Raw genomic sequence first — 107,787 nt, forward strand, 5'->3', positions numbered from 1 at the left:
CGGCTTGCCGGCGATAGCGTCCTTGAGATCGCCATCGCCGGCAAGCCGGGCTCCTACAAAAGCGGGTTGGCAGGCAGGTTGCTCAAACCACCAGATTGTTCATCTCGCAGTACTCTTCCCACTCGACGCCCAACACTTCGGCAGCCTCCCGGTGCAGCTCCAGGCGCTTGGCCTCGTACTCTTCTGGAGTGCTCGTGTACTTGAGGGTCAACTCCCACGGCTGCAAGCCCTGGGCTTCGGCTTCATCCTCGAAGGCCCATTGAATCTGGTCCTTCTGATCATCCGGACTCAAGTCCTTGATCTCGTCCATCAATCCGGACGCGTCCAGCGCGTACTTCTTGAGGGCTTCTTCGTGTCTGGCTTGCTGGCTCAATTCTTTTACGGTCATGGCGTTCTCGTTGATCTGGGGAATGGAAGATGGATCTGGATCATCAAGGATCTCTCTGACGCAAAAAAACCGTATGAAGCACGGTTTATCTGGCCTTCAGAACCATTCGGGATCATCTGAAAACAAGTCTTGCTGGTGCCCGAGACAGGAATCGAACCTGCGACCTTCGCGTTACGAGTGCGCTGCTCTACCGGCTGAGCTACACGGGCGGTGGGCTAAACCTAGCACTGACTTCAGGGGCAGGCAACTTCCGGAACGTCTCAATTTCCTGCAGACAAAAAAATGCCCCACAGCTTTCACTGCGGGGCATTTTTTACAACGCTGAAGCGGTCAGGCGTGAGGCGTGATTAAACGCCCGAAGCCTTGGCTGCTGCCACGTCTTTGATGGACAGCTTGATACGGCCGCGGTTGTCCACGTCCAGTACCAGCACTTCCACTTCCTGGCCTTCTTTCAGGATGTCGGTCACTTTCTCGACGCGAGCGTCGCTCAGCATGGAGATGTGAACCAGACCGTCCTTGCCCGGCAGGATGTTGACGAATGCGCCGAAGTCGACGATGCGCTCAACCTTGCCGACGTAGATCTTGCCGATCTCGGCTTCAGCGGTGATGCCCAGAACGCGCTGACGAGCAGCTTCAGCAGCTTCCTTGGTTTCGCCGAAGATCTTGATCGAACCGTCGTCTTCGATGTCGATCGAAGCCTTGGTTTCTTCACAGATCGCACGAATGGTCGCGCCGCCTTTACCAATGACATCACGGATTTTGTCGGTGTCGATCTTCATCGCGATCATGGTCGGAGCGTTGGCCGACAGTTCGGTACGCGACTGGCCGATGATCTGGTTCATCTGGCCGAGGATGTTCAGGCGCGCTTCCAGGGCTTGGCCCAGGGCGATCTCCATGATCTCTTCGGTGATGCCCTTGATCTTGATGTCCATCTGCAGCGCGGTGACGCCCTTGGCGGTACCGGCTACCTTGAAGTCCATGTCGCCCAGGTGGTCTTCGTCACCCAGGATGTCGGTCAGGACGGCGAATTTCTCGCCTTCTTTAACCAGACCCATGGCGATACCGGCAACCGGCGCCTTCATCGGCACACCAGCGTCCATCAGGGCCAGGGAAGCGCCGCAAACGGAAGCCATGGAGCTCGAACCGTTGGATTCGGTGATTTCCGAAACCACGCGGATGGTGTACGGGAACACGTCGGCGGCAGGCAGCATGGCCGAAACCGAACGACGGGCCAGACGGCCGTGACCGATTTCACGACGACCAGCACCACCCATGCGACCACACTCGCCCACCGAGAACGGAGGGAAGTTGTAGTGCAGCATGAACGGGTCTTTTTTCTCGCCTTCCAGGGTGTCCAGCAGTTGCGCGTCACGGGCGGTGCCCAGTGTCGCGACTACCAGAGCCTGGGTTTCACCACGGGTGAACAGAGCCGAACCGTGGGTCTTTGGCAGAACACCGACTTCGATGTTCAACGGACGTACGGTCTTGGTGTCGCGGCCGTCGATACGTGGCTTGCCGTTAACGATGTTTTCGCGAACGGTGCGGTATTCGATTTCGCCGAAAGCCGCTTTGACTTCGCTGGACGAAGGCTGGCCTTCTTCACCGGACAGCTTGGCAACGACCTGATCCTTCAGCTCGCCCAGGCGAGCGTAACGGTCGGCCTTGACGGTGATGGTGTAGGCCTGGGAGATCGCTTCGCCGAACTCGGCACGGATAGCGCCCAGCAGTTCGGTGGCTTCTGGCGCAGGAGCCCAGGTCCAGGTTGGCTTGGCAGCTTCGGCGGCCAGTTCTTTAACGGCGTTGATCACAACCTGGAACTCGTCGTGAGCAAACAGTACCGCGCCCAGCATCTGGTCTTCGGTCAGCTCCTTGGCTTCCGATTCAACCATCAGCACGGCGTCCGAAGTACCGGCAACGACCATGTCCAGGCTCGAAGCAGCTTGCTGCTCGTAAGTCGGGTTCAGCAGGTAGCCGGTGCTTTCGTGGAAAGCAACGCGAGCGGCGCCGATCGGGCCATCGAAAGGAATGCCGGAGATGGCCAGCGCAGCCGAGGTACCGATCATCGCAGCGATGTCCGGATCGGTCTTCTTGCTGGTGGAAACGACGGTGCAGACAACCTGCACTTCGTTCATGAAACCTTCAGGGAACAGCGGACGGATCGGACGGTCGATCAGTCGGGAAGTCAGGGTTTCTTTCTCGGAAGGACGGCCTTCACGCTTGAAGAAACCGCCAGGGATCTTGCCGGCAGCGTAAGTCTTTTCCTGGTAGTGAACAGACAGAGGGAAGAAGCCCTTGCCTGGATCGGCTTGCTTGGCACCGACTACGGTCACCAATACGCTGACGTCGTCGTCAACGGTGACCAATACTGCGCCGGAGGCCTGACGGGCGATACGGCCAGTCTCGAGGGTAACGGTCGACTGACCGAACTGGAATTTTTTGATTACCGGGTTCACGGTGTCCTACCTTCTTTGTGGCTCTTGGGGAACTGGTTTCTTGCGAAATTCTTGGGCAACGCCGGGAATCGGCCCGACACAATTGTCCAGGTGCTACTCAGGTAAAGCAGGTATCCAGATAAAACTTGAGGCTGGGAGCCTGCCATGCACCAGCGGGAAACCCGCTGATGCACGACAGACAACCAACCTCTAGCGCAATCGCTTATTAGCGACGCAGACCCAGGCGAGCGATCAGAGCGCTGTAACGGCTCACGTCCTTGCCTTTCAGGTAGTCCAGCAGCTTACGACGCTGGTTTACCATGCGGATCAGACCACGACGGGAGTGGTGATCTTTACCGTTGGCCTTGAAGTGACCTTGCAGCTTGTTGATGTTGTGGGTCAGCAGTGCAACTTGCACTTCTGGCGAACCAGTGTCACCAACGGCTTGCTGGTAGTCAGCAACGATTTGAGCTTTTTCTTGAACGTCGAGAGCCATGAGGCAATCCTTTTATCAGGAAACTGTTTCAGAAAAACAGTTTCAACAGGCCAGGGACAAATCCCTGTATCTATAAATGAGTCGTGACCGTGCCTGTTAACAGCCACACTCGCCGACCTGCTGTTACACAGGCCGGTTCCGGTCATTCTGACCGAATCAAACGACGCGGCGCGATGCGCCCGTCTTCGCTCACTTCACCGATACCGATGAAGCGACCATTGTGATCCTGTACCCGCACCATGCCGAACTTCGGAGCATCCGGGGCACGTACCGGCTGGCCGTTGAGCCAGTAGAACGCGCTCGCTTCGGAGAACTGCAACAGTGGCCAATCCAGCAGGCCGCTGTCCGATGGCATCAGGAAGCGATCGACCGCTTCGTTGCCGCCTTCGGCATGTACCGCTTCCAGCTCTTCCAGGGTTACCGTCTGCGCCAGGGTGAATGGCCCGGCCTGGGTACGTCGCAGTTCTGCAACGTAAGCGCCACAACCGAGTTGCTCACCGATATCCTCCACCAGGGTACGGATATAGGTGCCTTTAGTGCAATCCACCGACAGCCGCGCAGTATCGCCTTCGAAGGCCAGCAATTCCAAGCGCGTAATAGTAACAGAACGCGGTTCGCGCTCCACTACTTCGCCTGCACGCGCCAGCTTGTACAGCGGCTGGCCATCGCGCTTGAGTGCCGAGTACATCGGCGGTATCTGACTGATTTGCCCACGAAATTTCGGCAGCACAGCTTCGATATCGGTGCGACCAACGGTCACCGGACGCTCCTGCAAAACTTCACCTTCGGCATCCGCCGTGGTGGTGGTCTTGCCCAGTTGCGCGAGGGTTTCATAACCCTTGTCGGAATCGAGCAGGTATTGCGAGAACTTGGTGGCCTCGCCGAAGCACAGCGGCAACACGCCGGAGGCCAGCGGGTCGAGACTGCCGGTATGACCGGCCTTCTCGGCGTTCAGCAACCAGCGAACCTTCTGCAAGGCCGCGTTGGAGGTGAACCCCAGCGGCTTGTCGAGAAGAATAATGCCGCTGACGTTACGACGGATACGTTTGACCTGAGCCACCGATTACTCCTTGGTGTCTTCGGCTTCTGCCGCAACCGGATGCTGATTGTCTTCAGCCACTGCGCGCTCGATCAATGCCGACAGATGCGCACCACGCACGACGCTTTCGTCGTAGTGGAAGTGCAGCTGTGGAACGCTGCGCAGCTTCATCTCGCGAGCCAGCTGCATGCGCAGGAAACCGGCGGCAGAGTTGAGCACCTTGATGCTTTGTGCAATTTCTTCGGCGCTGTCCTGCCCCATCACGGTGATGAAGATCTTCGCGTGACCGACGTCACGGCTGACTTCCACAGCGGTAATGGTGACCAGGCCGACGCGCGGGTCTTTGACTTCACGACGGATCAGTTGTGCCAGCTCGCGCTGCATCTGATCGCCGATACGTTGGGTACGGCTATATTCTTTTGCCATGTCTTGTTACCTGTTACTGCCCCACGGTGAAACCCGCAAGGTCTGAAAGCGGCAAACGCCCGGCCTGACAAAAGCCAGACCGGGCGTTGCGTTTAGAGTCCTGGTGACGAGTTGCGCACTTGCATGCGGCTAGCCGTCACGGCTCTTGAAGTGCGCGAATTAGAGGCTGCGAGCAACCTGCACCTTCTCGAAGACTTCGATCTTGTCACCGACTTTAACGTCGTTGTAGCTCTTCACGCCGATACCGCATTCCATGCCGGCACGTACTTCGGAAGCGTCATCCTTGAAGCGGCGCAGGGATTCCAGCTCGCCTTCGAAGATAACGATGTCTTCACGCAGTACACGGATCGGACGGTTACGGTGAACGACACCTTCGACAACCATGCAACCGGCGATCGCGCCAAACTTCGGCGAACGGAACACGTCACGCACTTCGGCGATACCCAGGATGTTCTCGCGAACATCGCTGCCGAGCATACCGGTCAGGGCTTTCTTGACGTCTTCGATGATGTCGTAGATCACGTTGTAGTAACGCATATCCAGACCTTCCTGCTCGACGATCTTGCGCGCGCCGGCATCGGCACGCACGTTGAAGCCGAACAGTACAGCGTTGGAGGCCAGTGCCAGGTTGGCGTCGGACTCGGTGATACCACCGACACCGCCACCCACTACACGCACTTGCACTTCGTCGTTGCCCAGGCCGTTCAAGGCACCGTTCAACGCTTCCAGCGATCCACGGACGTCGGATTTGAGGACGATGTTGAGCGTCTTCTTCTCTTCCTGGCCCATGTTTTCGAAGATGTTTTCCAGCTTGCCGGCGTGAGCACGAGCCAGTTTGACTTCGCGGAACTTGCCTTGACGGAACAGAGCCACTTCACGGGCTTTCTTCTCGTCGGCAACCACGCTCATCTCGTCGCCAGCGTCCGGGGTACCGTCCAGGCCGAGGATCTCGACAGGGATGGCCGGACCGGCTTCCTTGATTGGCTTGCCGTTCTCGTCGAGCATGGCACGTACACGGCCATAGTTCGAACCGACCAGGACCATGTCGCCCTGGCGCAGGGTACCGTCTTGAACCAGAACGGTAGCCACCGGGCCACGGCCCTTGTCCAGACGGGACTCAACCACCACACCACGGCCAGGAGCCGATGGCGTTGCAGTCAGTTCCAGGACTTCGGCTTGCAGCAGTACGGCTTCGAGCAGTTCGTCGACACCGGTACCCATCTTCGCCGAAACCGGTACGAATGGAGTGTCGCCACCCCACTCTTCCGAGGTCACACCGTGTACCGACAGTTCGCTACGGATGCGATCGAGATCAGCGCCCGGCTTGTCGATCTTGTTCACTGCAACAACCAGTGGAACACCGGCCGCTACTGCGTGCTGGACAGCTTCAATGGTCTGCGGCATTACGCCGTCGTCCGCTGCAACCACCAGGATCACGATGTCGGTCGCCTTGGCACCACGGGCACGCATTGCGGTAAACGCAGCGTGACCAGGGGTGTCGAGGAACGTCACCATGCCACGGTCGGTTTCAACGTGGTACGCACCGATGTGCTGGGTGATGCCACCGGCTTCGCCAGCAGCAACCTTGGCACGACGGATGTAGTCGAGCAGGGAAGTCTTACCGTGGTCAACGTGGCCCATTACGGTCACGACTGGTGCACGGGAAACGGCCTCGCCTTCAAACTTCAGGGACTCGGCCAGGGAATCTTCCAGGGCGGTGTCGCTGACCAGGGTCACTTTGTGGCCCAGTTCTTCAGCAACCAACTGGGCAGTTTCCTGGTCCAGTACCTGGTTGATGGTCGCTGGAGTACCCAGTTTGAACATGAACTTGATGATTTCAGCAGCCTTGACCGACATCTGCTGAGCGAGATCGCCAACAGTGATGGTCTCGCCGATCTTCACTTCGCGCACGACAGGGCCGGTTGGGCTCTGGAAACCGTGGGCGTTGCGCTTCTTCAGCTTGGCCTTGCCGCGACCACCACGACGGAAGCCATCGCTTTCTTCGTCGGTAGTACGTGGGGCAACGCGTGGAGCAGGCGCCTTTTCCTTGACCGAAGCACGATGCGGAGCGTTTTTGCGCTCGCCATCGCCGCTGCCGCGACGATTGTTGTCATCGGCACGTGGTTTGTCCGGACGACGCTGTTCATCGCGCTTGCGAGCGTCTGCTGCTGGAGCCGGAGCGGCTGCCACGACCGGTGCGCTTTCGCGCACTGGCTCGGCTACCGCAGCAGGCGCTGCAACAGGTTCGGCTGGAGCGGTCGACGCAGCAGCAGGCTGGCGACGCGCTTCTTCTTCGGCGCGACGCTTGGCTTCTTCTTCAGCCTTCTGACGTGCAGCATTTTCTACTGCGCGACGTTCATCCAGTTCACGCTTGCGCTCGGCTTCGATTTCTTCCGGGCTGCGCTGTACGAAGACTTTTTTCTTGCGTACTTCAACGCTGATGCTTTTGCTGCCAGCAACACGCAGGGTGCTGGTGGTTTTACGCTGCAGCGTAATCTTGCGTGGTTCTTCCACTTTCGCCTTGTGGCTGCTTTTCAAGTGAGTCAGCAACGATTGCTTCTCACTGTCAGTCACACTTTCTTCGGCGGCGGTGTGCGGCAGACCTGCCTCACGCATCTGCTGCAACAGGCGCTCTACCGGTGTTTTGACCTCATCGGCCAGTTGTTTCACCGTGACTTGCGTCATGCACTTCTCTCCTCAGGCCGCGCCTAATTACTCGAACCAGTGGGCTCGGGCGGCCATGATCAACTTGCCGGCACGATCATCGTCAATGCCGTCGATGTCGAGCAGGTCGTCAATAGACTGCTCGGCCAGGTCTTCGCGGGTAATTACGCCGCGCACCGCCAGTTCCATCGCCAAATCCTTGTCCATACCCTCAAGCGAGAGCAGGTCTTCGGCCGGATGGGCGTCTGCCAGCTTTTCCTCAGTAGCGATGGCTTTGGTCAACAAACGATCCTTGGCACGAGCGCGAAGCTCGTTGACGGTTTCCTCGTCAAAGCCGTCGATGTTGAGCATTTCTTCCAACGGTACGTAGGCAATCTCTTCCAGGCTGGTGAAGCCTTCATCTACCAGCACCTGCGCCAGGTCTTCGTCGACTTCCAGCTCGTCGATGAAGTTGCGCAGGATGTCGCCGGTTTCTGCTTGCTGCTTAGCCTGGATGTCCGATTCGGTCATCACGTTCAGGGTCCAGCCAGTCAACTGGCTGGCCAGACGCACGTTCTGACCACCGCGACCGATGGCCTGAGCCAGATTGTCTGCGCCAACGGCGATGTCCATTGCGTGGGCATCTTCGTCAACGATAATTGCCGCAACCTCGGCCGGGGACATGGCGTTGATCACGAACTGAGCCGGGTTGTCGTCCCACAGAACGATGTCAACACGCTCACCGCCCAACTCACCCGACACTGCCTGGACGCGCGAACCGCGCATACCGATGCAAGCGCCCTGCGGGTCGATGCGTTTGTCCTTGGAGCGGACGGCGATCTTGGCGCGGGATCCCGGATCACGGGACGCAGCCATCACTTCGATCAGGCCTTCGGCAATTTCCGGCACTTCGATGCGGAACAACTCGATCAGCATTTCCGGCGCGGTACGCGACAGGATCAGCTGCGGGCCGCGGTTCTCGGTGCGGATTTCCTTGAGCAGCGCACGCAGACGCACGCCAACCCGGAAAGTTTCGCGAGAAATGATGTCTTCACGGGCCAGCAACGCTTCAGCGTTGTTGCCCAGATCAACGATCACGTTGTCGCGGGTTACTTTTTTCACGGTGCCGGAGATGATTTCACCCAGGCGCTCGCGATAAGCGTCTACAACCTGAGCGCGCTCGGCTTCGCGAACTTTCTGCACGATGACTTGCTTGGCAGTCTGTGCAGCAATGCGCCCGAATTCGATGGACTCGATTTTCTCTTCGACGACGTCACCGACCTTGGCGCCAGGATGCGTTTCAGCAACCTTGCTCGGCCAGGTTTCGATGGCCGGATCGTCCAAGTCTGCTTCCTCGACGACCGTCCAGCGACGGAAAGTCTCGTAGGCACCGGTGTGGCGATTGATTTCCACACGCAGATCAACTTCGTCTTCGAAACGCTTTTTGGTCGCAGTGGCCAAGGCCAGCTCCAGCGCTTCAAAAATAACGTTTGCCGGTACACCCTTTTCGTTGGATACCGACTCAACAACCAGCAGTACTTCTTTGCTCATCGTACGCCTCGCCTTTCGCAAGCCATTGGATCCGCGGGATCCGCAGTATCTGGCACGCCTCAGTCAAAACTGGGAATAATGTTGGCCTTGTCGATCATATCGATCGGCAACAGGAACTCATGGTCTTCTACCTGCACCACGACATCCTGCTCTTCTACGCCGCGCAGAAGGCCCTGAAAGTTGCGTCGTCCTTCAAAAGGCGAGCGCAGCTTGATCTTCACTTGTTCACCGGCAAATTTTGCAAACTGCTCAAGAGTGAACAGAGGGCGTTCCATGCCAGGCGAGGAAACTTCAAGGGTGTACTCAACGGTGATTGGATCTTCAACATCCAGCACACCGCTGATCTGACGGCTGACGATGGCACAATCATCCACCAGCACGCCGCCCTCTTTATCGATATAAACGCGCAACATCGAGTGACGACCCTGAGCCGAAAACTCGATACCCCAGCATTCATAGCCTAGGGCCACGACCACCGGGGCCAGCAAGGCCTGCAACTCTTCTAGCTTGCTCGACACCTGAACCCCCTAGTGCATGTATGTGCATGCTATGCAAAATAAAAAAATGGGCGAAACGCCCATCCTTGAAACGCCGTCGAACAGCGGCGTAGAAAGTGTCCAGCTAACAAAAAGCCCCTGAAAAGGGGCTCCTTAAACTGGTTGCGGGGGCCGGATTTGAACCGACGACCTTCGGGTTATGAGCCCGACGAGCTACCAGACTGCTCCACCCCGCGACAAAGCTGGGGCGGAAGTATACGACCGATCCCCTACAGGGTCAATGTAACCTTCCACCTGCAAGAAAGCCCGCAACAGCGGGCTCTCCTGACTAATTGGTACCGAGAAGGGGACTCGAACCCCTACACCCTATGGGCACAACCACCTCAAGGTTGCGTGTCTACCAATTCCACCACCTCGGCAATACTACGTTTGAAACCCTTCTTACTTCTGCTCTTGAGCTGGAGGCACGTCAGTCGCTGGAGTAGCCGACTTTTGCTCTTGAAGCACCGGGACATCATCAGAAGCCGGTTGTTGCTTTGGAACTTCCAGTACCGCTGGGTTTGGCAGACCTACTTGAGTCAGCTGGTGAGCCTTCTCTTTAGCAAAGTAACCTAACCCCAAGCTGGTTATGAAAAAACCTGCGGCAAGTATAGCAGTAAACTTACTAAGAAAGGTAGAGGAACCTTGGCTTCCGAACACAGTATTTGAAGCACCTGCTCCGAAAGACGCACCAGCGTCCGCACCTTTACCCTGCTGCAGCAAAACCAGAGCAACTACGCCCAATGCACCCAGCAGATGAAAAACGACTACGACTGTTTCCAGCATTTTTTCAGTTTCCCGCGGCGCGACAAATCGCACCGAACTCATCTGCATTCAGGGAAGCCCCACCAATGAGACCCCCATCGATATCCGGCATGCCGAACAGTTCGACCGCATTGGCCGCCTTCACGCTGCCGCCGTATAGAAGCCGCACACCTTGTGCGACTTCAGAATTCTCTGCCGCCAACTGAGCGCGGATGGCTGCATGCACATCCTGCGCCTGTTGCGGCGTTGCAGTCAGCCCGGTGCCAATGGCCCAGACCGGCTCGTAAGCGATCACTGCCTTGGCAAAGGCACCGACACCCAGCTCCTCAATGATACTGCCAAGCTGACGCGAGACAACCTCAAGAGTTTTTCCGGCTTCGCGCTGCTCAAGGGTTTCACCTATGCACAACACCGGAGTCAAGCCACATGCCTGTGCCGCTGCGAACTTGCGAATCAGCACTGCGTCCTGCTCGCCCATGATCTGGCGGCGTTCGGAGTGCCCGACAAGTACCAGGGAACAACCTGCATCCACCAACTGACTCGGTGCAACTTCACCGGTCAACGCACCTTGTCCGGATTCCACCGCAGAATTCTGCGCGCCGACCGAAATCGACTTTCCTTCCAGGCCATCAATCACTTGATTGATATGCAGGAAAGGCGGGAATACCGCGACATCAACACCGCTCGGCAAGGCCAAGTCACGAAGGCCGTTGATCAGCTCAGCGACGCTGGCGCGGGTACCGTGCATCTTCCAGTTACCAGCTACCATAGGGCGACGCATGCTGTACCTCGTCGGTCAAAGTGGGCGCAGATGTTACCCAACACAATCAAGGCTGGCAAGCCGAATTCAGGCAGAAACTTCAGTAACCAGTTTTGCCAGCTCTTCGGCATAGCCGCGAACCAGGGTTTCCTCTTCGCCTTCGACCATCACACGCACCAGCGGCTCGGTCCCGGACTTGCGCAACAGGACCCGGCCACGACCTGCCATTGCCTTGGTAACGCGTTCGCTGGCTTCTTTGACCGCTGGATGCTCGAGGGGATTTGCACCGCCACCGAAACGCACATTGATCAGCACCTGCGGGCATTTGCGCAGCGCCTGACGCGATTGCGCCAGACCTTCGTCGCGTGTGCGCAGTGCCATCAGCACCTGCAGCGCGGCAATGATTGCATCACCCGTGGTGGTGTGGCTGAAGCACACGACGTGCCCGGAGTTTTCACCACCCACGATCCAGTTGCGCTCCAACAGCTCGGCAATCACATAGCGGTCACCGACGTTGGCACGCACGAATGGAATACCCAGGTCAGCCAGGGCCAGTTCCAGCCCCAGGTTGCTCATGAGGGTTCCGACCACGCCGCCCTGCAGCTTGTCGCGCAAATGCAGATCGCGGGCAATGATGAACAGCAATTCGTCACCATCGACCACCGCACCTGTGTGATCGACCATCTGAACCCGGTCACCATCACCATCGAAGGCGATACCCAGGTCGGCATGCTCGGCAATGACGGCAGCCTGCAGCGGCCCCATATGGGTCGAACCGCAGTTGTCGTTGATGTTCAGACCGTTGGGCTGAGCCGAGAGCACCACAACTTCAGCACCCAACTCACGAAACACGCTCGGCGCCACTTTGTAGGTCGCACCGTGAGCGCAGTCGATCACGATCTTCAGGCCCGAGAAGCTGGTGCCGGTCGGTACGCTGCTCTTGCAGAATTCGATATAGCGGCCCGAGGCGTCGTTGATACGCGACACTTTGCCGATCTTGCTCGACTCCACCACAGTCATTGGCGTGTCGAGCAACTCTTCAATCATCAGCTCGACTTCATCCGGAAGCTTGGTGCCCTTGCCGGAGAAAAACTTGATGCCATTGTCATCGTGCGGATTGTGCGAGGCGCTGATGACGATGCCTGCTTCGGCATGAAAGGTACGCGTCAGGTAGGCAATCGCCGGGGTCGGCATCGGACCGAGGAGCATCACATCGGCACCCGCGGAGGTAAGCCCCGCCTCAAGCGCAGACTCGAACATGTAGCCGGAGATCCGGGTGTCCTTGCCTACCAGTACCTTGCAGGCGCCCATCTTGCGAAACGCCATACCGGCAGCCCAGCCGAGCTTGAGCATGAAATCAGGAGTGATCGGGTATTGCCCGACACGCCCACGAATACCATCGGTGCCAAAATATTTTTTGCTCATAAGTGCTCCATCATTCTTATTCGGCTGATTCCACTGCGGCGATCATGCGCACCACATCCACTGTTTCGGCTACATCATGGACGCGCAATATACGCGCACCTTTCGCCGAAGCCAGCGCCGCGAGCGCCAAACCGCCATACAGCCGGTCTCCGACCGGACGATTCAATGCCTGACCAATCATGCTCTTTCGCGAAACCCCGACCAACAGGGGCCGCCCCAGGGCATGCAGGGCTTCCATATGTTTGAACAAGCTCAGATTGTGCTGCAAGGTCTTGGCGAAGCCAAAGCCGGGATCAAGAATGATCCGCTCGGCCGGGATACCCGCCAATGAACACTGAACCATGCGCTCGGCGAGAAACTCACCGACTTCCCTTGTAACGTCCTGATACTGCGGATTGTCCTGCATATCGCCGGGTTCGCCCAGCATATGCATCAGGCAAACCGGCAGACCGGTGGCCGCTGCGGCATCCAGTGCACCATCGCGACGCAATGAACGCACGTCATTGATCAACCCGGCGCCCAGGCGCGCAGTTTCACGCATGACCGCTGGCGTGGAGGTATCGACCGATATGATCACATCCAGCTCGCGATTGATGCGCTCGACAATGGGCGCCACGCGTTCCAGCTCTTCCAGCGGCGATACGACCCTGGCACCGGGACGGGTGGATTCGCCACCGACATCGATCAGCGTCGCGCCGGCCGCCACCATGGCTTCGGCGTGGCGCATGGCCGCGTCGAGCTGGCTGTATTGGCCACCATCGGAGAAAGAATCAGGAGTGACATTGAGAATACCCATGACATGCGTCTGGGCCAAATCAAGAACCCGGTTGCCGCAAGGCAACCGGGTCGAGGACTGAACAGAAGTCATTTCAAACCTTATACGTCAGCAGCAGGACCGCCGATCGGTGTTTCCGGACGCTCGTCCTGCACCACCGGAGGGGTGCCGGAGGTACCGGTGCCACCCGACCAGTCGCGCGGCTCGCGCGGCGTACGCCCCGCCATGATGTCGTCGATCTGCTCGGCATCGATGGTTTCGTACTTCATCAAGGCATCGGCCATGGCGTCGAGCTTGTCACGGTTGTCCGTGAGGATCTGTTTCGCCGTGCCGTAGCACTGATCGATGATGCTGCGCACTTCGGAGTCGATCAGCTTGGCTGTCTCACCGGAGAAGCTTGCACTCTGACCGCCACCGCCGCGACCGAGGAACACTTCACCCTCTTCTTCGGCATACATCAACGGGCCGAGCTTTTCCGAAAGACCCCACTTGGTCACCATGTTCCGCGCAATCTGGCTGGCGCGCATGATGTCGTTGGAGGCACCGGTGGTCACGCCATCGAAGCCCAGGGTCATTTCTTCAGCGATACGACCGCCGTACAGCGAGCAGATCTGGCTGATCAACGCACGCTTGGACAGGCTGTAACGATCTTCTTCCGGCAGGAACATGGTCACACCCAGCGCTCGACCGCGCGGAATGATCGACACCTTGTACACCGGATCATGCTCAGGCACGACACGCCCCACAATGGCGTGGCCCGCCTCGTGATAAGCCGTGTTCTGCTTTTCTTTCTCGGACATGACCATGGATTTGCGCTCGGCGCCCATCATGATCTTGTCTTTGGCCAGTTCGAATTCTTTCATTTCGACGATGCGCTTGCCGGCACGGGCAGCGAACAGCGACGCTTCGTTGACCAGGTTGGCCAGGTCGGCACCGGAGAAGCCAGGAGTACCACGTGCGATCACGGCCGGGGCAACGTCGTCGCCCATTGGCACTTTACGCATGTGAACCTTGAGAATCTGTTCGCGGCCACGGATGTCCGGCAGACCGACCACCACCTGACGGTCGAAACGACCCGGACGCAGCAGCGCAGGGTCCAGTACGTCAGGACGGTTGGTCGCGGCAATCACGATGATGCCGTCGTTCATTTCGAAGCCGTCCATCTCGACCAGCAACTGGTTGAGAGTCTGTTCGCGCTCGTCGTGACCACCACCCATGCCGGCACCACGATGGCGACCGACCGCATCGATTTCGTCGATGAAGATGATGCATGGCGCGTGTTTCTTGGCCTGTTCGAACATGTCGCGAACACGGCTGGCACCCACGCCGACGAACATCTCGACGAAGTCGGAGCCGGAAATGGTGAAGAACGGTACCTTGGCTTCGCCGGCGATAGCCTTGGCCAGCAAGGTTTTACCGGTACCCGGAGGACCGACCATCAGTACGCCGCGTGGAATGCGACCACCCAGGCGCTGGAACTTGCCCGGATCGCGCAGGAACTCGACCAGTTCACCCACTTCTTCCTTGGCCTCGTCGCAACCGGCAACGTCAGCCAGGGTAGTCTTAACCTGATCCTCGGAGAGCAGGCGCGCCTTGCTCTTGCCGAAGCTCATCGGCCCGCCCTTGCCACCGGCACCGCCCTGCATCTGCCGCATGAAGAACATGAATACGGCAATGATCACCAGGATCGGGAAGCTGGCGACCAGGAGTTGAGTCCAGATGCTTTGCTGCTCAGGCTGCTTGCCTTCGACCACGACGTGGTTATCCACCAGGTCGCCGATCAGGCCGTTGTCCTGGATCGCCGGGCGAATGGTCTTGAAGCTGTCGCCATCGTTGCGTTTGCCGGTAATCACGTAGCCATCAACCGCCACGCGCTCGACCTTGCCATCCTTGACCTGCTGGATGAAGTCGGAATAGTTGAGGGTCTGCGGCTCGTTAGGGCTGGAGAAGTTGTTCATCACCGTCACCAGGACAGCCGCGATGATCAACCACAGGATCAGATTCTTTGCCATATCGTTCAATTAACTACCCTCTGAAGCAAGCTCCGCTACTGGCGCGCGCTTCGCATGATATTCACCGGCCTAACTTACTACATTACCTACAACTTGGCAGGCGCCGTCTGTAACCCTTTGTGAAACACTTTCTACACAATATTCGCTTATGCACGCGAGGCGAAATACGAAAAACCTATCGCCCCGGCCAAAAAAGCTCGTTTTATTCACTGCGACCGCGATAGCCCCAAGCCAGCATGTATTGCTCGCGAGAGCTGCCACGAGAAGAATCCGGCTTGATCATCTGGATCTTGTCGAATTTCTTACGGGCGTCCTTCAGGTAAACATCGAAACCTTCACCCTGAAAAATCTTGATCACGAAATTACCACCAGGCTTGAGTATCCGCTCCGCCAGATCAAGCGCCAGCTCACACAGGAACATGGCTTTGGGCATGTCCACTTCAGGCGTACCACTCATATTGGGGGCCATATCGGAAATCACAAGGTCCACCTGCGAATTACCCACGGCCTCAAGGATCCGAGCGAGCACTTCGTCCTGGGTGAAGTCACCCTGAATGAAAGTTACGTCCGGAATGCTGTCCATTTCCAGGATGTCCGAGGCGATCAGACGCCCCTGACCACCGATCAGCCGACTGGTAACCTGCGACCAGCCACCGGGCGCAGCACCCAGGTCGACAACGCTCATGCCCGGACGAATCAGTTTGTACTTCTCCTGGATTTCCAGAAGCTTGTAACTCGCCCGCGAGCGGTAGCCGTCCTTCTGCGCCTGCTTCACATAGGGATCATTGACATGTCTTTTCAGCCACTCAAGGCTTGTCTTGGAACGCGCCATTGGGCACCTCGATGATAAGGGTCGTGATTAGTTGGGCGGAGTCACGAACCCTCGGGTAAAATGGCCGCCATTTTACAGAATCCAGACGAAAGGGTCAGATTATGCCGCTCACTCAAGAGCAGAAGAAACAGTACAAATCCATTGGCCACCATCTGAAACCGGTTCTGATTGTGGCAGACAATGGTTTGACTGAAGGTGTGTTAGCCGAACTCGAACGCGCATTGGCGGATCACGAGCTGATCAAGATCAAGCTCAACATCCTCGATCGCGAATCGCGCCTGGCGTCCATTGCAGAGCTCTGCAAGGTAGGCAAAGCGGATCTGGTCCAGGTCATCGGCAAGATGGCACTGATCTACCGCAAGAACTTCAGCGTCAACAAGCAGCTGTCGAACGTCCATCGTTTCAAGTGATGGCAAGGGTCAGGGGTGTGCTTCGCGCACCCTGCCACCCCATCCCGGCACCGGCTGCAACACCAGCACCAGCCCGGAAAACCCCAGGACAAGATAGCTGAACGCCTGCCAACGCAGCGCATCCGGCCAGCCGAAACGCACCGCGAAGTACATCGCGCACGCATACAGCGCCATCAACAGCAGTTGTCCGCGATTATCTCGCCATAGACTGACAAGGCCCTCGGCCTTAACCAGCACCAAAGCCTGAAAAATCACACACGCCGTAGCGAATCCCACTACCAGCGCATTGAGCGTGCCTGCGATTTCATCGATCAGCAGCGGCGCCAGGCCTATTCGCCCGAGCATCGGCAACAGACCGATTTGCAACAGCCACAAGCCGCCGACCCACAACATCTGGGTCAGCTGCCAAAGCATGGCGCCCGCACGAAGCGGGCGCCGGCTTTCAGATGTGACGAACTTCGACAATCTCGTACTCGATAACGCCACTTGGCGTTTTCACCGCAACCACATCGCCCTCTTCCTTGCCGATCAAGGCACGAGCCAGGGGCGAGCCGACCGAAATCTTGCCAAGTTTGAAGTCAGCCTCATCCTCACCCACGATGTGGTAAGTGACGCTTTCATCAGTCTCGACGTTGGCGATTTCGACGGTGGTGCCGAAGATAACCTTGCCAGTGTGAGGAATGGTCGTGACGTCGATGATGACCTGGTTCTGAATCCGGCCTTCGATGTCACGGATCCGCGCCTCGACCATACCCTGCTGCTCGCGAGCAGCGTGGTATTCGGCGTTTTCCTTCAAGTCACCCAACTCGCGGGCCGTACCGATGTCCTGGCTCAGCTTCGGACGTACGACCTTGGTCAGGTGAGTGTGCTCTTCTTCCAGGGCGCGAGCGCCCTGAACGGTCATTGGGTACTTCGTTATGCTCATGCCTTCAATCCTGCGTGTAGATCCTGCAAGCGGCGCACGGTCTTCTCGGGACCGAACTTCAGCGCTTCGCAGATAGCTTCGCCAGCAGCAATGGTGGTGGTGCAGTAGATCTTGTGCTGCAGGGCGTTGCGACGAATGGAATAGGAATCAGCGATCGACTGACGGCCTTCGGTGGTGTTGATGATCAGGGTGACTTCGTCATTCTTGATCATGTCGACCACGTGCGGACGACCCTCGGTCACCTTGTTCACGCGGCGTACTTTCAGGCCTGCAGCCTCGATCAGCTTGGCAGTACCGGCGGTAGCGACCACTTCGAAGCCCAAGTTGATCAGATCACGGGCCACGCCCGCAACCAGCGGCTTGTCGTCGTCACGCACGCTGATGAACGCAGTACCGCCGGTCGGCAGCACTTCGCTGGCGCCCATCTGGGCCTTGGCGAACGCTTCACCGAAGGTGTCGCCCACGCCCATCACTTCACCGGTGGACTTCATCTCTGGGCCGAGGATCGGGTCAACGCCAGGGAATTTGGCGAATGGGAACACCGCCTCTTTCACGCTGTAGAAGTTAGGAATGATTTCCTTGGTGAAGCCGATTTCTTTCAGAGTCTTACCGGCCATCACGCGCGCAGCGATCATTGCCAGGGAAACACCGATGCACTTGGACACGAACGGCACGGTACGCGAAGCGCGCGGGTTGACTTCGATGACGTAGATGTCGTCGCCCTGCAACGCCAACTGTACGTTCATCAGGCCGATCACGCCCAGTTCCAGGGCCATTTTCTTGACCTGTTCGCGCATCTCGTCCTGGATGTGCGCCGGCAGCGAGTACGGCGGCAGCGAGCAAGCGGAGTCACCGGAGTGAACGCCAGCCTGTTCGATGTGCTGCATGATCGCGCCGATCACCACGTCCTTGCCGTCGCAGACCGCATCCACGTCCATCTCGATGGCGCAGTTGAGGAAGTGGTCCAGCAGCACCGGGCTGTCGTTGGACACTTGCACCGCTTCACGCAGGTAGCGCTTGAGCTCTTCTTCTTCGTAGACGATTTCCATCGCACGACCGCCCAGTACGTAGGACGGGCGCACCACCAACGGGTAACCGATCTTGCTGGCGGCACGAATCGCTTCGTCTTCGCTGCGCACGGTGGCGTTTGGCGGCTGACGCAGGTTCAGGCGCTGGACCATCTGCTGGAAGCGCTCACGGTCTTCGGCACGGTCGATGGCGTCAGGGCTGGTACCGATGATCGGCACGCCAGCAGCTTCCAGGGCACGCGCCAGTTTCAGCGGGGTCTGGCCGCCGTACTGGACGATCACGCCTTTTGGCTTCTCGACGCGGACGATTTCCAGCACGTCTTCCAGGGTCACTGGCTCGAAGTACAGGCGATCGGAGGTGTCGTAGTCGGTGGAAACAGTTTCCGGGTTGCAGTTGACCATGATGGTCTCGTACCCGTCATCGCGCAGGGCCAGTGCCGCGTGTACGCAGCAGTAGTCGAACTCGATACCCTGGCCGATACGGTTAGGACCGCCGCCCAGGATCATGATCTTGTCGCGGCCCGACGGCGCGGCTTCGCACTCTTCCTCGTACGTCGAGTACAGGTAGGCAGTATCCGTGGCGAACTCGGCGGCGCAGGTGTCGACGCGCTTGTAGACCGGGAAGATTTCCAGCTTGTGACGGTGAGCACGCAGGCTCTTCTCGGTCACACCCAGCAGCTTGGCCAGGCGCATGTCGGAGAAGCCCTTGCGCTTGAGGCGGAACATCAGGTCTTTGTCGATCGACGACAAACCCAGAGTCTTGACCTTCTCTTCTTCCTTGATCAGATCTTCCATCTGCACCAGGAACCAAGGGTCGATCATGGTCATGCCGAAGATGTCTTCGACGCTCATGCCGGCGCGCATTGCGTCCGCCACATACCAGATACGCTCGGCGCCCGGCACGGTCAGCTCGCGCTTGAGCACGCTCATGCTTTCCGGGTTGGCCAGGTCAACTTTCTCGTCCAGACCGCAAACACCCACTTCCAGACCGCGCAGGGCTTTCTGCAGGGATTCCTGGAAGGTACGGCCGATGGCCATGACTTCACCGACCGACTTCATTTGAGTGGTCAGGCGGGCGTCGGCTTTCGGGAATTTCTCGAAGGCAAAACGCGGCAGCTTGGTGACGACGTAGTCGATGGACGGCTCGAAGGACGCCGGGGTCTTGCCGCCGGTGATGTCGTTCGACAGCTCGTCGAGGGTGTAGCCCACAGCCAGCTTGGCCGCGACCTTGGCGATCGGGAAACCGGTGGCTTTCGAAGCCAGTGCCGAGGAACGCGATACACGCGGGTTCATCTCGATCACGACCATGCGGCCGGTGTTCGGGCAGATACCGAACTGCACGTTGGAACCGCCGGTTTCAACGCCGATCTCGCGCAGTACCGCCAGGGAGGCGTTACGCAGGATCTGGTATTCCTTGTCGGTCAGGGTCTGTGCCGGAGCCACGGTGATCGAGTCACCGGTGTGCACGCCCATCGGGTCGAAGTTTTCGATGGAGCAGACGATGATGCAGTTGTCCTTTTTGTCGCGGACAACTTCCATCTCGTACTCTTTCCAGCCGATCAGCGATTCGTCGATCAGCAGTTCCTTGGTCGGCGACAGGTCCAGACCACGGGCGCAGATTTCTTCGAACTCTTCACGGTTGTAAGCGATACCGCCACCGGTGCCGCCCATGGTGAAGGACGGACGGATGATGCACGGGAAGCCGAGCTTCTCGAGGACCGCGTTGGCCTCTTCCATGCTGTGGGCGATACCGGAACGCGGGCACGCCAGGCCGATGGACTTCATGGCCTTGTCGAAACGCGAGCGGTCTTCAGCCTTGTCGATGGTGTCGGCGTTGGCACCGATCATCTCTACGCCGAACTTCTCCAGAACGCCTTCGCGCTCCAGGTCCAGGGCGCAGTTCAGGGCGGTCTGGCCACCCATGGTCGGCAGCAGCGCGTCCGGACGCTCTTTCTCGATGATCTTGGCAACGGTCTGCCACTTGATCGGCTCGATGTAGGTGGCGTCGGCCATGGCCGGGTCGGTCATGATGGTGGCCGGGTTGGAGTTCACCAGGATGACGCGGTAACCCTCTTCGCGCAGGGCCTTGCAGGCCTGGGCGCCGGAGTAGTCGAATTCGCAGGCCTGGCCGATTACGATCGGGCCAGCGCCAAGAATCAGGATGCTTTTAATGTCTGTACGTTTTGGCATGGGTTTGTCACTCAAATCCGCAGGTCAGTCGGCAAGCCGTCTTGTTCAATCCGTGACTTGAGGGGGCCGCCGGTCTCGGGACCACCCTCAAGCCTTGCTACATCAAGGCGAGCGATCAGCGTCGCTTGGCCATCTCGTTGATGAAGCGATCGAACAATGGCGCTACGTCGTTCGGGCCAGGGCTGGCTTCAGGGTGACCCTGGAAGCTGAAGGCGCTCTTGTCGGTACGCTCGATACCTTGCAGGGTGCCGTCGAACAGCGATTTGTGGATCGCGCGAACGTTGGCTGGCAGGGTCGCTTCGTCTACGGCAAAACCGTGGTTCTGGCTGGTGATCATCACCACACCGCTGTCCAGGTCCTGGACCGGGTGGTTGGCACCGTGGTGGCCGTGACCCATTTTCAGGGTCTTGGCGCCGGAGGCCAGGGCCAGCAGTTGGTGACCGAGGCAGATACCGAAGACCGGGATCTCGGTTTCCAGCACATCCTTGATTGCCTGGATCGCGTAGTCGCATGGCTCCGGATCACCAGGGCCGTTGGACAGGAACACGCCGTCCGGCTTCAGTGCCAGTACATCGGCAGCAGGGGTTTGCGCCGGCACCACGGTCACGCGGCAGCCGCGCTCGACCAGCATGCGCAGGATGTTCACCTTGACGCCGTAGTCGTAGGCAACCACGTGGTATGGCAGCTCGGAGGCTTCGATGGTCGCGTGGCTGTCGGTCTTCAGATCCCAGACAGTCGAGCGCCACTCGTAGCTTTCCTTGGTGCTGACGACTTTCGCCAGGTCCATGCCCTTGAGGCCAGGGAAACCCTGGGCAGCGGCGATGGCGGCGGCTTCGGAAATGTTGTCACCGGCCATGATGCAGCCGTTCTGCGCGCCTTTTTCACGCAGGATGCGCGTCAGGCGGCGGGTGTCGATACCGGCGATGGCCACAACATTGTTGGCCTTCAGGTAGTCGGACAGGGACATCGTGTTACGCCAGTTGCTCGCAACCAGTGGCAGGTCACGGATGACCAGGCCGGCAGACCAGACGCGGTTCGACTCGGCGTCTTCCGGCGTGGTGCCGGTGTTGCCGATGTGCGGGTAAGTCAGGGTAACGATCTGTTGGGCGTAGGAAGGATCGGTAAGGATTTCCTGATAGCCGGTCATTGCGGTGTTGAACACCACCTCACCAACGGTCTGACCGTCGGCTCCAATGGCTTCGCCGCGAAAAATGCTGCCATCAGCAAGGGCGAGTATGGCTGGCTTAGTCAAGAAGACCTCCCGTAAATAAAGCCTGAAAGGGCGATCGCAGGTTGTAAAAAAGCGGAGTGACGTATGGACACGTCACCCCGCTTCTTCACTGAATTATTCTGCGCGCTTTTAGTGGACACACTAAAGCTGTAGCTTACAGAAAAAGGCCTTTTTGGTCTACCGCCAATGAGCCTTAAAGGCTGGAGAATGCGACAGGACGTCGCTTGGCGGAACAAAACCGGGCTCAAACGCTGTGCGCGAGCCCGATTTCGGGTGCATCTTAACGCAGATCGAGCACGTCTTGCATGTCGTAAAGGCCAGGCTCGCGCCCGTCCAGCCACAACGCAGCACGTACCGCGCCCTTGGCGAACGTCATGCGACTGGACGCCTTGTGGGTGATCTCGACGCGCTCGCCGTCGGCGGCAAACAGCACGGTGTGATCACCGACGATGTCACCGGCACGCACAGTGGCGAAACCGATGGTCTCACGCTCGCGAGCACCGGTCTGACCTTCACGGCCATACACCGCCACTTTCTTCAGATCACGACCCAACGCATCGGCAATCACCTCACCCATGCGCACGGCAGTGCCGGACGGCGCATCGACCTTATGCCGATGGTGAGCTTCGGTGATTTCGATATCGACATCGTCGCCCAATACGCGAGCGGCCGTGTCGAGCAGCTTCAGGCACAGGTTGACCCCGACACTGAAGTTGGCCGCGAAGACGATCGGAATGTCCTTGCCCGCTTCCGCCAGCAGCTGTTTTTCTTCAACGCTGAAACCAGTGGTACCGATGATCATGGCCTTGCCGTGCTTACGGCAGAAAGCCAGATTCTTCAGGGTTACCGTCGGGTGCGTAAAGTCGATCAGCACGTCGAACTCGTCGACCACCCGATCCAGATCGCCGGACAGCGGTACGCCGATGCGACCCAGCGCAGCCAGCTCACCGGCATCCGCGCCGACCAGCGTGCTGTCAGGGCGATCCACCGCCGCCGTCAGACCGGCACCCGGGGTTTGCTGCACCGCTTCAATCAGGGTCTTGCCCATGCGCCCGGCGGCGCCCATCACTGCAATACGTCGCATGCCTGTCTCCTTACAAATCGCCGAAGAAGCGCTTCACGCCTTCGAACCAACCGGTGGTTTTTGGCGAATGGCTGTTGTCGTCCGCCAGGGAGCTACGGAACTCCTCGAGCATTTCGCGCTGGCGACGGCTCAGATTGACCGGAGTCTCGACCGCCACACGGCACATCAGGTCACCGGCTCCGCCGCCACGCACCGGCGCGACGCCCTTGCCGCGAACGCGAAACTGCTTGCCAGTCTGGGTCCCCTCGGGGATCTTCAGCTTGACCCGGCCATCAAGGGTCGGAATCTCCAGCTCGCCACCCAGCGCCGCATCGACGAAGCTGATCGGCACTTCGCAGAACAGGTGCTTGCCGTCACGCTGGAAGATCGAGTGCTCGCGCACATTGATCACCACGTACAGGTCGCCGGTCGGACCACCCTGAGCACCCGCCTCGCCTTCGCCGGACAGGCGAATGCGGTCACCGGTATCGACACCGGCCGGCACTTTCACCGACAGGGTCTTGTACTCTTCGACACGGCCTTCGCCGTGGCACGAATCGCACGGATCGGAAATGATCTTGCCCTGGCCATGGCAACGCGGGCAGGTCTGCTGCACCGAGAAGAAGCCTTGTTGCATGCGCACCTGGCCGATACCGCCGCAAGTCGGGCAAGTCACCGGCGCAGAACCTTTCTTGGCACCGGAGCCGTCGCAAGGCTTGCAGTTGACCAGCGTCGGAACGCGGATATTCACGGTCGTACCGCGCACCGCTTCTTCCAGGTCCAGCTCCAGGGTGTAGCGCAAATCGCTGCCGCGCTGAGCGCCGCCACGGGAACCGCCGCGACCGCCACCGAAGAAGTCACTGAAGACATCGCCAAAGATGTCGGAGAAGTTCTGGCCGCCGAAACCGGCACCGCCGCCACCCATGCTTGGGTCGACACCGGCGTGGCCGTACTGGTCGTACGCCGCACGTTTGCTGGAATCGGACAGCACTTCGTAGGCCTCGTTGGCCTCCTTGAACATCTCTTCCGACGCTTTGTCATCGGGATTACGGTCCGGGTGGTGCTTCATCGCCAGGCGACGGTAGGCCTTTTTCAGGTCCGCCTCGCTTGTGCCTCGCTCAACACCCAATACTTCGTAATAGTCACGCTTTGCCATAAGTCATCTGCACTCTTGAGGACGTTCGGCAAACCTCTCCTGAGCCCTGCCGAACTCGTTGAGCCCCAATACAGGCCCGGACCCAACTCACGTCAATTCAACGATCCTGGTCTTTGTTTCGATTTGGCACTTGCGGCTCGGAAAGCAGGAGCATTCCCGACCATGCCAGCAGCACGCGAACGTTGTCGCACACTGTAAAAATTCGCGTATTCCAGACACGCCAACGCGGGAGCAAGCTCCCGCGCGGCGACATCCTACCAGTCACCGCCTTAAGGCAGTCAACCGGCCGACCAACAACTTACTTGTGGTCTTTGACTTCTTCGAACTCGGCATCGACAACGTCGTCAGCCTTTTCCGCCGATTCGCCCTGCGGTGCAGCGCCTTCAGCAGGCTGAGCCTGTTCGGCATACATCTTCTGCGCCACTGGAGCGGAGACTTTCGACAGCTCTTCAACCTTGGCTTCGATAACGGCCTTGTCGTCGCCTTTGACAGCGGCTTCCAGGGCAACTACAGCAGCTTCGATTGCAGTCTTCTCTTCAGCGCTCACCTTGTCGCCAGCATCGGCAACCATTTTGCGCGTCGAGTGAACCAGTGCATCACCCTGGTTACGGGCAGTGGCCAGCTCTTCGAACTTGCGGTCTTCCTCGGCGTTGGCCTCGGCATCACGCACCATGCGCTCGATCTCTTCGTCGGACAGACCGGAGTTGGCCTTGATCACGATCGACTGAGTCTTGCCAGTGGCCTTGTCCTTGGCGCCTACGTGCAGGATGCCGTTGGCGTCGATGTCGAAGGTCACTTCGATTTGTGGCACGCCACGTGGTGCTGGTGGAATCTCGGCCAGGTCGAACTTGCCCAGGGACTTGTTCTGCGTCGCTTGCTTACGCTCACCTTGCAACACGTGAATGGTCACGGCGCCCTGGTTGTCGTCGGCAGTCGAGAACACTTGCGATTTCTTGGTAGGAATCGTGGTGTTTTTCTCGATCAGCGCAGTCATCACGCCGCCCATGGTTTCGATACCCAGGGTCAGCGGGCTAACGTCCAGCAGCAGAACGTCTTTCACGTCACCGGCCAGTACCGCACCCTGGATAGCAGCACCCATGGCAACCGCTTCGTCCGGGTTCACGTCTTTACGAGCTTCTTTACCGAAGAACTCGGTCACCAGTTTCTGAACCAGTGGCATACGGGTCTGACCGCCGACCAGGATCACGTCGTTGATCGCGCCAACGTCGATACCGGAGTCTTTCAGCGCAATGCGGCAAGGCTCGATGGTACGTTGAACCAGGTCTTCAACCAGCGCTTCCAGCTTGGCGCGGGAGATCTTCACGTTCAGGTGCTTCGGACCGGTGGCGTCTGCAGTGATGTACGGCAGGTTCACGTCGGTCGACTGAGCGGAAGACAGCTCGATCTTGGCTTTTTCAGCGGCTTCTTTCAGGCGCTGCATGGCCAGCGGGTCGCCCTTGAGGTTCATGCCGCTTTCTTTCTTGAATTCGTCGACGAGGTAGTCGATCAGACGAATGTCAAAGTCTTCACCGCCCAGGAACGTGTCACCGTTGGTGGCCAGTACTTCGAACTGGTGCTCACCATCGACTTCAGCGATCTCGATCACGGAAACGTCGAAAGTACCACCGCCCAGGTCGTAAACGATCACGGTGTGATCGCCCTTGGCCTTGTCCATACCGTAAGCCAGAGCGGCCGCGGTTGGTTCGTTGATGATACGTTTCACGTCCAGACCGGCGATGCGGCCGGCGTCTTTGGTCGCCTGACGCTGGCTGTCGTTGAAGTAGGCCGGAACGGTGATCACCGCTTCAGTCACGGTCTCGCCGAGGTAGTCTTCGGCGGTCTTCTTCATCTTTTTCAGGATTTCAGCCGAGATTTGTGGCGGTGCCATTTTCTGGCCGTTCACTTCAACCCAGGCGTCGCTGTTGTCAGCCTTGACGATCTTGTAAGGGACCATCTGAATGTCTTTCTGCACGACTTCTTCGTCGAAACGACGACCGATCAGACGCTTCACCGCATACAGGGTGTTATGCGGATTGGTCACAGCCTGACGCTTGGCCGACTGGCCAACCAGAATTTCGCCATCGTTGGCGTAAGCGATGATCGACGGCGTGGTACGCGCGCCTTCAGCGTTTTCAATAACTTTTGCCTTGCCGTTTTCCAACACGGAGACGCAGGAGTTGGTAGTCCCCAGGTCGATACCGATAATTTTGCCCATGTTCACTCTCCCGAAACTTTGGATTTGGTTGCCGCAGCAGTGGTGGCTAACTGCGGTAGCACTTAAACGCTTGACTTATAAATGGGGGCCTTGCGGCGGATTTCAAGCCTGCTCGTCAATCGAAGGCGAAACCGGCGCAGGCGCCTTGCTGACCACGACCATCGCCGGGCGCAGCAGGCGACCATTGAGCTGATAGCCCTTCTGGAACACCTTCAGAACGCTGTTCGGCTCGACGTCGGCGCTTTCCTGCATGGCCATTGCCTGATGGTGAACGGCGTTGAACGGTTCGCCATGCGGGTCGATCGCTTCAAGCTGATAACGCTTGAGGGTGTCGTGGAACATTTTCAGGGTCAGCTCGATGCCTTCGCGCATCGGACGGATGCTTTCGTCGTCCGGGCTGGACAGTTCCAGGCCACGTTCCAGGCTGTCGACGATCGGCAGCAGGTCGCTGGCGAATTTTTCCAGCGCGAACTTGTGAGCCTTCTCTACATCCTGCTCGGCGCGACGGCGGACGTTCTGCAGATCGGCGGCTACACGCAAAGCCTGATCCTGAGCGCCTGCCAGTTGCTCTTCGAGCACTTGTACACGAGCCGCCAGGTCATCACCCGAAGCCTCGGGCGCCTGGTTGGCGTCTGGGTTTTGCGTATCCACTGTCTGTTCGTCAGCCATAGATTTCTCCTTTCAATTTCGTCCGCGAGCTCAACTCGCGCTTCTGCCCAGCTATATGGGGCCGCAAAATCCGGCTTCAAGGGGCGCCGAAGATTAACCCTACAAAAAACAACTGCATTGTCATTCCCGGTTGCGATAAGGGTTTCGTCGGACCGAGCCAATCGAGCTAACAAGGGGCATTGTCAGCCGCAAATAAAACACTGTATAAATAACCAGACCTAACACCTGGGAGCGGCCCATATGCTGGTGCACCTGTCCGTACACAACTACGCCATCGTTGAACATCTCGATCTCGAACTCGATCGCGGGATGAGCGTGATCACCGGGGAAACCGGCGCGGGCAAGTCGATCATGCTCGACGCGCTGGGCCTCACCCTGGGTGATCGCGCCGACAGCGGCGTGGTCCGCCCCGGTGCCGACAAGGCCGACATCCTGGCCACCTTCGATCTGGCCGATATTCCCGAAGCCAGCGCCTGGCTGGCCGAGCGCGATCTCGAAAACGACGGTCCGTGCATCCTGCGCCGGGTGATCACGTCCGAAGGACGCTCGCGCGGCTACATCAACGGCACGCCCTGCCCACTGGGCGACCTCAAGGCGCTGGGCGAACTGCTGATCGACATTCACAGCCAGCACGAACACCAATCCCTGCTCAAGACCGATACCCACCGGCGCCTGCTCGATGAATATGCCGGCGCCACGGATCTTGCCCGCCAGGTGCAACTTGCCGCCCAGCGCTGGCGCCAGACCCGCCAGGAACTGGAGCGACTCTCCAATTCCGGCGACGAGCAACGCGCCCGCCATCAGTTGCTCAGCTATCAACTCGAAGAACTGGAAAACCTGGGCCTGGGCGACAACGAACTGGAGCAGCTCGAGCAGGAACACAAGAACCTGACCAACGCCGAAACCTTGCTGGGCATTTGCCGGCAAGTGGTCGAGCAATGCAGCGAAAGTGATTCCGGGAATGTCCTGAACGCCCTCACCGCCAGCCTCAACCGCCTGTCGAGTGTGAACAACTCGATCGGCGCGCTCGGCGAAGCCAGCAGCTTGCTGACCAGCGCACAGATTCAGGTTGAAGAAGCCGTGGGCGAATTGAACCGCTTCCTGGACAATTTCGACGCCGACCCGGCGCGGCTTCAATATCTGGAAGAGCGCCTCGACGCGATCTACACCATGGCGCGCAAACATCGCATCCAGCCGACCGAAGTCGCGGAGATGCAACAGCGCCTGCTCGATGAAATCGAAACCCTTAATGCCAACGACGAATCCATCGAGCGACTGAGCGACGAATTGGCTTCCTATGCCCGCCACTATCAGGAAAAGGCCCGGGAGCTGAGCGACTTGCGCCATCAGGCATCCAGCAGCCTGGCCAGCGCCGTGGAGCAGGAAATCCAGCGCCTGGGCATGCCCGGCGGCCGCTTCACCATTGAACTGCGCCCGAACAGCAGCAATGAACTACTGCCAAACGGACTTGAACAGGTCGAATTGCTCGTCAGTGCCAACCCGGGGCAGCCGTTAAAAGCCCTGGCGAAAGTAGCCTCCGGCGGTGAGCTTTCGCGGATCAGCCTGGCCATCCAGGTGATCACCGCCCAAACCTCTCGCGTGCCAACGCTGGTGTTCGACGAAGTCGACGTGGGCATTGGCGGCCCGACCGCCGAGATTGTCGGCCAGTTGCTGCGTCGGCTCGGCGAGCGGGGACAGGTGTTGACCGTCACCCACTTGCCACAAGTCGCCGCGCAAGGTCATCAACATCTGTTTGTGCACAAGGTGCGCGGAGAGGATGCCACTCGCACAGCCGTCTCCAAGCTGAGCAAGAACGATCGTATCGAAGAGGTCGCGCGAATGCTGGGCGGCATCGACCTGACCAAGGAATCCCTTGCCCACGCCAAAAAAATGGTCGTGACCGCAAAAGTTTAAGGCGGGCAGAAAGCACGAAGGCGACCCTGGGGTCGCCTTCGTTCGTTTCGCGAACGGATGTTCGCGCGACATGCTTACTTTTTCTTGCGCACGTACAGCACCAGATTGTGATCAACCATCTCGAAGCCATACTTGTCGACGATTGCTTTCTGGAGCCGCTCGATTTCTTCGTCGAAGAATTCGATCACTTCGCTGGTTTCGACGTTGACCATATGGTCGTGATGCTTTCCGTCGTCCAGTTCGAAGACCGCATGGCCTCCGTCGAAGTTGTGCCGCACCACAAGGCCAGCTGCCTCGAACTGGGTCAGGACACGGTAAACCGTGGCCAGACCGACGTCCTCACCAGCCTCCATAAGGGCCTTGTAGACATCCTCGGCACTCATGTGGCGCTGCTCGGCGGAATCGAGCATTTGCAGAATTTTGACCCGTGGCAGGGTCACTTTGAGGCCGGCTTTGCGTAGTTCGCTATTTTCAACCATGGTCAGCTTTCTCGCGATGCTGCTTCGCAGCTTCTCTTAATGCGGGTATGATCGGCGTTTACGTTGTCCCAGCCAAGATAGTGGAAGTCGCCCACCGATGCAAAACACCAAGCTCTTGCTAACCAGTTTCACCTTTGTGGGACTGCTCGCACTCGCCGGTTGTTCATTCCCCGGGGTTTACAAAATCGACATCCAGCAGGGCAATGTCGTCACGCAGGACATGATAGACCAGTTACGCCCGGGAATGACCCGTAAGCAAGTACGGTTTATCATGGGCAACCCTCTGCTGACTGACACGTTCCATGCCGATCGCTGGGATTATCTGTACAGCCTGCAACCGGGTGGCGGTGAACGCCAACAGGAACGCATTAGCGTTATCTTCAACCCAAATGATCAGCTTGTCAGCCTCTCTGGTGATTTCATGCCAGGCGTGAGCCGTGACGAAGCCATTCTCGGCAAGGACAGCGGCACGACAGTGGCTGCCCCGGCAGAAAACGTCGAGAAGCCAAAACCGGAAAAACCGGTCAAGCCAGGTTCGCTGCTGGATCAGATCCAGAAGGACGTCGACGGTGTAGAAACCGTTCCGGTCCCGACGCCTGAACCACTGGAAACCTCGCCGCAATAATTTGCGACTCAATAAAAAGCCCGGCATACCCGGGCTTTTTATTGTCTGGCGCTCCAGCCAATCACTGATTCCGCGCTTTGGCCTCGGCAGCTTTGGCCTCGGCAGCTTTCGCCGCGCGCAGTCGGCGCACCTCTTTCGGATCGGCCAACAGAGGTCGATAAATCTCGATTCGATCCCCCGCCTGAACAGACCGATGCTCCGGATCGGCCAAAACCTTGCCGAAGATACCCACAGGGCAATTGGCCAGATCCAGTTCAGGAAACGTTTCGGCCACCGCCGACTTGAGCAAGGCCGCCCGCACACTCGTTCCTACCGGAACCGCCAGGGTCAGCAGTACCTGACGGTCGACGGCCGCGTAGACCACCTCGACTTCAATCATGACCTCAACCATGTATCTGCTTGGCACGCTGGCAGAACGCATCCACCAGGGTATTGGCCGCCTGGTTGAACAGTGGTCCCAGAGTGGCGCGAACCAGCGGCCCGGCATAATCGAACGACAGATCGAGGCTGATCTTGCAGGCCTTGTCTGTCAGCGCCTTGAACACCCATATGCCATGCAATTGGGTGAAAGGGCCCTCTTCGAGGTTCATTTCGATCGATTGACCGGGAACCAGCGTGTTGCGCGTCACGAAGTGCTGACTGAGGCCGCCCTTCGCCACGCCAACGCTCGCCCGCATATGTTCAGGGGAGCTCTCCAGGACTTCGGCGGTCGAGCACCACGGCAGAAACTCCGGATAGCGCGCCACGTCGTTGACCAGGTCATACAGCGCTTGTGCCGGGTATGGCAGCAATGCCGATCGCGAAATGTGTGTCGTCATGTCAGCGTCACTTCCACAGCTGGGCGGCAAACACTACGAGGATGCCGATGGGCGCCACATAGCGCATCAAGAACAAGGACAGACCAAACAGCGCCGGGTTGCGGATCGACAACTCGTCGCGCACCGCCTCACGCCCCATGATCCAGCCCGCAAACACCACGAAACACAAACCGCCAAGCGGCAACATGAGTCGCGAGGTGAAGAAATCGATCACGCCAAAGAAGTCGAGACCACCGTTTGCTCCCCATTGGTAGAGGTGGAACATCCCGCCTTCGTTCACGAAAAACTTGGCCTCCTTCCAGATATTGAAGGAGAACACCGTGCCCAGGCCGACAAACCAGCAACTGAAAGCCAGCCAGAAAGTGACCCATGCACGACTCACTTTAGTGCGCTCGACCAGGTAGGCCACCATCGGTTCAAGCAGGGAAATCGCCGAACTCCAGGCCGCGACCGCCACCAGCACGAAGAACACCACACCCATCAATTGTCCGAACGCCACGTTCCCGAAGGCAAACGGCAAGCTGACGAACATCAACCCCGGCCCCTCGCTCGGGTTCAGGCCCGCCGCGAAAACAATCGGAAACAGTGCCAGGCCGGCCACCAGGGACACGAAGGTGTCGAGCAACGCCACGCCGACGACCGTCCCCGAAATCGACGAATTCTTCGGCATGTAGGCGCCATAGATCATGATCGAACCGACACCCACACTCAGCGAGAAGAACGCGTGCCCCATTGCCGGCAACAAGCCGTCCAGGACCTTTTCCGGGTGGAAGTCGAACATGAAATGCACGCCCTCCATGAAGTGACCGGTGGTCATGCTGTAGCCCAGCAGCACCAGGATCATCACGAACAGCAACGGCATCATGATGCGCAAACTGCGCTCAAGCCCGGCAACCACGCCCTTGGCGATCACCACCGCTGATAACAGCATGAAAATCGTGTGCCAAAGTGTCAGGCGCCAGGGATCGGCGATCACGTTGCCGAAGTAAGCCCCCACCTGATCCGCCGTCACGCCCTGGAAGTCGCCACGCCCCATGTCGATGATGTAATCCAGCGACCATCCGCCCACTACACTGTAGAACGACAGGATCAGCAACGCCGTGATCATTCCGGCGAATGCACCCCAGGACCATTTGGCCGAGTGCCCCGCCTCGACCGCCAGGATCTTCAAGGCATTGGCCGGGCTCTGCCGGGCACGCCGGCCGATCAGGGTTTCGGCCAGCATGACCGGCACGCCGATCAGCGCGATGCAGGCCAGGAACATCAGCACGAAAGCGCCGCCGCCATAGACACCGACCATGTACGGGAATTTCCAGATACTACCCAGTCCCACGGCCGAACCGGTCGCGGCGAGTATGAAGACCCAGCGGCTAGCCCAACTGCCGTGGACAGAAACCTTGTCTGTCGACATCGTTATCACGCCCAAGCGTTCAAAAAAGAGGCCGCATTGTCCGGGATTCAATCAACCTGCTCAAGCACGTAGCATCCCCGTAGCCGACTCTGATGTAACTCCCTATAATGCCGCCCCTATGGCTAAACAGAAGAAACACCCAACAGGGACCATCGCGCAAAATAAAAAGGCGCGACACGATTACTTCATCGAGCATAAGTTCGAGGCTGGTCTGGTCCTGGCCGGCTGGGAAGTAAAAAGTTTGCGGGCAAGCAAGCTGCAGCTGGTCGACAGCTACGTGCTGCTCAAGGATGGCGAAGCCTGGCTGCTGGGCAGCCATATTACGCCTCTGACGACCGCCAGCACCCACGTCATCGCCGATCCGGTTCGCAGCCGCAAGCTGCTGCTCAACCGTCGCGAGCTGGACAAGCTTTCCGCTGCGGTGCAGCAAAAGGGTTATGCCTGCGTGTGCCTGTCCTGGTACTGGAGCAAGCACATGGTCAAGTGCGAGATCGCGCTGGGCAAGGGCAAGAAGGAATACGACAAGCGCGATACCGAGCGCGAACGCGATGCCGGCCGCGAGCTGCAGCGCGCGGTGCGCAACAAGGGCAAGGAAGACTGATTCCGCTCCTTGAAATCGCGATCGCCAGCAAGCCGGCTCCTACAGGGTTTCGATGTACCCGTGGGAGTGGACTTGCCCGCGATGGCGATCGCCCAATCACCACAAACCCAACTGACTACATCCCCTTGCGCCGCTCCGCCCGGGCCACGCGCTGCACTTCCTGACGCACTTCTTCCAGCACCTCCTGCACATACAGGATGTGTCGACTGGAAACTTCCCGCGCCTGCTCCGCATGCCCTTCGATAATCGCCTGGTACAACTCCCGATGCTGCGTGATCAGCATGTCGCGGGTTTCGGTGCGCTGCTTGTACATGCCACCAATGTTGGTCACCACGTTGCGCTTGAGCAGGTCGAACAGCCCGCGAATGGTGTGCAGCAACACCGCGTTGTGGCTGGCCTCGGCGATCGCCAGGTGAAACCTGGCGTCCGCGGCACCCTCTTCGGCACGACTCACTTCCTCGTGACGCGAATAACAATCCTGTAATTCGTTGAACGCCGCGGTCAGTCGCTCGCGATCCACATCAGTGGCACGCAGCGCCGCGTAATAGGCACAAGATGCTTCCAGCGTATGGCGAAACTCCAGCAGATCGCGCTGCGCCTCGGGATTGCTTTCCAGCAGCTGCAACAAGGGATCACTGAAGGTCGTACCCAGTGATTCCACCACATAATTGCCGCCGCCCTGGCGACTGACCAGCAGGCCCTTGGCGGTCAGCTTCTGAATGGCTTCGCGCAACGAAGGACGCGACACGCCAAATTGCTCGGCCAACGCGCGCTCGGCCGGCAAACGCTCACCCGCCTTCAGCGTGCCCTCGAGGATCATGCCCTCAAGCTGCTCGACAATATCGTCAGACAAACGGCGCTGACGAATCTGATCAAACCCCATAACTCGATTACTCCACGATCCGACGGCTCGCCGGGGCTCTATTCTGGCCTATCGGCGCCGCGCCAGCACCTGCCACAGCGCATTGGGTCATACCAGGCAGACGACCTGCGCACTGTGCATTCGACAAAAGTTTTAGGGCGGCAAATTGACACACCGCCTACAAGGCTTTTACCCTAGCCAACAGCGATTGTAAATTGGTCTTACCAATTAACCAAGAACGCTGATCAGTGCCTGACCAACAACAATTAGGGGCCACCCCATATGCAAACCTGGCAACAGCTCTATTCCCCGCTCGGCAGCCTCGGCCTGTCCGCACTCGCAGCCGTCATCCCGATCGTATTTTTCTTCCTGGCCTTGGCCGTGTTCCGCCTCAAAGGCCATGTGGCCGGCAGCATCACCCTGGCGTTGTCGATCCTGGTGGCGATCTTCGCGTTCCAGATGCCGGTCGACATGGCGTTCGCCGCCGCCGGGTATGGCTTCGCCTACGGCCTGTGGCCGATTGCCTGGATCATTGTGGCGGCGGTATTTCTCTACAAACTGACGGTCAAGAGTGGCCAGTTTGAAGTCATCCGCAGCTCGGTCCTGTCGATCACCGATGACCAGCGTCTGCAGGTCCTGCTGATCGGCTTCTGCTTCGGTGCCTTCCTCGAAGGCGCGGCCGGTTTCGGTGCACCCGTGGCGATTACCGCCGCCCTGCTGGTAGGCCTTGGCTTCAACCCGTTGTACGCCGCCGGTTTGTGCCTGATCGCCAACACCGCACCGGTAGCCTTCGGCGCCCTGGGCATTCCGATCATCGTTGCCGGCCAAGTCACCGGCATCGACGCGTTCAAGATCGGCGCCATGACCGGTCGCCAACTGCCGCTGCTGTCGCTGTTCGTGCCGTTCTGGCTGGTGTTCATGATGGATGGCCTGCGCGGCGTGCGGGAAACCTGGCCGGCAGCCCTTGTGGCCGGCTTGAGCTTTGCCGTGACCCAGTACTTCACCTCGAACTTCATCGGCCCGGAACTGCCGGACATCACCTCGGCCCTGGCCAGCCTGATTTCCCTGACCCTGTTCCTGAAAGTCTGGCAACCAAAACGCGCCGCCGGCCAACACATCGTCGGTGCCGTCTCGGCCTCGGTGGTGAGCGCCAGCGTCGGTGGTTTCGGTCAGAAGCGCACTACCGTGGCTTCGCCCTACAGCCTCGGGGAAATTTTCAAGGCCTGGTCGCCGTTCCTGATTCTTACCGTACTGGTCACCATCTGGACCCTGAAGCCGTTCAAGGCGATGTTTGCCGCTGGCGGTTCGATGTACAGCTTCGTGTTCAACTTTGCGATCCCGCATCTTGATCAAATGGTGATCAAGGTCGCGCCGATCGTGACTAACCCGACCGCCATTCCTGCGGTGTTCAAACTGGACCCGATTTCCGCGACCGGCACGGCGATCTTCTTCTCGGCGCTGATCTCGATGCTGGTACTGAAGATCAATTTCAAAACTGGTCTGACCACTTTCAAAGAGACCTTCTACGAACTGCGCTGGCCGATCCTGTCCATCGGCATGGTGCTGGCGTTTGCCTTCGTGACCAACTACTCGGGCATGTCCTCGACCATGGCCCTGGTATTGGCGGGCACTGGCGCGGCCTTCCCGTTCTTCTCGCCGTTCCTCGGCTGGCTGGGCGTATTCCTCACCGGTTCCGATACTTCGTCCAACGCGCTGTTCAGTTCGCTGCAAGCGACCACCGCGCACCAGATCGGCGTCAACGACACCTTGCTGGTGGCGGCGAACACCAGCGGCGGCGTAACCGGCAAGATGATCTCGCCACAATCGATCGCCGTGGCCTGCGCCGCGACCGGCCTGGTGGGCAAGGAATCGGATCTCTTCCGCTTCACCCTCAAGCACAGCCTATTCTTTGCAACGATTGTCGGCTTGATCACGTTGGCCCAGGCCTACTGGTTCACCGGCATGCTGGTCCACTAAGGACTACAGGCAAAACGGTAAAAACCGACGCCGGGCCACGCCCCCGGCGTCCACAATCCACACCCCGGTCTGTAAGGCTGCTGAAAGCTTCCGGCTCTATATTCAGCAGCCTCGACAGACGAATAACCGGGACCACCCGGAGACACGCCTGATGAGCGAGCTTTTTTACAACGCCGTGCCGAATGCGACCCGTGTCGCCCCGCCACTGCCCGAACCTCGGCAATACCCCAGCGAGAAACCGTCACGGGTCTACCTGTTCGGGACCTGCGTGGTCGATTTGTTCTACCCCGAAGCCGGGATGGATGCGATCCACCTGCTGGAGCGCGAAGGCATTCGTGTCGAATACCCGCAAGGGCAGAGCTGCTGCGGGCAACCAGCCTACACCTCGGGTTACACCGAGCAGGCACGGACCGTGGCGCGCTCGCAACTGGCGCTGTTTGCCGGTGACTATCCGGTGGTGGTGCCCTCAGGCTCTTGCGCGGGCATGCTGCGCGAACATTACGCCGACTTGTTCAAGGACGAGCCGGACACGTTGAAACAGGTTCAGGCCCTGGCGGCGAGAACCTTTGAGCTGGCCGAGTTCCTGTTGTTTGTCTGCAAGGTGCAGCTGAAAGACAGCGGCGAGCCGGTGAAAGTGGCGCTGCACACCTCGTGTTCGGCACGCCGCGAAATGAACACCCACCTGCACGGCCGCGAGTTGTTGGCGCAGTTGAGCAATGTGGAGCGGGTCGATCACGATCACGAAAGTGAGTGCTGTGGCTTTGGCGGGACATTCAGCGTCCGTATGCCAGACATTTCCGGCGCGATGGTGGCGGACAAGACCCGGGCGTTGAAGGAATCCGGCGCACACAAGGTATTGAGTGCCGACTGCGGCTGCTTGATGAACATCAACGGCTCGCTGGAAAAACAGCAGGAAGCGTTGCGCGGTCAGCATCTGGCCAGCTTCCTCTGGCAGCGTACCGGAGGTGCCCGATGAGCACTTCTGCGATTATTCCTACGGTTGCCGTAGAAGAAGATTTCCGCACCCGCGCCCACAACGCGCTGGGTGACGCGCAATTGCGAGGCAACTTTCGCAAGGCGATGGATTCACTGATGAGCAAAAGGGCAGCGGCGTTCAGCGATGCCCATGAAAGAGAACACTTGCGCGCACTGGGCAATGCAGTCCGTGCCCGCACACTCTCCAAGTTGCCCGACCTGCTCGAGCAACTGGAACAGAACCTGACCCGCAACGGTGTGACAGTGCACTGGGCGGAAACGGTGGACGAAGCCAATGGCATCGTCCTCTCGATCATCCGCGCTCACGAGGGGCGGCAAGTGATCAAGGGCAAATCGATGGTCAGCGAAGAAATGGAGATGAATCATTTCCTCGCTGATCGGGGCATTGAATGCCTGGAATCGGACATGGGCGAGTACATCGTCCAGCTCGACCACGAGAAGCCTTCACACATAATCATGCCGGCAATCCACAAGAATGCCGGTCAGGTCGCGTCCTTGTTCCACGACAAACTTGGCGTGGAATACACCAAGGACGTTGACCAACTCATTCAGATCGGTCGCAAGGTCTTGCGACAGAAATTCTTCGAAGCGGACATCGGCGTCTCCGGCGTCAACTTCGCCGTGGCCGAAACCGGCACCCTGCTGCTGGTGGAAAACGAAGGCAACGGCCGCATGACCACCACGGTGCCACCCGTGCACATCGCCGTCACCGGTATCGAAAAAATCGTGGAAAACCTGCGCGACGTGGTGCCGCTCTTGTCGCTGTTGACCCGTTCGGCCCTGGGCATTCCGATCACCACCTACGTCAACATGATCTCGGGCCCGCGCAAGGAACATGAACTCGACGGCCCGCAGGAAGTGCACCTGGTATTGCTCGACAATGGTCGCAGCCAGGCCTTTGCCGACAGCGAATTGCGCCAGACCCTGAACTGCATCCGCTGCGGCGCCTGTATGAATCATTGTCCGGTGTACACCCGAATCGGCGGCCATGCCTATGGGGAGGTTTACCCCGGCCCTATCGGAAAAATCGTCACCCCGCACATGGTCGGCCTGGCGAAAGTTCCGGATCATCCGAGCGCCTCTTCGCTGTGCGGAGCCTGCGGCGAAGTCTGCCCGGTGAAAATCCCGATCCCTGCGTTGATACGGCGCCTGCGCGAAGAAAACGTCAAGGCCCCCGACAGCCCCCATCAAGTGATGCGCGGCCAGGGCAGCAAGTATTCGCGCAAGGAGCGGTTCATCTGGAACGCCTGGGCGAAGCTCAACAGTTCCCCGACGCTGTATCGCCTGTTCGGCTTCTTCGCCACCCGCTTGCGTGCCCTCACGCCGAGCAATGTCGGGCCGTGGACGCAAAACCACAGCGCACCAAAACCCGCTGCCCGCTCACTGCATGACATGGCCCGCGAGCATTTGGCCAAACAGGGAGACCGCTGATGAGCGCCAAGCAAAATATCCTCGCCAAGCTGCGTAAAAGTCTGACAGGCACCACACCAGTGGCCGACAACTTCGATGTCGATCTGGTGACTCAGCCTTACACCTATGCACCCGAACAGCGCATCCCGCAGTTGCGCAAATTGATGGAAGCGGTGCACACGGAAATCCATCTGACGTCCGGCACAGAATGGCCGGTGCTACTCGCGCAATTGCTGCGCGAGCGCCAGTTGCCAAGCCTGCTGATCGCACCGACAACACCCCACGGTCAACGCATCACACAGCACTGGGCGAAGAATCCCGATCTGCCGGTGCTCAAGGCCTACGATCGTCCGGCTGAAGAATGGAAAGCCGAGCTGTTCAACGATACCCCGGCAAGCCTGACCGGCACCCTCGGCGCCATCGCGGCAACCGGCAGCCTGATTATCTGGCCGACTCGCGAAGAGCCGCGCTTGATGAGCCTCGCGCCACCGGTGCATTTCGCCCTGCTCAAGGCCAGTGAAATCCGCGACAACTTCTATCAGGTGCAACAGGAGTTCGAATGGGCGCAAGGCATGCCGACCAACGCGTTGCTGGTGTCCGGCCCGTCGAAGACCGCCGACATCGAACAGGTCCTGGCCTACGGCGCCCATGGTCCGAAAGACCTGGTGGTGCTGATTCTGGAGGACCAATGACTCTACCGGCCGCTTTCCTGCGTGATGCACAGCAACTGATTCCACAGGAGCGACGATTCGACGACCCGCTGTCGACCCTGGCCTTCGGCACCGATGCCAGTTTCTATCGGTTGATTCCGCAGCTGGTGATCCGCGTCGAGTCCGAAGACGAAGTGGTGGCGCTGCTGCAACTGGCGCAGCGCGACCAAGTCCCGGTGACGTTCCGCGCCGCTGGCACCAGCCTCTCTGGGCAGGCCATCAGCGATTCGGTTTTGATCGTGCTTGGAGATAACTGGAACGCGCGCGAGATTCGCGGGCAAGGCACGCAGATTCGCCTGCAACCGGGCGTGATCGGTGCCCAGGCCAACGCCTGGCTGGCACCGTTCGGACGCAAGATCGGCCCGGACCCGGCCTCGATCAACGCCTGCAAGATCGGTGGCATCGTCGCCAACAACGCCAGCGGCATGTGCTGCGGCACGGCGCAAAACACCTATCACACTCTGGCCGGCATTCGTCTGGTGCTGGCTGACGGCAGTCGTCTGGACACTGAAGATGCCGCCAGCGTCGCAGCGTTTCGCCAAAGCCACGCCGCCCTGCTGGAGCGCTTGGCAACCCTGGGGCGCGAGACCCGCGCCAACGCCGAACTGGCTGCGAGAATTCGCCACAAATACCGTCTGAAAAATACCACCGGCCTGTCGCTCAATGCCCTGGTGGATTTCGACGAGCCTGTGGATATCTTGAGCCATTTGCTGGTGGGCTCCGAGGGCACGCTCGGGTTCATCAGTGCCGTGACCTACGACACCGTGATCGACCACCCGAACAAGGCCTCGGCCCTGATCGTGTTCCCGGATGTCGAGACCTGCTGCAACGCGGTCAGTGTATTGAAAAGCCAACCGGTGTCGGCCGTGGAACTGCTGGACCGGCGCAGCCTGCGCTCAGTGCAGGACAAACCCGGCATGCCCGCTTTCGTACAGCACTTGTCGAATAATGCCTGTGCACTGTTGATCGAATCCCGCGCGGCGTCGTCCACCCTCCTGCACGAACAGCTGGTGCAGATCATGACGTCCCTGCAGGCGTTCCCGGTAGAAAAACAGGTCGACTTCACCGAGGACCCACAGGAAAACGCCCGTCTCTGGGCCATCCGCAAAGACACCTTCCCGGCCGTCGGCGCGGTTCGCAAGACCGGTACCACGGTGATCATCGAAGACGTCACCTTCCCGGTCGAACAACTGGCCATCGGCGTCAACCGCCTGATCGAGCTGTTCGACAAACATCACTACGACGAAGCGATCCTTTTCGGACACGCCCTGGAAGGCAATCTGCACTTCGTCTTCACCCAAGGCTTCAACAACCCGGAGGAAGTCGCACGCTATCAGGCGTTCATGGACGACGTGGCGCAGCTGGTGGCGGTGGAGTTTGGTGGGTCGCTGAAAGCCGAACACGGCACCGGGCGCAACATGGCACCCTTTGTTGAACTGGAATGGGGCAGCGATGCCTACCAGTTGATGTGGCAACTCAAGCGCCTGCTCGATCCCAACGGCATCCTCAATCCGGATGTGGTGCTCAGCGAAGATCCACAGATCCACCTCAAGCACCTCAAGCCCTTGCCGGCCGCCGACGAGATTGTCGACAAGTGCATCGAATGCGGCTTCTGCGAACCGGTCTGCCCGTCGAAAGGCCTGACCTTGAGCCCACGCCAACGTATCGTGATCTGGCGCGACATTCAGGCGAAGAAACGCGCAGGCATCGAAACCTCCGAACTCGAAATCGCCTACGACTATCAGGGCATCGATACCTGCGCCGCCACCGGCCTCTGCGCACAACGCTGCCCTGTAGGCATCAATACCGGCGAGTTGGTGAAAAAGCTGCGCGGTCGCAAGGCAACGCATACGAAAACCGCCAACTGGCTTGAAGGAAATTTCGCCACGGCACTGCAAGGAGCGCGTTTTACCCTGCACGTCGCCAACGGTGCACGGATGTTGTTGGGCGCGCCTCGCCTGGCAAAACTCTCGGCGACGCTGACGAAGCTGTCCAAGGGTCAGGTCCCGCAGTGGACCAACGCCATGCCCCAACCTGAAAGGCCGATTCGCTTCAGCCCGGCGATCAACGATGAGCGCCCGCGGGTGGTGTACCTGGCCGCGTGCGTGTCGCGGGCCATGGGGCCGGCAGCAGGCGACAAGGAACAAATGTCGCTCTACGACAAGACCCGAAGCCTGCTGGAAAAGGCCGGTTACCAAGTAGTCTTCCCGGACAATCTGGACAACCTCTGTTGCGGCCAGCCATTCGCCTCCAAAGGCTACGCCGAACAAGCCGAACACAAACGCCAGGAATTGATTGGCGCCTTGCTGCAAGCCAGCCGCGGCGGACTCGATCCGGTCTACTGCGACACCAGCCCATGCACCTTGCGTCTGACTCAGGACCTGGGTGAAAGCCGTCTGGACCTGTACGACCCGGTGCGCTTCATTCGTACGCACTTGATGGATCGCCTCGACTTCACACCGCAGGAAGCGCCGATTGCGGTGCACGTCACTTGCAGCACGCAGCACCTGGGCGAAAGTCAGGCGCTGATCGATCTGGCGCGAAAATGCAGCAAAAACGTGGTCATTCCTGAAGGCATTCACTGCTGCGGCTTCGCCGGCGACAAGGGCTTCACCACGCCGCAATTGAATGCCCATTCGCTGCGCACGCTCAAGGACGCGGTGCAACAATGCAGCGAAGGCATCTCCACCAGCCGCACCTGTGAGATCGGTCTGACGCAACATGGCGGCATTGACTACCACGGACTAGTCTATCTGGTGGACCGCGTTACCCAGGCTAGGGTGCCCTGATAGCAGGATCTACAGGAAGGTGCATAGTTGTGCCTTCCTTGACGCTACTTTCGGAATCGACAGCTCTACAGTAAAAAACAGAACCCTGACGTGCCGCCGCAGTCCACTGATCAAGTCCCGCCAATGCGGGACCTTCCCAAAACTCGGTAGACCGATTTGATGGCCAGCAATGCCTGGTCCTTCAGTTCAAGGAGAAACACATGAATCGTTCTGTGCTGTTAGGTTTGTTCGTTGCTGCTTCCATCATGGCTTCCACCTCGTATGCTGCAGAGGACCTTTGCGCGGTCAACCTGAAAACCATCGAAAACGGCAAGGCACAGATTCCTCCGGAAATGACTGACCAGGTAAAGGCCTCCGTCGAGCAAGCCAAAGCCGACCAGGCAAAAGGCACCAAGGAAGGCATTGATGATTGCGTCGCCGAGACCAACGACATCATCAAGGCCGTCACTGACTCGAAAAAAGGCGGGAAGTAACTCAGCCCAAGCCCTGTTGGCGCGGCAGCCGGGATTTCCAAGCCCGGCTGTTTCCAATACGAAGCAAACCAAAACCCGCCAGTTGCGGGTTTTGTTGCATCCGGGATCTGGAAATGTGTAACCGTGCGCAGAGCGGCAGTTTCCTGAAAAAACGAATTCTTGCGTTGAATCGGGGTCTTTGAAACATGCCCCATCCGTTCAAGGAGACATCCATGAAACGTACCGCACTCGCAGGTCTGTTCATTTCTGCCGCCATGTTGGCCTCTCCTGTATTTGCCGCGGACAACAACCTTTGCACGAGCAAGCTGCAAGAGCTCAAAGGCAAAGTGAATGGCCTGCCGGCGACCGCCGGAAACACCGCCATGGAGATCAAGCGATTGATGTCCAGCGCCGAAGCCTCACAAGCCTCCGGAGACGACACTAAATGCGTCACCGAGGCCACCCAGGCATTGGCCCTCGCAGACAAACAGAGCCACGAACCCACCCCATGATCCGTGGCGGTCAACCTTCGGGTTGGCCTTCCGGCTCGCGTTGGCGTACACTGTGCAGGCTTGTTGCTCACTTGATTCACAGAGCAACAAGCTCGGGGCCGTTTAGGATTCGACGCCGGTTGCGAAACTTTAGGTGCATGCCGAGTTGGTAACAGAACTCGTAAATCCACTGTTGCAACTTCTTATAGTTGCCAATGACGAAACCTACGGGGAATACGCTCTCGCTGCGTAAGCAGCCTTAGCCCTTCCCTTCTGGTACCTTCGGGTCCAGCAATCATCAGGGGATGTCTGTAAACCCAAAGTGATTGTCATATAGAACAGAATCGCCGTGCAGTACGTTGTGGACGAAGCGGCTAAAACTTACACAACTCGCCCAAAGCACCCTGCCCGTCGGGTCGCTGAGGGTTAACTTAATAGACACGGCTACGCATGTAGTACCGACAGCGGAGTACTGGCGGACGGGGGTTCAAATCCCCCCGGCTCCACCAAATAGTAGTCTAGACCTGTCTCAGACAGTCTACGAAACACCCCAAGAAGCCCGCCCTGTGCGGGCTTTCTTGTTTCTGGCTATCCACCCTTGTCCACCCCTATATCTTCACGCCATGTATCCCCTTGTGTATCCTCGCACTAGATTTGAACTGAAGGGATACACATCGAATGAAGCGTGCCGATATCAAGCGCCGCCCTCTCTCGGATACCACATTGCTCGGCTTGGAACCTGATGCCAAGGAGTATCGAGAGCATGATGGCAACGGCCTGTATTTCCGCGTGAAGCCTGATGGCCAAAAGTCCTGGCAGTTGCGCTACAAAACTCCGGCAGGCAAATGGAGCTGGCTGGGGCTCGGGGGATATCCTGAAGTTGGGGGCTCCCTAGCAAGAAAAAAGGCGACCGAACTCCGCGGTGATGCTGCGGAGGGCAAAAACCCTATTGCGACCAAGAAAGTTCGCAAAGCCGCCGAAATCGAAGCGGCTAACAACACCTTCGAAGCTTTGGCACGAGAGTGGTTTACAGCTCGTCGCAAGAACTGGGAGGAAGGCACGGCCGTTAGAGTCATAGGGGCTCTAGAGCTCCATGTGTTTCCAGTTTTCGGCAAGCGCATCTACACCGAGATCCTTCCTCTCGAATGGATGGATTTTCTGCGAGGTATGGAGCAGAAAGGAATTCTGGAACAAATGAGCCGGGTACGTGGATTTTGCAAAGAAATCTACGATCTGGCCCGCGTCACCGGTCGGGCTGTGCATAACCCGCTCGAAGGACTGCACAAGTTCTTACAGACCCGTGCAGCAGAAAACTATGCGCACGTAACGAATGAAGAATTGCCCGCACTGCTTCGTGCAATCACCTCATATCCACATGCAAAGGACGTTCGTTTGGGTCTACGTCTTCTTGCTCTTGTGGCGGCTCGCCCCTCAGAGCTACGCGAAGCAAAATGGACTGAATTCGATTTCGATAAAAAGCTATGGACGATCCCTGCAGAACGCATGAAGAAACGTAGGGAACATCTGGTGCCACTTTCCCGACAAGCTATCGAAGCGCTCAAGGAATTACACACGTTGAGCGGCGCCTACCCGCTGCTCTTCCCTGGGCGTAATGACCGCACAAAACCACGCAGCAACACCGTATTTCTGATGGCTCTGCGACGTCTAGGTTACGAAGGTCGGCAAACAGGTCACGGTTTCCGCCACATCGCTAGCACCACACTGAATGAAAACGGCTTCGAGGAGAATCATGTAGAAGCTCAGCTTTCACACGTCAAAGATGGAGTTGCTGGTGTTTACAACAAGGCGATTTATCTCAAGCAACGAACGTCAATGATGCAATGGTATGCCGACTACCTCGATGGTCTAGAGCATGGAAATGTCGTGCAAGGCCAATTTGGAAAGGTGGTATGAGGCTCCTCACCCACCCTCCCAAAAAAAACGGTGTAACGCGTGTTACAGGTGTAACGAAACTCTATAACTCATTGAATATAAACAGCTTATCTCATGCCACACGAAGAAATGGTCAGCGCTACACGACGTGTTACGTGGTTGAATCGTGTAACAACATTTGCCCAGCCACCTCACTGTTGGTCGAGGAGGACCGTGTCGTGAACCGCTGCATCCATGACGCCAAGCGGGGCCAAGGGGCGGTGAATGGACGATGAGAGCATGCCGATTGGCCGCCTAGAGATTGCTGGCTTCGATGTCAGTAATTTGCTGTGGGAACTAGACGACATCGAACAGGCCGTGCGTGAATTAGCGTTGTATTCGCCGTTTCGAGAGTATTTCAAAGAGGCGCTGGAGCTGGCCAATTACGCCACCTCATTCTGGCTTGAGGATGGCCGTTATCCTGATCGAGCAGGGTCGGTGGTCGCTACGATGTTTCGACTCCGCGACGAGATCGAGGAACATGCCAGCTACGCCGATGCAGCCTCACTGCCGAGTGTCATACGACGGTTTCATAGCATTGATCACGACGCTGCGGACTCGCAACTCGTGGCGACTTACACCCTTGTGCAGAGCATTCAAGCCGTTCAAGTTCTCGCCAACTGGCTCTTTGAAACGGAACTCTACGTCTTCGACCTGGACGCAGACCTCATAGCCCAAATGCAAGCGACAGATCCTAAGAAATATTGCGCACTGGCCGAAAAGGAGCGACTAAAGGATCCAGGCGGGGAAATTGACGCTCGTGAATCCTTCCGCACATTCATGGGCGATGCCGACAAGGCGATCATGCTGGCGAGCCTCTACAGACAAGTTGAGGACATCGACGTATCGAAGGGTAACTTCAATGTGGCCAGCTTTCTAAACGAGGCGCTGAGTAAAGCGTTTTCCGCCAATGCCTCGCAAAGAGGCGCGGCAGCGGGTAAGGCCAATAGGAAGCCGGAGTCGGTAAAGCAGCAGAATGCAGCGGATCTCCGCGAGCGCGTTTGCAAGGCAGCTGATCGTCACATTTTGGCCAATCCTACTATTTCAGAGCGGGAGCTGAAAAAAGCATTGGTCGAACAGGAGGGCATAGCGTCTGAGCCTACCGTGAAAAAATACCTGATCTTGAGTGGATACTTACCTCGATAAATTTCAATAAAAGCAAACCGTGTTTGCTTTTTTTCCCCTCTCTAGTCTGTGCCTGTCTCTCACCATATAGGCACGACTATGACCTCTTCCATCCAAGCAATTAATACCAAATCCCCAGCTCGCGACCCCGCAACAACCCTCATTCGTATCAACGAAGTCATTGCGATGGTCGGCCTTGCTCGCCCCACCATCTACAAGCTCATGCAGCGCCCTGACTGCAACTTTCCCCTGCCCGTCAAATTGAGCAACAGCAACGCGCGCGGCGCCCCTGTCGCCTGGGTTCTTTCCGAAGTGCAGGCATGGACACGCAGCCGCATCGAGGCGCGCGACCAGGTGGCCGCATGAAGCGCAATTACTGCCCTTTTAAGGGGCCTTTTCTCGACTCCTACAGCATCGGATTTCGCCTCTATCAGGTGGGGGCAATCAACTGGCGCCACCGCACCATCGCGGGTGTGAGCTGGAACGGGGAAGAACAAGAAGCCTTCTTTTTCAACCCTGATGGCCTGGTTCTTCCGCTTAAACCCAATCCGTGGGAATTGCCTGAGCTGATCCGCAAAAACGCGGTACGCAGGGAGTTTTCCAGCATCCACGGTACGGGCCATTTCGCAATGAAAGAGGGCCGCCGCACCGCCCTGAAATCGCTGGGTATGACCGACTGGGTCACGTACTGGCTGGTCGATCAATCGGCTGGATTCGCGAATGATCCGGCGGTATGGCGACGCATCACCGAGCAGGATCTTGCCGAGGAAAAGACCGCTAGCGAACGCCTGCACCGTGAAATGAAGTTGACCTCGGATCTGACCAGCTATGTGGACGAATGCCTGGCACAGCAGCGCGAACTGCTCGCTATAAAACATCGCCGGCGGTGCATTGAAGACAGCAAAATTTTGGCTTGGCTCAAAGGTGAAACACCTCCGCCGTTGTTTGCCAATGTTCAGGAGGCCGCATGACCCCGATCTTTCTCCCCCATCAAGCATTGGATGTTGTCGGCGCTCTTCGCGAGCCTTTGCCTTCTAGCGCAGAGATCAAGGGTCGCCAGCGCTTGCTTACCCTGCGCGATCAGGCGATCTCGGCGGGCGCTCAGGTGCTGATCGTGCTGTGGCAGAACCTGGAATGGACGCTGTTAGCGGTTCAGCCGCCACCAGACGTGGTTATTCACGACGCTCGCCAGGTGATCCCCAACCTGCTGCGCAATCCCGAAGCGCTACTGCAGATGCGGCAAAGGTCTCGTCAAGGGAGCCACTTGCAATGGCTCACCCTCGCCCGCCCTGTCACTACTCAGCACTAACGAAAACGCCCCCGGGAGCGATCCGGAGGCGTTGAGGTAAATCTACATGCCAACACAATTTATGTCGCATCGAAAAAATGCGCAAGATCTCCGCACGGTTGCACTTTTAAAAACACGGCGTTACTCTCTGGCCGTCGCTGCAAAATCAGCGATCGGGTTTGGCGACCCGAGTTTAAGAAGGCGCACAGGCGCCCCCATTACGATTGCAGGCGCTTTTTTTGTGCTCGCATTCCCGTTTTATGGTGGCTGTGCGTGGGAGACCTTCGGGTCTGCCGGGTTCCTTCTTACCCGGTTCGCCAACCTGCGCACAGCTGCCACCCCAATTCGTTTGGCGACGAACCGTGGCAGTTCCTACTTAAGAAGGAGCTCCACCCATGCACGCCCTCAATCCGTCCAAAATTCGCGCCACTGCCCATCGTGCTATGGCTCTCGCCGCTTTACACGCCAATTCCAGCCTCGCTACTCGTCTCACCCGTTACAACGCTCACATGGCCAAAGCCCGCGCTCTCGAAGCCGCAGGCGGTGCCCAATGAACAAGGCCCTGAATTTCGCTCTACCCGAGGATTTGCTTTGCGTCCATAAAGACGCCGAAGCCGGTGTACCGATTGATGCTCTCACCTGTGCAGTGGATCGAGCCAACTCTGTGCTCTTGCTTCTTGAAGATCAGTTCGAGTGCGACGGGCCACGTTTGGCTAACCACGTCATCGCGGCGGCCCTGTGGGACGTTCGAGGAACCCTGGGACTTATCCGCACCCTTGCCTTACACGCGGACAACTCCACTCGGCCAACCAAAAATGGAGGCGCCCAATGAGCCCTTCCATGTTGATCAATACCGTTGGTGGCGCCACCTTTGCCAAGTGCAACGCTCAGAACCAGCCGCTGTTTCGTATCAACGCCGGTATTTCCTGCGAAGAAGCACTCGAACAAGCGTCTCTACTCATGGACTGCGTGAACAAGCTCACCTTTCTGAGCGGCATGGGGAATGACAGTGACGCGATGATCTGGGCTTCGCATTATTTAGGTGAGATGGCGAAGGCGATCATCGATGACGTTACCAGTGGGTTGCAACTGGCCCAAGGCGGTGGTGTATGAATACCTCCACATCTCATGCCCGTCGCCCTACGTTCGCCCAAGTCAAAGCCGTTGCGTTACAGAGCATTGATCGCGTGCTTGCTCACTGGTTACCGAACGGCAAACGCGTGGACGGCGGCAAGGAGTACACGGCTCCCAATCCGACCCGCGCCGACAAGCGCGCCGGCTCTCTCAAGGTCAACTTGAGCAAAGGCACCTGGGCGGATTTTGCCACCGGCGACAAAGGCGGCGACCTGATCGATCTAGTGCGCTATCTCGACGGTGGTACCGACGTCGAAGCCTGCAACAAGCTGGCCGAACTGCTGCGCGTTACCGCTGGGGCGGCTGAATCGAAACCGAGCCCCAGCAAAAGCAAAACACCGGAATGGCTCGCCATTCAACCGATTCCCGCCGAGGTCATGAGCAAGTGCCCGGCCAAACACCGGCAACACGGCGCACCGTCTAAAGTCTGGATTTACCGCGACGCTCTGAGCCAGCCAGTCATGGTGCTCTACCGCTTCGATTTGGGTCCGGATGAAGACGGCAAGCCACGCAAAGTATTTGCACCGTTGACCTGGTGCCAACGTGCCGACGGTCAAACGCGGCAATGGCGTTGGCAAGGCTTACTGGAGCCGCGTCCACTGCTGCGACTGGATGAACTAGCGCAACGCGCAGAAGCTCCGGTCATTCTGTGCGAAGGCGAAAAGGCCGCCGACGCCGCGACGGAGCTGCTGCCCGGCTACGTGGCCACGTGCTGGCCGAACGGCTCGAACTCCTGGCACAAAGCTGATCTGACACCGCTCAAAGGTCGGTCCGTGGTGTTGTGGCCCGACAACGATGCCAGTGGTAAAAGCTGCATGGACGCCGTCTCCAAACAACTGCACCAGCTCGGCGCCGCGTCGGTGCACGTGATCGCCTTGGACGTCTTCAAACGCAAACCCACGCTCAAGAATGACCAACCGAGCTTTGCCAAGGGTGGTCAATGGGATGACGGTGACGACGCGGCCGATGCCCAAGCCAAAGGTTGGACGACGGCGCATTTCGCCGAGCTGGAACGCAGCGGCGAACTGCTCGGTGCTGAGCCGGAGAAAGCACCGGCCGAATCACCTGAAGCCAAAGCCAAGCCGGCGACCAAACGCGCCGCGAAACCTAAAAACGATCTGCTGCCCGGCGGCTTTCGCCTGACAGCAGAAGGCGTGTTTTATTCCGGTGACGATGGCGAGGCTCGCCCGGTGTGCTCGCCACTGGAGATCCTGGCGCGCACCCGTGATGCACAGGGCCATAACTGGGGCTTGCTGGTCGAGTTCGACGATCCCGATGGGGCGAAAAAGCGCTGGAACATCCCGGCGCGAACCATGACCGGTGACTTCGGCAAAGACGTGCTCGGACCACTCGTGGACATGGGCCTGCGCCTGGCCGGCAGTCGCTCCGGTCGCAATGCCCGCAACGACCTACAGAGCTACCTCGGCGGCTTCGACAGTGCCCAGCGCGCGCGACTGGTCACTCGTCTGGGCTGGCACGACAGCGCCTTCCTGCTGCCCGAACAACAGGTCGGCTCGCACGTTGAACACCTGCACTTTTATGAGGCCGGCGCCCAACTTCCACCCATCAGCGAAGCCGGCACCCTAGAGCAATGGCAAGAGCAGATCGGCGCCTTGTGCATCGGTAATCACCGCTTGGCGTTTGTGGCCAGCGTCGCGTTTGCCGGTCCACTGCTGCACATGCTCGGCCATGAGTCGGGCGGCTTTCACCTCTACGGTGACAGCTCAGGCGGCAAGACCACGCACCTGCAAGTGGCCGCCTCGATCTACGGTGGACCGCGCCTGGTGCGCTCTTGGCGCTCGACGGATAACGCCTTGGAATCCATTGCGGCCGCGCATTCGGACGGGCTTCTGGTGTTGGATGAAATCGGTATGTGCGACCCGCGCATCATCGGCGAAACGGTGTACATGCTCGGTAACGGCACCGGCAAGGCTCGCGCCAACGATCGAGGTCAAGCAGGCCGACAGGTGCAGGAGTGGCGTTTGCTGTTTCTCTCAACTGGCGAGAAGACGTTGGCGCAGCACATGGCCGAAGCCAACAAGGAACTGAAAGCAGGCATGGAAATGCGGATGCTCGCGGTGCCGGCGGACGCCAGTAAAGGCCTGGGCATGTTCGATGTGCTGAACGGCTTTGAAGATGCCACCGCCCTCTGCGATGCACTCAAGGCACGGGTGGCCAAATACTACGGCACACCATTGACCGCCTTCTTATCAGCCCTGTGTGAGCCCGGCAAACGACACGGTTGGCCGGCGATCCTGCGCCACACCCTGGAGGGCTTTATCGCCAAAGCGTTGCCGGCGTCGGCCAGTGGTCAAGCGCATCGTGCTGCAGCCCGGTTTGGACTGGCTGCCGCTGCCGGCGAGCTGGCCACCGCGATGGGGATTACCGGTTGGCCGGACGGCACCGCCACCACCGCAGCTCGGGTGTGCCTCAGTGCTTGGATGAATGAGCGCGGCGGCGCCGGGAACCTTGAAGGGGATGCGATCTTGGCAAGGTTGCGCCAGATCATCGAACGCTTCGGTGAAAGCCGTTTCACCCGCTGGGAGTCGGCCGCCGCAAAGATCGATGAGCACGGTCCGCGCACCATTGACCGTCTGGGGTTTCGCAAAACGCTGGAGCATGGCCTCGGTGATGCGTTGCACACCACCAACACCTACTACGTGTTGCCCGAAGCATGGCGCTCGGAAGTGTTCAAGGGCATGAACATCAACGCCGTGAACAAGGAGCTGATACGCCGTGGCGTTCTTGAACCGGGGCCAGATGGCAAAGCCTCCTGCGCCGTCCGTTTGCCCGGCCTGGGTACTCAGCGGTGCTACGTAGTGAAAACCGTAGCGGGAATGGATGAAAGCGAGGCACAGGCCGCCTGACCGTGAGCCTGCTGACTGAGGTAGAGCCGGCTTAATCGGCCTCGCCAGCCACTGTGAACCCCACCCCAATAATCAGGACACAACTTATGAACCGAATTGAACAACTGAAAGATACTCGCGCCAAATTGACCATTGAAATGGAAGCCATCAAAAGCGAACTACCCCCGTTTGAGGCTGCACTCGATAGCGAAGACGTCATTAATCACGGTCGTGAGAGCGACGTTAGGCATGAAATCAGCAGTCGAAAATTAAAGATCGACTCGCTGGTTGATCAGATTTTCCGGCTGGATCAGAAGTTGGACCACCTGGAGAAGTTGGCCAACCGAGAAAGCTTGATGGAGGGCTATATTGCCGAGATGGCGAATTGGATGGCGGACGAACTGGAACTCAACGCTAAACGCCACAGCCTCAGCACTCGCCTGGAGGAAATTCGTCAGCAAGCGCAGGAAGATATGTCCAGCGCACGGCAGGCTGAGACCCAGGCTGCTACCGCTTACGCACAGGCTGTGGCTTGGGGAGATACCGATGGCGAAAAAGCAGCCAGCACCGACGCTCAGAAAGCCGCGAAAAACCTCACGACCGCGACCGAACAACATCGCCGCCAACTCTTGATCATCACTGCATTGGAGCAAGAGCTGGCCATCGTAGACAGTCACATCAGCGAGGCTCAGGTAGAGCACCAAAAAATTGAGCACACCGCCTTGCGGCTAGCTCACGACACCCTGGAGGAAACGTGGAATGAAGCCGCTCAAGCGCTGCTGGATGTGGGCGGTAAGCTTTACGCCGCAGCTCGGTTGATAGGCCGCGACCCGGTGTCCTTAATGAAGCTCGACATTCCCGAGCAGGGTGAAAACTTCGGCAGTTGGAGGTGGAGCGAACTGGCGGACCGTGGCCGCCAGCATCGCACGCGCGATCTGCTCTCGCTGTAACTACCGACTCCCTGAAACAGCCTGCTTTCGCGGGCTGTTTAAATCACTCCAAGGATCGAAGCCATGAACGCAGCGCTACAAAACAGCTCATCCCAATCTGACACGCTCAAAGCCAGACAAGCCCACCTGACCGATCTACTCAAGCTAGTGGATACTAAAATCGGAAAAAACACGGCAATGCAGAAACTCACCATCACTGCGATAAAGGCAGAAATGGGGCTAATTGAGCAAAAGCTGAAAAAATATTGATGACGTTAACGGAAGCTCGCGAAAGCTTCCGTTGCAATCAAATTCGGAAGGAAACTACCGACCAAAAGCAGTCGTTCGAAGTATGTAATATAAGGGAAATAGTCAAATTGAATTTCGAAGTTATAAAATGTAAGTTTACAACAAGGAGCGCATTACGCTTTTTTAGGGCTCGATTACATTCCTCTGGCTGATTTCCGCCAGCCACCACTGACAATAATTCATCAAATCGAAATCATAGATCATTATAACCAGGACTAAGTGCCGTTAGGAGGGAGTCATATTTAACTAGAAAGGCAGACCCGTTTCTTTTCCAGAATTTTGAATTATCAACAATTAACTGCGTAAGTGCCTCTAGCTTTTTATCCATTTCCCCACTAAGTCCTGCCGCCCAAGACCCAGGAATTTTCCCGATGGTCTCTTCAACTACGTGGCCTAACGTGAGCCGACGCGTTTCTGGGTTAGACTGGGCATCGCACGCCGAGTCCAAAAACAAGCCAAGAGGACGACCTTCTGCATTCAACCCATAGGCTAATCCTGCAAAATCCTGAAGTGAAAGATAACTAATTCTGTCCATCTGAATTGGTAAGCTGCCGTACTTCTCCGTGAGCCGGCTTACTAAATCAGTATCTATGTACTCCGAAATATACTTTCCACCAAAAACATAATGATCACCAAATGTTACAACTAGCAATCGATAGCTACAGCCATCAAAATCCTTTATTTTTGATAAGCCATCAGCGACAGATTGACCTTGATGAATTGCTTTGATATAGCTTGATTCCAAAAGACCTTTCAGCAATTTTGCATCAGCGGTACATTTCATTAAATCCGTAGGTTCAATTGCCTTGCACTCAATCAAAGTAACTCGATCTTCCTCTCTCACTATAAAATCGACCAGCTTACCTTTTAAGCCTTGCCCTCTCAAAATCGTGCTCAATTCACTTTCAGCGATTACTTTATCAAAGTTCATTTCATTAAGAATCTCCCCCACCCTCAACTCCATATCATTCCCGAATTTATCTTTAAAAGCAGGAAATTCTTTTTTTAAAACGACGGGAGCCAAAGCACATAATGCAGTTATGCAGAACTTTGAGTTAAATGCCACAAGACAACCTTCCTCCAACAGGAATGGAATATATTTGAATGGGGTTTCTTGGAAATACTCGCTTTCGTATATACCTCCTAAATCATGGAGCTCCATAAAACTTGGAATGGCGTCAGCTTCGCAGCTAGCGAGTCGTATGAAAGCTAAAACATGAGCATAAGGTATTCCTGGGGAAAGATAGAACAGAATTTCAGATATTGGCATTTTTACAACACCACCTTGTTGTTTATCCAGCCGAGTAACGATGAACATTGCTATCTTCAGGTAGCTATCTAGACTTAATCCAAAAAACCTTACAAACAATTCGTCATAATAATTATCTGAGCGGCTTAGTATAGACCCCTGAACAATCAGTTCGCGCATACCACTTGTAGTGGTTTTCTGATATAACAATTGGGATAAAATCATAGCCCTTAATTTCAATTCCAAGCTACCGACTTCCAAGGCCGCCGCAGCACTTTGCAAATGAAAAATTTCGTTAGCAATCCTGTGGAATTCTGCTGTACTAATCTCTTTGTTACCAGCCTCCCCCAATACAGCCAATTTCAGCATAAACATGACAATCCAGGGCATTTTCCCTGCTTCGGGCGTGTGGTCTGCTACTCTCATGCCTAAATATTCAAGTGAATGACTTAGCACAGACTCGCGAGTATAGCGAGCCAGCTGTTCTTTTATAGAACTGATACCAATTGAATACTTGTTAAAATTCATACGTTACTCAACTTACAGTTAGTAGTCCCGAATCTTTGCACGGGTGCACTTGCGCACTGAGCCCCATACAAAATAATAGTGACGCTTTTCCACTTAAGCATCTATTAAATTTAATCTAATGGCGTACCCATAAACAAAAACCAAGGGACTCTATTCGGAAACAAGAACGCTGAACAAAGCGCACCGATCTTAACTTCCGGAAGTTTCAGCGACACATCCAAAGCTAACTGAGGCAAACATGATGTACGCCATCTAGATACCAAATCTTTCACTTCCCAAACACCATGCCCTATCTGGAAGACGTGATTGAGGCCGTTTTCGATGCAAGGTAGAGAAAATTGTGTATGATCATTCGGTATGAACACATGGAGGTGCGAGTGATCTAAAAGTTCAAGATTGTAGTTAATCAAATCTTGTAGAGAAAGCACCTCACCCATTAATAAAACGAACGCTAAGGATTCAGAAGGATGGCTACTGAACTTCCTTTGTGTTTCTAGATCATTACATGCTCGCGCACGCAGATAGCCTAATACATTGTTAGGCGGTAGATCAGCCCTCGCAAGCGCACCGTCATTTTCTATAAGGGCGTTATAAAGCGAGCTAATTATCTGCTCGCAAATTTCAGTATTTCCACTCTCATTTGCAGTGAGCAGATACGCCGCCAAGAACGGTGTTTCAGACTCAGACATTCCTGTTGCGGAAGCCGCGTAATGATCAGAAATGTATTGCCCAAACTTAACACCAAGTTTTTTAATCTCAGCGATCTCCAGGCTGTATTGTTTTGCGATGTATAGCGCTGCGCCGATCCAACCTAATATTCTTGTTATTCTCTGAGGCAGATAAAATAAATCAGGTATGCCGTGTCGACAGAGGCTCTTAGGATTTGTTTCTAGGGCTGCCAATACGCTTACCAATACGTCGTGCAGCTCAAAAAAAAGATCTTTCGCAAGATTACGTACGCAGACTGCCGAATTTAAATCACGCGGCACAGATGGAAGAAGAAGCGATATGCACGTTGCCGTAAACTCAATATGAGCGAAGGAATTCGTCTGTTTTCTAACTGAATCCTCCAAAGAGCGCCAGACACTCTCGATAAACGTTGCCGCAGCACCAGGTATCTTCTCAAGGTGTTCCATGCTCTGGAACATTTTCTCATATAGCTTTTCAGGAGTGAGTTCCGATGCAGGAGCGAACATCAGGCCTAGGAGCTCCGACGATCTGTTCCCAATCACCACACCAGCGGCTGATGTAGGCGATATCCCAGTAATTTGTAAAAGCGAATTAGGTGTTCTATCGACCGCATGAGGATTTCCGAATACTGGCATAGGACCATATAGGTTCATACCCCAGACCGATGGGAGTTGTTTTCCAGCGCTGGTGACTGCTACGTATTGAGCAGCTGCTCGGCCTATGTCCAAGAGGTCTAAAAATGGAGCCCTTGATCCTGTATCAATTTCACCACGTAAAATCCGCAATATCGCAGTTGTTCCCCATCCGCCAGCGTTATCTTCCGAAGCAGCTTGATCAGAAGCCGAGGAAACAAAAATTGATACGCCGCAACTTCTTGCCTTTCCAATTACCTCCGGCTTGAGGAGCGTCCCCATGTCAGAAATCATACCACCAGCTTCGCAAGCATCAATAATCAAGTTGCAGTGCGCGGCTTTTATTTCATTGATAAATTCGAATAAATGACTAAGCGCCAGCCCTGTCGTTGACATTCTATCGTTGCGCGTATCACACAAGCAAAGATAATAAGTCCCGTTGACGACCCCTCCATGTCCTGCAAAAAATATTGTTAAACTTTCTATTTCCTCGAAACGATCCTGTAAATCTTCTAGAGTTGCCCTAATGTCATTTAACGAAGGAGAGAGCACTAGAAATGAGTGTTCTGGCTTTATACAACTCAACGTACTTTCGGTCAGCTCTGAATGGATTTTTTTTGCGTCAACTTCCGCTCCCGTAAGCTTGCCAAGACTCAGATATTCGTTGCAACCGATGCTAAGTAGAACTCGCTTCGACATTATTGCGGCTCCTTAACGAACTTGGCCTTTCGCGCTGCTTCTTTCTCAAGGGCTTCGGCAGATTTCCTCTCTTTTATTTCGGCAACTTTATCTCCGAACTCGATTGAATTCATCGTTTCGTCACGCTTAAACGCTTCTATTGCTGCGGTTCCTGCATGTATTTCAGGCATTGATACGTTTCCATTTCGATCGACGCCAAACTCAATTTTTTCAAGCATTTCGACGAACGCTCTCGCAGGCTCCTTGCCCCCATTGACCACATTTCCATACTTGTCGCAGGTGTCTGAAATTGTGGCGTACAAACTCCTTATAAACGTCTCTGCCATCTCGCTTGATAGTTCATTCAGCGTATTTTCTAAAACTTCAAAACGCCGCAGCATTATGTCTTCAAATTGAATGTTCATTTCATGCTGGTGGCGTTCCAGCTCCGAAATCTGGACAGGATCAAAGCTTTGATGAGATTGCCATGATCTGCCATGAAGGAATCGTTGGACATTTCTAGGATCAACATACGCATGCTGCGATTTTCGCAATTGCTTTATGACTTCTTGGCCAAACTCCTGCATAACCAAGCCTGCCTCGGAGTCAAACGGAAAAGGATGCTGATCCATCATAATTGCGGTCCTTTATGGCTTGCGATTTCAGTGAGCGAAACGAAAACTACCGATGAGATTAGCGCTCGTCGGAAGGAATAACCACTAGGGCGGAATCTTTAATCAGGCTGCCGAAATAAAAAAGGGGGGCGGGTCATTAGTCCAACGCCTGTCTAGCCTCAAATCGCATTAGCGACAACTATTGGTCAGCAGTGGCCTCTGCAGCATCCAGTAGCTGCGTCATAACGTCGAAGCCTTCATAGTCACGGATGAGGTGGCTCACCAAATCATCCGCATCGAAAGTGAATGGCTCGCGAATCTCGACCATCCTAAAGAACCTAGAGGCCAGTAGCGTGCCTCCCGTGTTCAGCAGCACCTGTTCCCTTTTGCCAGTTAGTTGTGGGAAGAATGCCGACATCACAGCGGTACCCAGAGGGCGCATCTCTGTCGAGATTTGGACGTACTCCCAATGCCAGCGTCCCTCAGTAGGGCAGAATGTTGGTTCATCGTCGTCGAGCAAATAATTCCAGCTACTGCTCTCCCACATCCATAGTGGCGGTTTCAGCAGGTAAGGCGCTGCATCATCGGGCCGCACCGTCACCTCATGATTCCGGCCACTGCCCCAGATCGTCAATGGACGTTGCTTAAGAAAGTTGAGGGCTCTCCGCCTCAAGTGGAAGACTGCCCACCGATCGTTAATGTCGCGTTGCAACTGCGCCTGGCTCAACCCCTCTGCCATTCCCAAGACTGTCATCCCTATATCGAGGTTCAGACTGTGCAAGGGTTGTAGGTTCAGATGGAGGCGACCAACTAGAGGGGCCGGGAGGCGTTCTGCGCAGCCGGATTCCAGAATCAGTGGAACAATCCTGACCCCAGGCTTGTCGGCGATCTGCGCCAACAGACGTAGCTCTTCGTACAAGCCCGATCCAATTCGCTGAGCCGCCTCCAGATAGTCCTCATCACATAAGCACAGGACGAGGAGCGGTCGTCTTGCTAGAGCTTTATCAATGATGCGTTCGACTAGTTCGCCGAATGCCATGGTGTCACGATCCCAAAAGACGTCGTGCTTCCAACTTAGGCTGGCAACAATGCCCTGCCGAACCCACTCCTTTTTTTTGAATCCTGTGCCCCAGGCGTACGAGATGAAGATAGAGTCGCCTTTCTCTGCTGTTGTCATGTGTCCTATCCGTTGGGCTGTCGGTTCGAGCAGGCAAGTCACCGTTCAATGGACTGGCCTGACCATAACGAGGTAAGCATCAATAAAGCGGACCCTACATGGAATGATCGAAGCAGGCGAGCCACTGATGTAACAGGCAATCGGTACCCTGAGCTGCTATCACAAAGCAGAAGTCACGGGTAACTCAAGCTAAAACTGCCGTTTGGTAGCGACCCGCGTGGAAAGCAGTTTGTGGTCGAATGCGGCCTACGGTTTACCCAAATTTGTGATCGCTTCTGTAACACCTATTTGGCTTGCAACACCCAGCGGATGAGAAAGGCGTATCGTGTGTGACAGAAATAATATTCAATAAATTCAACTAGTTAATGTCTATCGCAACACCCGCAACACCTGTAACACGTCTTTTCGAGCCCCCACACCCCATCGACGATGGCGCCGCCAGCGAAAGCAATACTGGCGTGGTATCGACTAATGCAGAATTCGGATACTGGCTGCCGAACGCCAGGACGCTTGGGAGGTGCCGCCTGCCAACAACGAACAGGTGAGATGCATCGACGGGGCACCGACATCGCCTGGGACCCTAGGGGTCTCGGTAGGTACGGGGTCGGAAACCCGCGTGATCGTGTTAGCGGAAAAATGCCCAGCTTAGTGAACAGGTGAACTGCTGTTCACCAGTGCATCTGCACTCCGAATTGGAATGACGCCGGGGACCCTGAGCATTTTGGATAGACACGGGGCAAAGAACCCGCAGCATCTTGTTAGCGACTGGGTTTTCTACGTTGGTTGACAGGTTGACGTGGTTGACACCATTTCCAAGGTTGACCGGGCTCAACCGTTCGCTATCAACAACACGATGGCTCACCTTTACCGTTGCGGTAACGATGCCCTTTTCTCTTCAATATACTTTCAATTTCAACGTCGAAATTTCAGTAAGCTCGGGGAACTGTCGCTACCAAGATCTCGCGGGTTTCCGACCCCGTGCTCCTTCGATAACCCTAGGGTCCCCAGCGCTTTTTCGCACCTGATCATCGGTTGGAGGCAACACTCCGTAGACTAATGGCCTATTCCGCCTTTTTTGTACAGGCTGTCCACGACTTCAGCAGCAAAATCCAGATTGTTCGCCATGTTGATGAAACGGTCGCTACAGTTAACACCTCACCGGAGTGTGGTTTGTTAGCGTTACTGGTGATGTCGTTGGGATTGCGTTCATGGGGGAATTACTGTGTCACTGAAGATATTTGTGAGCTACGCGAAGGAAGACCGAGAGCACGCTTTAAGGTACTACGACCTACTCATTCAAGATGGGATGCTTCCCTGGATCGACGTGAAGCACATACTCCCAGGTCAGAACTGGGAAGCAGAGATAGGTAAAGCCTTCCTAGACGCCAACGTGGTCATCCTGTTGCTCAGCAACAAAAGTGTTGATAAACGGGGGTTCGTTCAGAGAGAAGCTAACGACGCTATCGAACGCCTCAGGTACAAGCAGCCAACCGACATCTACGTTCTCCCGCTGCTGATTGAGCCGTGCGATGTCCCTAGCCACATCGCTGGACGCCTTCAATACGTTGATCTCAGTACACCTGGGGCGTGGGAGCAGGTTAAAGCCTCTCTCCAACTGGCGGCTGAACAGCAATCGATTGAGCTCGCTCAAGGCATAAATGCTGGTCCGTTTAAAATATTCTCTGAGAAACTCGAAGATCATTGGGAAGGCGCGCCAGGTCATGACATCAGAATTGAATATCCGCGCTTCGAGTCCACAGCTCGTCACGCAGCGGCTAAGGAACTGACGCTTTTCTTCGGTGGTCGAGCCACGCATGCATTAATTGAATCAAGGCAAAAGCCTTGGGATCAGCAGCCTGATCTATTTCCAGAGGCTAGTGGATTCAGAGCAACGAATGGGCGATGGGATGGCTATGGAATCGTCCATGCAACCGATAAGCTCTTAAGCCTAACGTATGAGGTCAGTTGGTACGGAGCCGGTGCGGCACATCCAAACTCACACTTTGAGACCTACAACTTTTCGATGCCTGAGCGGCTTCAACTCTTGAGCCTTGATGACTTTTTCAGTAGCAGGGAAGCCGCCGTACAACGCATCAGCGAGCTATGTATCGCCGAGTTGTGCCGAGAGTATTGGAGGAGGTTTAGTGAAAAGCCTGATGAACACCAGCTCAATTGGTTCAACGAGGGTGCAGGCACGAAAACCGAAAACTTCAGGAGATTTACTGTCAGCGCAGATCATTTCACATTCTTGTTCGCGCCATACGAAGTGAGCTCCTACGCATGCGGTGTATGGAGCGTAGATGTTTCCTTCTATGACCTTCTCGAGTTTTTGAAGCCGGACGGCCCTCACCTGCTCGCGGCACAGCAAACGTATACATAGGCTCACCAGGTATCGATAGCATCGTCGACCTCACTCAGTATTCGTCACCATAAGAGGTCGACGAAGGAATTAAGCTCGCGAGAAAACGGAAGCAGAACTGAGCACGCTGTATCCCTACTTGTATCCCTTAAAATATGAACCCTAGCCAAACCTAGTAAACACAGGAGCATTACAGCCGAGTTCAAACGACCCCGGCCCACCAATCGAAGCTGACAAAGCCCGCCTTGTGCGGGCTTTGTCGTTTCTGGCTGTATCGCAAGTCCCACACGGGGCTGAAACAGGCCCCACGCCAACGATCAGTACTTGATATCCCGGGCGGTGCGACGGGTATCCTGTTTGGTGCTGCGTTTGTCCTGGCGACATTCCACGTTGCTCTTGTCACTGCCCTTTCTGCAGGCATCCTTGGTTTGCCGGGCAGTGGAGCGCCCTTCCTGCCTGGTATCGCGAGCTTCACGCCGTTGTTCACCTTGCTCGGTCGCGTAGGCGGGTAGCGTCACCCACTGTACGCCAGCGGCGATGAGCAGCGTCGCCAGGGCTTTCAAGTAGTGCTTGGGAATCATGATGTATCTCCAATTCCATTTCGCTCAGTCGCTTCGTTCGCTCAAGCAGAAATTCAGCGACAACCTGTATTACATCGTACGCTCACAACTCACAAAAGCACTTTGTGGCAGGTGAATTCTGACGATAGGGTCACATAGGCCGTCGCGCCAGGCTGTTATGTGCATGGTTGCAATATGGGAATCGGTAACGGCTGAGCTGTTTGATGCGGGTTTGCAGCCGACATTGATCACGGATTTGACGGTGGTGTCGTCACTGGACAGCAGCGGACCCATCTCGATGCCTTCCTCACGTCCTAGGATATTTCCCGCAAAACGCATCGCCTTTCATGAACTGGCGGACGCAACTTCTCGACGATAGCCTTCAGGGGTCGCTGCAAATCAGCGATCGGTTTTGACAGGCTGAAAGTGTAATCTTCACACCTCCCAAATCAGACAGCATGCTTTCACGCATGTAGTCACGATTATGGCGGCTGTGCGCGGGGCACCTTCGGGTGCACCGGGTTCTCACACTTCCGGTCTGTCAACCCGCGTATAGCTGCCACCCAATCCTGTTTGACAGCAGGGGATGGCAGCTTTTCTAAACAGTGTGAGGAATGCCATTTTGAAAAAGAACAGCCCCAATCCCCCGGAAACCCCAGCTAATTTAGCTGAAGAAAAAATCGACTTATCTCAACTCTCAAAAACCACCGAACCCGCCATCAGCGCCCGCCTGCGCAACCCCAATCACCTCGACCCCATCAGCCACGTCTTCACCCTGCGCCCCGACATCGACACACCGTCCCTGCTCACCCACGCCAGCGAAACCCTAGCCTCGCTCAACGTCATGAGCACCGACCTTGCCTGTGAACTTGAAAGCTCGCGTCGCAACATCGCCCTGGCAATTCAGCAACTGGCTGTGCTGGCGCAATTGCTGGTGAACCGGGCACTGGACAACATCGCGCCACTCGACGAAATGGAGGCGTGAAAAGGATCGATACATGTCGATGACCGGCATCGACTGCACCATTGCCTTGAAAAATGGACGGTCTCATTGAGGTCGTCCCACTCCAGATCCGCGATCATCAAGCACGCAGCCGCTTAACCCCAACCCCCACCAATATCCCCAACACAATCGACACCAACGGCACCGCTCCCACCCAGGTCAGCGTCGGAAACACCAACAATATCTGCGAGTCATTGCCGCCCAACATCATCGACGCACCGGTCCCCATCAACACGCCTGCGAGCAAATGCCTGCCCGCTGTCATCGCGGCAAACCGCTGATAGTTGAACGTGCGGCGATGCAAGGTGTAACAGAGCATGCCCAGCATCAGCATGGCGAACACCGCCACACGCTGGGTGGTCAATGATGTGTCGCCCGACCCCCAGAACGGTTGCGAGAGATCGTAGAAAAATACGCTGGGCGTCCACAGCGGTTCAAAGGTGTAGAGGGCGCTGGTCAACGCCCCCAGCAGCAGGCTCGACAGCACCAGGTGCCTGTCGCCGTGAATCCGGATCAGGAACAGCAGAATCAGCAGCACGATGCCAATGACCAGCCAGTAATGACGGCTGGTGATCATCGGCATTTGCAGCGCCCTGTGTTCGGGCAGCATGTTCAGGTGATGCCACAGCACGATGCCCAGTACCCAGCCGAGGATGGTGAAGACCTTGTTGAGGTTGCCGCTGGCGAGCTTGGTGAGGGTGCCGACACTGCATCCGTCGTTGAGCACCGACGCGAGGCCGAACAGCAACCCGCCACCGACCAGTGACAGATAGCCGACTTCAGGGATGAACAGCGGCTGGCTGACGCCAGACAAGGCGTAGAGCGGTGCGAGCAACAGGCCGAACAAACCACAACTGACCAGCGACACGAACAGGGTCGGCCGGCGCTTGAGCAACAGCCCCATGGCATTGACCAGGCACATGCCCATGCGCTGGGACACCCAGCCGATGAGGAACGCCAACAGCAGTGAAACAGGCAATGAAAACACGGGCCTCCCTGTTTCCGGGTGGTGGCATCAAGGCGATGCCTGACAGACAGATTAGTCGCTGTGCAAACACTGCGGATAAACCTGCAAAGCCCTTCTACACTCAATCCGCAATCGCCCTACAACACCTGTCAAATAGGCCCCCATGACCACCCTCACCGACCGTTTGAAGCAAGGCAAGGATGCGCGCAGGAAGTGTCCGCGCAGTTCGCAAGCCTCCCTGGGCAATGTCGATCGCGATCCGATTCCGCTGATCAAGGCGTCGAGTGAAGGGCGGGTCAAATCGTTGGTGGAGCTGCGCTACGGGCGCATGCTGGTGTCGCCGTTCACTTTCTATCGTGGCAACGCGCTGCTGCAGGCCCACGATTTGGCGGGCACTCCGAACATGGGGCTGTTTTCGCCGATTTGCGGTGATAGCCACCTGATGAATTTCGGCGGTTTCGCAACGCCGGAACGCAACCTGCTGTTCAGCGTCAACGACTTTGATGAAACCCATCCCGGCCCGTGGGAGTGGGACTTGAAGCGTCTGGTGGCGAGTTTCCTGGTGGCGGCTCGCAATCTGCGTCATGGGGAGTCGGTTGAAGATTCGGTTTGCCATCAGGTCGTGAGCGCCTATCAGAAAACCATGCTCGAGTGCGCCGAACAGAGTTCGCTGGAAACCTGGTACGAATCCATCAGCTATGACGACCTGCTGGCGCAGGCCAACAAGAGCACCCTGGAGCATGTGGAGCGCGCCATCGCCAAGGCCGAACGGCGCACCCATGCCGAACTGTTGCCAAAAATCAGCGAACGCGACGCCCATGGGCGTCTGATCATTCGCGATGACTTGCCGGAAATTTTCCACCTGCACAAAAACACTACGCTGCTGGACGCCGATGATGACTGGTTGCGTCTCTCGGACTGGCGCCCGCTCTACGACACTTTCATGCGCGATTATCGCGGCACCCTGCAAGCGGACCGCCGGGAGCTGGTGTCGCGTTTTCACGTGCAGGACATGGCGTTCAAAGTGGTGGGCGTCGGCAGTGTCGGCACCCGTTGCCTGGTGGCGCTGCTGACAGATGATCAGCAGTTCCCGCTGTTCCTGCAATTCAAGGAAGCGCGGCGCTCGGTGCTCGCCGGCTACGTGAAGGCCAAGTCACGGGTGCGTCATGAAGGGCAGCGAGTGGTCGAGGGTCAGCGCTTGATGCAATCGGCCAGCGATTTGTTCCTCGGCTGGACCACTGGCCCCAGCGGGCGGCATTTCTATGTGCGGCAATTGCGCGATATGAAAATCTCCGCCGAACTCGAAACCTTCGATGGCGACGCCTTCGCGGCCTATGGCCGGCTCTGCGGCCGCGCCCTGGCTCGCGCCCACGCCAAGTCTTCCGGGCACGCGGCGGTCATCAGCGGCTACATCGGCAAAAGCGAAGCACTGGCCGACGCGCTCTACAAATATGCCCGGGGTTATACCGAGCAGAACGAGCAAGATTTCGAACGATTCCAGCAGGCCTGCCGCAAGGGACGTTTGCGTGCGCGTTCCGAGGCCGACTTTGCCGCGGATCATTTGCCTTAGCGGTGTCGCAGGCTCTGGTGCGGCGCCTTGATCGAGATGAACTTTTCTTCACCCCGTTGCTCCGCTGCAGCCTGTACATTGCCTTTGCTCATTCAAGAAACTACGGTTTGCCCGCCCTCCCGCGGGCTTTTTTTTGGGTATTTTTTACGGGGTTTTGAGATCACTTGATCTTGTAACGCGTATGAACCGGATAAACGCGGCGTACTTGAATCCATCGCCGGCAAGCCGGCTCCTACAGGATGGTTTTCGGTTCCTGTGCCGGATCAGTTCACGGGCAGGGGCCCGGACGCCAATAGCGGTTTTTCAGATGCCTTCAACACCGGCTGCTCCAGCCTCGCTCGCCCGTAGAACGCCAGCGCCGTCAGCAAGCACGCCAGCCACACAAAGATCCCGGCCCAGAAGGTGTGGGACATGTAGTGCCAGCCCTGAAGCACCCGCGTTGTGCCGTAGATGAAACCCAGGGTCAACGAGCCGTACAGGATCGCTTTCGAATAGCGCCAGCGATAGCGCCGGGCCACGAAGTACAGCGCCAGCATGGTGAAACCGCCCGAGGCATGTCCGCCCGGCCAGCAGCGGCCGTCACCGGCGGTCTTGAGCAGTTTGAAATTATCGTACCATTCGACGTGCTGCATCTTGCCGCCGTACAGGGTCGTCTCGATCGGGCAGTACACGCTGGTGTGGCCCTTGAGGTAGTGAATGACACCGGTGCTGATGGAAAACGCGAACACCACGTAGAGAAAATCCCGACGGTGCCGTGCGGCAAAGCGCAGCACCGGCGCGACTTTGATTTTTTCCAGGAAGGCGATGATTTTCGCGTGTTTTTCAGCCTTCAGGCACGGCCAGAGAAACGACAGCAAGGCACCGATAATCGCAATTTCGCCTGTCCAGTTCGGAATGATCCGCGCCCATTTGTGGGTGATTTTTTCAAACAGATGGACCTGGTCCAGCGGGTACGTCTGCGTCACCGGATCAAAAAAGTAATTGTTGAAGGCGATGTCGATACGGGTCATGTCGAACATCAGGAACACCGCGAGCGCGCAGGCCAGCGGGATACCAAAATTCACCGCATAAAAGCGGTAGCGCGAAGCGGTCTGCATGCTCAGTCCTGATTCAAAGGGAGGGTGGAGTTCAACGAGTCGTCACCGTGGGCCAATCCGATGCTTCGATAAAACCAAGCATGCGCGCAGTGTTCGGCGTTTCGGCGGAGATAAACAGAGAGGCCCCGTAACCCAGGGTCGAAGTCGGCAATTGGAGGTCTTTTTCCAGCTGCGCCATGCATTCGCTGTGGGTCACCAGAATCAGGTTGCGCCCGGCCACCTTGTGCGCCAGCGCGTCGCGCAGCATGGTGCCCTTGCAACTGATCAACCAGTCCTCGCCCGTGCCGGCCTTGTTGAACATGAAGGCGGCGGTCTGCGCCGTGCGCAGGATCGGGCTGTTGTAGATATCGGTCTTGCCCAGGCCCAGGTTCTGGAAATGCGCCCCGACATTTGTCGCAACACTGCGGGATCGGTCGGTAATGCCATCGTTGCCGATCAGGCAGGCAGCCGAAGAGTGATCGCAGCGTTCGACGTGGCGCACCAATACGATCAAGTCGCCCTTGGCCCACCCGCTCATCAATGCCTGCGCACCGCTCACATTGCCATGAGCCAGGTCCGCCACGGCGGCGGGACGCAGCAGAAACACGGTCAGCGGGATCACCAGCAACGCCGAAGCCAACACCACCGCCGCGTTGCGATAGCGGGCAAAGCGGCTCAGATCGATCGAGCGTTTTATCCCGAACAGACTCAGTCTCAGTTCCACATCAAGCCGCCTCACCGGCACACGCCACCTCATTAGATCCCGAGAGGTTAAGCAAGCGTGCGTCGGTGGCCGGTGAAACCCATGTGAAAAAAAGCTTAAAAGCACTGTAAAAACTTTGTTACAGAATCCATTGGGAAAAATCCTTTCAGCTCCAGGGATTGCTGCCGATACATCCTGCTTACACAGCTTGGCGGCCCCCAAAAAAAACAATCTTCCAGCCAACCGACGACAAAGAAGCACTACGTTCCTGGAGGAATTTGATGAATAGCTGGTTCGGCAACATCAGCGTGAACATGAAACTGGGCCTGGGGTTTGGCCTGGTCCTGGCACTGACCTGCGTCCTCGCCCTGACCGGCTGGACCAGCCTGGGCGGGCTGATCGACCGCAGCAACTGGATGAGCGACATCACCCAGCTCAACGCCGGCCTGACCAAGCTGCGCGTGGTTCGCCTGCAATACATGCTGACCAACGGCGACGAAACCGCCGCGCAGAGCGTGCAGACCACCCTCGACGCCTTCTCGGCCCAGCAGCAGGCCCTGCTGGTGAAGTTCAAGAGCCCGGAAAACCTCAAGCTGCTGCGCGAGCAAGGCACCGTCATCGACGCCTACAAGACGTCCCTGGGCAAGATGCGCAACGCTTATCGCGCCGGCAACAGCGCCCGCGACGCCATGAGTGCCAACGCCGAAACCGCCAACACGCTGATCAACGACATCAACACCCGCGTGCAGCAAATGCCGCTGAGCGACCAGCGCTTCGAACAGTTCCAGGCCATCACCGCAGCCAAGGAAGCGTTCCTGCTCGCTCGCTACGAAGTGCGCGGCTACACCGCCACCACCAATGCCGAAACCGAGCAGAAAGCCGTCGGTCAACTGGACGCTGCCATCGCCAGCCTGAAACCGCTGAACGCGCAATTCGCCGACTCCCAGCAAGATGCCCTGCGCCAACTGGAAACCGCACTGGGTAACTACCGCAGCGCCTTGCAGGCCTACAAGGCCGCCAGCAATGACGCGGTGCAAGCGCGCAAGGAAATGACCGACCAGGGCGCCGCCATCGTGTCCCAGAGCGATCAGCTGTACCAGATCCAGCTCGACCGCCGCGACGCCGAAAGCGCCCGCGCGCGCACCCTGCAGCTGATCAGCACCCTGCTGGCACTGCTGGTGGGCATCATTGCCGCCGTGGTCATCACGCGCCAGATCACCCGCCCGTTGCGCGAAACCCTGGCGGTGGTCGATCGCATCGCCAGCGGCGACCTGTCCCACAATGTGCTGGTCACTCGTCGTGACGAAATCGGCGTATTGCAGCAAGGCATCGCGCGCATGGGCGTGACCCTGCGCGATTTGATCAGCGGCATCCGCGATGGCGTGACCCAGATCGCCAGCGCCGCCGAAGAACTGTCGGCTGTGACCGAACAGACCAGCGCCGGGGTCAACAGCCAGAAAGTCGAAACCGATCAGGTCGCGACCGCCATGCACGAGATGACCGCCACGGTGCAGGAAGTCGCGCGCAACGCCGAAGAAGCCTCGCAAGCCGCGGCGGCGGCGGACGGCGAAGCCCGTGAAGGCGACAAAGTGGTCAACGAAGCCATCGCCCAGATCGAGCGCCTGGCCAGCGAAGTGGTGCGCTCCACCGAAGCCATGAGCGTGCTGCAACAGGAAAGCGACAAGATCGGCAGCGTCATGGACGTGATCAAGGCCGTGGCCGAGCAGACCAACCTGCTGGCGCTCAACGCCGCCATCGAAGCGGCCCGCGCCGGTGAAGCCGGTCGTGGTTTTGCCGTGGTCGCCGACGAGGTCCGCGGCCTGGCCCAGCGCACACAGAAATCCACCGAGGAAATCGAAGGCTTGGTGGCTGGCCTGCAGAACGGCACGCAACAAGTGTCGGCGGTGATGAACAACAGCCGCGTCCTCACCGACAGCAGCGTGGCCCTGACCCGCAAGGCCGGCGAGTCACTGGAGAGCATCACCCGCACGGTGTCCAACATCCAGTCGATGAACCAGCAGATCGCCGCCGCAGCCGAACAGCAAAGCGCCGTGGCCGAAGAGATCAGCCGCAGCATCATCAACGTGCGCGATGTGTCGGAACAGACCGCTGCGGCGAGCGATGAGACCGCCAAGTCCAGCGTTGAGCTGGCGCGGCTGGGGGGTCAGTTGCAGCAGATGGTGAGCCACTTCCGCGTGTGACCTTAAGCGCTCGCTGAATCGACCATCCAATCGCGAGCAGGCTCGTCCTGTAGGAGCGAGCTTGCTCGCGATGGTGGCCAACGATAACGCGTGCATTCTGAATGATCGCGGCGCTGGCAAGTTCTTCGCGAGCGGGCTCGCTCCTACAGGGAACCTCAGCTCATCCAGGGATCTATCACTTCAACACCGCTGACCTCGAAATCTCGAACATTGCGGGTGGCTATGGAAGCCCCATGGCTTCGGCAAATGGCGGCAATTTGCGCATCTGCCATTGAAACCGCACGCCCATTGGCTTCAGCACCTGCTACCAGCGTTGCGTACTCGACAGCGGCATGAGCATCGAACGGCAAAATGCGTCCGGCAAAGTCCTCCTCGAACATTGCCATGGCATGGGCTTCAAGTTTTTGTTTGCGCTTGCCGGAAGGCAGGCGTGCGATGCCGTGGAGTATTTCCGCCACCGTTACCGCACTGACTGCCAGATCCACCGATGGCTGCGCATCAACCCAGGCAAGCACCCGGGCTTCAGGTTCGACTCGCATAAACTCTGAAAGAACGTTGGTATCGAGCACTATCATTCAGAAAAATCCACCGCCGTCGCTTTCTCTGAGCGTTCTGGCAGATCAAGCTCGACGCCTCCGAGAGCGCTGAACCTGTTTCGGATCCTGCTTCCAAGTCCTCCGGCGCGATCAACAGTCGCCAAGGCTCGGCCCAGAATCAGGCGAGCCTCCTCTTCCATCGAATGTCCGTTATGAGCCGCCGTGATACGCAGCTGCTCCTTGAGCTTCTCATCAAGGTTTCTAATGGTGATGCTGGCCATGATGCCTCCTGCAATCAATGAAATCATTGATTGCAGGCTAGCACATCCTGGTAAACCAAACCCCGGCAATCTTCCCAATGGCCGATATCACCGCGTACCGCGCTGGCGCAATGCCGACGGCATGAAGTACGCGTCTTCCGGCACCGGTTGGGCGAAGTCGACGGTGGCCGGTTCTTCGTTGTCCAGGTTCTGCACGTAGTATCGACGCGCCTGCAAATCATGGAATACGTCCAGCGCGCTCCAGGTGGTGGGCAGGTCGTAGAAGTTTTTCAGGTAGGCCATCGACACGCGCCACAACTCCCCTCGCCCGTCGTATTGATCCACCAATGCGGCACCCCAACTGTCCTCGTCGAGAAACAGTACGCGCTTGGAGTAGATATGCCGCGCGCCCGGCTTGAGCGTGCCTTCGACCACCCAGACCCGGTGCAGCTCATAACGGGTGTATTGCGGATTGAGGTGGCCCGGTGTGAGCAACTGTTCGTACTTCACCTCAGGGCTGCCGACTTTGTAATTGTTGTAGGGAATGTAGACCTCTTGCTTGCCCTTGAGCTTCCAGTCGTAGCGGTCCGGCGAGCCGTTGAACATGTCGGTGTCGTCCGCCGTGCGCAGGCCGTCGGATGAGGCGATCGGGGTGTCATACGCGAGGTTCGGAGCCCGGCGCACACGGCGCTGACCCGCATCGTAGACCCAGGCCTGGCGCGGGTCCTTGAGCTGGTCCAGGGTCTCGTGTATCAACGCCGCACCGCCCGCCAGCCGGGCCGGGCTCTTCACGAACGCCAGGTAGTAGAACAGGATGTTTTTCAGGTCGGCGAACTGCCCGCCGGGGCGGTAATAGTTGAACAGCCCCTCTTGCTGCGAGGTCACCAGCGCGAAGCTGCCGTTGCGTTGCACCGGCGCTTCGGAAGCGCGACGGACCACATAGATGCCACGGTAACGGGTGATGTGGTTCCACAGCACCTCGACCCCGTCCTTGGGCACCGGGAACGGCACACCACCATAGGCATCGGCAAACCCGGTGCCGCCATCGAGCAGCTTGGCCGAAGTCGCGTTTTTCAAGGTGTTGTCATACAGCCACTGCGGCGCCGAACCCGAGCGGCGAGAGGGATAGACCGGCATCTGGAAGGTGTCGGGGTAGCTGTTGAACAGGGCGACCTGACCCGGGCTGAGGTGGGCCTTGTACTGATCGAGGTTGGCCTTGGTGATGGTGAACAGCGGCTTGTCCGCCGCATACGGGTCCGGGTGATGCTGGCCAGGCTTGTAGCCCGCCGGCGCCTGGGTGATGCCGCCGGTCCATGCCGGAATGGTCCCGGCCGCATTGCCGGCACGCTCGGCGCCCAGCGGTGTCAGTGTGGTTTTCAGTTGCTCGGCTTGCTGGGGCGTGATCGCGGCGAATACGCTGCCGGCGGTCAGGCTCAGGAGTAGCGCCAGCGTGGTCTTGGTCAATCTTGAAGTGTGAAACATGATCGTTCTCCGAATTAAAGGCAGATGCACTGCACCCAGTCCTTGTGGGAGCGGGCTTGCCCGCGATAGCGGTGGATCAGTCAACATGGATGTCGAATGTGCTGCCGCCATCGCGGGCAAGCCCGCTCCCACAGGGGAATGAGCTTTCACAAGAAGTACTTGAGGTTGAAGCCGACGTTGTCGCGGTCACGCAGGCCGTTGTCCTGTCCGCCGCCAAAGAACTCCGTGTATTGCAGCTCGGCCTCCAGCCTGTTCTGGTAGTTGGCCTTGATCCCCAGGGTGTAGGCCTTGCGGCCCTCGATGATGTTGCCCGCCTGATAGCTGTTGCCCTCGAAGTCATCCTTGTAGACGACATAGGGCGAGACGTTGACCCCGGCATACACGTCGTTCCAGGTACCGTTGAACATCGCCGTGTAGCTGTAGGAATTGCGGTTGACCTGGTCGCCGCGCTCGCCGCCGGACACGTAGGAAAAGTTGCCGGTACCCGCGTAGTAACGGCTGCTGCCGTCATAAGCGGTGTATTGCAGGCTGCTGCCGCGCAGGTGTTCGGACGCCAGTTCGAACACGCCGAACATCGAGTCGAAGGACAGGCTCGGGCCAAAGTTGTAGATGGTGCCCAGGGACGTGTTGAACGCTTCCACGCGCTCGGCGTTATTGATCTGGCTGTCGAGCGTGACCTGCTGCCCGCCGATGTTGATGGTCTGGCCGGCCGCCGCTGCGGCTGCGCCGTTGGCCAGGTCGCCGATCAGGTCGTTGGTGGCGGCGACACCGATGGGCAGGTTCGGCCGATAAGCCACTTCACCGAACACCGACGCCTGGCCCAGGGTGGTGTTGAAACTGAAGCCGTACATGCGGATGTCTTCGGCATAACGCCGGTGCGCCTGAATATTGCCCAGCACATCCATGGTCGCCAGCCCGTTGGCCAGTTGCCCCGCCTGACTGCCGGCGACACCGGCCAGCAGGTTGGTCAGGGCATTCATGTCGATGCCCTGATAGCCGCCAAGGTCGGCGGAAATGGTCGGTTCCTTGGCGTGGTAGTTGACCATGTACAAGCCGAACTCGGTGCTGTTGAGTTCTTCTGCGATGTAGCGAAAAGCGAAGCCGAACTGGCCGTCGTTGCGCGCGTTGTAATCCTTGCCGACCGTGGCCACTTTGACGGTGTTGCCAAAGGCCGGGGTGACCCCGTTGGCGTACAGGCCGGTGGTGCTCAGGGCCTGGTTGAGCAGCGGGTTGTTGCCCAGCGCGCTGTACAGATCGATCACGTTGCCGAAGCCCGGCACCGGGGTATCCAGGGCGGTGCCGCTGAAGTTGTTGTAGGCGGTGTTGCCGCCGTCGGCGAACAGGTCGGTCTGCGAGTAGAACGTGCCGACCGGGTCGATGCGGGTTTCCTTCCAGTTGGTCTGGTAGAAGCTTTCCATGGTCAGGGTGTCGGTCAGGCCGAGGTTGAAGCTGAGCGCCTCCACCGGTACCAGCACTTCCTTGACTTCGGCCCCGGGCAGACGGTACTTGGCCGCATCCACCGGGTTGGTGGTGTTGATCCCGCCACGGTAGAAAATCCCCTCGCCCCAGTTGAATACCTGGCGCCCGATACGCGCCGTGAGCGGCATCTGCGCGACGTCCCAGTTGCCATAGAGGTAGGCGTCGAGCATCTCCACCCGGCTGCCGGCGATGTCACGGGTCTGGCTGGTGAAGTGGTCGTCCTGGGGGTAACTCTGGCTGGGTTGCGACGGGTTGTTGTTGCTGTAGTAATCGTTGCGCTTGTCCATCAGTTGGGTGTCATAGAACGCCGTGCCGCGCACGAACATCCCGTAGTTCTGATAGTTGGCTTCGAGCTCCGAAGTGATCTTGTACACCTCGGAAACCAGCCCGGTGTCGAAGTTGCGATTGCCGTCGTTGGTGTTGACGTCGTCGTTGTTCCTGTCCCGGCCCTGGACCCGCCACAAGCGCCCATAGGACAAGGTACTGTCGAATGAACCGGTGACCTGGTTGTCCAGCACGCTGAACTCCTTGGCCTGCACGCCGTCGACCGCGCACAGTTGCAGCAGCCCTGCCAGGCCGACGCCGGGTAGCGCTGCGCCACACAGGCGAATTCGAGTGTTCATGATCTGTTCCTCCTTCCCTGGTTTTATTGTTTTTGTGTTCGGTCAAATTTGCCGATTGGTTATGGCGCCAAACCCGCACCGGCATAAATCCGGCTGTGCGCGCCGAAATGTCCCAGCAGCATGAACAGCTGCCGGTTAAGTGCCGGATGGTCGAAATCTTCGCGCTGCAGCTGATTGCCACTGCTGAAATCGCTGCTGACCGGCGCCGCGTCCAGCCACTGGCCGATGGCTTCATCGAATGCAGCGGAATTGTCGACGGACTCGGCACTCACCACTTCGCGCAGGTAGTCCACCGAGTACGGCGGGTAATGGGCGTCCTGTGCCGAGTCGGCATAAGCGTCGAGCATCGGATGGGGCTGACCCGCGCGCAGCAAACGACGCAGCCAGGTCGACTGATACTTCTCCACTTCCATGTGCCGGGTCGCAACGCGTTCGATGGACGCCTGCTTGTCGGCAGCGAAACCGGCCAGTGCCTTGCCTTCCAGCAGAAGGAGATTGGCGAGATCGACACCGGGCAATGGCTTGGCGTGATAAGGCTGGGTCAGGTCCTGGACGTGGTGCAGGCCCCAGCCGAGAAAGCGATAACCCCAGTAGGAATGGCCGGTGGCAAAGGCCAGTCGCGCCAACCCCATGTATTGATAGGCGCGCCAGTCGGGCCAGCTGCGCTCGAGAAATCCGGCAGCGGCGTACACCACCGAGCTCTCATGGAAGAAGCCCATATGGAACGGCGCCTGGGAGCTGTACTGGAACCGCGCGTCACCGAAGGGCTGCGAGCCGAAGCCGTACAGCGCGCCGACTTCGCCGGGGTTGTCGCTGAACAGATTGATGTCGTGGCCGTAATCCGGCTCGTCGGCGGCGCTGGCCAGGACCGCCAGGGGTGCGACTTTTTCGTTGTCGGTCACACGGATAAAGCGCTGGCGATTCCACGGTGAGAGTGTCTGCTCGACCATGACCTGTTCGGCCTTGAGGTGTTCACGTTCAGGCAGATCCTTGCCCGGCATCGGCTGGATGACCATCGCCAGATGAATCTGCGGATTGATCCGCAGCGCGGTGAGGAAATCGTGGCGCAGATTGTCACCGGGCACGGCTGGCAATCGCAGGTTGTCGGGGCGCGGCGGGTATTGGGCGAAGTGTTCGCGGGCGAAGCGCTCCTGCTCGTCGAGCAACGCGCTCACGGCCTCGTATTGCTGCGAGAGAAACTGTTCCAGCGGTTCGACTTCGACCTGCTGCGCATCACGCAAGGCCGGCAGGTCCTGCAACGCCAGGTAGCTGCCCACCGTATGGTTGGACCAGCCCCAGGCCGTCGGGGCCGTTGCACAAAGCAGCAACAGGAGGAATTTCAGCTTCATTGCCTGGTTCTTATTGGATGTGCCGTGGGGATTGAGCCTAACAACCGACCCGGGCCCTGACACTGTCCGATCTCACCAGAAAAGTTCTCCGATAGCGCCACATGTGATGGCGTGAAATCACCACCGATCATTGTGGGAGCGAGCTTGCTCGCGATGGCGGCGTGTCCGTCGAGATAGATGCCGAGTGATATACCGTCATCGCGAGCAAGCTCGCTCCCACAGGGGATCTGCGGTGTTCTTTCAGGCCGGGTAACCGGTGATTTTGCGGATGCTTTGATACAACGGTTTGAGCTGTCGGTACATGCGCAGGTAGACCTCTTTGTACAGTCGCTCATAGATCTGCTGCGCCTCGGGTTGCGGCATGAATACCGCGCCAACCCGCGTCATCGCGGCCATCGCCGTGGGGAAGTCCGCGTGCAGCCCCAACCCCACCGCACAACAAATGGCCGCGCCCAGGCCGGACGCTTCGTAGACATGCGGACGCTCGGCCGGCAGGCCGAAAATGTTCGCCGTGAGTTGCATCGCGGCATCACTCTGCGAACCTCCGCCGGCGACGCGCAAGCGCGTGACGGAAATCCTCGAACGCTTTTCGATCTTCTCCATGCCCTGGCGCAAGGCATAGGCCAGCCCTTCGAGGATCGCCCGGTAAATGTGCGCGCGGGTATGCACGTCGCCGAAGCCGATCATCGCGCCCTTGGCTTCCACGCCCGGCTCGCGGATGCCGGGTGACCAGTAGGGTTGCAGCATCAAGCCCATGGAGCCCGGCGGCACGGCCTCGACCAGCGCATCGAAGAGTTGCTCGGGCTCCACGCCCTGGGCCTTGGCCTGCTGCATCTCGCGCAGGCCGAACTCGTTCTTGAACCAGCTGACCATCCAGTAGCCGCGATAAATCATCACCTCGCAGTTGAATTGATCCGGCACCGCGGACGGGTAAGGCGGAATCAGCGGGACGATTTCCAGGTAGCGCGAGCGGGTGCTGGTGATCGTCGCCGTGGTGCCGTAGGACAGGCACACGGTGCCTGCGTCGACGACGCCGGAACCGACGACCTCACAGGCCTTGTCGGCACCCGCGGCGATCAGCGGCAGCCCCTCGGGAATGCCGGTGTGGCGGCTGGCCTCGGCGCTGATATGACCGAGGGTTTCGCCGGGCTTGTGCAGGCTCGGCAGTTGCTCGGGACGTACCGCCAGCGCCTGCCATTTCCAGTCGGCGGGAGCAGCCCATTTCAGGCGTTTGAAGTCGAACGGCAGATAACCGACGCAGCAGCCCACGGAGTCGACAAAGCGCCCGCACAGGCGATGGGTGAGAAACCCCGAGAGCAGCAGAAACTTGTCGGTCGCCGCCCACACTTCTGGCTGATTGCGGGCAATCCAGTTGGCCTCGGCCTGGGCGCGAAAGTAGTCCACCGTGGCTTGCGCGCCGACCAGTTTGAACAGCCAGCCCCACGGTCCCTTGATACCGCCTTCGACTTCGGCCTGGCGTTGATCGAGCCACAGGATCGCCGGGCGCAGCGCCTTGCCCTGGGCATCGACGTTGATCACGGTGCCGCGCTGGGTGGTCAGGGATACACCGGCAATCTGCGAGCGATCGATGCCGGTTTGCTGCCACAACTGCTGGCAGGCCTCACCCAGTTTTGCCCAGTAATAATCCGGGTCCTGCTCGGCCCAGCCGGGTTGCGTCGAGTAATAGGCCTGCAACTCGACCTTGCCTTTGCCCAGCAGATTGCCCTGCAGATCGAAGAGCAGCGCGCGCACGCTCTGGGTGCCATTGTCGATGGCCAACAGGTAACGCTTGTTCGGGTGGTTATCCATGGAGCTCTCTTCAATGGGCATCAATGCGTGGCATCCGGCAATCCGTGATGGCGTTGCCACAACGCCCGATAACGCTGTATCTCCTGCTGCCAATGCTCATCGTCCCAGCCCAGTCGCGGTTGGCAGAGTTGGCGAATGGCAGCGAAATATTCCTCGCCACCGCGCGGCAACAACAGGCCCAGACGGGTTCGGCGCAGCAGCAGGTCATCCAGGTGCAGGACCATTTCCGCGTCGCAGGCAACGGCCAGTTCCGCCCACAGGGTGTCAGTACCGCCGACGGCTTCATGGCCCAGTTCGGTGATCAGTTGCGCGAGCCTCGGCAGGTCACGGCCATGCCGCCCGGCCAGGCGCCGCCAGCGGCTGGCGCTGAGCCCCGGGATCGCCAGCGGCGGCACGACGGCGAACACCGGCGCGGCGTCATCATCGAAGGGCCGCTCGAGCATGCTCGCGCAGGCCCTGAGCACTTCGATCGCCTGCGGGCGAAAGGTCGTCAGCTTGCCGCCGGCCAGGGTCACGCAACCCGGCTCCTGCCACAGCACATGCTCACGGGTTTCATTCGACGGTTTGAGTTCACCCGCAGCGCTGCCCACCACCGGGCGTACGCCGGACCAGGTCGACAGCACATCGGCCGCGACCACTTCAGCGCCGGGAAACTGTTGGCGGCAGGCCGCCAGCAGATAGTCGAGTTCCTCAGGGCTGATGCTCGCGCTCTGGTCCAGATCGTCGTGATGATCCAGGTCCGTGGTGCCGACCACCGTGGCGCCCTCCCAGGGGAACACGAACACCGGTCGACGGTCGCGCTCGTGCAGGAAGGTGAAGGCTTGCGCCACGGGCAGGCGCCAGCCCGGCAACAACAGATGACTGCCACGCAAGGGGCGCAACTGGCGAGGAGCGTCGGGCAGGCGCAAGCGTTCGGCCCACGCACCGGTGGCCACGGCCAGCACAGCACAACGCAATGTCAGTGATCCACCGCCCTCGCCGTCTTCGACCTGAACCCCACAAACGCGACCCTCTTCTCGCAGCAATTGCTGCACGCGCACGCCATTGAGCACCACGGCGCCGTCGGCCCGGGCCTCGCCCAATACGCGCATCACCAGACGCGCATCATCGGTCAGCGCATCGACAAAACAGGTGCCGCCCAGCAGGTCATCTTCCTTCACCCCAGGCGCCAGATAACGCAGTTGTTGCGCGTCATGGAAGTGATGGCTGCGGCGCCCGGCCAAGGCGTCATAGACGGACAGCAAACCACCCAGCACCCGCGGTCCGGGAAAACCGCCACGGTAATGCGGCATCATGAAGCTCATCGGCTCCACCAGTCCCGGCGCTTCGTCGAGCAGGCGCTGGCGTTCACGGACCGAGTCGCGGGTCAGGCGCCACTGGCCCTTGGCGATGTAACGCAAGCCGCCATGGACCATTTTCGAGGAGCGGCTGGAGGTGCCCCAGGCGAAATCGCGCTGCTCCAGCAGCAGGCAGCGCCAGCCTCGGCGTGCGGCTTCGCGCAGGATGCCGGCACCGCTGATGCCGCCGCCGATGACGATCAGGTCCCAGGTTTCATCCGCCAGCGTCGGCAGCATCTGCTGTCGCCACGCCGCATTCCAGTCCAGGCTCATGGCCGTCACTCCTGCAACAGCGTGCCAGGGTTCAGTCGCCCGGCCGGATCAAAATGCCGACTCAGTGCCTGCAGGGTGTCCATCGCCAGCGCACCCTTCTCGCGCCGCAGAAACGGTGCGTGGTCCTTGCCGACGCCATGCTGGTGACTGATGGTGCCGTGGTTGTCGACGATCGTCTGGCTGGCCGCCTGCTTGAGTGCCTGCCAGCGCGCCAGGGTGGCGGGGTAATCCACCGCCGGGCGAAACACATAGGTGGTGTAGATGCTCGATCCTTCGCCGTATACGTGGGACAGGTGGGTGAAGACATGCACCCGCTCGCCCTCGGCAGCCAAGGCGTCGCGCAGGCTGTTTTCGACAAGCGTGAGCAGGTTATCGACGTTGCTCCAGTCGGTGGCCGTTTCCAGGGTGTCGACCACGTAACCGGCGTTCCACAGGTTTTCGCGCAGGTAGGGAAAACGAAAACGGTTCTGCGCCCACTTCTTGCCGAGCAAGGTGCCGGTAAACACCCCGCCGAACGCCTTGAGGTGCTGCCGGGCCTGACGCAGGGACAGCGCATTTTGCCGACGATTGCCGGTCACGCCGAACGTCAGCAGGCATTTGCCCTCGCCGGCGCCGCGCAGGGCCAGGTACTTTTCCAGCCAGGCGATCTGCTGCGGGTGACCGGCCAGCGCCAACTGGGTTTCGGTTTCCACCGCGTTGGACAGGCGCAGCATCGACAGCGGCACGCGCGCCTGGGCCAACTGGCGGATGGCTCGTAGCGCCTGCGGCCAATCGGGCAGAAAAACGCCGTAGAAACGTTCATCGGCAGGCAGTGCGCTGACCCGTACCTTGACCTCGGAAATGATCCCGAAGCGGCCCTCGCAACCCAGCACCACTTCGCGCAGATCAGGACCTGCCGCCGAGGCCGGGAAGGTCGGTATTTCCAACGGGCCAGCAAAGGTTTCCAGGGTCCCGCCGGCGAACAACTGCTCGATTCGCCCATAGCGCAGCGACTGCTGGCCACTGGAGCGACTGGCGACCCAACCGCCCAGGGTCGACAGCTCCCACGACTGCGGAAAATGGCCGAGGGTGTAACCACGCGCCCGCAGCTGACTTTCCACCTGCGGCCCACTCGCGCCGGGGCCGAAGGTGGCCAGCAGGCTCTCTTCGTCGAGGTCCAGCAGGCGATTCATCCGGGCCAGGGAAACCGTCACCACCGGCCGTGCGGAACTGGGTGGGTTGATGTGACCGGCCACCGAAGTACCGCCGCCATACGGAATCAGGCACAGGTCCTGTTCATGGGCGAGCGCCAGCAACTGGCGAATCTGTTCGGCGGTCTCGGGATAGGCCACGGCGTCGGGATAATTGCCCAGCGCACCCTCACGCAACGCCAGCCAGTCCGGCAGGCTCTGGCCGCGAGCATGCAGCAAACGATCATGGGCATCCACGCTGTACAAGTAGTGTTGCTGCAACCGCGACGGGGGCACGCGGGCCAATGCCGTTTCAAGCGTCGCATCGGGCAGCGCTCGACCTTCTCCCACCCGTTGCGCGAGAAAACTCGCGCCCTGGGCCGGCAGCTCGACCACCGTGGTTGCATCTCCCCAGCCGTTCCAGCGTCGCATGCGTGTGTCCCTTTTGCGGTTCTGATCAGTGATATTTCAGGCCCCCATACTAGTCAGCCGCCCGAAAGTGTCACGGTCGCATCCGGCCAGTTCGAGTAGCCAATTGAGTCAAACGTCGCGCAAGCACCAGCCATTTACTTTAGCCGTGGTTTCAAATTACCTTTCAGCGCATTCATCCGCGCATGCGGGCCTTGATCAAAGGAAACGATCATGCAATCGCTCGGCTTCACTTCAGTTCCGCCGCTGCTCAAATACCTGCGTCATGCCGAACAACTGGGCATGGCCATCGAGCCTGCGTTGGCGGCTGCCGGGTTGCAGGCACAGCAGTTGAGTGACAACAGCCTGCGGTTGCCGGGTGAAGCCCATGAACGGCTGCTCGATTATTTCTGCGAACACTCGGGCGATGCGTTGTTCGGTCTCAATGCCGCGCGTTTCGTGTTGCCCAACTCCTGGAGCGTGCTGGGCTACATCACCATGAACTGCGCGACGCTGGGCGATGCGATGAGCCGCATCATGCCGTTCGAGAAACTGGTGGGCGACATGGGCGTCAGCCGCGCCGAGGTGCAAGGCAGCGAGGTGCACCTGATCTGGACCTGCCGCCATCAACGCCCGCGCATTCGCCGGCACCTGGTGGAAAACGTGCTCGGTTCCTGGCTGCAATACGCACGCTGGATCGCCGACACGCAACTGTCACCGGCCGCCGTCTGGCTCGAACATGCCCGCCCGGCCGACACGACGCTGGCAGAGTACGAGCAGTTCTTCGACTGCCCCGTACTGTTCGACCAGCCTTACTCGGCGCTGATCGTGCCGTTGCCGTATTTGCAGTTGCCCCTGCGCCAGGCCGATGCGCAATTGCTGCGCACCCTGGAAGAACATGCCCAGGGGTTGATGGCCACACTGGAGGACGCCTCGCTGCAGCAGCGGGTCAAAAGCATCCTGCGCCAGTTGCTCAAGGAAGGCCTGCCACGCAAGGAGCAGGTGGCCGAGCAGCTCGCCGTGTCAGTGCGTACCCTGCAACGCCAGCTGCACCAGGCCGGTACGTCGTACCAGCAGATCCTCGATGACCTGCGCCAGGAGCTGGCCGAGCATTACCTGCTCAACAGCACCCTGCCGATCCAGGACATCGCCCAGTACCTGGGTTTCACCGAACCCCGCTCGTTTCACCGCACCTTCAAAAGCCGGCGCGGGATGCCGCCCGGCGAGTTCCGCCAGACCCACCGGGGTTGACGCAATCTTCGAAACTCACTGAAACCCCGTGCGCAAATCCCCTTCCCGGGCCAGGAACCGTCCTTCCCTGCGCCCGTTGGCCTGGCCGTCGCGGTAGCTCAACACACCGTTGACCCAGACGCCCTCGATGCCTTGCGCCGCCCGTTGCGGATCGTTGAAATCGGCGACGTCGCGGACCGTCGCCGGATCGAACAACACAAGGTCCGCCCAGTGCCCTTCGCGGATTTCGCCGCGCCCCTTCAGACCGAAGCGTGCCGCCGACAGCCCGGTCATCTTGTGCACGGCGGTGTACAGCGGGAAGAGTCCCACGTCGCGGCTGAAATGTCCGAGCACCCGGGGGAATGCGCCCCACAGGCGTGGGTGCGGGAACGGGTCTTCCGGCAAGCCGTCGGAACCGACCATCGACAGCGGGTGCGCAAGAATCCTGCGCACATCCGCCTCATCCATTCCGTAGTACACCGCACCGGCCGGTTGCAGTTGGCGGGCGGCATCCAGCAGCGACACATTCCATTCGGCGGCGATGTCCATCAGGTCGCGGCCGCCCATTTCCGGATGCGGGGTCGACCAGGTGATGGTGATGCGGTGGGCATCGGTCACTTGCTTGAGGTCCAGGGTCGAGGAGCTCGCCGCATACGGATAACAATCGCACCCCACCGGGTGGGTCTTCGCCGCCTCTTCGAGGGACGCCAACAGCTGCGGACTGCGCCCCCAGTTACCGGCGCCGGCACATTTGAGGTGGGAAATGATCACCGGGCTTTGCGCATGGCGACCGATCTTGAACGCCTCGTCCATGGCCTCCAACACCGGCTCGAATTCGCTGCGCAAATGGGTGGTGTAGACCGCGCCGAACGCCGTCAGCTCTTCGGTCAGCTGCATCACTTCCTCGGTCGATGCCGAAAAGGCGCTGGCATAGGCAAGACCGGTGGACAGGCCCAGCGCGCCAGCCTCGAGGCTTTCGCGCAGTTGCTCGCGCATCGCACTGATTTCGTCGGCGCTGGCGGTGCGAAACAGGTCGTCCAGATGATTGCTGCGCAGCGCCGTATGGCCGACCAGTGCCGCAACGTTCAACGTGGTGTTCGCCGCTTCGACGGCCTGGCGGTAGTCGCTGAATGTCGGATAAGCGAACGCGGCGGCGGTGCCGAGCAGGTTCATCGGGTCCGGCGGATCGCCACGCAAGCTCACTGGCGAGGCACTGATCCCGCAGTTGCCGACGATCACCGTGGTCACGCCCTGGCTGAGCTTGGGCAGCATCTGCGGCTGGCGGATCACCACGGTGTCGTCATGGGTGTGCACGTCGATGAAACCTGGCGCCAGCACATGGCCCTGTGCGTCGATTTCTTCATGGGCGCGGGCATCGCGCAAGTCGCCGATACGCTCGATGCGCCCGTTGAGAATGGCCACGTCGGCGGGGTATCCGGGGCTGTTGCTGCCGTCGATGATCAGGGCGTTGCGAATCAGCGTGTCGTACTGCATGTCAGTCTCCCAGCGGCAAGTGATCGTCGCCGCCGCGGTATTCGTCGAGGGCGAGTTTGATCCGCCGCAGACGTTCTTGATTGTCTTGAGGATTGGCCAGGGCCAGCTCGGTGGCGAGCACATCGATGGCCAGCAGCATGCCGTAGCGCGCTGCCGTGGGTTTGTAGATGAACGAGGTTTCCGCGCCTTGCAGCGGCAGGACGATGTCGGCCAGTTGCGCCAGCGGCGAATCGGCGCGGGTGATGGCGAGGATGCGCGCACCGTAGTTGCGCGCCAGCTCCACCGTTTCCACCAGTTCCGGGGTAATGCCGGTCAGCGAGCAGACAATCACCACCTGTTCGGCGCTGAGGCTGGCGGCGGTGACGCGCATCATCACCGCATCGTGGCACGCCGTGATCGGATAGCCGAGGCGCACCAGGCGCACTTGCAGTTCATCGCTGCACAGGGTCGAGCAGCCGCCCATGCCGAACGCGTGAATCATCCGCGCCTTGCCCAGCAGTTTCACCGCGTCGGCGAAACGTGACTCGTCGAACGCCGCCAGGTGCTGGCGCAAGGTCGTCTCGATATCGCCGACGATCTGCCCGTAGAACGCCGACTGCTCGGGCGTGCCCGCCGGGTCGAGAAAGCGGCTGCCGACGCCGCTGGCCTGGGCCAGTTGCAAGCGCAGGTCACGCAGGTCCTTGCAGCCGACCGTACGGGCGAACCGCGACAGCGTGGCGCTGCTGACTTCCGCCCGCAGCGCCAGTTCGTCAAGGCTGGCGGAGGCGGCAAAGCCTACATCGTCGAGCATCAGGCGGGCGATGCGTCCTTCACCGGCGCTGAAGGAATCCTGACGGGCGCGGATCTGGTAGAGGATGTCCATGCAAGTGGCTCCGGCTAAATCAGGTAAGAAAGACCCACGGTCAGACCGAAGGCGACGACCGAGATCAACGTCTCGAGCACGGTCCAGGTCTTGAAGGTTTGGGCAACGGTCATGTTGAAATATTCCTTGATCAACCAGAAACCGCCGTCGTTAACGTGGGAAAAGATAACCGACCCGGCGCCAGTGGCCAGCACCAACAGTTCCGGATGGGGATAACCCAGACCAATGGCCACTGGCGCGACCACGCCTGAAGCGGTGGTCATGGCCACAGTGGCAGAACCGGTGGCGATGCGCATCAGCGCGGCAAACAGCCAGCCCATCAACAGCGGCGACAGATGAAATTCGTGGGCCAGGCCGACGATCTGGTCGGTGACGCCGGCGTCCACCAGAATCCGGTTCAAGCCACCGCCAGCGCCCACCAGCAAGGTGATGCTCGCGGTCGGCGCCAGGCATTCGTTGGTGAACTTGAGGATCGATTCGCGGTTGAAGCCCTGGGCCAGGCCGAGGGTCCAGAAGCTCAGCAAGGTCGCCAGCAGCAGCGCGATCACCGAGTTGCCGATGAACAGCAAAAACTGGTTGAAACCTGTGCCCGGCGTGGAGATCAGATTGGCCCAGCCGCCGATCAGCATCAGCACCACCGGCAACAGGATGGTCGCCATGGTGATGCCAAAACCCGGCAGGCTCTCGCGCGGTTCACGTTCGAGGAACTGGCGCTCCAGCGGGTTTTCTGCCGGCAACTGGATGCGCGGCACGATGAATTTGGCGTACAGGGGACCGGCGATGATCGCCGTCGGAATGCCGATCAGGATCGCGTACATCAAGGTCTGCCCTACCGACGCCTGATACACCTGTACCGCCAGCATCGCCGCCGGATGCGGCGGCACCAGCGCATGCACCACCGAGAGCCCGGCGACCATCGGCAAGCCGACCATCAGGATCGACACGCCCACTCGCCGCGCCACGGTAAAGGCGATCGGCACCAGCAAGACGAAACCGACTTCGAAGAACAGCGGCAGCCCCACCAGGAACGCGATGCAAACCATCGCCCAATGCGCGTTCTTCTCGCCGAATCGGTCGATCATGGTCCGTGCCACCTGCTCGGCGCCGCCGGACTCGGCCATCATTTTGCCGAGCATGGTGCCCAGCGCCACCACCAGTGCGATGTGCCCCAGCGTCTTGCCGACCCCGGCCTCGTACGCCCCCACCACACCGGACGGCGGCATGCCCGCCACCAGCGCCAGGCCGATCGAAATCAGGGTGATGACAATGAACGGGTTGAGCCGGTAGCGAGCGATCAGAACGATCAGAGCGATGATGGCAATGGCGGCATACACCAGCAGCCAATAGCCGAAGGACAGGGTCATGCGGTACTCCTCGAGAGGGTCACGTCGAAATATTTGTGAAACTCTTAAAACATTTCGACAGGCGATTTTCAAACGAGGTGAAAGTAATTTTCGTACAGAGGTAAGACGTGTCGCACAGAGGTATGCCGTGTCGCGAATTATGAAAGTCGGCCGTGTGAATTTTCATCGCCGACTGTCAGATCGTTCCCCGATCAGCGTGGGAACGATCGAGCGGCTGACTTCAGTCGTGCTGAATCCGCGCGCGCTTGAGCAATTTCTTGCAGCGCTCGGACAAATGCAGCACCCGCAGGTGCTTGCCGGCCTTGGCATAGCGCTCACGCAAGGTGCCCAGCGCGGCGATGGCCGAGTAGTCGACGAAGCTCAGGTGACGGCAATCGAGCGTCACCTGCGCCGGGTCATTGGCCGGATCGAACTGATTGAGAAAGGGGGTGGTCGAAGCAAAAAACAGCGTGCCATGCACCCGGTACAACTTGCTGCCGTCGTTCTCCAGATGACTGTCGGCGTACAGCTGCCGGGCCTGCTGCCAGGCAAAGTTCAGCGCCGCGATGATGATCCCGCAGAGCACTGCGGTGGCCAGGTCGGTGAACACGGTGATCACCGTCACCGCAATGATCACCAGCACATCGTTCAACGGCACCTTGTTCAGCACCCGCAGCGAAGCCCAGGCGAAGGTCTGTTGCGACACCACGAACATCACCCCGACCAGTGCCGCCAGCGGAATGCGCTCGATCAGCGGCGACAGGAACAGGATGAACAACAGGATCGACACCCCGGCCACCACCCCGGACAAGCGCCCGCGACCGCCGGAACTGAGGTTGATCACGGTCTGGCCGATCATGGCGCAGCCGCCCATGCCGCCGAATGCGCCGGACACCACGTTCGCCGCCCCCAGCGCCACGCACTCGCGATCCGGGTAACCACGGCTCTCGGTGATTTCGTCGGTGAGGTTGAGGGTCAACAGGGTTTCCAGCAAGCCGACCAGCGCCATCAGGATCGCGTAGGGCGCGATGATGCGCAGGGTCTCCAGGTTCCACGGGATGTCCGGCAACGCCAGCGTCGGCAAGCCACCGGCGATGTGCGCCATGTCGCCCAGGGTGCGGGTCGGCAGGCCAAGCAGATACACCGCCAGGCCCACGCCGAGAATCGCCACCAGTGCCGGCGGCACCGCGCGGGTCAGGCGCGGCAGCACATAGACAACGGCCATGGTCACCGCGACCAGCCCGAGCATCATGTACAGCGGCGTGCCGCTCAACCAGGCCTCACCGTCCTTGAAGTGTTCCAGTTGCGCCAGGGCAATGATGATCGCCAGGCCGTTGACGAACCCGAGCATCACCGGGTGCGGCACCATGCGCACCAGCTTGCCGAGCTTGAGCAGCCCGAACGCCATCATGATCAGCCCGCCCAGCAACACCGTGGCCAGCAAGTACTGCACGCCGTGTTGCACCACCAGCGCAACGATCACCACCGCCATCGAGCCGGCCGCGCCCGAGACCATCCCCGGTCGTCCGCCGAACAGCGCGGTCAGGGTGCAGATGATGAAGGCGCCATAGAGCCCCATCAGCGGATTGAGGTGGGCCACCAGCGCGAAGGCGATGCACTCGGGTAACAGGGCGAAGGAAGTGGTAAGTCCGGCCAGGACATCGGCGCGTAGACGTTTTGCTTTCATGGAGGGACCGCACACAGGGAGAGACGAAAAGAGTGTGCGGATGTTACGGAATCAGGGGCGGCGCGGCCAGTTGCAGGGACTTTGAAAACGCCATCGCGGGCAAGCCACGCTCCCACAGGTATTTTGCCGTTCACAAAATTATCGAACGACGCAAAACCTGTGGGAGCGGGCTTGCCCGCGATGGGGGCAACGCGGTCTAAAGCGAACTCACACCATCTCGTCGCGAATCCACTCGACCACCGACGTGCGCTTAGGCACCCAGCCCAGCAATTCCCGCGCATGCTTGCCGCGCACCCGGCTGTTGGAGCCCAAACCATAGTTGGCCATCTCATAGCCCCACACGGCTTCGGCGTCCTTGAGCGGCCAGTCTTGCGGTTCGCCCAGGTTCAGCGCCTGGGCCATGGCGGTGGTCATGTCGATGAACGACGCTTCACCGCTTTCGACGAAGTAGAAGGTGCCCGGCACGTTATGGGTCAGCGCCAGCAGGTACAGGGCAACCACGTCCTCGATGTGTACGTTGGACCAGATGTTCCGGCCAGTACCGACATGGCGCACCACCCCGCTTTTGCGTGCCTGCTTGAGCAGGCGCGGCAGCTGCACGCTGTCACGATGCACGCCCAGGCTGTGGCCGTAGATCAGCGTGTTGCAGATCACCGCCGAGTTCACCCCGTCCATGGCCGCCGCGAGGATCAGATTGTCGATGGCCACGCGCGCCGCCTTGTCGACGGTCGGTTGCGGCAGGTTGTCTTCGAAGTAGATGACATCACTGGATTTGCCGCCCGAGGCATCACCAACGATGCTCGAACCGCTGGTGTGCAGGAATACCTTGCCGGAACCGCGCAGGGCATCGAGCAAGGCCTCCACCGCGCCACGATGATCGCTGCTGGCCGCGTTGATCACCGCGTCCGCAGCCAGCGCCTGATCGGTTAACAGGGCGGAGTCGTCGAGGGTGCCGATCACCGGGGCGATGCCCAGTGCCCGCAGCTCATCCGCTTGTTCGGCGCTGCGCACCAGGCCGGTGACGTTGTGGCCGGCCTGGACCAGGCCCGTGGCGATGGAACCGCCGATAAAACCGGCGGCACCGGTAACGAATACGTTCATGGAGAAACTCCCTGCGTGGATAAGTGATGCAAGGAGTATCCGGCAGCGATCCCTGCGGAAAAATCCCTGCCGACCCAATTCACTCTTGCGCAGGAATCACGAATCAGCCCTTGAAGTCTGCACTCGCATAACCCGCCAACTTGCCCTGGATAAAGTCCAGGAAGCATTGAATCCGCAGGGCCAGTTGCGAGTTGCGGTAATACACCGCGTTGATCGGCTGGCGATAACCACTGTTGAACTCGGCCAGCAGCACTTTCAAGCGTCCGGCACGAATGTCCTCGATGGTCATGAAGTGCGACAGGCTGGCGATGCCCTGGCCGTCCAGTGCCAGATGGCGGATGGTCTCGCCGCTGGAGGCGCTGATCGACGCCTGGATCGGCCAGCGATCGCCATGCACGTAGCGCAGCGGCCATTGGTTGAGGCCTTCGTTCTGGGTGAACCCCAGCAGCGTATGGTCGGCCAGGTCCGCCACGGTTTGCGGCGTGCCGTGCTTTTCCAGGTACGCCGGGCTGGCGACGATGTGCAGCGGACTGCAACCCAGGGAGCGGGCATGCAGGGTCGAGTCGGTCAGGGTGCCGATGCGGATGGCGATGTCGGTGCTCTGCTCCAGCAGGTCGATGATCAAATCGTTGCTGTTGAGTTCGAGCTGGATGTCGGGGTAGAGCCTGCGGAATTCATCGATGTAAGGCACGATGGCGTGCAGCATGAAGGGTGATGCCGCGTTGATCCGCAGCCGCCCGGACGGCGTTTGCTGGCGTGAGGACAGGCGCTCTTCGAGCTCGTCCATCTGATCGAGAATGCGCTTGGCGTGCTCGAAGAAGTACTTGCCCTCTTCGGTCAGGTCCATGCGCCGCGTGGTGCGATTGATCAAGGTGGTGTCGAGCTTGGCCTCCAGCCGCGACAGCGTACGGCTGACCGCCGAAGGCGTTTGCCCGACCTGCTCGGCCGCCGCAGAAATCGACCCGCATTCAATCACGCAGACAAAAATCTGCAACTCATCGGATCTGGCTTTCACGTGTGTCCCTTATCGATAATTCAGCACAACGCATAAATCGCTCTTCGTAGGAGCCCGGCTTGCCGGCGATTGCGTCTTCATGAGCGCCATCGCCGGCAAGCCGGACTCCTACAGGTTCTGGCTTCAGGTATCGATAGTAGCCGAGCGTTACGCCTTCAGGCCAAACACCTCGGCCAGATGCTGCTCATAGCGCGCCACATCACTTTCGATGTTCGGGCGCTTCATCACGTCCACACAGAGGAACGTCGGCAAACCGGTCATGCCGAGGAACTCGTTGGCCTTGTGGAACGGGAAATACACCGCGTCCACACCTTTGGCTTCGAAGAAATCGCTCGGATCGTCGAAGGCTTGCTGCGGGGCGTTCCAGGTCAGCGACAGCATGTATTGCTTGCCGTGAATCAGGCCGCCGCTGCCGTATTTCTGCGAGGCGTCGGAACGGGTGCGGCCGTCGCTGGCGTAGAGGCTGCCATGCCCTTCGGTGAAGACTTCGTCGATGTACTTCTTCACGGTCCACGGCGCGCCCATCCACCAGCCGGGCATCTGGTAGATGATCACGTCGGCCCAGAGGAACTTGGCCACTTCTTCGGCGACGTCGTAGCCCTCGTCGATGAAAGTGGTTTTCACATCCATACCGCCGCGATCCAGCACGCTCAACGCGGCTTCATGCAGGGTGGCGTTGTAGCGGCCGTCGGAGTGCGCAAATTTTTTGCCGCCATTGAGTAACAGGACTTTTTTCATGGGAGGTCTCGGGAAGGTCGTGACTCGGATGGCGGCAGAGTACCGACCGGCCCCGCGCGGAATAAGCCTCGATCTGGCAAAATTCATTTGACCTACAAGCACGAATCGATAGGCGATTGTTGCCTTAGACTGGCGCCGATTCTGACTTGAGGAGAGATGCAAATGAGTGAAATCCAGGGCTTCATCCTGCACGCCAAGACCCGTCCGGAAAAATCCGACGCCTTCGAAGCGTTTTTCAGCGGCTACGTACAAGCGAGCCGCGCCGAACCCGGCTGCATCGAATACCACATGCTGCGCGACAAACAGGACCCGACCCTGTTCATCTTCTACGAGATCTGGCAATCCCAGGCCCACCTCGACGTGCACTCGAACCTGCCGCACATGAAGCAGTTCCTCGAGCAGCGCGATGAATACCTGGAACGGGACTTCGAGATCCGCGCCATCGAGATGATCAGCCCGTCGTCCGCTAACCGCTGATCAGCAAATGGCCGCCGAGCAAACCCAGGCCAACGAAAAACACGCGCTTGAACCACAGGGCGCTGATCCGCTGGCGCAGCGACTGCCCCAGCCACATGCCGAGCATGGCCGGGATCAGCGCCAGCAGCGACGCGCTCAACTCGCCCCCGCCGAGCGCGCCGCGCCATAACAAGCCACCGGCCAGGGCCAGGGTCGAAACGGTGAACGACAGGCCCAGCGCCTGCACCAGCTCGTCCTTGCTCAAGCCCAGCGCCTGCAGGTAAGGCACCGCCGGAATCACGAACACGCCGGTGGCCGACGTGATGACGCCGGTCAGCAGCCCGCACAGCGGACCGAGCCAGCCTTCGCGGTGCCGTCCCACGCGCGCAGTCGGCAGGAACAAACCGCTCAGCGAATACAGCAACAATGCCGCCCCCAACCCCCGCACCACCCATTGGCCATCGCTCATGCCGATCCACAGCGTGCCCGCCCCGGTGCCGATGAAGATCGCCAGCAACATCGGCCACAGCCGTTTGATCAACCCGGACAAATGCCCGCCGAACGCCAGTTGCCAGACGTTGGTGAGCGTTGCAGGAATGATCAGCAGCGCCGCTGCCTGCGACGGCGCCATAGCCAGACCGAGCAGGCCCATGGCGACCGTCGGCAGGCCGAGACCGATCATACCCTTGATCATGCCGGCCAGCACGAAGGTGCCGATTACCAGCAGAGACAGGGCCAAACCGAGATTCTGATAAAACGTCGAGAGTGTATTCATGGGGCTATGGTGAGCCCGCGGAGGGTGATTGAAAATCTGCCATATACTGAGGCTGCCTCTCTTCAGACAAGAGGCTGAATAATCGGGTGCGGCATCTGACGCCATCGCGGGCAAGCCCGCTCCCACAGGGGATTTGTGAACAACACATAACCACTGTGGGAGCGGGCTTGCCCGCGAAGAGGTCGGCCCGGACAACACCCATCCAGAGGTTGCTGCTATGCACTTCGACCTGACCGACCTGCGCCTGTACCTGAACATCCTCGACGCAGGCAACATCACCGCCGGCGCCGCGCGCAGTCATTTGTCCCTAGCGGCGGCCAGCGCACGAATTCGTGCCATGGAGGCGTCGCTGGGCGTCGAGTTTCTTCAGCGCAATCGTCGTGGGGTCAGCCCGACGCCGGCCGGTAATGCCCTGGCCCGACACGCCCGGGTTCTGCTGCAACAGGCCGAGCGCATGCAACAGGAACTGGCCGAATACGCCAAGGGCGTCAAAGGCCAGGTGCGACTGCTGTGCAATACCACGGCGATCACCGAGTACCTGCCAGAGCTGCTCGCGGACTTCCTGAGCAGCCATCCCAACCTCGACATCGACCTGCAGGAACTGCCCAGCGCCCGCATCACCCATGCTTTGCGCCAGGGTGCAGCGGACCTGGGCATCGTGTCCGACGCGATCGACACCGGTGACCTGCAGACCCAAGCGTTCCGCGATGACCCACTGGTGCTGATCATGCCCGGCGACCATCCCTTGGCACAGGCCACCTCGCCGAGCTTCACCGACACGCTGCATCACGACTATGTCGGCCTGAATGCCAATAGCGCGCTGGCGGTGTATCTGGAAGAACAGGCACTGCACGCCGGCCTGCGCATGCAGATTCGCATCCGCGCCGACAGCTTCGATGGCGTGATGCGCATGGTCGCCCGCGGGGCAGGCCTGGCGATTGTGCCGCTGGCCGCAGTCGATCGCAGTTCGGGCGCATTGCATTTCAAAAGCCTCGCCCTGCAAGAACCCTGGGCTCAACGCAAACTGCTGCTCTGCGCCCGGGATTTCACCGCGTTGCCGGGCTATGCCAAGGCCCTGCTGCACGCCTTGACTCTCCCCTGAGGGGCAGACTTTATCCTTGAGGCTTGATCTTCAAGGACCGCGACAATGGGCAAACGAATACTGGTGATCCTCGGGCATCCTTCAAGCAACAGCTTCTGCGCTGCCCTCGCTGAGCGTTACTCACAGTCGGCAGTGCGCGCCGGGCATGAGGTGCGTCAGTTGTTCCTGGGCAGCATGGATTTTGACCCGGTGCTGCGCGAAGGTTATCAGCAGGTCCAGCCGCTGGAGGCCGATCTGCGCAACGCCCAGGCCGACATCCTGTGGGCCGAACAGCTGACACTGGTTTATCCGATCTGGTGGGGTGGCGTACCGGCCTTGCTCAAGGGCTTTTTCGACCGGGTGTTCTTGCCGGGTTTTGCCTTCAAGTATCGCCAGGGCAAAGCTTTCCCCGACAAACTCCTGCGCGGCCGAACCGCCCACCTGCTGGTGACCATGGACACACCGCCCTGGTATTACCGATGGATCTACCGCATGCCCGGCCTGCACCAGGTGCGCAAGACCACGCTGGAGTTCTGTGGCATCAAGCCCACCCGAACCCTCACCTTCGGGCCAATTCTCGGCGCCAGCGCAGACCGGCATGCGGCCTGGTTGCGCCAAGCCGAAGCTATCGCCAGCGCTTGAGTCGGTCGATAATGCCCCGAGCCTTACCCTCGGAGAAAAGGACCTTCCCATGTACATCGGCCAAGCCGCGCAACGTTCCGGAACCACGGTCAAAAGCATCCGTCACTACGAGTCGATCGGCCTGCTGCCTGTCGCCCGACGCCAGGGCAAGTACCGCATCTATGACCAGCACAGCGTCGACCTGCTGATGTTCATCAAATGTGCCCAACAGTTGGGGTTCCGACTCAAGGAGTTGCAGTCGGCCTTCGCCGGACATCAAGGCCCGCAACTGCCATGGGAACGGGCACACCAGGTCATCGCCAGCAAAAAACAGGAAATCGCCGAGCGGATAGCAGCGCTGTCGCAACAGCACTCGCAATTGGTCGAGTTCGAAAACAGCCTCGAACAATCCAGGCGCGATTGTCCGCTGACGCGTCCATGAGGACCGTGCGCTTATGGGCAGCTCAGTGTCGAGCACAGACAACTGACGGATGGACCGACGCTATAGGGTGCGACTTCAGTTCTTGAGCCCACTGCCCGGAGTCATCATGACCGCACCGATTACCGTACTTCGCGACACCCACCCCTTGCCCGTGCTCGACGCCTGCAAATGGGAAAAGCTCGAAGGCGACCCGCACACCGTCAACCTCAACGCCTACACCAGTGAAGACGGCAGCAAGATCATGGGCACCTGGATCTGCACGCCGGGCAAGTGGTACGTGGAATACGTGAAGTGGGAGTACTGCCATTTCCAGGAAGGCTACTGCATCATCACCCCCGAAGGCATGGCGCCGATCCACCTGCGTGCCGGTGACATTTTTGTCGTTGAGCCGGGGATGAAAGGCACCTGGGAAGTGGTGGAAACCGTGCGCAAATATTTCGTGTTTGCCTGATACAAAAAAACCGGGGGATCACCCGACGTGATCTCCCGGTAAATATCTTTGGGTAAACGCCGCCCCCTGTGGGAGCGAGCTTGCTCGCGATAGCGCTGGGTCAGTCACCATCAATGTCGACTGTAACGGCCTCATCGCGAGCAAGCTCGCTCCCACAATTGTTTGCCACAGCCTTGCTACTGCGGTTTGCGATAACCATTGATGATCGCCGAGAAGTCCTGCCCACCCTCCCCACGCAAACTCATCGCCTGATACAGCTGCTGGGCCACCGCGCCGAGTACCACCGGCTGGTGCGCCTGACGCGCAGCTTCAGTGGCCAGCCCCAGATCCTTGAGCATCAGTTCGGCACCGAAACCACCGGTGTAACCGCGCGACGCCGGCGCCGTTTCGACGATGCCCGGCCACGGGTTGTACATCTCCGAACTCCAGCAACGCCCGGTTGAACTGTTGATGATGCCCGCCAGCACCTTGGTGTCGATGCCCAGGGCATCGCCCAGCGCCATGGCTTCGCTGACGCCGACCATGGAAATCCCCAACAGCAGGTTGTTGCAGATTTTAGCGATTTGCCCGGTGCCGACCTCACCACAATGGACGATGTTGCGGCCCATCTGCGCCAGTACCGGCTGCAGGGTGGCGAACAGTTCAGGCGTGGCGCCGACCATGAAGGTCAACGTCCCGGCCGCCGCACCACCGGTGCCGCCCGAGACCGGCGCATCGGCCATGGTCACGCCCTGTTTGGCAGCGGCGGCGGCCACGTCTCGTGCGGTCTGCGGATCGATGGTGCTGCAATCCACGGCCGGTACGCCCTTGCCGATACCGGCGAGCACGCCGTCTTCCCCCAGCCACACGCTGCGTACATGCACCGCGGCAGGCAGCATGGTGATGACCAGTTCGGCACCTTCCGACGCTTCACGGGCCGACGCGCTGATGCTGCCGCCCAGTTGCTCGAGTTCCGCCAGCACGGTTTTGTTCAGGTCGACCAGGCGCAGCGCATGGCCGGCCTTGATCAGGTTGCGCGCCATCGGCGCGCCCATGTTGCCGAGACCGATAAAAGCGATTTTCATGTCCGGCTCCTCATCGCAAATTGATGGTGGTGTTCACACCGTCGTTGACGCTGTTGTCATCGAACCAGCGGCTGGTGACGGTCTTGGTCTGAGTGTAGAACTGCACCACTTGCTTGCCATACGGGCCGAGGTCGCCGAGCTTGGAACCGCGCGAACCGGTGAAGCTGAAGAACGGGACCGGCACCGGAATCGGGATGTTGATGCCGACCTGGCCAACATCGATTTCGCTCTGGAATTTACGTGCCGCCGCACCGCTCTGGGTGAACAGGCCCGTGCCGTTGCCGAACGGGTTGGCGTTGACCAGGGCGATGGCCTCATCAAGGGTGGCGACTTCCAGCACCACGAGCACCGGGCCGAAGATTTCCTGGGTGTAGATCTGCATGTCGGTGGTCACGCCGGAGAACAGGGTCGGGCCGACAAAGTTGCCCTTCTCGTAACCGGGAACCGTGATTTCGCGACCGTCCAGCTCCAGCTTGGCGCCTTCCTTGATGCCGCTTTCGATCAGGTCGAGAATCCGCGCCTTGGCTTTTTTCGAGATCACCGGGCCGACATCGGTACCCGGCTCGCTACCGGCATTCACGGTGAGTTTCTGCGCCAGCGCTTTCAAGTCCGGCAGCCATTGCTTGGCCGCGCCCACCAGCACCACCACCGAGGTGGCCATGCAGCGTTGACCGGCGGCACCGAAACCGGCACCCACCAGCGCATTCAGCGCTTGTTCGCGGTTGGCGTCCGGCAGCACCACGGCGTGGTTCTTCGCGCCCATCATCGACTGCACACGCTTGCCGTGTTTACCGGCCAGGTCATAAACGTGGGTACCGACGGCGGTCGAACCGACGAAGGAAACCGCCTTGATGTCCTTGTGGGTGCAGAGCCCGTCCACCACATCCTTGCCGCCATGCACAACGTTGAGCACACCGGCCGGAATGCCCGCCTCGATCGCCAGCTCCACCAGGAGCATGGTCGACATCGGGTCCTGTTCGGACGGTTTGAGCACGAAGGTGTTGCCGCAGGCGATGGCCATCGGGAACATCCACAGCGGAATCATCGCCGGGAAGTTGAACGGGGTAATGCCCGCGCACACGCCGATCGGCTGGCGCAGGGTGTAGGTGTCGACGCCGCCGGCGACGTTTTCAGCGAACTCACCCATTTGCAGGCTGCCGATGGAGCAGGCGTGTTCGACCACTTCCAGGCCACGGAAAATATCACCCTCGGCGTCGGCAATGGTCTTGCCCTGCTCGGCGCTCAGGACCACGGCGATGCGCTTGGAGTGTTCGCGAATCAGCGCCTGCAGCTTGAGCATGATGCGCATGCGCGCGCCGATGGGGGTCAGTTTCCAGGTCTGGAACGCACGATGCGCGGCACTGATGGCAGCGTCGACTTCTTCGGCGGTGGCAAACGGCACTTTGGCTAGCACTTGCTGGGTCGCCGGGTTGATGATGTCGTGCCATTCGGTAGACTTGGATTCGACCCACTCGCCGTCGATCAACAATTTGACCTTTTGTACGGTGGTGTCGTTGGGCGTGAGCGATGCGTTCATATGGGTCTCCGAATGCTTATTTTTATCTGGGAGCCAAGGCGAGAAAGTCACCCTGAGATGAGCTGTGTGCCGCGAATTGGTTGTCGGGCTGTTTTTGGAGTATAGATGTGCAAACTTCTGATAAGAACGCACATAAAAACCGGTCCAACATGCAAAAAAACATCACCTCCCTCGGTTCGCTGAACTGGGATGACCTCAAGTTTTTCCTCGAAGTCGCCCGCACCCGCAAGGCCAGCACCGCGGCCAAGCGCCTGGCGGTCGACTACACCACGGTGTCGCGACGCATCAGTTCACTGGAAACGGCGCTGGGCACGTTGCTGTTCGAAAAATCCCGGACCAACGGCTTCGTCCTGACCGCCGAGGGCCAGCGGTTGATGGGTTATGCCGAGTCGATCGAAAGCACCCTGCACATGGCGTGCGAGCAGGTTTCCGGCTCCGGCGTGGCGTTGTCAGGGCATGTGCGCATGGGCTGCACCGAAGGTTTCGGCAGCTTTTTCATCACGCCGCAGCTGAGCCACTTCGTCGACACCTACCCGGCAATCTCGGTGGACATCCTGCCGCTGCCGCACTTCATCAGCCTGTCCAAGCGCGAAGCCGACATCGTCATCGCCCTGGAGCGCCCGGAGCATGGCCCGTACGTCTGCTGCAAACTGTGCGACTACCGGTTGCAGCTGTACGCGACCCAGGACTACCTGGACAACCATCCGCCGATTCGCAAACCCGCCGATTTGGCCAAGCATTCATTTATCAGTTACGTCGACGACCTGGCGTTCAGCTCCGAGCTGTTGTACCTGGCCAACGTATTGCCCGGCGCCAGCGCCAACCTGCGCAGCACCAGCGTGATCGCGCAGTTCGTGGCAGCGCAGCAAGGACGCTCACTGGCGATCCTGCCCTGCTTCCTCGCCACCCAGGACCCGCGCCTGCTGCCGGTGTTGCCGCAGGAAATCAACATCACCCGACAGTTCTGGATGTACTGCCGCGAGGATCTGCGCAAGCTCAAGCGGATCACCCTGTTGTGGGATTACATCCGCCAGGTGACCGAGCAGAATCAGGGCCTGTTGATGGGGGAAAGTCGGGAGATGCTGTTTGCCGATTAGTCGGAGCTGACCACGATGGCGACCCGGCGATTTTCGGTGCGGCCGCTGGAGGTGTTGTTGCTGGCCACCGGTACGCTGCTGCCAAGGCCGCGCAGCTGGATGTTTTCCGGTGGCATGCCGACGGTGTTGAGGACCTTGGCAACGCTTTTCGCCCGGCGCACGGACAGTTGCTCGTTGTAGGCTTCTTTACCCGATGCGTCGGTGTGACCATCGACCCGCACTCGCTCGATACCCACACCGAGCAGCGCCTTGCCGATGCGTTCGACGATCTCGGTGCTCTGCTTGTTCAGGCTGTCGTCGTCACTGCCAAACAGGACCTTGCCGGACAAGCCGAAGGCCCAGCCATCGTCGGTCAGTTCGAACCCCTGCTGTTTCAGTACGGCGATTTGCGCCGGGGTCAGGCCTTTGGGGGTGGTCTGGCAACCGGTCAGGCTCAATAAAGCCACGAGCAGGGTCATGGTGAAAAAACGCAGGGAACGCGGGTTGAAAGTGAACACTGAAATCAGCTCCTGTCTTGAACATCGGCGGCAGTGTGCTCCGACCCTGCCGTGTACTGTGCGCCTCGGGACAGGCGCTTGGCCTGGTACATCGCAGCATCGGCGGCGTTGAGCAGGGCACCCGGCGTTGCGCCATGATCCGGGTACACCGCGACGCCGATACTGAGTGAGGTCAATACCTGGGTACTGCCCGGCAATGGAATCGGCATGTCCATGCTGGCCAGAATCTTGTCGGCAATTCGTTCGGCGTCTGCGGTCTTGTGCAGCGGTGTCAGCAACACGGCAAACTCATCGCCACCCAAGCGCGCCACCAGGTCTTCTTCTCGCAGTTGCGCGCGAACCCGGTTGGCCACGGCGACCAACACCGCGTCCCCCGCCGCGTGGCCGAAATTGTCGTTGATCTCCTTGAAGCGATCGCTGTCGAGAAACAGCACCGCCACTCGCTCGCCAAGCTTGTTGGCGTTGCGCAGCGCGCGCATCAGGCGGCCTTCGAAAAACGCCCGGTTGGGCAATCCCGTGAGGCTGTCGTGACTGGCCTTGTGAGCCAGGGTTTCGTTTTCGCTTTGCAGGTGCGATTGCCAGGACTCGAGTTCATCGAGCAGGGCATTGAAGTCGTTGCCGAAATCATCGAGCTCGACAATGTCGGCCGGCGGCACGCGCTTGTCGAAGGCACGCTCACTGCGCACGGCGTGGGCGACAGCGGCCAGGTTGCGCAGGGGTTGGGTGATCCCGCGAAGTTGGCGGCGCGCCAAAAACAGCGCAACCCAGGCACTGATGGCCGTGCACAAGACGATGCCCACCAGGCCGCTAAGCAAAAATCGCATCAGGCTGCCGCCGTAGCCCGTGAGCTTGATGCTGCCGATTTCCTGCCCTTGATGGAGGATCGGCATGCTCATCGGCTCTTCGAGAAAGGCTTTGGCGATGTGCAGTTCGAGATCGGATAACCATCCGGTTTCCGGTCGTTGCCAGCGGGCCAGCAAATGGCCGTGCCGGTCGAACACCTGGGCGTCGGCCACTTCTTCGGTGGAGGCAATCAACGCCAGCGCTTCGGTGGTGGCGGCCTTATCGTTGAACACCACCGCGGCTTCCACGGTGTAGCTGATCGAGCGGGCAATCAGGTGCAGGTTGTGATCGGCGTACACGCGCAAGGCCAGCACGCCGAGCAACGTCAGCGAAACACTGGCCATGGCAACGCCCACCAGCGCAACGAGCAAGTTGCCGCGACCGATGACCGAATGCAAAGTCGGGCGGCTGCCCGGTGTCAGTAGTTTCATGGGGCCGCCGGCTTGCGACGGGACAGTTGCAACACGCTCGGATGAATGCGTACGCCACTGCGGGCGACGGAGTCGAGATTGACCTCGAATGACACCTGCTCGTCGCTGACCCGCAAACAAAACAGGCTGCCGACGGAGCATTGCTCGTCATTCTCGCTGATGCTCAACACCGGATGCCCGACCAACGCGGCAAACAATCGGCTGCGTTCTTCGCCGGTCAGCTTGCCGATATAAACCGCATCGCAGTCAGTGGCAATCGAAGGGTTGTCGGCCAGCAAACGTTGCACCGTCACAGGTCGACCGGTTGCCTGGGTGGTGCCTTTGACCAGATCGTCGGTGTATTCGGTAGGGCCAACCAGGCACAGGCGCAGCAGCAAAGGCTCAACGGGCCAGCGGGCATAGCTGAGGATGCCGAGAACCACCTGAGTCACCGCTTTGGCGCGCTGGTCCGCCATGCCCACCGGGACTTGCGATTGAGCGAAAGCTACGCTGGCCATCAGACAAAGAAGGATGGCCAGCAGCGCTTTTTTACAGCCAACGACGCGCTCTGTCGTCCTGACAGCCACCTTCATGCAGGGATACTCTTGGATCGTAGCGAAATGATGCCGCAACGATAGCACAGCGAGGAAATGCCAGCGAGGCCGCGTACTACGCAGCCTCGGACAATTTCCTACACACTGTTACTGACCCTTCAGTCGCTCGGCTCGCTGTTTTCCTTCAGTTCCAGCATCAGCCCGCTCAAGCGTTTGACCCGGCGCTTCACCGCCTCTTCAAAAACGCCCGCACGCGACTCGATCAGGGTGAACCAGTCCTTGGCCCGGGTGATTCCGGTGTAGATCAGTTCCTTGGTGAGCACCGGATTCAAGGCGTCAGGAAGAATCAACGCGGTATGCGCGAACTCCGAGCCCTGGGATTTATGTACGGTCATGGCGTACACGGTTTCGACATCATTCAGGCGACTGGGCAGGACAAACCGCACGCCGCCCTGGCCATCATTGCGTGGGAATGCCACTCGCAGAACCTGATGTCCAGTTTCATGGCCTTGTTGTTCCGGCAGCTTGAGGGCGATGCCGATATCGCCGTTCATCAAACCCAGCCCGTAATCGTTGCGGGTCATCAGCACAGGGCGACCTTCGTACCACTGCTGGTCGCTGTCGATCAGGCGTGCCCTCAGCAATGCGTCGGTCACTCGCTGGTTCAAGCCCTCCACACCCCACGGCCCCTTGCGCACGGCACACAACAACTGGAACGCGTCGAAGGCCTGCAACACTTGCCTGGCCCAATCAATCCAGCGCGAATCATCCAGCGGGCTGTCGAGTGGCGGCCGCTGATTGCGCAGCACGCTCAGGTAGTGCCGATAACCTTGCGGGCCCTCACCGTGACCGTCGAGAAGCAAACGCTCCAGGGCCCGGTCCTGCTCGCCCTTGAGGGACAGGCAATAGACATCGTCGTGGCTTCGCGCAGACAGCAACTTGCGTGCTTCTTCGGGTTGCTGCTGGTTGACCCAACGCGCCAGTTGACCAATACCGCTGCCTTCACCGAATCGCCGGGAATGGCGCAACATCACCACCTGTTGGGCCAATGGATGAGTGCCCTGCGTGTCCTCCTGCAAGCCGCTGGCCTGCAGGTTTTCGCCGCTGACGGCTTCCAGCCACTGGCGTGTCTGCGGGCTGTACCAGCCAGCCTCCGCGTCGCGACACAGATCCCCGAGTACCGCACCGGCCTCTACCGAAGCCAGTTGATCCTTGTCTCCCAGCAGCACGAGGCGCGCATGGGCCGGCAAGGCGTCGAGCAGGTTGGCCATCATTTCCAGGTCGATCATCGAGGCCTCGTCCACCACCAGCACATCCAGCGGCAGGCGATTGCCCGCGTGGTGCCGGAAATGGCGAGTCCCGGGCCGGCTGCCGAGCAGGCGGTGAACGGTGGTGACGTCGGACGGGATCTTCTCGCGTATGGCTTCGCTGACCTTCAAGGTGCGCACTTGCTGGCTGATGGACTCTGTCAGACGCGCCGCGGCCTTGCCGGTCGGTGCCGCGAGGCGAATGCGCAGGGGCATGCCGGCCTCGACCGCCGGTGCCTGGAGCAACGCCAGCAAGCGCACGACGGTGGTGGTCTTGCCGGTTCCCGGCCCCCCCGTGACGATGCTGAAGGCGCTGCGGGTCGCCAGGGCACAGGCGAGCTTCTGCCAGTCGATCACTTCACCGGGGCGGGCAGGACCAAACAAACCGCTGAGACGCTGGAGCAAGTCGTTGGGCGTGGATTCGTGCTCCGTCAGGCGCTCGCGCAACGAGAGGTCGATCCGTCGCTCGTAGGCCCAATAACGGCGCAGGTACAGGCGTTTCCCGGATAACACCAATGGCCGTTCGCGCACGCTGTCACGACTGTCGGCAGCCAGTGCGACCAGGTCGCTGGCGGCCAGGACCTTGCACCAGTGAGCCCCGTCCAGCGATCCGAGCAATTGCGAGGGCAACAGCATCGCGCCGCCTTGCACATCACCTTCGGGTGGCAGCGACAGGGCGAAATCCGGTTCCTTGAGCGTTTCGAACAGGTCGAGGCAGACATGCCCGTGGCCCAACTGGTGGCTGGTCAGCGCGGCGGCCAGCAGCACCAGCGGATCATCTTCCGGAGCCAGTTCATGCAGAAACGCCACAAAGGCTTTGTCCAGCGCGCGCAACCAGCCGCGCTCGACCCAACGCGTGAGCAACAACAGCAAGTCGTCGGCACGACTCAGCGGCGCCAGTTCGGCCAGGCTTTCGGCGGCCAGCGATGTCGGCAACAAATCGGCGAATGTGCGCTTCATAGCAGTACTCCCTGTTCCCAGGCGGGCTCGGCCTTGGGCTCTGGCTTGCCCTGGAACAGTCTGTCCAGACGCTCGATCAGTTCTCGTGGCGGACGGGTAAAAAACACGCCCTGGCTGGCCGCGCGCGTACCGCGCAAAAACAGGTACAGCGCACCGCCGACATGCCGGTCGTAGTCGTAATCGGCAAGCCGCGCCTTGAGCTGGCGGTGCAGGGCCAGCAGGTACAACACGTATTGCAGGTCATAACGGTTGTCGAGAATCGACTGTTCCATGGCCTGCGGGGTGTAGGCCGCATCATCGGCACCCAGCCAGTTGGATTTGTAGTCGGCAACGTAATAGCGGCCGTCGTGCTCGAACGTCAGGTCGATGAAGCCCTTGAACATGCCGTTGAGCTGCACCGGTTCGGCGGCCACCCGGGCCACGCCGTTATGGGTGTACTGGCACACCAGCGCATCGAGTTTCAGCACATCGACCTTATGGCTGGCGAACCAGAACTCCATCTCCACCTGGTATTGCGTCAATTGCTCGAACTTCACCGGGGGTTGATCGACGCCCAGATGCAACGGCGACTTGAGCAGATGCTGCAGCCAGTCGCTCAGCGTAGCGATCCAGCCCTCCCAGCCTCGGCGATTGCAGCGACGGGCAATGGCGTCGATCACATCTTGTGGCGCCGCGGCAAAACCCTCGCTCCCCGCCCATTCGAGCAAACCATGCAGGAAGGTGCCGGGGTTCGGGCCGCGCGGGAAGCGATGGATATCGCCGCCACCGGCAACCACTTCTCTGGGCGCATGCGGATCGAGGCGTTCGTCATCGAACAGTTTTTGCGCCTGCGGGCTCTCCGGGGCCTCGTCCGTGCCGACACTCAGGGTGTCGCCGATGCGCAACGCGCTGTAGGACGCGATCCACCAGTTTTCGCTGGCCTTGCGTTTCGGGATCAACGGAGGCAGCAGCGCCGCTTCGTTTTGCGGTGGCTGGTAATGCTCTGCAGTCGCTTCAGGCATCTGGGCATAGGTCAGCGCCGGGCAGTCCTGTTGCAGATCCCGCAACCACTGCTGCAACGCCGGGGAGTCGGCCAATGGCGCACCGCCACCCAACAGATAACCCAATGCGGAAAGGTGCAGCACCGAGCCATTGTTGTTGCCGCGCTTGAGATCGGCCACCCCCAGCCAGCAGGCGTGTTGCGCCCGGGTCAGGGCGACATAGAGCAAGCGCAGATCCTCGGCCAGACGCTCATCGTCAGCCAGGGCAATCAACTCTGGCGTCGGCTTCAACGTGACCTGGGCATTGCCTGATTCATCGTGGTAATGCAGCGGCAGGCGGCTGCCATCCACCGGTTTCGCCGAGCAAATGAACGGCAGGAACACCAAGGGGTATTCAAGGCCTTTGGACTTGTGGATGGTCACGACCTTGACCAGTTGCTCATCGCTTTCCAGACGCAGGATCTGCTCTTCGCCGGCCTGCCCGGACAACGCCAGGTGTTCGGACAGATGCCGGATCAGGGCTTGCTCGCCATCGAGTTCGGCGGCCGCCTGCTGCAGCAACTCGGACAGGTGCAGAAGGTTGGTCAACACGCGTTCGCCGTCACTGCGGGCGATCAGTGCCTGGGGCAGGCGGAAGTCGTGCAGCAGGCGACGCAGCATCGGCAGTACGCCCTGCTTGCGCCAGACTTCGCGATAGCCGCGGAACTGCATGACCCGGGATTCCCAGGCCAACTCGTCCTGATTCAGGCGCTCAAGTTCGCCCAGGGAAAGGTTCAAGGTGATGCTGGCCAACGCGGCCCGCAGCGGTCGCTCGACATCCGGCTCGGCGCACGCCTTGAGCCAGGTGAGCACGTCATGTGCCTCCTGGGCGGCGAACACCGAGTCCTTGTCCGACAGGTAAACACTGCGCACGCCACGGGCGGCCAATTGCGCACGAACCGCCTGGGCCTCCTTGCCGTCGCGCACCAGGATGGCGATGTCCGCCGGCAGCAGGCCCCGGAAGGTTTTGCCGTCCTGGATGAACCCCGCTTGCCCCTGCTGTCCGCCATTGAGCAATGTCGTGATTTCACTGGCGCAGGCCGCCGCCAGTTGTTGCCGGTACACCGCACCGGACAATGGCTGCTCGGCCGGCAAATGCCAGATGTTCAAGGCCGGCACTGCCTGATCATTGATGCGCAGGACTTCTTTGCGGCCCTGGGAGGCAACCGGCATGAACGGGACCGGGTTGTCGCCATTGTTCTGCCGAAAGAGGAAAGCGCCGCGTCCTGACTGCCGAACTTCGGCGCGTTCGAACACATGGTTCACCGCGTCGACCATGCCGTGGCTCGAGCGAAAGTTGGTGCCCAGGGTGTGCAGGCGGCCGGTGGTGGCCTGGCGGGCGCGCAGGTAGGTATGGATGTCAGCGCCGCGAAAGGCGTAGATCGCCTGCTTCGGGTCGCCGATCAGGAACAGACCACACTCGGGGCTGTTCTCTTCGATGCGGTAGATGCTCTCGAAGATCCGGTATTGCACCGGGTCGGTGTCCTGGAACTCGTCGATCAGGGCGACCGGAAACTGTTCACGAATCAGGGTGGCCAGGCGCTCGCCGCCATCGGACTGCAAGGCCGCATCGAGGCGCAGCAACATGTCGTCGAAACCCATTTCCGCACGGCGGCGTTTCTCTTCCTCGAATCGTGCCCCGACCCAGCGAGCCGCGTGTTGCAGCACAGCGGCATCAGGCGTTGGCAAGCCATCGAGACAGGCCTTGAGGCCGGCCATCGCATCGAGCCCCGGATGTCGAGGCGCTTCGCCCTTCCAGGCTTCGGCCATGCCGTCCGGGGTCAGGCGCGTGAAACCGGTGCCGATATCCAGTTGCTCGAGGGTTTCGTCCTCGGCCCAGGCCTTGATCTTTTCGAACCAGGGCTCGAAATAGCGAGCCTGCATCTTGCGACCGTCGACACTCTTGCTGGCAACGCCCTGGTGGCAGATGGCGAGCAACTCGTCCGCCCACTGCAGCCAGGGCTTTTTCAGGTCAATCAGGGCAACCCGTCGCTCTTGCAGGCATTGCGAAATCAACTCGGCGGGCTCTTTCCCTTCAAGCGTATCGCGCTCGCTGGCGAACAGCGCACGAATCCGCGGCAGCAGCGCCGCCGGACCGCCCCAGTTGCTGCGCACCCAATTCAGCGCGTCACCTTGCATCGGGTAACAGAACAGCCGCCAGTAATCGCGCAGGACCTCCCCGAGCAAGTCGCTGTGGTCGGTTTCCAGGGTCTGGGTAAACAGGCTGCCGCTGTCGAACGCGTGCTCGCGCAACATGCGCTGGCACCAACTGTGGATGGTCGACACCGCCGCCTCGTCCATCCACTGGGCGGCGATGTCCAGACGGTTTGCGCACCCGGGCCATTGCTCGGCCAAGTACTGATCACGCAACTCGGCAATCAGGCTGTCGGGGGCTAATGTTTCATCGCGGAAAAATCGTGCGGCCTCGGCGAGCCGCGTGCGAATGCGTTCGCGCAACTCTTTGGTGGCGGCGTCGGTGAAGGTCACGACGAGGATCTGCGGCGGCAACAGCTCACGTCCGAAGCCACTGTCCTCCCCGCCATTGCCCAGCACCAGCCGCAGGTACAGCGCGGAAATGGTGAAGGTCTTGCCGGTCCCGGCGCTGGCTTCGATCAACTGACTGCCACGCAGCGGGAAGGCCAGGGCCAGGGGTGTCTTCGAGCTCATCAACGCGACTCCTCGCTGGACAGTGAACGCCAGGGTGCTTCAAGAAGCGGGCGATAGAGTGCGTCACACCAATCGGGGAACGTCTCATCGGCGGCCAGGGCATCGTAATCGGCGAACTGACGGGCGAGCGCCGGGCTTTCGCGACGCTCCCCGTCCGTGGTCTGCCCGTCGCCTTCATAGGCCTTGCGCGCAGCGGCCTGGGCTTTGACCGGGTCGGTTTGCCCCAGCCACGCAAAAGCTGTCTTGACCGCGATCGGCAACGGCTGGCGCATGCCCGACTGCCAGGCCGTCAACAGGTCACAGAGGATCTTGCGCGCAGCGGCCGCGTCCAGAGGCGCGAGCAACAGGCTGTCGTCGCTGGCCACCAGCGCGGTGGTCAACATCATGCCGCTGGCACAAGCCACCAGGTGGGTGAGCCACGGGCGTGTCAGCCGATGCCATTTGCGCGACTTGATCGAGCCGATGCTGTTGGGAATCGTAGTGATAGACAGCAAACCACCATCGGCGCGCTGATGCAGGCCGCTGAGCCAGCCCTCGATGTGCAGGCCTTGCAGTTCAAGATTGACGGGCAACGCACTACCCAGAGGTGTCGGCCACAACGCCAGGAGCTGTTGGTGGCGTTGCAGCAGGTCAGGCAATGGCTCGATCAACTCGCGTTGCAGGCACTCGCCGAACCCGGCCATGGGCAGCAGTCCGCTGTTTTGCAGACGTTGCGCCTGATCCGCCAGTGCCTGCGCGGTATTGTCCGGATCAGCCAGCGCCGCTTCGAGCAATCGGTCGCTGAGGCCGTAACGCTGCAACGCATCGAGGACAAAGGGCTCTTCATCGGCCAGCGGCACTTCAGCCGCCTCGAAGAAGACCTTCAGTCGCTGGCTGAAAAAATGCCGTACCGGATTGCGCAGGAAATCCTGCAGTTGACCGAGACTCAGTGGTTCATCCTGAACGTGAGGCCCGAGCACTTCGGCGCTCGCCTGTTGCTCTGCCGCTTGATGAAGCACCTGCCATTCGCTGGCGTAGCTGAACGACTCATCGCCTTCGTGAAAGTAGCGGGCGCTGAAGGGTTGCAGCGGATGTTCCCGGGTCATGGCCGCAAGCAGATCCTCGTCACTGTGTGCCGATCGCCAACCGCTGGCCAGGTGGTCGCGCAACTGGCCGATCAGTACCGAGGCCGGTCGTTCGCTGTTGTCGCGGATGCTGCGGCCCACCCAACTGATGTAGAGCTGGTCCCGTGCCGACAGCAAGGCTTCCAGTAGCAGGTAGCGGTCATCCTCGCGCCGGGAGCGATCGCCCGGACGGTAGTCACTGCCCATCAGATCGAAGTCCAGCGGCGGTTGCGCGCGCGGATAATCGCCGTCATTCATGCCCAGCAGGCACACCAGCTTGAAGGGGATGGCGCGCATGGGCATCAAGGTGCAGAAGTTGACGGCTCCGGCCAGAAAGCGTTGGGACAAACGGCCCTGATCCAGACCTGCAAGCCAGGCTTCGCGGACGACGGTCAGCGGCAACTCGTCCTGCAACCCGACGGATTCGCAGGTCTCGAGCCAGGTCTCGCGCAGCTCCTCGAGCTGGGCCAGCAAGTAGTCATCGTGTTCATTGCTGGCAAGGAAGAACAGCTGCACCAACCCCTGCAAGCGCAAGCCCCATTGCTGCGGAGGGGCAGGCTGAGAGAGTTCGTGGTGAGCGACTTCCAGCGCGTCCAGCAGAGCAACCAGCGGACCGATGAGCGCGGCGTCCAGGCCACCGATTTCGTCGTAGGGCTCGATACCCGCATAAGCATCGGCGCTGCCAACGGCATAACCGAGCAACATCCGGCGCAAACCGAAACGCCAGCTGTTTTGTTCCAGTTCATTGGGCAGCCCGAGCCCGGCACGTTGTTCGGCATTCATGCCCCAGCGAATGCCGGCACCCTCGATCCAGCGGTGCAGCGTCGGCAGGTCACGCTCCTCGACACCAAAACGAGCGCGCAATGCCGGAACGTCCAGCAGATCGAGAATCTCACTGACGGGGAATCGGCTGTCAGGCAGCTTGAGCAGGTGCTCGACCGCAATCAGCAATGGATCGCGACCACGCTGGCCCTGGTCGGCCAGGGTAAATGGAATGAAGCGCGGATCCTTGCGGTCAAGCTGGCCAAACACGGCACGAATATGCGGGGCGTAGCTGTCGATGTCCGGGACCATCACGATGATGTCCCGCGGCCGCAGTGTCGGGTTGGCGCTGAAGCGCGCGAGCAGTTGGTCGTGGAGGATCTCGACCTCTCGCTGGGCGCTGTGGGCAATGTGAAAACGGATCGATTCGTCGGTCTGCAAATCGATGGCCGGCCAGCGTTCCCGAGTCTCGTTGAGGGGACGCAATTCGAGGATATCGTCCTGCAACTGGTTGAGTGCATTCAGCGGCTGACCGTCACTGAACAGGTCGATGCGCCCGTCGCGAAATGCCGAGCGATAGCTGTTGGGATCGTCGTAGCTGTCGAGCAGGTTGATGTAGTCCCGCCCCTGCTTGCCCCAGGCTGCCAGTAGCGGGTGGGCATGCTGGTGCAGGGTTTGCGGATCGATCACTGCCGGCATGCCACTCTTGCGGGCCTGACGTTTGTATTGATGCCGCAACAGGTCTTTATCGGCGACGATGTCCGCCCAATGGTGACGACACGGGTTGTGTACGCACAGCAGGACCTGACTGAATCGTGCCAGTCCCGCCAGCGCTTCCAGGGCTTGGGCAGGCAGCGAAGAAATCCCGAAAACGATCACTCGCGAGGGCAATCCCTTGGGGGCGACTTCGAGGTTATTTATGCGTTCGACAAAGCGCTGATGGACACCGGCACGGCTCTGCGCCATGCCTTCTTCTCCCACATCCAGCAAGAGTGCGCGCCACAACTCTGCCTGCCAGCAATTGGCCGGACTCAGTGGCTTGGCTTCGCCCCTGGCGCTTCTTGTCTGATGTCGTCCTTCTGCCCAGTCTTCGAGCCAGTCAGCCCGATAAACCTGGTACTGGTCGAACAGATCCGCCAGTCGCTCGGCCAATTGATAACGTTTGCGCAGATCGCTGTCATGGGTCAGGAAACGCTGCAGCGGCTCGAAGTGCGGCTGGTTGATCAACTGCGGCAGCAGTCGCATCAGACGCCAGGTCAGCGGTGCTTTATCGAGCAAAGACTTGGCCGGAATTTCGTCGCGGCCAAGGACCATGCGATAGAGCTGCCACATGAAACTGCCGGGCAACTGCACATCGATGGCGGCAGCGATTCCGCAGCCGCCCATGTCGTCTTCCTCAGAATCTTCCGCCAGTGCCAGCTTCAACCATTGGGCAATGCCATTGCTTTGCACCAACGCGATTTCATTCTCCAGGGGAGCCAGCGGGTAGCGCCGCATCCAGCTGACCACCAGACTGCGCAACTCGTCCAGGCGGTTGCCGTGAACCACCATAAAACCAGCGCTGAGGGACGTCGCGTCCGGCATATAGGCTTCCTTGGAAAACAAATTCGAGGGACGACTTTAGCATTTGTAGGAGCGAGCTTGCTCCGGGCGGCGTTCCGACGATGGTCGTCAACGATGACGCTGGCTGTCTGGGGCCCCGTGGTGTCCTGGCGTTTTTCGCGAGCAGGCTCGCTCCTACAATGCGGCGCAAAAACAAAACCCCAACTGCTTTCGCAATTGGGGTTTCGGAATTTAATCTTGACGATGACCTACTCTCACATGGGGAAACCCCACACTACCATCGGCGATGCATCGTTTCACTGCTGAGTTCG

91 protein-coding genes, 3 tRNA genes, 1 other RNA gene and 1 pseudogene are annotated in these 107,787 nt (G+C 59.2%); 34 read left to right on the plus strand and 62 right to left on the minus strand.

Features of this window, described 5'->3' with window-relative positions:
* Positions 1–82: 82 nt before the first annotated feature.
* From EI969_RS21015 to rlmE, 17 genes are all read right to left on the minus strand, one after another.
* Positions 83–388, minus strand: coding sequence for a DUF6388 family protein (locus EI969_RS21015; RefSeq protein ID WP_160389468.1), 306 nt, complete (start codon positions 386–388; stop codon positions 83–85).
* Between the two features lie 133 nt (positions 389–521).
* Positions 522–597: transfer RNA gene (locus tag EI969_RS21020), tRNA-Thr, on the minus strand.
* A 138-nt stretch (positions 598–735) separates the two neighbouring features.
* On the minus strand, positions 736–2,841 hold the full coding sequence (gene pnp, locus EI969_RS21025) for a polyribonucleotide nucleotidyltransferase (protein WP_007915263.1): 2,106 nt from the start codon (positions 2,839–2,841) through the stop codon (positions 736–738).
* 205 nt (positions 2,842–3,046) lie between these two features.
* Entirely contained in the window at positions 3,047–3,316 is a 270-nt protein-coding gene (rpsO, locus tag EI969_RS21030) for a 30S ribosomal protein S15 (protein WP_003197723.1), read from the minus strand.
* A gap of 142 nt (positions 3,317–3,458) precedes the next feature.
* Positions 3,459–4,376 (minus strand): tRNA pseudouridine(55) synthase TruB, encoded by a 918-nt coding sequence (gene truB / locus EI969_RS21035; RefSeq protein ID WP_160389469.1) that lies wholly within the window; start codon positions 4,374–4,376, stop codon positions 3,459–3,461.
* A 3-nt stretch (positions 4,377–4,379) separates the two neighbouring features.
* The gene (gene rbfA / locus EI969_RS21040) at positions 4,380–4,781 is read right to left on the minus strand and encodes a 30S ribosome-binding factor RbfA (protein ID WP_007973108.1); all 402 of its coding nucleotides are present in this window, start codon (positions 4,779–4,781) and stop codon (positions 4,380–4,382) included.
* 159 nt (positions 4,782–4,940) lie between these two features.
* Complete coding sequence (infB, locus tag EI969_RS21045; RefSeq protein ID WP_160389470.1) at positions 4,941–7,466, minus strand: translation initiation factor IF-2; 2,526 nt, start codon at positions 7,464–7,466, stop codon at positions 4,941–4,943.
* Positions 7,467–7,493: 27 nt separating this feature from the next.
* The gene (gene nusA, locus EI969_RS21050) at positions 7,494–8,975 is read right to left on the minus strand and encodes a transcription termination factor NusA (protein WP_007900474.1); all 1,482 of its coding nucleotides are present in this window, start codon (positions 8,973–8,975) and stop codon (positions 7,494–7,496) included.
* Positions 8,976–9,034: 59 nt separating this feature from the next.
* Complete coding sequence (rimP, locus tag EI969_RS21055) at positions 9,035–9,493, minus strand: ribosome maturation factor RimP (RefSeq protein WP_064387885.1); 459 nt, start codon at positions 9,491–9,493, stop codon at positions 9,035–9,037.
* A gap of 138 nt (positions 9,494–9,631) precedes the next feature.
* Positions 9,632–9,708: transfer RNA gene (locus tag EI969_RS21060), tRNA-Met, on the minus strand.
* A 97-nt stretch (positions 9,709–9,805) separates the two neighbouring features.
* Positions 9,806–9,891 (minus strand) — tRNA-Leu (locus tag EI969_RS21065).
* A 22-nt stretch (positions 9,892–9,913) separates the two neighbouring features.
* Complete coding sequence (gene secG / locus EI969_RS21070) at positions 9,914–10,297, minus strand: preprotein translocase subunit SecG (protein ID WP_017336473.1); 384 nt, start codon at positions 10,295–10,297, stop codon at positions 9,914–9,916.
* 4 nt (positions 10,298–10,301) lie between these two features.
* The gene (gene tpiA, locus EI969_RS21075) at positions 10,302–11,057 is read right to left on the minus strand and encodes a triose-phosphate isomerase (protein ID WP_160389471.1); all 756 of its coding nucleotides are present in this window, start codon (positions 11,055–11,057) and stop codon (positions 10,302–10,304) included.
* Positions 11,058–11,123: 66 nt separating this feature from the next.
* Positions 11,124–12,461, minus strand: a complete 1,338-nt coding sequence (gene glmM, locus EI969_RS21080; protein ID WP_160389472.1) for a phosphoglucosamine mutase — start codon at positions 12,459–12,461, stop codon at positions 11,124–11,126.
* A 16-nt stretch (positions 12,462–12,477) separates the two neighbouring features.
* On the minus strand, positions 12,478–13,329 hold the full coding sequence (gene folP / locus EI969_RS21085) for a dihydropteroate synthase (protein WP_160389473.1): 852 nt from the start codon (positions 13,327–13,329) through the stop codon (positions 12,478–12,480).
* Positions 13,330–13,337: 8 nt separating this feature from the next.
* Positions 13,338–15,248 (minus strand): ATP-dependent zinc metalloprotease FtsH, encoded by a 1,911-nt coding sequence (gene ftsH, locus EI969_RS21090; RefSeq protein ID WP_015093436.1) that lies wholly within the window; start codon positions 15,246–15,248, stop codon positions 13,338–13,340.
* 202 nt (positions 15,249–15,450) lie between these two features.
* Positions 15,451–16,080 (minus strand): 23S rRNA (uridine(2552)-2'-O)-methyltransferase RlmE, encoded by a 630-nt coding sequence (rlmE, locus tag EI969_RS21095; RefSeq protein WP_110657828.1) that lies wholly within the window; start codon positions 16,078–16,080, stop codon positions 15,451–15,453.
* A gap of 101 nt (positions 16,081–16,181) precedes the next feature.
* Here rlmE and EI969_RS21100 point away from each other — a divergent pair, with 101 nt between their 5' ends.
* The gene (locus tag EI969_RS21100) at positions 16,182–16,490 is read left to right on the plus strand and encodes a YhbY family RNA-binding protein (protein ID WP_007942889.1); all 309 of its coding nucleotides are present in this window, start codon (positions 16,182–16,184) and stop codon (positions 16,488–16,490) included.
* A gap of 9 nt (positions 16,491–16,499) precedes the next feature.
* On the opposite strand, the gene EI969_RS21105 is transcribed toward EI969_RS21100, so the two are convergent.
* The 8 genes from EI969_RS21105 to grpE form a co-directional block, all read right to left on the minus strand.
* Positions 16,500–16,904, minus strand: a complete 405-nt coding sequence (locus EI969_RS21105) for an MFS transporter (protein WP_160389474.1) — start codon at positions 16,902–16,904, stop codon at positions 16,500–16,502.
* A 28-nt stretch (positions 16,905–16,932) separates the two neighbouring features.
* Positions 16,933–17,409 (minus strand): transcription elongation factor GreA, encoded by a 477-nt coding sequence (greA, locus tag EI969_RS21110; RefSeq protein WP_056728592.1) that lies wholly within the window; start codon positions 17,407–17,409, stop codon positions 16,933–16,935.
* Between the two features lie 2 nt (positions 17,410–17,411).
* Entirely contained in the window at positions 17,412–20,633 is a 3,222-nt protein-coding gene (carB, locus tag EI969_RS21115) for a carbamoyl-phosphate synthase large subunit (RefSeq protein WP_150714923.1), read from the minus strand.
* A gap of 115 nt (positions 20,634–20,748) precedes the next feature.
* Complete coding sequence (gene carA / locus EI969_RS21120) at positions 20,749–21,885, minus strand: glutamine-hydrolyzing carbamoyl-phosphate synthase small subunit (protein WP_160389475.1); 1,137 nt, start codon at positions 21,883–21,885, stop codon at positions 20,749–20,751.
* 259 nt (positions 21,886–22,144) lie between these two features.
* Positions 22,145–22,948 carry a 4-hydroxy-tetrahydrodipicolinate reductase gene (gene dapB, locus EI969_RS21125; RefSeq protein WP_056728226.1) on the minus strand — a complete coding sequence of 268 codons (804 nt, stop codon included), beginning with the start codon at positions 22,946–22,948 and terminating at the stop codon, positions 22,145–22,147.
* A 10-nt stretch (positions 22,949–22,958) separates the two neighbouring features.
* On the minus strand, positions 22,959–24,083 hold the full coding sequence (gene dnaJ, locus EI969_RS21130; RefSeq protein ID WP_110657818.1) for a molecular chaperone DnaJ: 1,125 nt from the start codon (positions 24,081–24,083) through the stop codon (positions 22,959–22,961).
* Between the two features lie 298 nt (positions 24,084–24,381).
* Positions 24,382–26,298 (minus strand): molecular chaperone DnaK, encoded by a 1,917-nt coding sequence (dnaK, locus tag EI969_RS21135; RefSeq protein WP_160389476.1) that lies wholly within the window; start codon positions 26,296–26,298, stop codon positions 24,382–24,384.
* A 102-nt stretch (positions 26,299–26,400) separates the two neighbouring features.
* Complete coding sequence (grpE, locus tag EI969_RS21140; RefSeq protein WP_056728221.1) at positions 26,401–26,967, minus strand: nucleotide exchange factor GrpE; 567 nt, start codon at positions 26,965–26,967, stop codon at positions 26,401–26,403.
* A gap of 240 nt (positions 26,968–27,207) precedes the next feature.
* Between grpE and recN the strand changes: the two genes are divergently transcribed.
* Entirely contained in the window at positions 27,208–28,881 is a 1,674-nt protein-coding gene (gene recN, locus EI969_RS21145) for a DNA repair protein RecN (protein ID WP_160389477.1), read from the plus strand.
* Positions 28,882–28,955: 74 nt separating this feature from the next.
* Here the strand turns inward: recN and fur are convergent, their stop codons facing one another.
* A complete protein-coding gene (gene fur / locus EI969_RS21150) occupies positions 28,956–29,360 on the minus strand; it encodes a ferric iron uptake transcriptional regulator (RefSeq protein ID WP_003197684.1) in 405 nt (134 codons plus the stop codon).
* A gap of 97 nt (positions 29,361–29,457) precedes the next feature.
* On the opposite strand from fur, the gene EI969_RS21155 reads away from it, so the two are divergent.
* Positions 29,458–29,985: an outer membrane protein assembly factor BamE gene (locus EI969_RS21155; RefSeq protein ID WP_095129507.1), complete on the plus strand. Its 528-nt coding sequence runs from the start codon at positions 29,458–29,460 to the stop codon at positions 29,983–29,985.
* 61 nt (positions 29,986–30,046) lie between these two features.
* Here EI969_RS21155 and EI969_RS21160 read toward each other — a convergent pair whose 3' ends face one another.
* Genes EI969_RS21160 through EI969_RS21170 form a run of 3 tightly spaced genes read right to left on the minus strand, consistent with a single transcriptional unit; the run spans position 30,047 to position 32,214 of the window.
* Positions 30,047–30,376 carry an RnfH family protein gene (locus tag EI969_RS21160; protein ID WP_160389478.1) on the minus strand — a complete coding sequence of 110 codons (330 nt, stop codon included), beginning with the start codon at positions 30,374–30,376 and terminating at the stop codon, positions 30,047–30,049.
* Positions 30,369–30,803, minus strand: coding sequence for a type II toxin-antitoxin system RatA family toxin (locus EI969_RS21165; protein ID WP_160389479.1), 435 nt, complete (start codon positions 30,801–30,803; stop codon positions 30,369–30,371). Before EI969_RS21165 ends, EI969_RS21160 begins: the two co-directional genes overlap by 8 nt.
* Before the next feature lie 7 nt (positions 30,804–30,810).
* Complete coding sequence (locus EI969_RS21170) at positions 30,811–32,214, minus strand: sodium-dependent transporter (RefSeq protein WP_160389480.1); 1,404 nt, start codon at positions 32,212–32,214, stop codon at positions 30,811–30,813.
* A gap of 118 nt (positions 32,215–32,332) precedes the next feature.
* Here EI969_RS21170 and smpB point away from each other — a divergent pair, with 118 nt between their 5' ends.
* The gene (gene smpB / locus EI969_RS21175) at positions 32,333–32,815 is read left to right on the plus strand and encodes an SsrA-binding protein SmpB (protein ID WP_007973144.1); all 483 of its coding nucleotides are present in this window, start codon (positions 32,333–32,335) and stop codon (positions 32,813–32,815) included.
* 115 nt (positions 32,816–32,930) lie between these two features.
* Here smpB and EI969_RS21180 read toward each other — a convergent pair whose 3' ends face one another.
* Entirely contained in the window at positions 32,931–33,698 is a 768-nt protein-coding gene (locus EI969_RS21180; protein ID WP_160389481.1) for a GntR family transcriptional regulator, read from the minus strand.
* A gap of 261 nt (positions 33,699–33,959) precedes the next feature.
* Between EI969_RS21180 and EI969_RS21185 the strand changes: the two genes are divergently transcribed.
* From EI969_RS21185 to EI969_RS21270, 18 genes are all read left to right on the plus strand, one after another.
* Positions 33,960–35,654 carry a lactate permease LctP family transporter gene (locus EI969_RS21185; RefSeq protein ID WP_160389482.1) on the plus strand — a complete coding sequence of 565 codons (1,695 nt, stop codon included), beginning with the start codon at positions 33,960–33,962 and terminating at the stop codon, positions 35,652–35,654.
* 151 nt (positions 35,655–35,805) lie between these two features.
* Positions 35,806–36,630 (plus strand): (Fe-S)-binding protein, encoded by an 825-nt coding sequence (locus EI969_RS21190; RefSeq protein WP_160389483.1) that lies wholly within the window; start codon positions 35,806–35,808, stop codon positions 36,628–36,630.
* On the plus strand, positions 36,627–38,081 hold the full coding sequence (locus EI969_RS21195) for a LutB/LldF family L-lactate oxidation iron-sulfur protein (RefSeq protein WP_160389484.1): 1,455 nt from the start codon (positions 36,627–36,629) through the stop codon (positions 38,079–38,081). The genes EI969_RS21190 and EI969_RS21195 overlap by 4 nt, the downstream gene beginning before the upstream one ends.
* Positions 38,081–38,752 (plus strand): lactate utilization protein, encoded by a 672-nt coding sequence (locus EI969_RS21200; protein WP_160389485.1) that lies wholly within the window; start codon positions 38,081–38,083, stop codon positions 38,750–38,752. The genes EI969_RS21195 and EI969_RS21200 overlap by 1 nt, the downstream gene beginning before the upstream one ends.
* Positions 38,749–41,559 carry an FAD-binding and (Fe-S)-binding domain-containing protein gene (locus EI969_RS21205; RefSeq protein WP_160389486.1) on the plus strand — a complete coding sequence of 937 codons (2,811 nt, stop codon included), beginning with the start codon at positions 38,749–38,751 and terminating at the stop codon, positions 41,557–41,559. The genes EI969_RS21200 and EI969_RS21205 overlap by 4 nt, the downstream gene beginning before the upstream one ends.
* A 200-nt stretch (positions 41,560–41,759) precedes the next feature.
* A complete protein-coding gene (locus tag EI969_RS21210) occupies positions 41,760–42,032 on the plus strand; it encodes a hypothetical protein (protein ID WP_160389487.1) in 273 nt (90 codons plus the stop codon).
* A 212-nt stretch (positions 42,033–42,244) separates the two neighbouring features.
* Positions 42,245–42,523 (plus strand): hypothetical protein, encoded by a 279-nt coding sequence (locus tag EI969_RS21215; protein ID WP_160389488.1) that lies wholly within the window; start codon positions 42,245–42,247, stop codon positions 42,521–42,523.
* Between the two features lie 94 nt (positions 42,524–42,617).
* Positions 42,618–43,011: a transfer-messenger RNA gene (gene ssrA, locus EI969_RS21220) on the plus strand.
* Positions 43,012–43,180: 169 nt separating this feature from the next.
* On the plus strand, positions 43,181–44,416 hold the full coding sequence (locus tag EI969_RS21225) for a tyrosine-type recombinase/integrase (protein ID WP_160389489.1): 1,236 nt from the start codon (positions 43,181–43,183) through the stop codon (positions 44,414–44,416).
* Positions 44,417–44,659: 243 nt separating this feature from the next.
* Positions 44,660–45,580, plus strand: coding sequence for a hypothetical protein (locus EI969_RS21230; protein WP_160389490.1), 921 nt, complete (start codon positions 44,660–44,662; stop codon positions 45,578–45,580).
* Between the two features lie 78 nt (positions 45,581–45,658).
* Positions 45,659–45,925 (plus strand): AlpA family transcriptional regulator, encoded by a 267-nt coding sequence (locus EI969_RS21235; RefSeq protein ID WP_160389491.1) that lies wholly within the window; start codon positions 45,659–45,661, stop codon positions 45,923–45,925.
* On the plus strand, positions 45,922–46,530 hold the full coding sequence (locus EI969_RS21240) for a hypothetical protein (RefSeq protein WP_160389492.1): 609 nt from the start codon (positions 45,922–45,924) through the stop codon (positions 46,528–46,530). Before EI969_RS21235 ends, EI969_RS21240 begins: the two co-directional genes overlap by 4 nt.
* On the plus strand, positions 46,527–46,868 hold the full coding sequence (locus EI969_RS21245; protein WP_160389493.1) for a hypothetical protein: 342 nt from the start codon (positions 46,527–46,529) through the stop codon (positions 46,866–46,868). The genes EI969_RS21240 and EI969_RS21245 overlap by 4 nt, the downstream gene beginning before the upstream one ends.
* 529 nt (positions 46,869–47,397) lie before the next feature.
* Entirely contained in the window at positions 47,398–47,679 is a 282-nt protein-coding gene (locus tag EI969_RS21250) for a hypothetical protein (protein WP_160389494.1), read from the plus strand.
* Positions 47,676–47,960, plus strand: a complete 285-nt coding sequence (locus tag EI969_RS21255) for a DUF3077 domain-containing protein (RefSeq protein ID WP_160389495.1) — start codon at positions 47,676–47,678, stop codon at positions 47,958–47,960. Before EI969_RS21250 ends, EI969_RS21255 begins: the two co-directional genes overlap by 4 nt.
* A complete protein-coding gene (locus EI969_RS21260) occupies positions 47,957–50,848 on the plus strand; it encodes a DUF927 domain-containing protein (protein ID WP_160389496.1) in 2,892 nt (963 codons plus the stop codon). The genes EI969_RS21255 and EI969_RS21260 overlap by 4 nt, the downstream gene beginning before the upstream one ends.
* 86 nt (positions 50,849–50,934) lie before the next feature.
* Entirely contained in the window at positions 50,935–51,777 is an 843-nt protein-coding gene (locus EI969_RS21265; protein WP_160389497.1) for a chromosome segregation protein SMC, read from the plus strand.
* 63 nt (positions 51,778–51,840) lie between these two features.
* Positions 51,841–52,026 (plus strand): hypothetical protein, encoded by a 186-nt coding sequence (locus tag EI969_RS21270; RefSeq protein ID WP_160389498.1) that lies wholly within the window; start codon positions 51,841–51,843, stop codon positions 52,024–52,026.
* A gap of 232 nt (positions 52,027–52,258) precedes the next feature.
* Here EI969_RS21270 and EI969_RS21275 read toward each other — a convergent pair whose 3' ends face one another.
* The 4 genes from EI969_RS21275 to EI969_RS21290 form a co-directional block, all read right to left on the minus strand.
* A complete protein-coding gene (locus EI969_RS21275) occupies positions 52,259–53,842 on the minus strand; it encodes a hypothetical protein (RefSeq protein ID WP_160389499.1) in 1,584 nt (527 codons plus the stop codon).
* 110 nt (positions 53,843–53,952) lie between these two features.
* Positions 53,953–55,863: a caspase family protein gene (locus EI969_RS21280; protein ID WP_160389500.1), complete on the minus strand. Its 1,911-nt coding sequence runs from the start codon at positions 55,861–55,863 to the stop codon at positions 53,953–53,955.
* Positions 55,863–56,477 (minus strand): hypothetical protein, encoded by a 615-nt coding sequence (locus tag EI969_RS21285; protein ID WP_160389501.1) that lies wholly within the window; start codon positions 56,475–56,477, stop codon positions 55,863–55,865. Before EI969_RS21285 ends, EI969_RS21280 begins: the two co-directional genes overlap by 1 nt.
* 178 nt (positions 56,478–56,655) lie before the next feature.
* Complete coding sequence (locus EI969_RS21290) at positions 56,656–57,633, minus strand: toll/interleukin-1 receptor domain-containing protein (RefSeq protein WP_160389502.1); 978 nt, start codon at positions 57,631–57,633, stop codon at positions 56,656–56,658.
* A 1,222-nt stretch (positions 57,634–58,855) separates the two neighbouring features.
* On the opposite strand from EI969_RS21290, the gene EI969_RS21295 reads away from it, so the two are divergent.
* Complete coding sequence (locus EI969_RS21295) at positions 58,856–60,013, plus strand: TIR domain-containing protein (RefSeq protein WP_160389503.1); 1,158 nt, start codon at positions 58,856–58,858, stop codon at positions 60,011–60,013.
* Between the two features lie 296 nt (positions 60,014–60,309).
* Here the strand turns inward: EI969_RS21295 and EI969_RS21300 are convergent, their stop codons facing one another.
* Entirely contained in the window at positions 60,310–60,573 is a 264-nt protein-coding gene (locus EI969_RS21300) for a hypothetical protein (RefSeq protein WP_110657621.1), read from the minus strand.
* A gap of 601 nt (positions 60,574–61,174) precedes the next feature.
* Here EI969_RS21300 and EI969_RS21305 point away from each other — a divergent pair.
* Positions 61,175–61,537: a DUF6124 family protein gene (locus EI969_RS21305; protein ID WP_160389504.1), complete on the plus strand. Its 363-nt coding sequence runs from the start codon at positions 61,175–61,177 to the stop codon at positions 61,535–61,537.
* A 97-nt stretch (positions 61,538–61,634) separates the two neighbouring features.
* Here the strand turns inward: EI969_RS21305 and EI969_RS21310 are convergent, their stop codons facing one another.
* Positions 61,635–62,543: a YeeE/YedE thiosulfate transporter family protein gene (locus tag EI969_RS21310; RefSeq protein ID WP_160389505.1), complete on the minus strand. Its 909-nt coding sequence runs from the start codon at positions 62,541–62,543 to the stop codon at positions 61,635–61,637.
* 142 nt (positions 62,544–62,685) lie between these two features.
* Between EI969_RS21310 and EI969_RS21315 the strand changes: the two genes are divergently transcribed.
* The gene (locus tag EI969_RS21315) at positions 62,686–64,092 is read left to right on the plus strand and encodes a DUF2252 domain-containing protein (RefSeq protein ID WP_160389506.1); all 1,407 of its coding nucleotides are present in this window, start codon (positions 62,686–62,688) and stop codon (positions 64,090–64,092) included.
* A gap of 263 nt (positions 64,093–64,355) precedes the next feature.
* On the opposite strand, the gene EI969_RS21320 is transcribed toward EI969_RS21315, so the two are convergent.
* Together EI969_RS21320 and EI969_RS21325 are read right to left on the minus strand one after the other, a co-directional pair.
* Complete coding sequence (locus tag EI969_RS21320) at positions 64,356–65,189, minus strand: phosphatase PAP2 family protein (protein WP_160389507.1); 834 nt, start codon at positions 65,187–65,189, stop codon at positions 64,356–64,358.
* A gap of 31 nt (positions 65,190–65,220) precedes the next feature.
* A complete protein-coding gene (locus EI969_RS21325; protein ID WP_160389508.1) occupies positions 65,221–65,892 on the minus strand; it encodes a histidine phosphatase family protein in 672 nt (223 codons plus the stop codon).
* 395 nt (positions 65,893–66,287) lie between these two features.
* Between EI969_RS21325 and EI969_RS31050 the strand changes: the two are divergent.
* Together EI969_RS31050 and EI969_RS31055 are read left to right on the plus strand one after the other, a co-directional pair.
* Positions 66,288–67,166, plus strand: a pseudogene (locus EI969_RS31050) (methyl-accepting chemotaxis protein); the annotation flags it as partial.
* 201 nt (positions 67,167–67,367) lie between these two features.
* Complete coding sequence (locus EI969_RS31055) at positions 67,368–68,072, plus strand: methyl-accepting chemotaxis protein (protein WP_371319542.1); 705 nt, start codon at positions 67,368–67,370, stop codon at positions 68,070–68,072.
* 155 nt (positions 68,073–68,227) lie between these two features.
* Here the strand turns inward: EI969_RS31055 and EI969_RS21335 are convergent, their stop codons facing one another.
* The 8 genes from EI969_RS21335 to EI969_RS21370 all read right to left on the minus strand — a co-directional run bounded on the left by EI969_RS21335 (position 68,228) and on the right by EI969_RS21370 (position 78,821).
* Positions 68,228–68,647, minus strand: coding sequence for a type II toxin-antitoxin system VapC family toxin (locus EI969_RS21335; protein WP_160389510.1), 420 nt, complete (start codon positions 68,645–68,647; stop codon positions 68,228–68,230).
* Complete coding sequence (locus EI969_RS21340; protein ID WP_046038645.1) at positions 68,644–68,889, minus strand: plasmid stabilization protein; 246 nt, start codon at positions 68,887–68,889, stop codon at positions 68,644–68,646. The genes EI969_RS21335 and EI969_RS21340 overlap by 4 nt, the downstream gene beginning before the upstream one ends.
* 87 nt (positions 68,890–68,976) lie before the next feature.
* Entirely contained in the window at positions 68,977–70,350 is a 1,374-nt protein-coding gene (locus tag EI969_RS21345) for a DUF1329 domain-containing protein (RefSeq protein WP_160389511.1), read from the minus strand.
* Between the two features lie 146 nt (positions 70,351–70,496).
* Complete coding sequence (locus EI969_RS21350; protein ID WP_178120770.1) at positions 70,497–72,452, minus strand: DUF1302 domain-containing protein; 1,956 nt, start codon at positions 72,450–72,452, stop codon at positions 70,497–70,499.
* Between the two features lie 59 nt (positions 72,453–72,511).
* Positions 72,512–73,801, minus strand: a complete 1,290-nt coding sequence (locus tag EI969_RS21355) for a phospholipase (protein WP_160389512.1) — start codon at positions 73,799–73,801, stop codon at positions 72,512–72,514.
* Positions 73,802–74,041: 240 nt separating this feature from the next.
* Complete coding sequence (locus tag EI969_RS21360) at positions 74,042–75,610, minus strand: FGGY-family carbohydrate kinase (RefSeq protein ID WP_160389513.1); 1,569 nt, start codon at positions 75,608–75,610, stop codon at positions 74,042–74,044.
* A 20-nt stretch (positions 75,611–75,630) separates the two neighbouring features.
* Entirely contained in the window at positions 75,631–77,220 is a 1,590-nt protein-coding gene (locus tag EI969_RS21365; protein ID WP_160389514.1) for a glycerol-3-phosphate dehydrogenase/oxidase, read from the minus strand.
* A gap of 5 nt (positions 77,221–77,225) precedes the next feature.
* Positions 77,226–78,821 (minus strand): FAD-binding oxidoreductase, encoded by a 1,596-nt coding sequence (locus EI969_RS21370; protein ID WP_160389515.1) that lies wholly within the window; start codon positions 78,819–78,821, stop codon positions 77,226–77,228.
* A 210-nt stretch (positions 78,822–79,031) separates the two neighbouring features.
* Here EI969_RS21370 and EI969_RS21375 point away from each other — a divergent pair, with 210 nt between their 5' ends.
* Complete coding sequence (locus EI969_RS21375; RefSeq protein WP_160389516.1) at positions 79,032–80,048, plus strand: AraC family transcriptional regulator; 1,017 nt, start codon at positions 79,032–79,034, stop codon at positions 80,046–80,048.
* Positions 80,049–80,063: 15 nt separating this feature from the next.
* On the opposite strand, the gene EI969_RS21380 is transcribed toward EI969_RS21375, so the two are convergent.
* The 7 genes from EI969_RS21380 to EI969_RS21410 all read right to left on the minus strand — a co-directional run bounded on the left by EI969_RS21380 (position 80,064) and on the right by EI969_RS21410 (position 88,267).
* Positions 80,064–81,521, minus strand: a complete 1,458-nt coding sequence (locus tag EI969_RS21380) for an amidohydrolase family protein (protein WP_160389517.1) — start codon at positions 81,519–81,521, stop codon at positions 80,064–80,066.
* Between the two features lies 1 nt (position 81,522).
* The gene (locus EI969_RS21385; protein WP_160389518.1) at positions 81,523–82,383 is read right to left on the minus strand and encodes a MurR/RpiR family transcriptional regulator; all 861 of its coding nucleotides are present in this window, start codon (positions 82,381–82,383) and stop codon (positions 81,523–81,525) included.
* Positions 82,384–82,397: 14 nt separating this feature from the next.
* A complete protein-coding gene (locus EI969_RS21390; RefSeq protein ID WP_160389519.1) occupies positions 82,398–83,747 on the minus strand; it encodes a gluconate:H+ symporter in 1,350 nt (449 codons plus the stop codon).
* A gap of 220 nt (positions 83,748–83,967) precedes the next feature.
* Complete coding sequence (locus EI969_RS21395) at positions 83,968–85,413, minus strand: SulP family inorganic anion transporter (RefSeq protein ID WP_160389520.1); 1,446 nt, start codon at positions 85,411–85,413, stop codon at positions 83,968–83,970.
* Positions 85,414–85,620: 207 nt separating this feature from the next.
* Complete coding sequence (locus tag EI969_RS21400) at positions 85,621–86,514, minus strand: NAD-dependent epimerase/dehydratase family protein (protein WP_160389521.1); 894 nt, start codon at positions 86,512–86,514, stop codon at positions 85,621–85,623.
* A 103-nt stretch (positions 86,515–86,617) separates the two neighbouring features.
* Positions 86,618–87,529 (minus strand): LysR family transcriptional regulator, encoded by a 912-nt coding sequence (locus EI969_RS21405; protein WP_160389522.1) that lies wholly within the window; start codon positions 87,527–87,529, stop codon positions 86,618–86,620.
* Positions 87,530–87,676: 147 nt separating this feature from the next.
* On the minus strand, positions 87,677–88,267 hold the full coding sequence (locus EI969_RS21410; RefSeq protein ID WP_160389523.1) for an NAD(P)H-dependent oxidoreductase: 591 nt from the start codon (positions 88,265–88,267) through the stop codon (positions 87,677–87,679).
* Between the two features lie 162 nt (positions 88,268–88,429).
* Between EI969_RS21410 and EI969_RS21415 the strand changes: the two genes are divergently transcribed.
* On the plus strand, positions 88,430–88,744 hold the full coding sequence (locus EI969_RS21415) for a putative quinol monooxygenase (protein ID WP_160389524.1): 315 nt from the start codon (positions 88,430–88,432) through the stop codon (positions 88,742–88,744).
* Here the strand turns inward: EI969_RS21415 and EI969_RS21420 are convergent.
* Positions 88,734–89,498, minus strand: coding sequence for a sulfite exporter TauE/SafE family protein (locus tag EI969_RS21420; RefSeq protein WP_160389525.1), 765 nt, complete (start codon positions 89,496–89,498; stop codon positions 88,734–88,736). The genes EI969_RS21415 and EI969_RS21420 overlap by 11 nt on opposite strands.
* Before the next feature lie 217 nt (positions 89,499–89,715).
* Between EI969_RS21420 and EI969_RS21425 the strand changes: the two genes are divergently transcribed.
* From EI969_RS21425 to EI969_RS21440, 4 genes are all read left to right on the plus strand, one after another.
* Positions 89,716–90,600 (plus strand): LysR family transcriptional regulator, encoded by an 885-nt coding sequence (locus EI969_RS21425; RefSeq protein WP_160389526.1) that lies wholly within the window; start codon positions 89,716–89,718, stop codon positions 90,598–90,600.
* A gap of 45 nt (positions 90,601–90,645) precedes the next feature.
* Positions 90,646–91,221 (plus strand): NAD(P)H-dependent oxidoreductase, encoded by a 576-nt coding sequence (locus EI969_RS21430; RefSeq protein ID WP_160389527.1) that lies wholly within the window; start codon positions 90,646–90,648, stop codon positions 91,219–91,221.
* 49 nt (positions 91,222–91,270) lie between these two features.
* Complete coding sequence (locus EI969_RS21435; protein WP_160389528.1) at positions 91,271–91,642, plus strand: MerR family transcriptional regulator; 372 nt, start codon at positions 91,271–91,273, stop codon at positions 91,640–91,642.
* Between the two features lie 106 nt (positions 91,643–91,748).
* Positions 91,749–92,093: a cupin domain-containing protein gene (locus tag EI969_RS21440; RefSeq protein WP_046038617.1), complete on the plus strand. Its 345-nt coding sequence runs from the start codon at positions 91,749–91,751 to the stop codon at positions 92,091–92,093.
* Positions 92,094–92,269: 176 nt separating this feature from the next.
* On the opposite strand, the gene mmsB is transcribed toward EI969_RS21440, so the two are convergent.
* Entirely contained in the window at positions 92,270–93,157 is an 888-nt protein-coding gene (mmsB, locus tag EI969_RS21445) for a 3-hydroxyisobutyrate dehydrogenase (protein WP_160389529.1), read from the minus strand.
* A gap of 10 nt (positions 93,158–93,167) precedes the next feature.
* Positions 93,168–94,694, minus strand: coding sequence for a CoA-acylating methylmalonate-semialdehyde dehydrogenase (locus EI969_RS21450; RefSeq protein WP_160389530.1), 1,527 nt, complete (start codon positions 94,692–94,694; stop codon positions 93,168–93,170).
* Between the two features lie 149 nt (positions 94,695–94,843).
* On the opposite strand from EI969_RS21450, the gene EI969_RS21455 reads away from it, so the two are divergent.
* Positions 94,844–95,791, plus strand: coding sequence for a LysR family transcriptional regulator (locus tag EI969_RS21455; protein WP_095942484.1), 948 nt, complete (start codon positions 94,844–94,846; stop codon positions 95,789–95,791).
* Here EI969_RS21455 and EI969_RS21460 read toward each other — a convergent pair.
* The 6 genes from EI969_RS21460 to recC all read right to left on the minus strand — a co-directional run bounded on the left by EI969_RS21460 (position 95,788) and on the right by recC (position 107,497).
* A complete protein-coding gene (locus EI969_RS21460) occupies positions 95,788–96,249 on the minus strand; it encodes an OmpA family protein (protein ID WP_160389537.1) in 462 nt (153 codons plus the stop codon). The genes EI969_RS21455 and EI969_RS21460 overlap by 4 nt on opposite strands.
* Before the next feature lie 44 nt (positions 96,250–96,293).
* Positions 96,294–97,562: a diguanylate cyclase domain-containing protein gene (locus EI969_RS21465; protein ID WP_160389531.1), complete on the minus strand. Its 1,269-nt coding sequence runs from the start codon at positions 97,560–97,562 to the stop codon at positions 96,294–96,296.
* On the minus strand, positions 97,559–98,134 hold the full coding sequence (locus EI969_RS21470) for a YfiR family protein (RefSeq protein WP_160389532.1): 576 nt from the start codon (positions 98,132–98,134) through the stop codon (positions 97,559–97,561). Before EI969_RS21470 ends, EI969_RS21465 begins: the two co-directional genes overlap by 4 nt.
* 119 nt (positions 98,135–98,253) lie before the next feature.
* A complete protein-coding gene (gene recD / locus EI969_RS21475; protein ID WP_160389533.1) occupies positions 98,254–100,362 on the minus strand; it encodes an exodeoxyribonuclease V subunit alpha in 2,109 nt (702 codons plus the stop codon).
* The gene (recB, locus tag EI969_RS21480) at positions 100,359–104,048 is read right to left on the minus strand and encodes an exodeoxyribonuclease V subunit beta (protein WP_160389534.1); all 3,690 of its coding nucleotides are present in this window, start codon (positions 104,046–104,048) and stop codon (positions 100,359–100,361) included. Before recB ends, recD begins: the two co-directional genes overlap by 4 nt.
* Positions 104,048–107,497 (minus strand): exodeoxyribonuclease V subunit gamma, encoded by a 3,450-nt coding sequence (recC, locus tag EI969_RS21485; RefSeq protein WP_160389535.1) that lies wholly within the window; start codon positions 107,495–107,497, stop codon positions 104,048–104,050. Before recC ends, recB begins: the two co-directional genes overlap by 1 nt.
* Positions 107,498–107,787 lie beyond the last annotated feature (290 nt).

It is taken from the genome of Pseudomonas sp. PB101 (assembly GCF_009764265.1).
Classification (GTDB): Bacteria; Pseudomonadota; Gammaproteobacteria; order Pseudomonadales; family Pseudomonadaceae; genus Aquipseudomonas.

Coding starts and splice junctions, on each gene's coding strand:
- EI969_RS21015 (WP_160389468.1), bottom strand. CDS start 388: ATGACCGTAAAAGAATTGAGCCAGCAAGCCAGACACGAAGAAGCCCTC.
- rpsO (WP_003197723.1), bottom strand. CDS start 3,316: ATGGCTCTCGACGTTCAAGAAAAAGCTCAAATCGTTGCTGACTACCAG.
- rbfA (WP_007973108.1), bottom strand. CDS start 4,781: ATGGCAAAAGAATATAGCCGTACCCAACGTATCGGCGATCAGATGCAG.
- infB (WP_160389470.1), bottom strand. CDS start 7,466: ATGACGCAAGTCACGGTGAAACAACTGGCCGATGAGGTCAAAACACCG.
- nusA (WP_007900474.1), bottom strand. CDS start 8,975: ATGAGCAAAGAAGTACTGCTGGTTGTTGAGTCGGTATCCAACGAAAAG.
- secG (WP_017336473.1), bottom strand. CDS start 10,297: ATGCTGGAAACAGTCGTAGTCGTTTTTCATCTGCTGGGTGCATTGGGC.
- tpiA (WP_160389471.1), bottom strand. CDS start 11,057: ATGCGTCGCCCTATGGTAGCTGGTAACTGGAAGATGCACGGTACCCGC.
- glmM (WP_160389472.1), bottom strand. CDS start 12,461: ATGAGCAAAAAATATTTTGGCACCGATGGTATTCGTGGGCGTGTCGGG.
- folP (WP_160389473.1), bottom strand. CDS start 13,329: ATGACTTCTGTTCAGTCCTCGACCCGGTTGCCTTGCGGCAACCGGGTT.
- ftsH (WP_015093436.1), bottom strand. CDS start 15,248: ATGGCAAAGAATCTGATCCTGTGGTTGATCATCGCGGCTGTCCTGGTG.
- rlmE (WP_110657828.1), bottom strand. CDS start 16,080: ATGGCGCGTTCCAAGACAAGCCTTGAGTGGCTGAAAAGACATGTCAAT.
- EI969_RS21100 (WP_007942889.1), top strand. CDS start 16,182: ATGCCGCTCACTCAAGAGCAGAAGAAACAGTACAAATCCATTGGCCAC.
- EI969_RS21105 (WP_160389474.1), bottom strand. CDS start 16,904: ATGCTTTGGCAGCTGACCCAGATGTTGTGGGTCGGCGGCTTGTGGCTG.
- carB (WP_150714923.1), bottom strand. CDS start 20,633: ATGCCAAAACGTACAGACATTAAAAGCATCCTGATTCTTGGCGCTGGC.
- dapB (WP_056728226.1), bottom strand. CDS start 22,948: ATGCGACGTATTGCAGTGATGGGCGCCGCCGGGCGCATGGGCAAGACC.
- dnaJ (WP_110657818.1), bottom strand. CDS start 24,083: ATGGCAAAGCGTGACTATTACGAAGTATTGGGTGTTGAGCGAGGCACA.
- dnaK (WP_160389476.1), bottom strand. CDS start 26,298: ATGGGCAAAATTATCGGTATCGACCTGGGGACTACCAACTCCTGCGTC.
- grpE (WP_056728221.1), bottom strand. CDS start 26,967: ATGGCTGACGAACAGACAGTGGATACGCAAAACCCAGACGCCAACCAG.
- recN (WP_160389477.1), top strand. CDS start 27,208: ATGCTGGTGCACCTGTCCGTACACAACTACGCCATCGTTGAACATCTC.
- fur (WP_003197684.1), bottom strand. CDS start 29,360: ATGGTTGAAAATAGCGAACTACGCAAAGCCGGCCTCAAAGTGACCCTG.
- EI969_RS21155 (WP_095129507.1), top strand. CDS start 29,458: ATGCAAAACACCAAGCTCTTGCTAACCAGTTTCACCTTTGTGGGACTG.
- EI969_RS21160 (WP_160389478.1), bottom strand. CDS start 30,376: ATGGTTGAGGTCATGATTGAAGTCGAGGTGGTCTACGCGGCCGTCGAC.
- EI969_RS21165 (WP_160389479.1), bottom strand. CDS start 30,803: ATGACGACACACATTTCGCGATCGGCATTGCTGCCATACCCGGCACAA.
- EI969_RS21170 (WP_160389480.1), bottom strand. CDS start 32,214: ATGTCGACAGACAAGGTTTCTGTCCACGGCAGTTGGGCTAGCCGCTGG.
- smpB (WP_007973144.1), top strand. CDS start 32,333: ATGGCTAAACAGAAGAAACACCCAACAGGGACCATCGCGCAAAATAAA.
- EI969_RS21180 (WP_160389481.1), bottom strand. CDS start 33,698: ATGGGGTTTGATCAGATTCGTCAGCGCCGTTTGTCTGACGATATTGTC.
- EI969_RS21185 (WP_160389482.1), top strand. CDS start 33,960: ATGCAAACCTGGCAACAGCTCTATTCCCCGCTCGGCAGCCTCGGCCTG.
- EI969_RS21190 (WP_160389483.1), top strand. CDS start 35,806: ATGAGCGAGCTTTTTTACAACGCCGTGCCGAATGCGACCCGTGTCGCC.
- EI969_RS21195 (WP_160389484.1), top strand. CDS start 36,627: ATGAGCACTTCTGCGATTATTCCTACGGTTGCCGTAGAAGAAGATTTC.
- EI969_RS21200 (WP_160389485.1), top strand. CDS start 38,081: ATGAGCGCCAAGCAAAATATCCTCGCCAAGCTGCGTAAAAGTCTGACA.
- EI969_RS21205 (WP_160389486.1), top strand. CDS start 38,749: ATGACTCTACCGGCCGCTTTCCTGCGTGATGCACAGCAACTGATTCCA.
- EI969_RS21210 (WP_160389487.1), top strand. CDS start 41,760: ATGAATCGTTCTGTGCTGTTAGGTTTGTTCGTTGCTGCTTCCATCATG.
- EI969_RS21215 (WP_160389488.1), top strand. CDS start 42,245: ATGAAACGTACCGCACTCGCAGGTCTGTTCATTTCTGCCGCCATGTTG.
- EI969_RS21225 (WP_160389489.1), top strand. CDS start 43,181: ATGAAGCGTGCCGATATCAAGCGCCGCCCTCTCTCGGATACCACATTG.
- EI969_RS21230 (WP_160389490.1), top strand. CDS start 44,660: ATGGACGATGAGAGCATGCCGATTGGCCGCCTAGAGATTGCTGGCTTC.
- EI969_RS21235 (WP_160389491.1), top strand. CDS start 45,659: ATGACCTCTTCCATCCAAGCAATTAATACCAAATCCCCAGCTCGCGAC.
- EI969_RS21240 (WP_160389492.1), top strand. CDS start 45,922: ATGAAGCGCAATTACTGCCCTTTTAAGGGGCCTTTTCTCGACTCCTAC.
- EI969_RS21245 (WP_160389493.1), top strand. CDS start 46,527: ATGACCCCGATCTTTCTCCCCCATCAAGCATTGGATGTTGTCGGCGCT.
- EI969_RS21250 (WP_160389494.1), top strand. CDS start 47,398: ATGAACAAGGCCCTGAATTTCGCTCTACCCGAGGATTTGCTTTGCGTC.
- EI969_RS21255 (WP_160389495.1), top strand. CDS start 47,676: ATGAGCCCTTCCATGTTGATCAATACCGTTGGTGGCGCCACCTTTGCC.
- EI969_RS21260 (WP_160389496.1), top strand. CDS start 47,957: ATGAATACCTCCACATCTCATGCCCGTCGCCCTACGTTCGCCCAAGTC.
- EI969_RS21265 (WP_160389497.1), top strand. CDS start 50,935: ATGAACCGAATTGAACAACTGAAAGATACTCGCGCCAAATTGACCATT.
- EI969_RS21270 (WP_160389498.1), top strand. CDS start 51,841: ATGAACGCAGCGCTACAAAACAGCTCATCCCAATCTGACACGCTCAAA.
- EI969_RS21275 (WP_160389499.1), bottom strand. CDS start 53,842: ATGAATTTTAACAAGTATTCAATTGGTATCAGTTCTATAAAAGAACAG.
- EI969_RS21280 (WP_160389500.1), bottom strand. CDS start 55,863: ATGTCGAAGCGAGTTCTACTTAGCATCGGTTGCAACGAATATCTGAGT.
- EI969_RS21285 (WP_160389501.1), bottom strand. CDS start 56,477: ATGATGGATCAGCATCCTTTTCCGTTTGACTCCGAGGCAGGCTTGGTT.
- EI969_RS21290 (WP_160389502.1), bottom strand. CDS start 57,633: ATGACAACAGCAGAGAAAGGCGACTCTATCTTCATCTCGTACGCCTGG.
- EI969_RS21300 (WP_110657621.1), bottom strand. CDS start 60,573: ATGATTCCCAAGCACTACTTGAAAGCCCTGGCGACGCTGCTCATCGCC.
- EI969_RS21315 (WP_160389506.1), top strand. CDS start 62,686: ATGACCACCCTCACCGACCGTTTGAAGCAAGGCAAGGATGCGCGCAGG.
- EI969_RS21320 (WP_160389507.1), bottom strand. CDS start 65,189: ATGCAGACCGCTTCGCGCTACCGCTTTTATGCGGTGAATTTTGGTATC.
- EI969_RS31055 (WP_371319542.1), top strand. CDS start 67,368: ATGACCGCCACGGTGCAGGAAGTCGCGCGCAACGCCGAAGAAGCCTCG.
- EI969_RS21335 (WP_160389510.1), bottom strand. CDS start 68,647: ATGATAGTGCTCGATACCAACGTTCTTTCAGAGTTTATGCGAGTCGAA.
- EI969_RS21340 (WP_046038645.1), bottom strand. CDS start 68,889: ATGGCCAGCATCACCATTAGAAACCTTGATGAGAAGCTCAAGGAGCAG.
- EI969_RS21345 (WP_160389511.1), bottom strand. CDS start 70,350: ATGTTTCACACTTCAAGATTGACCAAGACCACGCTGGCGCTACTCCTG.
- EI969_RS21350 (WP_178120770.1), bottom strand. CDS start 72,452: ATGAACACTCGAATTCGCCTGTGTGGCGCAGCGCTACCCGGCGTCGGC.
- EI969_RS21355 (WP_160389512.1), bottom strand. CDS start 73,801: ATGAAGCTGAAATTCCTCCTGTTGCTGCTTTGTGCAACGGCCCCGACG.
- EI969_RS21360 (WP_160389513.1), bottom strand. CDS start 75,610: ATGGATAACCACCCGAACAAGCGTTACCTGTTGGCCATCGACAATGGC.
- EI969_RS21365 (WP_160389514.1), bottom strand. CDS start 77,220: ATGAGCCTGGACTGGAATGCGGCGTGGCGACAGCAGATGCTGCCGACG.
- EI969_RS21370 (WP_160389515.1), bottom strand. CDS start 78,821: ATGCGACGCTGGAACGGCTGGGGAGATGCAACCACGGTGGTCGAGCTG.
- EI969_RS21375 (WP_160389516.1), top strand. CDS start 79,032: ATGCAATCGCTCGGCTTCACTTCAGTTCCGCCGCTGCTCAAATACCTG.
- EI969_RS21380 (WP_160389517.1), bottom strand. CDS start 81,521: ATGCAGTACGACACGCTGATTCGCAACGCCCTGATCATCGACGGCAGC.
- EI969_RS21385 (WP_160389518.1), bottom strand. CDS start 82,383: ATGGACATCCTCTACCAGATCCGCGCCCGTCAGGATTCCTTCAGCGCC.
- EI969_RS21390 (WP_160389519.1), bottom strand. CDS start 83,747: ATGACCCTGTCCTTCGGCTATTGGCTGCTGGTGTATGCCGCCATTGCC.
- EI969_RS21395 (WP_160389520.1), bottom strand. CDS start 85,413: ATGAAAGCAAAACGTCTACGCGCCGATGTCCTGGCCGGACTTACCACT.
- EI969_RS21400 (WP_160389521.1), bottom strand. CDS start 86,514: ATGAACGTATTCGTTACCGGTGCCGCCGGTTTTATCGGCGGTTCCATC.
- EI969_RS21410 (WP_160389523.1), bottom strand. CDS start 88,267: ATGAAAAAAGTCCTGTTACTCAATGGCGGCAAAAAATTTGCGCACTCC.
- EI969_RS21415 (WP_160389524.1), top strand. CDS start 88,430: ATGAGTGAAATCCAGGGCTTCATCCTGCACGCCAAGACCCGTCCGGAA.
- EI969_RS21420 (WP_160389525.1), bottom strand. CDS start 89,498: ATGAATACACTCTCGACGTTTTATCAGAATCTCGGTTTGGCCCTGTCT.
- EI969_RS21425 (WP_160389526.1), top strand. CDS start 89,716: ATGCACTTCGACCTGACCGACCTGCGCCTGTACCTGAACATCCTCGAC.
- EI969_RS21430 (WP_160389527.1), top strand. CDS start 90,646: ATGGGCAAACGAATACTGGTGATCCTCGGGCATCCTTCAAGCAACAGC.
- EI969_RS21435 (WP_160389528.1), top strand. CDS start 91,271: ATGTACATCGGCCAAGCCGCGCAACGTTCCGGAACCACGGTCAAAAGC.
- EI969_RS21440 (WP_046038617.1), top strand. CDS start 91,749: ATGACCGCACCGATTACCGTACTTCGCGACACCCACCCCTTGCCCGTG.
- mmsB (WP_160389529.1), bottom strand. CDS start 93,157: ATGAAAATCGCTTTTATCGGTCTCGGCAACATGGGCGCGCCGATGGCG.
- EI969_RS21450 (WP_160389530.1), bottom strand. CDS start 94,694: ATGAACGCATCGCTCACGCCCAACGACACCACCGTACAAAAGGTCAAA.
- EI969_RS21455 (WP_095942484.1), top strand. CDS start 94,844: ATGCAAAAAAACATCACCTCCCTCGGTTCGCTGAACTGGGATGACCTC.
- EI969_RS21460 (WP_160389537.1), bottom strand. CDS start 96,249: ATGACCCTGCTCGTGGCTTTATTGAGCCTGACCGGTTGCCAGACCACC.
- EI969_RS21465 (WP_160389531.1), bottom strand. CDS start 97,562: ATGAAACTACTGACACCGGGCAGCCGCCCGACTTTGCATTCGGTCATC.
- EI969_RS21470 (WP_160389532.1), bottom strand. CDS start 98,134: ATGAAGGTGGCTGTCAGGACGACAGAGCGCGTCGTTGGCTGTAAAAAA.
- recD (WP_160389533.1), bottom strand. CDS start 100,362: ATGAAGCGCACATTCGCCGATTTGTTGCCGACATCGCTGGCCGCCGAA.
- recB (WP_160389534.1), bottom strand. CDS start 104,048: ATGAGCTCGAAGACACCCCTGGCCCTGGCCTTCCCGCTGCGTGGCAGT.
- recC (WP_160389535.1), bottom strand. CDS start 107,497: ATGCCGGACGCGACGTCCCTCAGCGCTGGTTTTATGGTGGTTCACGGC.